At 45.5% G+C, this 115,343-nt stretch carries 90 protein-coding genes and 1 other RNA gene (2 of these 91 running past the window's edge); 44 read left to right on the forward strand and 47 right to left on the reverse strand.

Translation table 11 applies throughout. From position 1 onward, the window contains the following. Positions 1 to 282 carry the 3' end of an SRPBCC family protein gene (locus P2W76_RS04380; RefSeq protein ID WP_276346307.1) on the forward strand. Its footprint begins 492 nt before the window's first position, so only the last 282 of its 774 coding nucleotides appear in the window; its start codon lies beyond the left edge, outside the window; the stop codon is at positions 280 to 282. A gap of 24 nt (positions 283 to 306) precedes the next feature. Here the strand turns inward: P2W76_RS04380 and P2W76_RS04385 are convergent, their stop codons facing one another. Beyond that, a complete protein-coding gene (locus tag P2W76_RS04385; protein ID WP_276346308.1) occupies positions 307 to 1,008 on the reverse strand; it encodes a lysoplasmalogenase in 702 nt (233 codons plus the stop codon). A gap of 176 nt (positions 1,009 to 1,184) precedes the next feature. Here P2W76_RS04385 and P2W76_RS04390 point away from each other — a divergent pair, with 176 nt between their 5' ends. Then, complete coding sequence (locus P2W76_RS04390; RefSeq protein ID WP_276346309.1) at positions 1,185 to 1,934, forward strand: FKBP-type peptidyl-prolyl cis-trans isomerase; 750 nt, start codon at positions 1,185 to 1,187, stop codon at positions 1,932 to 1,934. 23 nt (positions 1,935 to 1,957) lie between these two features. On the opposite strand, the gene P2W76_RS04395 is transcribed toward P2W76_RS04390, so the two are convergent. Together P2W76_RS04395 and P2W76_RS04400 are read right to left on the reverse strand one after the other, a co-directional pair. Beyond that, positions 1,958 to 3,082, reverse strand: coding sequence for an alpha/beta hydrolase family protein (locus P2W76_RS04395; protein ID WP_276346310.1), 1,125 nt, complete (start codon positions 3,080 to 3,082; stop codon positions 1,958 to 1,960). 670 nt (positions 3,083 to 3,752) lie between these two features. After that, positions 3,753 to 4,520: a queuosine precursor transporter gene (locus P2W76_RS04400; RefSeq protein ID WP_276346311.1), complete on the reverse strand. Its 768-nt coding sequence runs from the start codon at positions 4,518 to 4,520 to the stop codon at positions 3,753 to 3,755. A gap of 151 nt (positions 4,521 to 4,671) precedes the next feature. Here P2W76_RS04400 and P2W76_RS04405 point away from each other — a divergent pair, with 151 nt between their 5' ends. Next, positions 4,672 to 5,817 carry a methionine aminotransferase gene (locus P2W76_RS04405; RefSeq protein WP_276346559.1) on the forward strand — a complete coding sequence of 382 codons (1,146 nt, stop codon included), beginning with the start codon at positions 4,672 to 4,674 and terminating at the stop codon, positions 5,815 to 5,817. A gap of 39 nt (positions 5,818 to 5,856) precedes the next feature. Continuing rightward, positions 5,857 to 6,639 (forward strand): amidohydrolase, encoded by a 783-nt coding sequence (locus P2W76_RS04410; RefSeq protein WP_276346312.1) that lies wholly within the window; start codon positions 5,857 to 5,859, stop codon positions 6,637 to 6,639. A gap of 28 nt (positions 6,640 to 6,667) precedes the next feature. On the opposite strand, the gene P2W76_RS04415 is transcribed toward P2W76_RS04410, so the two are convergent. Continuing rightward, entirely contained in the window at positions 6,668 to 7,549 is an 882-nt protein-coding gene (locus P2W76_RS04415; protein WP_276346313.1) for a polyphosphate kinase 2 family protein, read from the reverse strand. Positions 7,550 to 7,671: 122 nt separating this feature from the next. Between P2W76_RS04415 and P2W76_RS04420 the strand changes: the two genes are divergently transcribed. The 3 genes from P2W76_RS04420 (at position 7,672) to msrB (ending at position 14,646) form a co-directional block, all read left to right on the forward strand. Next, on the forward strand, positions 7,672 to 10,137 hold the full coding sequence (locus tag P2W76_RS04420) for a transglycosylase domain-containing protein (RefSeq protein ID WP_276346314.1): 2,466 nt from the start codon (positions 7,672 to 7,674) through the stop codon (positions 10,135 to 10,137). 92 nt (positions 10,138 to 10,229) lie between these two features. Beyond that, positions 10,230 to 13,364, forward strand: coding sequence for a basic secretory protein-like protein (locus P2W76_RS04425; protein ID WP_276346315.1), 3,135 nt, complete (start codon positions 10,230 to 10,232; stop codon positions 13,362 to 13,364). A gap of 787 nt (positions 13,365 to 14,151) precedes the next feature. Next, positions 14,152 to 14,646 (forward strand): peptide-methionine (R)-S-oxide reductase MsrB, encoded by a 495-nt coding sequence (msrB, locus tag P2W76_RS04430; protein ID WP_276346316.1) that lies wholly within the window; start codon positions 14,152 to 14,154, stop codon positions 14,644 to 14,646. Here msrB and P2W76_RS04435 read toward each other — a convergent pair whose 3' ends face one another. Then, positions 14,647 to 15,021 carry a GIY-YIG nuclease family protein gene (locus P2W76_RS04435; RefSeq protein ID WP_276346317.1) on the reverse strand — a complete coding sequence of 125 codons (375 nt, stop codon included), beginning with the start codon at positions 15,019 to 15,021 and terminating at the stop codon, positions 14,647 to 14,649. It abuts the gene before it with no gap. A gap of 95 nt (positions 15,022 to 15,116) precedes the next feature. Here P2W76_RS04435 and P2W76_RS04440 point away from each other — a divergent pair, with 95 nt between their 5' ends. From P2W76_RS04440 to bioD, 4 genes are all read left to right on the forward strand, one after another. Next, the gene (locus tag P2W76_RS04440) at positions 15,117 to 15,893 is read left to right on the forward strand and encodes a helix-turn-helix domain-containing protein (protein ID WP_276346318.1); all 777 of its coding nucleotides are present in this window, start codon (positions 15,117 to 15,119) and stop codon (positions 15,891 to 15,893) included. Positions 15,894 to 15,965: 72 nt separating this feature from the next. Then, positions 15,966 to 16,436: a hypothetical protein gene (locus P2W76_RS04445; protein ID WP_276346319.1), complete on the forward strand. Its 471-nt coding sequence runs from the start codon at positions 15,966 to 15,968 to the stop codon at positions 16,434 to 16,436. Between the two features lie 65 nt (positions 16,437 to 16,501). Then, positions 16,502 to 17,623 carry an 8-amino-7-oxononanoate synthase gene (locus P2W76_RS04450; RefSeq protein ID WP_276346320.1) on the forward strand — a complete coding sequence of 374 codons (1,122 nt, stop codon included), beginning with the start codon at positions 16,502 to 16,504 and terminating at the stop codon, positions 17,621 to 17,623. Then, complete coding sequence (gene bioD, locus P2W76_RS04455) at positions 17,620 to 18,231, forward strand: dethiobiotin synthase (RefSeq protein ID WP_276346321.1); 612 nt, start codon at positions 17,620 to 17,622, stop codon at positions 18,229 to 18,231. The genes P2W76_RS04450 and bioD overlap by 4 nt, the downstream gene beginning before the upstream one ends. A 65-nt stretch (positions 18,232 to 18,296) precedes the next feature. Here bioD and P2W76_RS04460 read toward each other — a convergent pair whose 3' ends face one another. Together P2W76_RS04460 and P2W76_RS04465 are read right to left on the reverse strand one after the other, a co-directional pair. Next, positions 18,297 to 19,688 carry a RagB/SusD family nutrient uptake outer membrane protein gene (locus tag P2W76_RS04460; RefSeq protein WP_276346322.1) on the reverse strand — a complete coding sequence of 464 codons (1,392 nt, stop codon included), beginning with the start codon at positions 19,686 to 19,688 and terminating at the stop codon, positions 18,297 to 18,299. Positions 19,689 to 19,699: 11 nt separating this feature from the next. Continuing rightward, positions 19,700 to 22,687: a TonB-dependent receptor gene (locus P2W76_RS04465; protein ID WP_276346323.1), complete on the reverse strand. Its 2,988-nt coding sequence runs from the start codon at positions 22,685 to 22,687 to the stop codon at positions 19,700 to 19,702. Between the two features lie 407 nt (positions 22,688 to 23,094). On the opposite strand from P2W76_RS04465, the gene P2W76_RS04470 reads away from it, so the two are divergent. Next, positions 23,095 to 23,985 carry a 3-hydroxybutyryl-CoA dehydrogenase gene (locus P2W76_RS04470; protein WP_276346324.1) on the forward strand — a complete coding sequence of 297 codons (891 nt, stop codon included), beginning with the start codon at positions 23,095 to 23,097 and terminating at the stop codon, positions 23,983 to 23,985. A gap of 151 nt (positions 23,986 to 24,136) precedes the next feature. Here P2W76_RS04470 and argS read toward each other — a convergent pair whose 3' ends face one another. Next, on the reverse strand, positions 24,137 to 25,915 hold the full coding sequence (argS, locus tag P2W76_RS04475) for an arginine--tRNA ligase (RefSeq protein ID WP_276346325.1): 1,779 nt from the start codon (positions 25,913 to 25,915) through the stop codon (positions 24,137 to 24,139). A 28-nt stretch (positions 25,916 to 25,943) separates the two neighbouring features. Then, complete coding sequence (rocF, locus tag P2W76_RS04480) at positions 25,944 to 26,891, reverse strand: arginase (protein WP_276346326.1); 948 nt, start codon at positions 26,889 to 26,891, stop codon at positions 25,944 to 25,946. Between the two features lie 104 nt (positions 26,892 to 26,995). Between rocF and P2W76_RS04485 the strand changes: the two genes are divergently transcribed. Then, positions 26,996 to 28,378 carry an arginine decarboxylase gene (locus P2W76_RS04485; protein ID WP_276346327.1) on the forward strand — a complete coding sequence of 461 codons (1,383 nt, stop codon included), beginning with the start codon at positions 26,996 to 26,998 and terminating at the stop codon, positions 28,376 to 28,378. Positions 28,379 to 28,565: 187 nt separating this feature from the next. Then, a complete protein-coding gene (locus tag P2W76_RS04490) occupies positions 28,566 to 29,099 on the forward strand; it encodes a DUF695 domain-containing protein (protein ID WP_276346328.1) in 534 nt (177 codons plus the stop codon). Here P2W76_RS04490 and P2W76_RS04495 read toward each other — a convergent pair. The 5 genes from P2W76_RS04495 to alaS form a co-directional block, all read right to left on the reverse strand. Continuing rightward, on the reverse strand, positions 29,096 to 29,815 hold the full coding sequence (locus tag P2W76_RS04495) for an RluA family pseudouridine synthase (protein WP_276346329.1): 720 nt from the start codon (positions 29,813 to 29,815) through the stop codon (positions 29,096 to 29,098). The genes P2W76_RS04490 and P2W76_RS04495 overlap by 4 nt on opposite strands. 40 nt (positions 29,816 to 29,855) lie before the next feature. Continuing rightward, entirely contained in the window at positions 29,856 to 30,545 is a 690-nt protein-coding gene (locus tag P2W76_RS04500) for a response regulator transcription factor (RefSeq protein WP_276346330.1), read from the reverse strand. A gap of 102 nt (positions 30,546 to 30,647) precedes the next feature. Further along, positions 30,648 to 31,745: a TlpA disulfide reductase family protein gene (locus P2W76_RS04505; RefSeq protein WP_276346331.1), complete on the reverse strand. Its 1,098-nt coding sequence runs from the start codon at positions 31,743 to 31,745 to the stop codon at positions 30,648 to 30,650. Further along, a complete protein-coding gene (gatB, locus tag P2W76_RS04510; protein ID WP_276346333.1) occupies positions 31,742 to 33,211 on the reverse strand; it encodes an Asp-tRNA(Asn)/Glu-tRNA(Gln) amidotransferase subunit GatB in 1,470 nt (489 codons plus the stop codon). Before gatB ends, P2W76_RS04505 begins: the two co-directional genes overlap by 4 nt. A gap of 133 nt (positions 33,212 to 33,344) precedes the next feature. Then, positions 33,345 to 35,960 carry an alanine--tRNA ligase gene (gene alaS, locus P2W76_RS04515; protein WP_276346334.1) on the reverse strand — a complete coding sequence of 872 codons (2,616 nt, stop codon included), beginning with the start codon at positions 35,958 to 35,960 and terminating at the stop codon, positions 33,345 to 33,347. A 142-nt stretch (positions 35,961 to 36,102) separates the two neighbouring features. Between alaS and P2W76_RS04520 the strand changes: the two genes are divergently transcribed. Together P2W76_RS04520 and P2W76_RS04525 are read left to right on the forward strand one after the other, a co-directional pair. Beyond that, complete coding sequence (locus tag P2W76_RS04520) at positions 36,103 to 36,438, forward strand: MerR family transcriptional regulator (RefSeq protein WP_276346335.1); 336 nt, start codon at positions 36,103 to 36,105, stop codon at positions 36,436 to 36,438. 3 nt (positions 36,439 to 36,441) lie between these two features. Then, a complete protein-coding gene (locus P2W76_RS04525) occupies positions 36,442 to 37,347 on the forward strand; it encodes a diacylglycerol kinase family protein (RefSeq protein WP_276346336.1) in 906 nt (301 codons plus the stop codon). Here the strand turns inward: P2W76_RS04525 and P2W76_RS04530 are convergent. The 5 genes from P2W76_RS04530 to P2W76_RS04550 form a co-directional block, all read right to left on the reverse strand. Further along, positions 37,344 to 38,399: a metallophosphoesterase gene (locus tag P2W76_RS04530; RefSeq protein WP_276346337.1), complete on the reverse strand. Its 1,056-nt coding sequence runs from the start codon at positions 38,397 to 38,399 to the stop codon at positions 37,344 to 37,346. The genes P2W76_RS04525 and P2W76_RS04530 overlap by 4 nt on opposite strands. A gap of 47 nt (positions 38,400 to 38,446) precedes the next feature. After that, a complete protein-coding gene (locus P2W76_RS04535; protein WP_276346338.1) occupies positions 38,447 to 39,223 on the reverse strand; it encodes an enoyl-CoA hydratase-related protein in 777 nt (258 codons plus the stop codon). 95 nt (positions 39,224 to 39,318) lie between these two features. Continuing rightward, positions 39,319 to 41,415 (reverse strand): ComEC/Rec2 family competence protein, encoded by a 2,097-nt coding sequence (locus P2W76_RS04540; RefSeq protein WP_276346339.1) that lies wholly within the window; start codon positions 41,413 to 41,415, stop codon positions 39,319 to 39,321. Position 41,416: 1 nt separating this feature from the next. After that, positions 41,417 to 43,441 carry a helix-hairpin-helix domain-containing protein gene (locus tag P2W76_RS04545; protein ID WP_276346340.1) on the reverse strand — a complete coding sequence of 675 codons (2,025 nt, stop codon included), beginning with the start codon at positions 43,439 to 43,441 and terminating at the stop codon, positions 41,417 to 41,419. Between the two features lies 1 nt (position 43,442). Beyond that, the gene (locus tag P2W76_RS04550; RefSeq protein ID WP_276346341.1) at positions 43,443 to 44,222 is read right to left on the reverse strand and encodes a hypothetical protein; all 780 of its coding nucleotides are present in this window, start codon (positions 44,220 to 44,222) and stop codon (positions 43,443 to 43,445) included. Between the two features lie 90 nt (positions 44,223 to 44,312). Here P2W76_RS04550 and P2W76_RS04555 point away from each other — a divergent pair, with 90 nt between their 5' ends. Beyond that, a complete protein-coding gene (locus P2W76_RS04555; RefSeq protein WP_276346342.1) occupies positions 44,313 to 46,175 on the forward strand; it encodes an LTA synthase family protein in 1,863 nt (620 codons plus the stop codon). Between the two features lie 1,891 nt (positions 46,176 to 48,066). Here P2W76_RS04555 and P2W76_RS04560 read toward each other — a convergent pair. From P2W76_RS04560 to P2W76_RS04575, 4 genes are read right to left on the reverse strand one after another with little or no spacing between them, the layout of a single operon-like run. After that, positions 48,067 to 48,675, reverse strand: coding sequence for a hypothetical protein (locus P2W76_RS04560; protein WP_276346343.1), 609 nt, complete (start codon positions 48,673 to 48,675; stop codon positions 48,067 to 48,069). 1 nt (position 48,676) lies between these two features. Further along, a complete protein-coding gene (bioA, locus tag P2W76_RS04565; RefSeq protein ID WP_276346344.1) occupies positions 48,677 to 49,951 on the reverse strand; it encodes an adenosylmethionine--8-amino-7-oxononanoate transaminase in 1,275 nt (424 codons plus the stop codon). Continuing rightward, positions 49,933 to 50,385 (reverse strand): NUDIX domain-containing protein, encoded by a 453-nt coding sequence (locus tag P2W76_RS04570; protein ID WP_276346345.1) that lies wholly within the window; start codon positions 50,383 to 50,385, stop codon positions 49,933 to 49,935. Before P2W76_RS04570 ends, bioA begins: the two co-directional genes overlap by 19 nt. Further along, positions 50,378 to 51,361 (reverse strand): cation diffusion facilitator family transporter, encoded by a 984-nt coding sequence (locus tag P2W76_RS04575; RefSeq protein ID WP_276346346.1) that lies wholly within the window; start codon positions 51,359 to 51,361, stop codon positions 50,378 to 50,380. Before P2W76_RS04575 ends, P2W76_RS04570 begins: the two co-directional genes overlap by 8 nt. 126 nt (positions 51,362 to 51,487) lie before the next feature. Here P2W76_RS04575 and P2W76_RS04580 point away from each other — a divergent pair, with 126 nt between their 5' ends. The 5 genes from P2W76_RS04580 to P2W76_RS04600 all read left to right on the forward strand — a co-directional run bounded on the left by P2W76_RS04580 (position 51,488) and on the right by P2W76_RS04600 (position 57,606). Then, on the forward strand, positions 51,488 to 52,684 hold the full coding sequence (locus tag P2W76_RS04580) for a pyridoxal phosphate-dependent aminotransferase (protein ID WP_276346347.1): 1,197 nt from the start codon (positions 51,488 to 51,490) through the stop codon (positions 52,682 to 52,684). Between the two features lie 46 nt (positions 52,685 to 52,730). Then, entirely contained in the window at positions 52,731 to 53,705 is a 975-nt protein-coding gene (locus tag P2W76_RS04585) for a bifunctional ADP-heptose synthase (RefSeq protein ID WP_276346348.1), read from the forward strand. Positions 53,706 to 53,772: 67 nt separating this feature from the next. After that, entirely contained in the window at positions 53,773 to 55,128 is a 1,356-nt protein-coding gene (locus P2W76_RS04590; RefSeq protein WP_276346349.1) for a M14 family zinc carboxypeptidase, read from the forward strand. Between the two features lie 189 nt (positions 55,129 to 55,317). After that, positions 55,318 to 56,559: a spore maturation protein gene (locus P2W76_RS04595; protein ID WP_276346350.1), complete on the forward strand. Its 1,242-nt coding sequence runs from the start codon at positions 55,318 to 55,320 to the stop codon at positions 56,557 to 56,559. Between the two features lie 504 nt (positions 56,560 to 57,063). After that, the gene (locus P2W76_RS04600) at positions 57,064 to 57,606 is read left to right on the forward strand and encodes a DinB family protein (RefSeq protein ID WP_276346351.1); all 543 of its coding nucleotides are present in this window, start codon (positions 57,064 to 57,066) and stop codon (positions 57,604 to 57,606) included. Positions 57,607 to 57,706: 100 nt separating this feature from the next. Here P2W76_RS04600 and soxC read toward each other — a convergent pair whose 3' ends face one another. From soxC to P2W76_RS04665, 13 genes are all read right to left on the reverse strand, one after another. After that, the gene (gene soxC, locus P2W76_RS04605) at positions 57,707 to 59,260 is read right to left on the reverse strand and encodes a sulfite dehydrogenase (protein ID WP_276346352.1); all 1,554 of its coding nucleotides are present in this window, start codon (positions 59,258 to 59,260) and stop codon (positions 57,707 to 57,709) included. 18 nt (positions 59,261 to 59,278) lie between these two features. Further along, positions 59,279 to 59,923 (reverse strand): cytochrome c, encoded by a 645-nt coding sequence (locus P2W76_RS04610; RefSeq protein ID WP_276346353.1) that lies wholly within the window; start codon positions 59,921 to 59,923, stop codon positions 59,279 to 59,281. A gap of 5 nt (positions 59,924 to 59,928) precedes the next feature. Beyond that, positions 59,929 to 61,185 (reverse strand): putative sulfate exporter family transporter, encoded by a 1,257-nt coding sequence (locus tag P2W76_RS04615; protein WP_276346354.1) that lies wholly within the window; start codon positions 61,183 to 61,185, stop codon positions 59,929 to 59,931. A 2-nt stretch (positions 61,186 to 61,187) separates the two neighbouring features. Then, complete coding sequence (locus P2W76_RS04620; RefSeq protein ID WP_276346355.1) at positions 61,188 to 62,624, reverse strand: NAD(P)/FAD-dependent oxidoreductase; 1,437 nt, start codon at positions 62,622 to 62,624, stop codon at positions 61,188 to 61,190. 60 nt (positions 62,625 to 62,684) lie between these two features. Further along, positions 62,685 to 64,607, reverse strand: a complete 1,923-nt coding sequence (locus P2W76_RS04625; protein ID WP_276346356.1) for a hypothetical protein — start codon at positions 64,605 to 64,607, stop codon at positions 62,685 to 62,687. Between the two features lie 26 nt (positions 64,608 to 64,633). Further along, positions 64,634 to 65,968 carry a DoxX family protein gene (locus P2W76_RS04630; RefSeq protein WP_276346357.1) on the reverse strand — a complete coding sequence of 445 codons (1,335 nt, stop codon included), beginning with the start codon at positions 65,966 to 65,968 and terminating at the stop codon, positions 64,634 to 64,636. Between the two features lie 51 nt (positions 65,969 to 66,019). Continuing rightward, a complete protein-coding gene (locus P2W76_RS04635; protein WP_276346358.1) occupies positions 66,020 to 67,363 on the reverse strand; it encodes a RagB/SusD family nutrient uptake outer membrane protein in 1,344 nt (447 codons plus the stop codon). Between the two features lie 26 nt (positions 67,364 to 67,389). After that, on the reverse strand, positions 67,390 to 70,458 hold the full coding sequence (locus P2W76_RS04640) for a TonB-dependent receptor (RefSeq protein WP_276346359.1): 3,069 nt from the start codon (positions 70,456 to 70,458) through the stop codon (positions 67,390 to 67,392). Positions 70,459 to 70,937: 479 nt separating this feature from the next. Continuing rightward, positions 70,938 to 71,366 (reverse strand): hypothetical protein, encoded by a 429-nt coding sequence (locus P2W76_RS04645; RefSeq protein WP_276346360.1) that lies wholly within the window; start codon positions 71,364 to 71,366, stop codon positions 70,938 to 70,940. A 2-nt stretch (positions 71,367 to 71,368) separates the two neighbouring features. After that, positions 71,369 to 72,382, reverse strand: coding sequence for a transporter (locus tag P2W76_RS04650; RefSeq protein ID WP_276346361.1), 1,014 nt, complete (start codon positions 72,380 to 72,382; stop codon positions 71,369 to 71,371). Next, complete coding sequence (locus P2W76_RS04655; protein WP_276346362.1) at positions 72,345 to 73,385, reverse strand: cytochrome c peroxidase; 1,041 nt, start codon at positions 73,383 to 73,385, stop codon at positions 72,345 to 72,347. The genes P2W76_RS04650 and P2W76_RS04655 overlap by 38 nt, the downstream gene beginning before the upstream one ends. A 1-nt stretch (position 73,386) precedes the next feature. Continuing rightward, a complete protein-coding gene (locus P2W76_RS04660; RefSeq protein WP_276346363.1) occupies positions 73,387 to 74,154 on the reverse strand; it encodes an MbnP family protein in 768 nt (255 codons plus the stop codon). A gap of 94 nt (positions 74,155 to 74,248) precedes the next feature. Continuing rightward, positions 74,249 to 74,617 carry a hypothetical protein gene (locus tag P2W76_RS04665; RefSeq protein ID WP_276346365.1) on the reverse strand — a complete coding sequence of 123 codons (369 nt, stop codon included), beginning with the start codon at positions 74,615 to 74,617 and terminating at the stop codon, positions 74,249 to 74,251. A gap of 236 nt (positions 74,618 to 74,853) precedes the next feature. On the opposite strand from P2W76_RS04665, the gene P2W76_RS04670 reads away from it, so the two are divergent. Together P2W76_RS04670 and P2W76_RS04675 are read left to right on the forward strand one after the other, a co-directional pair. After that, positions 74,854 to 77,346 (forward strand): family 10 glycosylhydrolase, encoded by a 2,493-nt coding sequence (locus P2W76_RS04670; protein WP_276346367.1) that lies wholly within the window; start codon positions 74,854 to 74,856, stop codon positions 77,344 to 77,346. A 354-nt stretch (positions 77,347 to 77,700) separates the two neighbouring features. Then, positions 77,701 to 78,171 carry a DinB family protein gene (locus P2W76_RS04675; RefSeq protein ID WP_276346369.1) on the forward strand — a complete coding sequence of 157 codons (471 nt, stop codon included), beginning with the start codon at positions 77,701 to 77,703 and terminating at the stop codon, positions 78,169 to 78,171. Between the two features lie 151 nt (positions 78,172 to 78,322). On the opposite strand, the gene P2W76_RS04680 is transcribed toward P2W76_RS04675, so the two are convergent. Both P2W76_RS04680 and P2W76_RS04685 read right to left on the reverse strand, forming a co-directional pair. Then, positions 78,323 to 79,549 carry a cation:proton antiporter gene (locus tag P2W76_RS04680; RefSeq protein WP_276346371.1) on the reverse strand — a complete coding sequence of 409 codons (1,227 nt, stop codon included), beginning with the start codon at positions 79,547 to 79,549 and terminating at the stop codon, positions 78,323 to 78,325. 69 nt (positions 79,550 to 79,618) lie between these two features. Continuing rightward, on the reverse strand, positions 79,619 to 80,488 hold the full coding sequence (locus tag P2W76_RS04685; protein WP_276346372.1) for a metallophosphoesterase: 870 nt from the start codon (positions 80,486 to 80,488) through the stop codon (positions 79,619 to 79,621). Between the two features lie 95 nt (positions 80,489 to 80,583). On the opposite strand from P2W76_RS04685, the gene P2W76_RS04690 reads away from it, so the two are divergent. From P2W76_RS04690 to P2W76_RS04700, 3 genes are all read left to right on the forward strand, one after another. Continuing rightward, complete coding sequence (locus tag P2W76_RS04690) at positions 80,584 to 81,591, forward strand: metallophosphoesterase (protein WP_276346374.1); 1,008 nt, start codon at positions 80,584 to 80,586, stop codon at positions 81,589 to 81,591. A 257-nt stretch (positions 81,592 to 81,848) separates the two neighbouring features. Continuing rightward, positions 81,849 to 83,030: an acetyl-CoA C-acyltransferase gene (locus tag P2W76_RS04695; RefSeq protein ID WP_276346375.1), complete on the forward strand. Its 1,182-nt coding sequence runs from the start codon at positions 81,849 to 81,851 to the stop codon at positions 83,028 to 83,030. Next, positions 83,031 to 83,930 (forward strand): hypothetical protein, encoded by a 900-nt coding sequence (locus P2W76_RS04700; RefSeq protein ID WP_276346376.1) that lies wholly within the window; start codon positions 83,031 to 83,033, stop codon positions 83,928 to 83,930. On the opposite strand, the gene P2W76_RS04705 is transcribed toward P2W76_RS04700, so the two are convergent. Then, complete coding sequence (locus P2W76_RS04705) at positions 83,927 to 85,177, reverse strand: DUF819 family protein (protein WP_276346377.1); 1,251 nt, start codon at positions 85,175 to 85,177, stop codon at positions 83,927 to 83,929. The two genes, P2W76_RS04700 and P2W76_RS04705, sit on opposite strands and share 4 nt — an antisense overlap. A 144-nt stretch (positions 85,178 to 85,321) precedes the next feature. Between P2W76_RS04705 and P2W76_RS04710 the strand changes: the two genes are divergently transcribed. From P2W76_RS04710 to ruvB, 3 genes are all read left to right on the forward strand, one after another. Further along, positions 85,322 to 86,683 carry a peptide MFS transporter gene (locus tag P2W76_RS04710; RefSeq protein ID WP_276346379.1) on the forward strand — a complete coding sequence of 454 codons (1,362 nt, stop codon included), beginning with the start codon at positions 85,322 to 85,324 and terminating at the stop codon, positions 86,681 to 86,683. Positions 86,684 to 86,864: 181 nt separating this feature from the next. Further along, on the forward strand, positions 86,865 to 87,605 hold the full coding sequence (locus P2W76_RS04715; RefSeq protein WP_276346381.1) for a polyprenol monophosphomannose synthase: 741 nt from the start codon (positions 86,865 to 86,867) through the stop codon (positions 87,603 to 87,605). A gap of 70 nt (positions 87,606 to 87,675) precedes the next feature. Next, the gene (ruvB, locus tag P2W76_RS04720; protein WP_276346382.1) at positions 87,676 to 88,698 is read left to right on the forward strand and encodes a Holliday junction branch migration DNA helicase RuvB; all 1,023 of its coding nucleotides are present in this window, start codon (positions 87,676 to 87,678) and stop codon (positions 88,696 to 88,698) included. A 129-nt stretch (positions 88,699 to 88,827) separates the two neighbouring features. Here the strand turns inward: ruvB and P2W76_RS04725 are convergent, their stop codons facing one another. Next, on the reverse strand, positions 88,828 to 90,180 hold the full coding sequence (locus tag P2W76_RS04725) for an OmpA family protein (RefSeq protein WP_276346384.1): 1,353 nt from the start codon (positions 90,178 to 90,180) through the stop codon (positions 88,828 to 88,830). Positions 90,181 to 90,327: 147 nt separating this feature from the next. Here P2W76_RS04725 and queG point away from each other — a divergent pair, with 147 nt between their 5' ends. The 5 genes from queG to P2W76_RS04750 all read left to right on the forward strand — a co-directional run bounded on the left by queG (position 90,328) and on the right by P2W76_RS04750 (position 97,234). Continuing rightward, entirely contained in the window at positions 90,328 to 91,260 is a 933-nt protein-coding gene (gene queG, locus P2W76_RS04730) for a tRNA epoxyqueuosine(34) reductase QueG (protein ID WP_276346385.1), read from the forward strand. Positions 91,261 to 91,525: 265 nt separating this feature from the next. Next, a complete protein-coding gene (locus P2W76_RS04735; protein WP_276346386.1) occupies positions 91,526 to 93,955 on the forward strand; it encodes a DUF2012 domain-containing protein in 2,430 nt (809 codons plus the stop codon). Positions 93,956 to 94,074: 119 nt separating this feature from the next. Next, positions 94,075 to 95,607: a histidine kinase gene (locus P2W76_RS04740; protein WP_276346387.1), complete on the forward strand. Its 1,533-nt coding sequence runs from the start codon at positions 94,075 to 94,077 to the stop codon at positions 95,605 to 95,607. A gap of 104 nt (positions 95,608 to 95,711) precedes the next feature. Next, positions 95,712 to 96,392, forward strand: coding sequence for a LytTR family DNA-binding domain-containing protein (locus P2W76_RS04745; protein WP_276346388.1), 681 nt, complete (start codon positions 95,712 to 95,714; stop codon positions 96,390 to 96,392). A gap of 5 nt (positions 96,393 to 96,397) precedes the next feature. After that, entirely contained in the window at positions 96,398 to 97,234 is an 837-nt protein-coding gene (locus P2W76_RS04750) for a hypothetical protein (RefSeq protein ID WP_276346390.1), read from the forward strand. A gap of 61 nt (positions 97,235 to 97,295) precedes the next feature. Here P2W76_RS04750 and P2W76_RS04755 read toward each other — a convergent pair whose 3' ends face one another. The 3 genes from P2W76_RS04755 to P2W76_RS04765 form a co-directional block, all read right to left on the reverse strand. After that, positions 97,296 to 98,237, reverse strand: a complete 942-nt coding sequence (locus tag P2W76_RS04755) for a 3'-5' exonuclease (protein WP_276346391.1) — start codon at positions 98,235 to 98,237, stop codon at positions 97,296 to 97,298. 78 nt (positions 98,238 to 98,315) lie between these two features. Continuing rightward, complete coding sequence (locus tag P2W76_RS04760; RefSeq protein ID WP_276346392.1) at positions 98,316 to 98,438, reverse strand: hypothetical protein; 123 nt, start codon at positions 98,436 to 98,438, stop codon at positions 98,316 to 98,318. Positions 98,439 to 98,490: 52 nt separating this feature from the next. Continuing rightward, positions 98,491 to 99,033 (reverse strand): NlpC/P60 family protein, encoded by a 543-nt coding sequence (locus P2W76_RS04765; RefSeq protein ID WP_276346393.1) that lies wholly within the window; start codon positions 99,031 to 99,033, stop codon positions 98,491 to 98,493. Between the two features lie 269 nt (positions 99,034 to 99,302). Between P2W76_RS04765 and P2W76_RS04770 the strand changes: the two genes are divergently transcribed. Then, on the forward strand, positions 99,303 to 99,773 hold the full coding sequence (locus P2W76_RS04770; protein ID WP_276346394.1) for a YMGG-like glycine zipper-containing protein: 471 nt from the start codon (positions 99,303 to 99,305) through the stop codon (positions 99,771 to 99,773). A gap of 178 nt (positions 99,774 to 99,951) precedes the next feature. Here P2W76_RS04770 and mutS read toward each other — a convergent pair whose 3' ends face one another. After that, positions 99,952 to 102,528: a DNA mismatch repair protein MutS gene (gene mutS, locus P2W76_RS04775; RefSeq protein ID WP_276346560.1), complete on the reverse strand. Its 2,577-nt coding sequence runs from the start codon at positions 102,526 to 102,528 to the stop codon at positions 99,952 to 99,954. Positions 102,529 to 102,734: 206 nt separating this feature from the next. Here mutS and P2W76_RS04780 point away from each other — a divergent pair, with 206 nt between their 5' ends. The 4 genes from P2W76_RS04780 to P2W76_RS04795 are packed head-to-tail and all read left to right on the forward strand — an operon-like array spanning position 102,735 to position 105,992. Further along, the gene (locus P2W76_RS04780) at positions 102,735 to 103,985 is read left to right on the forward strand and encodes an MFS transporter (RefSeq protein WP_276346396.1); all 1,251 of its coding nucleotides are present in this window, start codon (positions 102,735 to 102,737) and stop codon (positions 103,983 to 103,985) included. A 2-nt stretch (positions 103,986 to 103,987) separates the two neighbouring features. Next, on the forward strand, positions 103,988 to 104,530 hold the full coding sequence (locus tag P2W76_RS04785) for an RNA methyltransferase (protein WP_276346398.1): 543 nt from the start codon (positions 103,988 to 103,990) through the stop codon (positions 104,528 to 104,530). After that, entirely contained in the window at positions 104,530 to 105,189 is a 660-nt protein-coding gene (locus P2W76_RS04790) for a YdeI/OmpD-associated family protein (protein WP_276346399.1), read from the forward strand. Before P2W76_RS04785 ends, P2W76_RS04790 begins: the two co-directional genes overlap by 1 nt. A 2-nt stretch (positions 105,190 to 105,191) precedes the next feature. Then, complete coding sequence (locus P2W76_RS04795) at positions 105,192 to 105,992, forward strand: GNAT family N-acetyltransferase (protein WP_276346400.1); 801 nt, start codon at positions 105,192 to 105,194, stop codon at positions 105,990 to 105,992. 85 nt (positions 105,993 to 106,077) lie between these two features. Here the strand turns inward: P2W76_RS04795 and P2W76_RS04800 are convergent, their stop codons facing one another. Both P2W76_RS04800 and gltB read right to left on the reverse strand, forming a co-directional pair. Then, a complete protein-coding gene (locus P2W76_RS04800; protein ID WP_276346401.1) occupies positions 106,078 to 107,553 on the reverse strand; it encodes a glutamate synthase subunit beta in 1,476 nt (491 codons plus the stop codon). After that, the gene (gltB, locus tag P2W76_RS04805; protein ID WP_276346402.1) at positions 107,553 to 112,079 is read right to left on the reverse strand and encodes a glutamate synthase large subunit; all 4,527 of its coding nucleotides are present in this window, start codon (positions 112,077 to 112,079) and stop codon (positions 107,553 to 107,555) included. Before gltB ends, P2W76_RS04800 begins: the two co-directional genes overlap by 1 nt. A 217-nt stretch (positions 112,080 to 112,296) precedes the next feature. On the opposite strand from gltB, the gene ffs reads away from it, so the two are divergent. From ffs to P2W76_RS04820, 3 genes are all read left to right on the forward strand, one after another. Then, positions 112,297 to 112,396: signal recognition particle sRNA small type (ffs, locus tag P2W76_RS04810), an RNA gene on the forward strand. Between the two features lie 91 nt (positions 112,397 to 112,487). After that, positions 112,488 to 113,147, forward strand: coding sequence for a fructose-6-phosphate aldolase (gene fsa / locus P2W76_RS04815; RefSeq protein ID WP_276346404.1), 660 nt, complete (start codon positions 112,488 to 112,490; stop codon positions 113,145 to 113,147). 180 nt (positions 113,148 to 113,327) lie between these two features. Beyond that, on the forward strand, positions 113,328 to 114,320 hold the full coding sequence (locus P2W76_RS04820; protein ID WP_276346406.1) for a YpdA family putative bacillithiol disulfide reductase: 993 nt from the start codon (positions 113,328 to 113,330) through the stop codon (positions 114,318 to 114,320). A gap of 134 nt (positions 114,321 to 114,454) precedes the next feature. Here P2W76_RS04820 and P2W76_RS04825 read toward each other — a convergent pair whose 3' ends face one another. Next, complete coding sequence (locus P2W76_RS04825) at positions 114,455 to 114,940, reverse strand: HAD family hydrolase (RefSeq protein WP_276346407.1); 486 nt, start codon at positions 114,938 to 114,940, stop codon at positions 114,455 to 114,457. A 169-nt stretch (positions 114,941 to 115,109) separates the two neighbouring features. On the opposite strand from P2W76_RS04825, the gene P2W76_RS04830 reads away from it, so the two are divergent. Next, positions 115,110 to 115,343: the 5' end (the start) of an OPT/YSL family transporter gene (locus P2W76_RS04830; RefSeq protein ID WP_276346408.1), read on the forward strand. Its footprint extends 1,812 nt past the window's final position; the window shows 234 of its 2,046 coding nt (coding positions 1–234); the start codon lies at positions 115,110 to 115,112; the stop codon falls past the right edge of the window.

The raw sequence follows: 115,343 nt of genomic DNA on the forward strand, positions 1-115,343 counted from the left end.
CAATCTGTTGAAGGATCGATGGTAGAGAACGCCGGGAAAGTCACGTTCCATGATGCGCTTAATGGCTCAGGTACGGAACTAACTGTAGACATCAGCTATTTCCCCCCTGCAGGGAGCCTGGGTCAGGGCATTGCCCGCCTGTTAAACGGATTATTCGAGAAAATGGTGCGCAGCGATGTGACCAATTTCAAACATTACATCGAAGGCGAAGAGTACAAAACCTACGATCACAAGCCGGGTATACTCGAAAAGGTTGAAGATGTAGTGAATACGTTTAAATAGACCAGCTAACCTTAGATTCCAGCCTCATTTCGCGTTTTGCCGGGGTGTAACCACAACCCGCTCCGCAACCCCCATGATGATCAGGTACTGTGCCAGCATATAGGTGCCCACAACCGCTACTCCGGACAGGGGAAATGGTTCGACAAACTTGTTATAAGCCAGCAATGAATCTGATGCTATAAAAAATATCGCCCCCAAAAAGATCAGCCTGAAGCTTAGCAGGTTTACGCGCCTGTACCTGTAGCCCGCAAGGATTGCCATGATGGAAATGACAAACATATACGCCATCACGGGGATCCGCAGCTCGTTGAGATAATCACGAATCCAGGAATAATAACTCATTGAAAATACACCCATCAGGAATAGCATAAGGTGGCCGTAAGTTTTGGGTGCCTCCGGGTTATTCTTAAAATCGCGGACAAAAGCAAGCGAGTACAGTATGTGAGCGGTTAAAAATGAGAGCAGGCCTATAATAAAGAAATGGCTGGCTTTACCGGCAAAAAGCAGGAAACAATCTCCAAGAAAACAGAAAACCAAGGCAGCAAACACCAGGCGGTTGAAACCCGCATTCATGTTCGCTTTCATTACCAGGTAAGTGGCCAGGGATATACAGATCAGCGGTTTTGCGAACAGCTTCAAGCCGGGTACAAAATCGAACTCCGCAAAAATATTGGCACTGGCAATGATCAGGAAGATGAGCGTAAAGGCAAGGTGGCGTTTTAGCATAGGTTTAATTTCTGCATGCGGTAGAACCGGTGAGTGAGATCAGTACCGGAACCGGGAGGCTATATAGTTATCTTCCATATTCCAAATTAAGGTTTATTCGCGAAACAAAAAACAGCCTGCCGTAGTTCTTATTTAATTTAGCTTTCTATATTAGCGCCCTCATTAAATATAGAGCTATGAAAAGGATCCTGATAATGCTTGCCCTGACTGCAAGTTATACCTATGCAAACGCGCAGACCAAGCCCGCAACTGCGGTTAAGAAGCCCGCGAGCACGCAAGCTAAACCAGCCGCTGCTGCACATCCGAAGCCTGTTACCGCACCTTCGATGAAAACGCAGGTAGATTCGGCCAGCTACGCATTCGGCTTAAGCATCGCGGGCGACATCAAGTCACGGGGTGTTACCGCCTTGAACTACTCGCTGTTAGCTAAGGCGATGAGCGATACCTTCGAGGGAAAAGCCACTATGATAAGCCCTGAGAAATCACAGGAACTCATTATGGCTTTCCTGGGATCTATAGAAAAAAAGAAATATGAAGGAACTATCAGCGATGGAGCTAAGTTCTTGAGCGACAATTCTAAGAAGCCGGGGATAGTTACCCTTGCCAGCGGCCTGCAATATGAGGTCTTGACCGCTGGCACTGGCGAAAAGCCAAAGGCTACAGACGAGGTAACGGTGAATTACAAAGGCACCCTGCTGAACGGCAAACAGTTCGACAGCTCTTACGACCGTGGCGAGCCTGCCACCTTTGTACTGAATCAGGTTATTCCCGGCTGGACGGAAGGTTTACAGCAGATGCCTGTCGGCTCAAAGTACCGCTTCTTTATACCCTACGCCCTGGCTTACGGGGACAGAGCTGCCGGCCCTGATATCACGCCTTACAGTACATTGATATTTGAAGTCGAGCTGATCAAGATCGGGAAGTAATCTGTTCCCGCCGGATCCGGTAATTACAGGTACTTCCCGAACCATTCTACCATTTCGATCTTCATATCATCGGTATACACGTGGCCGGTGTTGGGATAAATAATACTCCGGAATTTATCCTGCTCCTTGTAAAGCGAATAAACCTGGCCCAGCTTTTTCTCCAGGGTCCTCATCCCGCTAAGGGGTGAGCCTGCATCACTGTCGCCGGTAAGGGCCAGAAAGGGCCGCGGTGCCAGAAGTCCCATTACGGCTTCAGTATCGAAATGCTTAAGCATGCCCGGCACAAAATAATAGATCCCATGGGCCTTTAATTCGCGCTGGGCTATGAGCTCTTCGTACCGCGTAAAACAGGCCACCCCTACAACGGCCTTAACGCGTTTATCGATTGCCGCCAGCCACCATGCACGGGTACTTCCCATACTCATACCTTGCGCTCCTATCCGTTCAGAGTCGATCTCCTGGCGCGTATTCAGGTAATCCAGGGCGATCTGCTCGTCCCGAAGCTGCATGCCCCATAAAGAACGCCCAAACCAAAGATTCATCTTGAAAAGAGAGTTCTCCTGGTCTGCTCCCCGGGCCTGGGTCTCGCGCTCACCCGCCGGACCTGTACCGCGTCGTTCGCCATTAAAATAGCTGTCAATAGCCATAACTGCATATCCCTTGGAAATGAGCAGCGCAAGCACATCCTGAGCAGTGGTTGAACTGGAACCGAAAATATTGTCTTTGCTGCTGCCATGCCCATGCATACTCAGGATGACCGGTACTTTCCCCCTGACATTCGTAGGTATGGCCAGGTAAGCGGGTATCCGGCTGTCGACACCATTATCGATGAGTAATTTTTCGATCGTGTAACCGTTCATCTGCTTTTTAAAGACCGTTTCTACTTTCAGGTTCCGCGGCCGTGCCGGAATATCGCCCAGCAACTTCACCAGGGTGCTTTCAACGTTCTTGCGCTCGCTGGTCCAGGCCGCTAAGCTGGATGGAAAGTTAAAATCAGGGAATTTCCATTTCTGATAGGGTTCGGGAACCCCCTCCCAGGGAGTTTGTTCTTTCCACAGCGTTTCCTGTGCGGATGATGGTTCAGAATAAAAACAAGAGCCGCTTATTAAAAGGGTTGCGGTTAGGGCTGCAAGATAATTGCGCTTCATGGATCGTGATTTAAATTAATAGGGTTTTTATGTTCGCCCGGGATGCCATTAAGTTAAGGATTTTCTATGTCCTTCTGCTTGTTGAATGCAACATCTTAAGACAAAATTCGCCGACTCCGAAGGAGTCGCATGTGTATAGATGAATTTCGTGCGTTTGTCCGACCCCGAAGGCGGTCGCATGTTTATAGAAATTATTCAACGCGTTTCCCGACCCCGAAGGAGGTCGCATGTTTATAGGTGGATGTCATGATCTTGTTTCGACCCCGAAGGTGCCCGCCCGGATGAACACCGCTCGGACGGGGTCGCATGTTTATAGAAATTATTCCATGCGTTCCCGACTCCGAAGGAGTCGCATGTGTATAGATAAATTCAGCGCGTTTGTCCGACCCCGAAGGCGGTCGCATGTTTATAGGTGGATGTCATGATCTTGTTTCGACCCCGAAGGTGCCCGCCCGGATGAACACCGCTCGGACGGGGTCGCATGTTTATAGAAATTATTCCATGCGTTCCCGACTCCGAAGGAGTCGCATGTGTATAGATAAATTCAGCGCGTTTGTCCGACCCCGAAGGCGCCCGCCCGGATGAACACCGTTCGGACGGGGTCGCATGTTTATAGAAAATTATTCAACCTACGTCAACCAGAAATTCCCTAACAAATTGACAGTGGACCTTACCTGCCCGCTTCAGCAACGAGCTTTGCCGACAAGCCCTTACCCAGGTAGCCGTCTATAATTTTATGAACTCCATATAATAAGGGAGTCATCACAATGGCAACAACAAACTTATAAGTATAGTTGACCAGGCCAATTGCTGCCACCATCTGCCAGCTCCAATTATACTGGGGATTAATGTAAAACGCGATAAAGATGACTACAAAGCTGTCAATAAACTGTGACACCAGGGTGGAACCTGTAGCGCGCAGCCATAACAGACGCTCGCCTGTGCTTTTTTTGATCCGGTGAAAGATGATCACATCGGCCATTTGACCGATCAGAAATGCCACGATGGAACCAGCAATGATCCACATGCCCTGGCCAAAAATGCCGTTAAAGGCTGCGTTCATATTTAGCGACTGTCCATCCACGGTTTGGGTGATCCAGAAATCGGACGGTACCAGCCCCATAGCGAAGCCAACCACTAAAAAGGCATAGGAAATTAATATCGCCGCCAGTATAGAAAGGAAACGAACCTGCTTTATACCGAAATATTCGTTAATGATATCGGTCATAATGAAGATAATAGGCCAGGTTACCACGCCGGCCGACATATTGAATGAGAGGTCCCTTACACCAAACATATTGATGTCAAATTTGGGGATCCCCAGCGAGCCTTCTACCGTAAAGATCTTAACACCAATAAATTCAGCCAAAATAGCATTTGCTACAAAAAAAGATCCCAGGACTAGCAGTAAGCGGCTTTCTTTGGTTTTGAAGGTCATTTCGTTGGCTTAGAGAGGATGAAATTAGCAAATAAAATGAATCCTGCAACCGGGTCATCCCTGCTAATCCTTTGCTTTATTCCCTTATACTGACAGCGCGCCTTCACTGTCATTGTGAGTGAAACGACGCAAAAATACCTATTTTAGTGGCATTATGTTGTTAAAATCAAAGTTACCCAAGGTTGGGACAACCATTTTCACCGTCATGTCCCAACTGGCAGTTCAATATAGCGCTATAAATCTCTCGCAAGGTTTTCCTGACTACGATTCCCCGCCCGAGCTAATCGGCCTGGTGGATAAGTATATGAAGGAAGGATATAATCAATATGCCCCAATGGCCGGGTTAATGAAGCTTCGAGAGCGGATTGCAGAAAAGCAGCTGCTGCTGCACCAGTCAGACTATAACCCCGATACCGAGATCACTATTACAGCCGGGGGCACCCAGGCGATCTTTACAGCCCTGGCCTGTGTGATCAGGCCCGGTGATGAAGTGATCATTTTCGAGCCTGCCTATGATTCATACGCTCCCACTGTTACACTTCTTGGCGGAGTTGTTAAGCCGGTCGAACTAAGTCCGCCGCATTACGCAATAAACTGGAATGAAGTAAAGGATCTTCTGAGCCCCAGGACCAGGATGATCATGATCAATTCGCCTAACAACCCTACGGGGATCACACTGAGCGACGAAGATATGCAGGAGCTGCTCTCTCTTATAAAGAATACTGAGATCCTGATCCTCAGCGATGAGGTTTACGAGCATCTCATATACGACGGAAAGCAGCATTTAAGCGTTTCCCGCTATCCCGGGTTAAAAGAAAGGAGTTTTATTACGGTATCTTTTGGCAAACTGTTCCATACAACCGGCTGGAAGGTGGGATACTGCCTGGCTCCTGAATGGCTTATGACCGAATTCCGTAAGGTGCACCAGTTCCTGGTTTTCAGCGTTAATACCCCCGTCCAATATGCAATTGCAGATTTCCTGGGAAATGCAGAAAACTATTCCGGGTTGAATAATTTCTTTCAGGTTAAGAAAGATTTTTTCTCTAACTTGCTGAAAGATACCAGATTTGACCTTCTGCCCTGCTTTGGCTCATACTTTCAATCGGTTCAGTACACCCGCATCAGCGACGAGAAGGACACAGATCTGGCTAAACGGCTTATAACAGAATTCGGCGTTGCCAGTATACCTGTATCGGCATTTTACGGCAATGGCACCGATCACCGTGTTCTGAGGTTTTGTTTTGCGAAAAAGCAAGAAACCCTCGAAAAAGCCGTTGATAGATTATCCGGGGTATAATAGAAACCTTTGCCTTATTTAACCGTATGAGTATCAAAAATGAATACACTTAAAGTAACTACCTTCCAGGCCTACCTGTTCTGGGAGAATATTGAGAAGAACCTTCAAAACCTGGGATTGCGGCTATCGTCGATACGTGAAAAGACGGACCTTATCGTTTTGCCTGAAATGTTCAACACAGGATTTTCTATGAACCCGGAAAAACTTGCAGAAGATATGGGCGGCAGGTCTATGAAATGGATGCTGGAACAGGCCAAAAAATTCAACAGCGTAGTTACCGGCAGCCTCATCATTAAAGAAGATGGTAAATATTATAACCGGCTTATATGGATGCGTCCTGACGGCTCTCATGAATGGTATGATAAGCGGCATTTATTTGGTCTGGGCGATGAAGACCAGCATTATACAGGCGGGAATAAAAAGCTTTTCGTTGAGCTGAATGGATGGAAGATCTGTCCGGTAATCTGCTACGATCTTCGTTTCCCCGTTTGGCTGAGAAATAAAAACGAAGAATATGATATCCTTCTGGTGGTGGCCAACTGGCCGGAGAAGCGTTCCTTACACTGGCGCACCCTGATCCCCGCGAGGGCTGTCGAAAATCAGGCTTTTGTCATTGCAGTTAACCGCGTTGGCCATGATGGTAATGAAGTTTACCATTCGGGGGATTCGATGTGCATAGATCCTAACGGGAAAGTGGTGTATTATAAACCAAACGACGAGGATTTATATACGTTCAGTATTAATAAAGAAGAGGTGGAGAATGCCCGCACTCATCATCCTTTCCTTAAAGATGCAGATGGCTTTAAGATCTGCAGCGAATAAATACTATCTGCGGGTTCGGTTTGTATTTCTATTTCTCGTTCATCAACTCCGTCCTGCATTTGTCCAGCATTCCTTTTTCCTCATCAGATAGTTCCGGAACTGAGAGCTTTAATTCCTTGAGGGTGTTGATAATAACTTTTGAGACCGCTATCCGGGTAAACCACTTTTTATCAGCCGGGATGACGTACCAGGGCGCCTGTTCAACGGAAGTTTCCTTTATTGCCTGCTCGTATACATCCATATAGTCGTTCCACTTTTTTCGCTCCTCGATATCTCCTGATGAAAATTTCCAATACTTAGCGCTATCATCGATGCGCTCAAGAAAGCGTTCCTTCTGCTCTTCCTTTGACACATTCAGGAAGAACTTTATGATCACCGTTCCATTGTCATGGATGTGCTTCTCGAAGCTTCGTATGCTTTCATACCGCGCATCCCAGAATTTACTATCGATGTTTTCTACCGAATCAACCGAAGCGATATTCTCATTCAGGATATATTCCGGGTGCACTTTGCAGACAATAACATTCTCGTAATGCGACCGATTATGAATACCTATCCTGCCCCTCTCTGGTAAGGCTTTGGCATGTCTCCATAAAAAATCATGATCGAGTTCTTCGGCGCTGGGCTGCTTAAAGCTGAACACCTGGCAGCCCTGTGGGTTCAGACCGCTCATAGTATGTTTGATCGCGCTGTCCTTGCCCGCAGCATCCATGGCCTGAAAAATGATAAGCACTGAATATTTGTTGGCGGCATACAGTTTTTCCTGCAGCTCGCTCATCTCCCCCCTGAGCTCATTCAGAATAGCCTCTGCATCGTCCTTCTTGTACTTTCCGGTAAACCCGGGATCGAAATCTGCTATCCTGAACTCTTTCGGATTAACAACTTTAAATAGTTCTATCTCGTCTTTCATAATGAAAACATTAGAGTGAAAGGCAATTTAAAAATTTTTCAGGCGGGATTACGTTAAATCCATGAAATTCTAAAAATCCATAATTTTGCAGATATTACTTACGTTTTCCTCATCTTTACCGCATGTTCAGAAGAATAAAAAATAAGCCGCTTCGCTACTCTGTCATAACTTTATACTTCATTATCTTATTTTTTTGTGCGCTTGAATTAAACTTCCTCTGGCTCTTTGGCTACTCGCCGACTGTTAAGGACATCAGGACACCAAGTATGAACATTGTGTCTGAACTATACACTTCAGACGGTAAATTGATTGGAAAATATTTTACAGAAAACCGTACGCCCGTAGAATATGACCGTATCTCACCGGCAGTGATCGATGCACTTATAGCAACCGAGGACATTCGCTTTTACCAGCATGGCGGAGTGGATTTCAGATCGTTCATTTCAAGCATGATCTCTACCGCGACGGGTGATAGACGCGGGGCCAGTACGATTACCCAACAGTTAGCTAAAAATCTTTACAGTACCCGGAACAAGAAATCCCAGGGAGCGGTAAAATACATACCTCTCGTCAGGACGCTGGTCTATAAGTTGAAAGAGTGGATGACGGCTTATAAACTTGAAAGCCATTATACGAAAAATGAGATCCTGACTCTTTACCTGAATACGGTTCCCTTCAGCAGCAATACTTTCGGCATAAAGACTGCCGCGAAGACCTATTTTGATAAAGATGCGAATAACCTGAATGTGGAAGAAGCGGCTTTGCTTGTGGGGATGCTCAAAGCAACAACCACTTACAATCCTTTCAGGAATCCCGAAAAATCAGTCGAAAGGCGAAACACAGTGCTTTCCCAGATGGAAAAGTATGAATACCTGACTCCGGCAGAGTTTAAGAAGTACAGCCAGAGGCCGCTCAAGTTAAAAGAGGGAAAATTTGACAAAGGAAGTGACGGCGGTTCGTACCTGCGCTCTGCCGTATCCCGCTATCTCGAGAAATGGTGTGAGGAAAACGATTACGACCTGTATACCGACGGTCTTAAGATCTATACAACCATAGATTCAAGGATGCAACAGTATGCGGAAGAAGCCGTTAACAGCCAGATGAAGATCCTGCAAAAGAGGCTTGAAAATGCCTGGGGAAATGAGAATCCATGGCGAACATCGGATGGGAAGGAGATACTTGATTTTCCGCAGAAAGCTGCCCAGAGACTTCCCTACTACCAGGCTTTAAAGAAAAAATATCCGGCAAACCAGGATTCGATTGACTTCTACCTGAATAAGCCTAAAAAAATGACTGTCTTTAACTGGGGCGGCGAGAAAGATGTCGAATTTTCTACGATAGATTCTATAAAATACTATGCTAAGATCCTGAATACGGGGATGATGACCCTTGACCCCTTTAATGGCCACATCAAGGTCTGGATTGGCGGGATCGATCATAATTACTTCAATTACGACCATGTAAATCAGGCGAAAAGACAGGCTGGTTCAACATTTAAGCCTTTCGCCTACCTGGCAGCCCTGGAGTCTGGAATGACTCCATGTGATAAATTTGTGGATAAAGCCGTAAGTATTCCGTATGGGAATAAGGGAAAAACCGAATACTGGGAGCCAAAGAATGCTGACTGGAATTTCTCAGGCAGGGAAATGTCATTGCGATGGGCGATGGGTAAATCGGTGAATTCGATTACAGCTCAGATCACCGAAAAAGTGGGTGCAGAAAACGTAGTAAAATACGCGCACCTGAGCGGTATTGAGAGCGACCTCAAAGCGGTGCCATCGGTCAGTCTGGGGCCAAATGATGTCAGTGTATTTGAGATGGTGAGGGCCTATGGCACCTTTTTAAACAAAGGGGTCCGCTCAGACCCTATTTTGGTTGAGAAGATCACCGACCAGGATGGACGGCTGATCGAAGAATTTAGCGCGAAGCAGGAAAGAACTCTTAGCGAGGAAATAGCCTGGCTGATGCTCTACATGTTACGCGGAGGAATGGAAGAGCCAGGCGGAACATCCCAGGCATTATGGGAATGGGATCTTTGGAAGAAAAACAATCAGATCGGTGGCAAAACCGGTACTTCATCCGATTATGTGGACGGCTGGTATATGGGTGTGACCAAAGACCTTGTAACCGGTGTCTGGGTTGGCTGTGACGAAAGAAGCGTACACTTTAAAACCTCGGAAACCGGCGAAGGTTCGCGGACAGCGCTGCCGATCTTCGCTAAATTTATGGAGAAGGTATACCGCGATCCCTCCCTGGGCATCACACTGGGGCCCTTCCCGAAATCGACAGTAAAAATATCAAGGGAATATCAGTGCCCGACGCCACGGTATCAGGCAGATACTTTATCGGTCGACAGTATGTTCCTTGATTCTCTGAGTGTTCCTGATTTAAATACTGACAGCGCCGTATTACCCCTGCCGGAACCAATTAATATCAATACCCCAAAAGACCAGGAAAACAAGGCGAATCAACAACCTGCCAACCGTCCGCCGGCTCCGGTAAAAACCGAACCAGTCATCGAAGAAAAGAAGACCAGGAAACAATTACGCGAGGAAAGAAGAGAAAATAAAGCCAAACAAAACAATTGATCTCATTATTAACTTATAGTAGAAAAAACATTTGTGGTGAAAACTGAAATCATAAATTTTACGTAGTTTAGTTAATACATTCCGCACTTATAATGAGAGAAAATACTAACGTCCCGAAGAAACCATTATTCTGGCTTGTTTCGTCTTTGTTTTTGGTTATTTTTTTCAGCCTGGCAAGCGATGCCCAGGCACAATACTTTGGACAAAATAAAGTAAGATACAAGAACCTTAAGTTCAAGGTTTATGAAACACCTCACTTCGAGCTTTACTATTATCTGAAAAACGATAGCCTGGTAAAGAGGTTTGCGAAGGAAGCCGAGGTTTGGTATGACCTGCATCAGCAGGTTTTCCGGGATACATTCTCTAAAAAGAATCCATTTATTCTTTATTCCAATCATCCCGACTTTCAGCAAACGACTGCGCTCGATGGCGAGATAGGTGTGGGAACAGGAGGGGTTACTGAGGGGATGAAAAACCGGGTTATTATGCCAATCTCTCAGCTGAATCATCAAACAAGGCATGTCTTAGGGCACGAGTTGGTGCACGCTTTTCAATACCATTCCCTGATAGAAGGAGATTCAACCAATCTTGAAAATATTGGCAACCTCCCCTTGTGGATGGTTGAAGGTATGGCCGAATATCTTTCTGTCGGCAAACAGGATGCCTATACAGCCATGTGGATGCGTGATGCCTTTTTGAACAACGACATTCCATCATTGAAAGACCTTACAGAGTCTAACAAATATTTCCCGTACCGCTACGGACAGGCTTTCTGGTCTTATATAGGTTCAACTTACGGTGATACGGTAATCGTACCCTTCTTCAAAGAAACCGCAAAGTATGGTTATGAAATGGCGATCAGACGTACTTTCGGTTATGATGAAAGAACATTGTCCAGCCTTTGGAAAACGAGTATTGAAAATTCCTACAAACCATATTTGAAAGATACTTCACAGGTTCCTGTGGGAAAACTTATCATTAATGAAAAGAATGGTGGTGAAAGCTATAACGTTGCCCCCGCCATTTCTCCGGATGGAAATTACGTAGCCTTCCTTTCCGAAAAAGATCTCCTGAGCATCGACCTGTTCCTTGCTGATGCGCGAACGGGAAAGATCGTACGTAAGCTTACAAGCAAAGCTAAAAACTCTCATATTGATGAGTTTAATTTTATTGAATCCGCTGGCGCCTGGTCGCCCGACAGCAGGAAATTTGCCTTTAGCGCATTCAGTGCCGGAGTAACCAAGCTGATCATTGTAGATACCTCCACGGGCAGAACACTATCGACCGAGAGTATGGGTGCCGTCGAGGAATTCAGTAATATTACCTGGTCGCCGAATGGCACTGATGTAGCCTTCACAGGACTAAAGGAGGGTCAGAGCGATCTTTATCAATATAACCTTAGCTCGAAGATCCTTACTCAGCTTACTAATGATAAATACTCTGAGTATCAGCCAAGTTATTCAAAAGATGGCAAATCAATAGTTTTCAGCAGCGACCGCAGTACGCTCGACAGGTCATCGGTTAATGTAGACATCACCATGAACCTGGCTGTTATCGACATAGCCAGCAAAAAAGTAACCGATCTCCCGGTTTTTGACGGGGCTAATAATTTAAACCCGCAATATTCATCTGATAATAAAAGCATCTATTTCCTTTCAAACAGGGACGGATTCAGAAATATGTATCGCTATTCCCTTGCCGGCGGCGATATCCAGCAGCTAACCAACTATTTCACAGGTATAAGCGGTATAACCGAGTACTCTCCTGCTTTAAGTTTGTCAAATAATGATGACGTTGTTTATTCTTATTACAGGGCTCAGAAATATACCATCTATAACGCTAAGGCTTCACAGTTTACCCCGGTAAACGTAGATGCCACCGCATTGAATTTTGATGCTGCTTTATTACCTCCGGCGAAGTCGGTAGGTGTCAATATTATTAATGCAAACCTGAATAACTTTGAGCGCTTTGAGAGAATACCAAACGACTCCATCAGAACAATAGGCTATAAACCTAAATTTAAACTTGACTACCTTTCAAGCAACGGCGTGGGTGCATCTGTAGGTCGCTTTGGAACCGGTTTGTCCAGCGGTATCCAGGGTGTATTCAGCGATATTCTCGGCAGGAACCAGATCTATGCAACGGCTGCAGTTAACGGCGAGATCTATGATTTTGGAGGGCAGGTAGCCTATGTTAATCAGGAGAGCAGGATCAATTGGGGTGTCGTGGCTTCGCATATCCCTTATGTATCCGGACAGGTTTCTGCAGGACTGGAAACCCTTCCGGGTTACGGTACGGCTTATAATGAACGCTACGATATCATACGGACTTTTGAAGACCAGTTTTCGGTTTTCGGCTCCTATCCTTTTTCCCGGAATCACCGTTTTGAAGCGGGAAGCGGCATCTCCAGATATAGCTATCGCATAGATCGCTACAGCAATTATTACGATTACAACAATGGCTTTATAGGTTATGCGATCGGGTCTGATAAAGAAAAATTATCTAAGCAAGAAGCCGAACAGACTTACGGGGTTCCTTTTGATCCCTTTACCACTGTCACCCTTAATGCGGCCTTCGTGGGAGACAATTCATTTTCGGGAGTAACCTCGCCCCTGGATGGTTTCCGCTACCGCCTCGGGATTGAGAACTATATGGGCGATTACAAACTAGGCGCCCTGACAGCCGATGGCAGAAAATACGTACGTCTCAAGCCCATTACTTTAGCAGCACGTCTGTATAGTTATTCCAGATTTGGCCGTGACGAGAACCGTCTTTACCAGATGTACGCCGGATATGGCTACCTGATCAGAGGCTATGAAGCCAATTCATTCTATAAAAACGGGTCAACGTCGACCAACGGCTTTGATATAAACCAGTTAGTCGGCTCGCGCATAGCCGTAGCAAATTTCGAGGTCCGTCTTCCATTTACTGGTCCGGCGAAACTTGCACAGATCGAATCTAAATTCTTATTCTCCGATCTTAACCTGTTCTTTGACATGGGCCTTGCCTACGACAGCGATTCAAAAATCGCCTTTCGTAAAGAACCAAATATGATCGGCACAGGTGCGGGGGCCTATCCTGAGCGTGTTCCGGCAATGAGCGCCGGTGTATCACTTCGGGTAAACGTTTTCGGATACTTCGTACTTGAACCATACTACGCTATACCATTCCAGAGAAGCGACGTTAATACAGGCGTATTCGGGCTGGTATTTGCACCGGGTTGGTAATCGAAAAGAACTTAACAGAAAAGCGGCCCCGGGGGTCGCTTTTTTTTATGCAACCGAATCAATAAAATACACTAAGGCCTTCTGTTTACCTGTTCAAAAAAGATTAGACATGAACAGGATCACGGGCTTGTTTTAGTATCGGAAACACTTAAATGCTTCTCGCTTTCGAAAATCAACGGAATTACCAGTTAAAAGAATGCCCCTATTAGACGATTTATAACAAGACATGCAACAGATCCCCGACCGGTCCAAACTCGTCTTAGAGAGCCGGATTTTAACTCCTATGAACCAAATGCTTCCCGCATAGTCCACCGAATTTCACATTTAATACGTTTTTAGCTAAACTGCAAAGCTCCGAAAACACCTCCAAACCCCTTTCTAGTGTTCTCCTTCGTATTTTCTTTGTCTATTACTGCCCTGGCATTAGCAAAAAAGGGGTTCGAGACGAAGAAAAGGCAAAGAAGTCACAAACAAAACCTATTTTTTGCACTGTTTTTCATTTTAGTATAAAAACCCGATTTATATAGATAAAAGACAATTCGGCTTTTTTAACCAAATGCTATTTCTGCGGCGCAGAATTTAGTTAAAACTCAAAATCAGAAGAACAGTAAAACAGCTCTATAAAGCAAACGAAAAAACACTAAGCGCTTCGCCTGCAACACGTCCCGACAACTGAATGGAGTGCATATCCAAATCCGAAACTTTCTGCTCCGGCTGTCTGCACCTGCATCGCATAAAACCGGTTAGCTGTATATTTCGTAAATTCAATGAAGAAGGGTCAAAAATCATGAAGACTATCGCAACAATATTTACGGCAGCATTACTCTTAACCATGTCCATATATGCGCAAACCGGTAAGAAAATCCCAAACCCGAAAACAGGAAAGGTATATCCTGTTCAAAAATCAGAAGCCGAATGGAAGAAAATACTAAGTCCCCTAGCCTTTGAAGTCATGGTCAATAGAGGTACAGAGCACGCATTCAGGAATGCATATCATAACAACCATGAAAAGGGCATTTATGTCAGCGCTGCTACAGGGGAACCACTATTCCGCTCAGAAGATAAGTTCGATTCAGGTACAGGCTGGCCAAGTTTCTCGAGGCCGATCAACGCCCGGGTTGTTGCGATCATAACTGATAAGTCTCATGGCATGGTCCGGGATGAAGTTATTGAAGCAAAGACCGGGCTTCATCTGGGCCATGTTTTCAATGACGGTCCCAGGGATAAAGGCGGAAAGAGATATTGTATGAACTCTGCCGCATTAAAGTTTATCCGAAAGTGATCAGGAAAAATTCCGCATTAAAGGCTTCACGGGCTGGATACCCGATATAAGTATCTGCTCAAAATCAAGCCCTACAGTCAGATCGATCCAATCGGGGTTTACAGATCTGATCATCCTATCCTTTTGGACACGGGTAAATTTGCTGATCAGGTTAAATCGCTGTACAGCGGTATTCTCTGAAGATAACTCCTCGAAATAAACCAGGCGGGTTAGTTGCTGCCCGGCATCAAAAAATAAATTCGGCATCTGGCGATAGAATGCCATAGTCTTCATAAGATCTGTACTCATTCCCACATGCAGACAGCTGCGATTGCGGTCGGTTACTAAATAAACGTATTTCTTTGCTTTTGCTAATGGTTTTGTCAGGATCGGCATATATTTAAAATTAAATTGTGTGTTTTGAAATTAATTGCTAATTTTATGAGCATAAATTTACTAACAATATTAGTAATTCCAAATTTATTTTCGAAATGGCAAATATTTCTTCCAACCTCAAGTACTTAAGAAAGAAAAAGGGGCTCACACAGCAGCAATTCGCAGATACCCTTGAAATCAAGCGTTCCCTTGTGGGAGCATACGAAGAAGACCGGGCGGAGCCTAAATACGAATTGCTAAAAAAATTCGCTGAATTTTATGAACTTTCCATGGATGAACTGATCAATGACAGGATCGACGATAAGTGGAAACCGAAACCTAAGGGTGATCCTGCAAACATCCGGGTTCTGAGCATCTCTGTCGACAGCCAGGACAGGGAAAACATTGAACTTGTTCCGGTAAAGGCCAGTGCGGGTTACCTCAACGGTTATGGCGATCCCGAATATATCAGCGAACTTCCCAAGTTCCACCTGCCAATGTTCCGCCAGGGCACATACCGGGCTTTTGAAATAAAAGGTGACTCTATGCTTCCCCTTCAGTCAGGCACAGTTGTAGTCGGCGAGTATTTAAACAATTGGAATGACCTCAAGCCCGGTGATACCTATATAGTTATAAGTAAAGACGATGGAATTGTTTATAAGCGCGTAGGCAATAAGTTTAAGGAGAATAAAGCTCTTAAGCTTATTTCAGATAACCCCGTTTACGAGCCTTATTCAATACCGGGAGAAGATGTTCTCGAGATCTGGAAGGCCAAAGCATTTATAAGCACGCATTTCCCTGAGCCTGCCCCCGAACCCACCCTTGAAACATTAACTAGTATGGTTTCGCAGATGCAGAAATCAATCTCTAAGCTTGACAGGGACAACAATTAACATATTTTAACATATTGCTATTAAACTTCCTGACGGAAATCTTATCTATCCATATAAATAACCAATATAGATATGAAAAGATTAATGGTAACAGCGGCTTTAGTAGCCAGTTTGATCACAGTAGGATATTCGCAGGATAAGCCTGAAAGAACGCGTACAGAAGGACAACGACCGGAAAGGCCGCATGTAGATGGACAAAGGCCGGAACGCACCAGGCTTGAGCGTCAGGAAAGAACCCCTGAGCAGCGTGCACAGATGGCGACAGATGCTTTAGAAAAGAAATTAAGCTTAACAGCAGATCAGAAAGCTAAAGTTTACGCTTTAAATCTGGAACGTGCTGAAAAGATGGAAAAGGCGATGAAGTCTGAGCGTGAATTCCGTAAAGCTCAAATGGAGAAACAACGGTCACTAATGGCTGAAAGCGATAAGAAGTTAGCTAAGATCCTGACTGAGGAACAGCAAAAGTCTTATGATGAGATGAAAAAACAATCACGTGAAAGAATGAAATCCCGCCATAGCGGTCCTCGAAGCAGGGTAAAATAATTTCCACCGAACTATTGATTAAAGCGGCCTCATTCAGGCCGCTTTTCTTATTTTTAGCAAAAAATATGAGGGTGGTTCATGATTTTATTGCAGAAAGTCTGAAGCGGCGTGAAATTGACAACTCCTTACGTTCATTGAGAACCGAAAGCGGGTTGATAGATTTCTGCTCAAACGACTACCTGGGCTTTGCGAGATCGGCAGAGCTAAAAGAACTCTTTAAACACGAATTAGAAAAATACCCCGGGTACCAGCTCGGTGCTTCAGGATCACGGCTTATCACCGGTAATAGCCAGTTTTCCGAAAGCCTCGAAGCCCGCATATCCCAATACCACCACGCAGAAGCTTCCCTCCTTTTCAACTCTGGTTACGACGCCAATGTGGGATTTTTTTCCTGTATCCCTCAACGGGGTGACACCATCATTTGCGATGAATATATTCACGCCTCTATCATTGACGGTGTCCGTCTGAGCCACGCCACACGCTTTGTCTTCCGGCACAATGACCTTACCAGTCTTGAAGAAAAATTAAGGGCATCCAGGGGCAGAATCTTTATCGCGGTTGAAAGCGTTTATTCGATGGATGGCGATGAGGCGCCCCTGAAGGGGATCTGTGACCTCGCTGAAAAATTTGGTGCTGCGGTTATTGTGGATGAAGCCCACGCAGTGGGAATGTTTGGAGACCGCGGACGGGGAATTACCGATCAACTCGGGTTAAATGACCGCGTGTTTGCAAGGGTGGTCACATTTGGAAAAGCCCTGGGCGTCCATGGCGCTGCCGTCCTGGGCAGCGCAGAACTCCGGACCTATCTAATTAATTTTTCACGCTCCTTTATTTATACCACAGCGGCGCCATTCTTAAACCATTTAGGGGTAAAGGTCGCTTATGATTTCCTTAATGCACATGACCACCAGTCGGAACTTTATAAACGGATAGATCTTTTCCATTCGCACATCAGAAAAGATCTCGGGCTTATACCCAGCAGGTCTGGTATACAAGCATTGCTGGTGCCTGGTAATTCACGGGTTAAGGATATGGCCCTACTGATACAAACTAGCGGCTTCGACGTACGGCCTATATTGACTCCTACTGTACCGGCCGGCTCGGAGCGCTTACGTATCTGCCTGCACAATCATAACGCTATGGCTGAAATCGCAAGCCTTTGTGAGATTATTAATAGCAACCTATGAAGCACAAACCAATCTTCGTCAGTGGAATCGGAACTGGTATAGGAAAAACGGTAACTTCTGCCGTGTTAGTGGAAAGCTTACAGGCAGACTACTGGAAACCGGTGCAGTCCGGAGATCTCGACTTGACAGATACTGATCGGGTAAGGGCACTTGTTTCCAACGGCAAGTCGTTATTTCACGCGGAGGCATATCGCTTAACACAACCCTTTTCCCCTCATAAATCAGCTGCCTTAGATAATATTTCAATCAGCATGGATGCGATAGTGTTGCCTCAAACCGACAACCGGCTTATTATTGAAGGTGCCGGGGGATTAATGGTTCCGCTAAATGAAACGGATTTGATGGTAGACCTGATTCAGAAACTGGATGCAGAGGTTGTGCTGGTATCGCAAAATTATTTGGGCAGCATCAATCACACCCTTTTGTCGTTGGAGCTATTAAAATCGAGAAATATCTCATTAAGAGCTTTAGTGATCTGCGGTGAAGAGAATAAAGACTCGGAGAATATTATCAGGATAAAATCCGGCATAGAAATACTGCATATCCCTTTCTTTGAACCGCTGAATAAACAAGTAATTAGCAGTTTCTCAAAAGAATTTGTTTTGTAGAAAAATTAAGGCAATAAAAAAGTCCCGCAAATTGCGGGACTTTTTTTATCAGTAGCATATCCGGATTAAAATCCAGGATTAGGAACTAGATTTTTATTATTATCAGCCTCACGCTGTGGAATTGGAAGAATAGTCTTCTGACCACCAAAAGCCGCTAATGGATTTCCTGCTCTAAGGTTTTGCTTATAACGAAGCATATCCATTCTTCTGAAGCCTTCGAATGCCAGTTCTTTTCTTCTTTCAAGAAGAACCGCATCGATAGTTGCTTGTTTAGTTAACGGAGCAACAGGAAGCAGGCCAGCTCGGTTTCTAAAGTAATTTACTATCCCAATTGCTTCTGCATTAGGCAACGCACTTGTTTGTGCCAGAGCCTCAGCCAGGATCAGATAAACCTCTGTAATTCTGATCGTAGGAGAATTATCAGAATTGGTAACCGCATCAGGGAATTTGTTTGTGAAAACACGTGATAAACCATCTGCCGCAGTACCTGTTCTCTTAAGAGCAAAACGCTTGTCAGCTGGCTCAGCGTTGTAGGCTGCAGTCAAACTTGCAGAGAAAGGCGCATCGCCACGGCCGCTAACGTTAGTCGGGCTAAAGTATGAAGCCCAGCCGCCTGAACCTGTACGTCCATTGTCTACAGCAGAGTTTTGGATAGCTAATACATCTTCGCTGGTATTCTTATCGTAGAATGTATAGTCTGTTGCACGTGCATAAGGACCGGCTATTGCAGCACGCGCCGCCGTGATAGCATCTGCCCATTCTTCACGGTACAATGCGATTCTTGCTAACAAAGCGTTTGCTGCACCTTTAGTAGCGCGACCAACACCATCAGGATGAGTTGGAGGCAATGCTGCCGCTGCTTCTGTCAGGTCTTTCTTGATCTGAGCATGTACCTCATTAACAGTAGCTCTTGAAGGATATGTAATCTCTCCCGTGAAATCTTCCAGAACTAACGGAACACCTAAATTGGTTCCGCCGCTGACCTGGAATGGTTGAGCAAAGAGATTAGTTAATTGCAAATAAGCCAGGGCGCGCATAAACTTAGCTTCTCCCACGTACTGGTCTTTTTCAGCCTGAGTCAATCCCGGAACTGCTCCAATCTTTGCAATAATCTTATTTGAACGAGTAACAACACGGTAATGAACTAACCAAAGGTCGCGGATGCTGGAATTGGTAGAAACCGTAGTAAAATCCCTTAACTCCTGAAGAGTCGGGAATGATCCCACAAATTCAACGTTGTCTCCCATGTACTCCTCGATAAGTTGAGGCATAGAGCCTTGAAATTCAAGAGTCTGAGCGGTGCTATACAGTCCTAAGACCGCACTTTTCGCTGTGGAAGCATTGTTAAAAATTACCTCCTCCGTCAAATCCTGTTCGGGAGTTAGCGCTAACTCATCTTCACATGAACTTAGTGAAAATGCGAACGCTGTAATTGCTATAATATATTTTAGTTTCATTATTTCTTTATTTAAAACCCTAAGTTAATACCAAACGTCCAAGACTTAGCTTGAGGAAGTGCAAAGAAGCTTTCGCCCATTACAAGGTTATTTGCACCATTTGCTGATACCTCAGGATCTGGTCCGCGGAAATCTTTGTTTTGGATAGTTAATAGATTTTGTCCCAGTGCATAGATTCTGGCAGAACGGATCACTTTTGACTTAGCCAATACAGACTCAGGAAGGTTGTAACCTAAAGTGACAGTCTTAAGTCTCGCATATGAACCATCCTGTACCTGATTGCTTGATAATTGGTGATAGGTTAAACGTGTTGGGCTGTTCAGGCGTGGTGCAAACGCATTGTCGCCAGCTGCTTTCCAGTAATTTAACAGATCAGTGCTTTTGTTATACGATCCTGTTCCAAAGTTTTCTGTAAAACGAAGTCCGTCAATAAGAACTTTATTTCCATAAGCGAAGTTAAAAAACGCGCTAAGGTCGAATGACTTATAACGGAAGGTATTTGTAAAACCACCGGTGAAATCAGGATCAGCCTTACCAACGATCACACGGTCGGCCTGAACCGGAGTTGTAGTTACACTTCCGTCCTTTTTAAACCATTCAGCATCTCCGGTTGCAGGGTTGATACCTTTGTATTTAATTACATAGAAAGTATTTCTTGACTCACCTACAATAGCTCTTTGAGCGGTTGAACCTATTTGAAGGAAGTTTCTGCCGTTTTCATCCTTGTTCTCAGGCAATGATAATACAGTGTTCTTGTTAAACCCAATATTGAAACTTGTGTTCCAGCTAAAGTTTGTGGTTTTAAAATTCTGGCTGCCAATTGTGAATTCCCAGCCCCTGTTCCTCATCTCACCTACGTTCTGGGTTGCAGAAGCAAAACCAGTAGTGTAAGGGTAAGGAACACTAGCCAATAGACCTGAGGTTTCTTTGTTATAGAAATTAACCTGAAGATCTACAGCATTGAATAGTCTTGTTGTTAAACCGATGTCAAACTGTGCAGTTTCTTCCCAGCTTAAGTTAGGGTTAGCAACACGGCTAGGGATAGACGCAGAAGCATCATTATAAGCCTCGCCGGCAGCAAATGTACCCAGGTAATCGTAGTAACCGATCTGATCATTTCCTGAAGTACCATAACTTGCTGTTAACTTAAGGAATTGAGCAAATTTGCTATCCTTGTTAAAGAAGCTCTCGTTTGACAAAATCCAGCCTCCTGATAAAGCGTAGAATGTACCGTACTTGTTATTCTGTCCGAAACGTGAAGATCCATCTCTTCTTACCGTTCCTTCGAAAAGGTACTTGTCATCATAAGTATATCCTAAACGTGCGAACTGAGATTCAAGAGCCCATTCCTGAGCAGTCTCTGATGCGGTCAGCGGAGTCGAAGCAGAACCAATATTTGGAAGATCATCACTGGCAAAACCTTGTCCTTCAAATAAGCCGCTTGTATATCTGGCTTTTTCAAAAGAATAACCTAACAATCCGCTGAATGAATGTTTTTGTCCGAAGATCTTATTGTAGCTCAGGGTATTCTGAGTTAACCATTTATTATCACCTCTTCTTGAGATATAACCATAACCACCCGGTGTGAACACATCAACCTCACGGTATTTTTCATCGAACAGAACGTTATCAATACCCCAGTCAGTTTTGAATGTTAAGCCGCTTGTAATATCAAATTCACCGTAGGCATTACCTGTATTACGAACAGAGTTAAGTTTATTAAAACCAGTTTCTTCAAGACCAATTACGTTTTGTACGAAACCTGTGTTTACAAAATTACCAGCAGCATCGTAGGGAACAACGTACGGTAATTGAAGATAAGCAGCAGTCAATGGTGCATAAGTACTGTTCTCAGCACCTATACGGTCAGAATTAACACGCGCAAGATTGTAGTTAACGCCAAATCTTAATTTATCGCTGATATTGTGGTTAAAGTTGAAACGTCCTGACAAACGCTCAAGGTCGTTACCCAGGGTATAGCCTGATTCATCAGAGAAAGTACCACCAACAAAGTATCTTGTTTTCTCATCACCACCTGAAGCGTTAGCGTTGAAATTATTAACAATACCAGTTCTAATAACTGCGTCAGCCCAGTCAAAACTTGTTGTAGGGTAAGCAGGGACAGCCGTTCCGTTGGCTGTAAGGTATTCCCTGCGGAAGTTACGCCACTGATCTGCAGTCATGTACTTTAAGATATCTGTTGGCTTAGAAGTACCAGTGTAATAATCGACGTTGATCTTCGTAGCAGAGTTATTTGCTCCCGATTTAGTTTTGATCAATACTACACCATTTGACCCCCTTGAGCCATAGATAGATACAGCCGCTGCATCTTTAAGAACAGTCATACTCTCAATGTCATTCGCATTGATATTCAATAATGGGTTAAGACCGGCACCGGTTGGAGCTCCCTGCTCTTGAGTATAGTTACCTGTGTTCAATGGCACACCGTCGATAACGTATAAAGGCTGTCCACCTGCACTTAATGACGAACCTCCACGAATAGTAATAAATGAAGACGCACCAAGGATACCTGATGAATTTACCATGTTAACACCGGCAGCCTGTCCCTGAAGAACTTGCTGAGGACTTACTACTACCTGGTTCTTAAAGGATTCAGAGTTTACCGTAGAAACAGATTGCGTACTTAAAGCCCGGCTCTGAGCACCGTAACCAACTACAACAACCTCTGAAAGCTGCTTAGCATCAGTTACCAGGCGAACATCTACCCTGTTGTTAGCCCCGATAGTTACTTCCTGAGCTACGAAACCTATATAGGTAAACGATAACACTGAAGCATTCCCAGGAGCATTGAGCGAGAAATTCCCGTCTGCCCCCGTGGTAGTGCCGGCAGTTCCGCCCTTAACGCGCACGGACACACCGGGTAGAGGCAAACCGTCATCAGCTCCTACTACTCTACCAGTGATAGTCTTATTCTGAGCCATTGCACTTGTAATTGCGAATAGCCCTAGCAATAAGAAAGCTAGTAATTTTCTTTTCATTTGAATATGTTTTAATTAATTAATTGGTTATCTACCCGCATAGGCTGGGGTATTAATGCGCAAGATTACCTGTTTTTGCCCGAAATGCATGTATTTGATATGTAACAATAATGTAACAAAAGTGTTGCAAATGCGATTGTATTCAAATAATATACAACTTGTTTGTATCTTTTTTGATTTTTCAAACTAGTGAACTTTAACTAGTTAGGAATACCCTAAAAAAATCCTTTGCCTTTTAATTAATTTGCGAAACAAGTTTGTTGCAGAGGTGTTTTTACTTCACAAGAGCTTCTGCTTGAAAAACCAGCAATGCAAAGAGTTCCTGAGAAAGAGGATGTTTTTTTACCGTTGCCGCGCAGTAACAAACTAAATTCTGCCGATATTGTCCGCTCACTTATAATATCATTATGAATCTTATTTCGGTTATCGGGTCTGGTACGATGGGGAATGGAATAGCTCACACCTTCGCTTTGGCTGGTTTGCGGGTGAACTTAATTGATATTTCCCAGGAGAAACTCGAACAGGCGTTAGATACCATAACGCTTAATCTCGGGCGACAGGTTAGCAAGGGGGCAATCAGCGAAGCCGAAAAAAACACCAGCCTGGGTAACATCGAGGTTTTTACAGAGATGGAAAAGGGGGTGGCAGATGCGGACCTGGTAATTGAGGCGGCTACGGAAAATTTGTCGGTAAAACTGAATATTTTTAAAGAACTTGACAGACTCTGTAAGCCCGAAGCAATTTTGGCGTCAAACACATCCTCTATTTCTATCACAAGGATCGCAGCAGAAACAAATCGTGCTGACAAAGTGATTGGTATGCATTTCATGAACCCGGTACCTGTTATGAAACTGGTTGAGGTGATCCGGGGATTTAAGAGTTCTGATGATACCACGAAAGCCATTATGGATATGGCAATCAGGATAGGCAAAATACCTGTCGAAGCACATGACTATCCCGGATTTGTAGCTAACCGCATCCTGATGCCAATGATCAATGAAGCCATATTTACGCTTCACGAAGGTGTTGCAGGTGTTACAGAAATTGACACCGTAATGAAGCTCGGGATGGCTCATCCCATGGGACCGCTGCAACTTGCTGATTTTATTGGTCTCGATGTATGCCTGGCTATTATGAATGTATTGCAGGAAGGTTTTGGAAACCCCAAATACGCCGCGTGCCCTCTTCTTGTAAACATGGTTACTTCGGGGCAGCTAGGAGTTAAGTCAGGGTCGGGGTTCTATGACTATAGTGGAGAGAATAACGAGCTGGTTGTTTCAAAGAGATGGACGACGTGATCAGCGGTCAGTGACCAGTGACCAGTATTCGGTAACACCTTATCGACATAGGTACGCTTGCAACTGATTACTGATTACTGATTACTGATTACTGATTACTGATTACTGATTACTGATTACTGATTACTGATTACTGATTACTGATCCCCCCTCACATCCTGTCCGGAACCAAAATCCCAAGCAATCCCATACTCTTACTAATGACCGAGGCCGTTGCTGATGCCAGGTCCAGCCTGAAATTCCTGACCGCAGCATCATCTGCCTTCAGAATGCTTTCTTCGTGATAGAATTTGTTAAACAGCTTAGCTAACTCGAATACATAGTTCGCAATTTGCGCCGGACTGTATTCCTTTGCTGCCGCAGCTATTACCTCAGGGTATTTTGCAAGATCAACGATCAGTTCCTTCTCCAGAGCCGTAAGCTTTTGAGGATAGTCTTGCGTAAGCCTGCCCTGGTACAAGGCTTTTGAAAGTACCGACCGGATTCTAGCGTGGGTATATTGAATAAATGGCCCGGTATGCCCCTGGAAGTCTATAGATTCATTCGGATCAAACAGCAAACGTTTTTTCGGCTCAACTTTAAGCAGGAAGAACTTAAGCGCTCCCAGTCCGATCATCTCGTAAAGCCTGGCTTTTTCTTCTTCAGTAAAACCCTCTACCTTCCCTAACTCCTCAGTCCGGTCTTTCGCAGTCTGGATCATCTCATCCATCAGATCGTCAGCATCGACAACTGTACCTTCCCTCGACTTCATCTTTCCCGAGGGCAGATCAACCATTCCATAAGAAAGATGGAACAGCCCCTTCGCCCACGACTTACCTAGTTTATCAAGGATCAGGAAAAGCACTTTAAAGTGATAGTCCTGCTCATTCCCCACCACGTAAATAGACTCATCCATTTTAAAGTCGTCATATTTAAGCTGTGCGGTCCCAAGGTCCTGGGTTATGTACACCGAAGTACCGTCGGCACGAAGAACCAGTTTCTGATCCAGTCCGTCGGCGGTAAGGTCTATCCACACCGAACCATCCTCCTTCCGGAAGAAGACACCGCTTGCAAGGCCTTCGTCAATTATGTCTTTACCGAGAAGGTAAGTATCAGATTCATAATAATATTTCTTAAAGTCAACACCCAATCTTTTATATGTTTCTCCGAAACCTTCGTATACCCAGCCGTTCATCCTGGCCCAAAGCTCTTTTACTTCCGGGTCATTTGCCTCCCATTTCAAAAGCATTTCCTGCGCCTGCTTAATGACCGGGGCATTCTTTTTTGCCTCTTCCTCGGTCGCTCCGGATGCAAGGAGTTCCGCTATCTGCTTCTTATACTCCCTATCGAAAACCACATAATACTTTCCAACCAGGTGGTCGCCCTTTAGCCCGCTTGTCTCTGGCGTTTCCTTATTTCCGAACTGCTGCCACGCAAGCATCGACTTGCAGATGTGAATACCACGGTCGTTCACGAGGTTAGCTTTGATAACCTCGTAGCCATTGGCCGACAATATTTGGGCTACTGAATATCCAAGCAGGTTATTCCTGACATGGCCCAGGTGGAGCGGCTTATTAGTATTAGGTGAGGAATACTCGACCATTATCCTTTTTCCGCTGGGCTCAGATTGGCCGTAGTTGCTGTTAATAATGGTGTTTAACAAGCGGTCAGTCCAGTATGCGTCGGCAATGGAGAAATTCAGAAAACCTTTAATTACGTTAAAATCAGTTACTTCATCGATATGGTCCTTGACGTATTCACCGATCTCAGCACCTGTTTGCTCCGGGGTTTTCCGGGAAAATTTTGTAAATGGAAACGTTACAGCCGTTATTTGCCCTTCGAATTCTCTCCTGGTTTCCTGTATAACGATCTTATCGGCTTCAATTTTCGTACTGTAAAGTGAGCCTACCGCGTCTATAATATTACTGATTATCTTCTGTTCTATGGCCATATCATCCGGGCGCCTGCCCTATCGTATTCTAAGCATTAACTATAGCATCGCTTGCGCGCTGCAGAATTTCGAAAGCATTTTCAGACATCAGGTTATCTTTATCCAGCGTGGGGTTCACTTCCGAGATCTCGAAACAACAAACTTTTTTATTAGTCACCAGCCTGCTCACCAAATCACCAGCCTCTCTGATCGTCATGCCGCCGGGAACAGGGGTACCTGTCCCTTTTAAATGGGACGGATCGAGGGAGTCTACATCAAAAGAAATATAAATAAGGTCGCAATGAGAGAGATATTTCAATGCGTCATCCGCAATCTTGCCTGCACCCTCCTCCCGGATATCTGCAACCCGGAATATCATAACCTTATTCTTTTCCAGGAGGTATTTTTCCTCCTTTTCATAATCACGCAGGGCGATATAAACGAGGTCCGCATAACCGATCTTAGGCGCAATATTTCCGATATTCTTTAACTGGTACCAGTAATTCAGCGTTTCCTGATCAGGCTTATTAACACGGCAATCCAGGTTATCTTCATCCAGCAATACCGCAATTGGCATCCCATGCATATTACCCGATGGAGTGGTGTATGGTGAATGGATATCGGAATGAGCATCTACCCAAATTACCCCGACCTTCAATTTAGGAAAGGCCTTCCGGATACCTGATACGGTGCCTGCCGAACAGCTGTGATCTCCGGAAAGAAGAACGGGGAACTCTTTATTCTGAAGTGTCCTGCAAACCTCGTCTGCGATACGCTCCGTCATTGTAAGCACACCCGAAATCCGCTTTGCATGGGCGCTTCCGGACGACTCCAGGAGCAGGTGGTTTTCATTCGGAACCTCGGTGATCTTGTGCTGCTTAAAATACCTGCTGCCGACATCCAGCGCAGCGATCTTAATTGCATCACTGCCCAAACTGGATCCCCTCGTTCCTGCCCCTAATTCAGATTTAACCTCTAAAATTCTTATTTCACGCATGATCCTGCCTTGCCCAAGCTTTGCACGGGCAGGCGTAAAATTTTACGCCACCCTATGTGTTCTATGCTATATGCTTTTTATATCTTTGCCAAAATTATAAAAAAATGCAGAGTTACGCGGAGTTTCTTGATTTAAGCGTTGGTTTCCCTCAGGATGGTTTTGATATCATCGATGACGAACTATATTTCCACGATCTTAACCTCATGGAAATGATAGAAACCTATGGTTCGCCCCTTAGGTTTACCTACCTTCCCATCATAAGCAAGAAAATACAACAGGCTAAGCTTCTGTTTCAGACTGCTATTGTAAAAAACAATTACCGCGGAAGTTATAAGTATTGCTACTGTACAAAAAGCTCGCATTTCAGACATATTGTAGAGGAAGCACTGAAGAACGACATTCACCTCGAAACGTCCTCCGCCTTCGATATGCCCATGATCGATGCGCTTGAGAAAAAGGGAGTACTGAACAAGGATATCACAGTTATCTGTAACGGATTCAAAACCTTTCAATACAAACAATACATCATTGACATGCTTCATGATGGATTTAAGAATATCGTTCCCGTACTGGATAATAAAGAAGAGTTCAATATATATGATGACGAGCTGGACATTCCCTGCAATCTTGGGATGCGTATCGCTGCTGAAGAGCAGCCGGATTCACAGTTCTATACATCCAGACTTGGCATCAGGCTTGAGGATATAATCGATTTCTACAATCATAAAATAGCCCAGAACCCTAACTTCAAAGTTAAGCTTCTGCACTTCTTTATTAATTCTGGAATTTCAGATACTCCCTACTACTGGAATGAGCTCGAGAAGTATGTGACCCTTTACTGCAAGTTTAAAAAAATAAATCCTGACCTGGATACGCTTGATATCGGGGGCGGGATGCCGTTTAAGGATTCGCTGGTTTTCGACTTCGATTATGAGTACATGGTAAATGAGATCGTGAAGCGTATTAAAGAGATCTGCGCAGAGCATGATGTTATTGAGCCGGATATTATCACTGAGTTCGGGAAATATACTGTTGCTGAGGCTTCGGGAATATTATATAAAGTACTGGGCCGTAAACAACAGAACGACCGGGAAAAATGGCTGATGCTTGACGGTTCTTTTATTACAAACCTGCCTGATGTCTGGGCATTGAACCAGAAATACATCCTTGCCCCGGTTAATAACTGGGATTCTGAATACGAACGCGTTAACCTGGGCGGCATTACCTGCGATGGTCAGGATTATTACAGCCAGGAGGCCCATATGAACAACGTTTTCATGCCAAAGACACGGAAAGTCCAATATCTGGGATTTTTCCATACCGGGGCTTACCAGGAAGTACTTAGTGGTTATGGTGGGATACATCATTGCTTGCTGCCTTCACCTAAACATGTGATCATTCGCCGCAACCGCGATGAGACTTTTAACTTTGAAGTATTTGGTGAGGAGCAGAATAGTAAGCAGGTGTTGAAGATATTGGGATACTAACCGGTTGTAGAATTTTTAACGCCCGCCCGGATGAATACCGTTCGGACGGGCAGAGGGCGCAAAGGTTTTCGCAAAGGTCGTAGAGTACCAGCTTGACCCTTATAAGGCGTTATAAAAACTTTGCACTCTTTGCGTGTACTCTGCGTCCTCTGCGTTTAAATAAACGCGTAGTATAATCTTATCATTCATGAAAAATATTTGTCTTTTAATGTTATGCGCCTTACCATTCACATCCTGCTCGCAAAGCAATCAAAAAGAAACGGTTAGTCCGCCAATAACCCAGACAAGCCTTCCTGACACTTTCACTACGCTCAAATTTGAGTTAGACGGCAAACCCTGCATGGCGGTGATCAACAACAAGTTCAAAGATTTCAAAGGAAAAGCAGAATATTCGCTTTCGCTGTTCTTAACGGTAAAAACCATTGAGAAAGATGCTAACGGACATCCCACTGAAAAGGAATCCGTGTTATTCCATGAACTTCAGGCCAGGATTATGAAGGACCTGGGCCTGATATTACCCTATTGCCATACAGGAACTACAACCATGAATGGCTACAGAGACATCCTGTTATACATCAGTCCGTCAGACCAGGACAAAGCAATAGCTGTCCTAAACAAGATAAAGCAGGAAAATCCGCGATTCGAATCGTACACTTTCGAACCGGATCCGGAGTGGGAAGCAGTCGCTTCCTTCTATGAAGCAATTCCGGCGAAGAATTAGGAATCAAACTTATCAAGCAATTTGACAAGTGTCGCAAAATCTTTGGGGTACGGCGCCTCGAAGGTCATTTCTGTGTTCTCGTCAATTTTGAAGCTCACCTGCCTGGCATGTAAAGCAAAACGTTTCATAACCGGCAGTTCCTCCTGATCTTTCCCGATCCGGTAGCTGCGCTTTATCTGCGACAATAGAACAGGCTGCCCGCCATACATCTCGTCTCCCGCGATATTAGCTCTTTGCGAGGCCAGGTGGATCCTGATCTGGTGCATACGCCCGGTTATGGGCCTGCACTCTACAAGTGTATAATGTTTATAGTATTTGAGCGTGTTGAAGATCGTCACCGCCGGCTTTCCTTCCTGCCGGCTTATAGCCACATTTTTTCCGCCAAGATTTAAGATCGGCAGGTCAACATGAAGGTCTTCGAAAACGTGGGTGCCGTTAATAATCGCATGATAAACCTTATTTACCTTTCGATGCTCAAACTGCATTGACACCAGACGATAGGTCTCAGGATTCTTGGCGATTATCAGAGCTCCCGAGGTTTCCCTGTCCAGACGGTGGCATATCTGTGCATCAGCAGAATATTGCTTCGCTAAACGCAGCAAATTTATCTCCCCGCCTTCCCGGTCATCGAGCGAGCTTAAAAAGGCAGGCTTATTGACAACGATCAGATTGTCATTCTCAAAAATAATCAGGTCTTCGAACTTTGGAAACTTCACGGGAACGGGTTTTGCCGTAAAGGTAGGAAATTGCAGTGAGCTACTTCGCCTCAAACTTATACCCAACCCCTTTAACAGTGGTCACATACGTATCTCCAAGCTTCTCCCTGAGTTTCCGTATATGTACGTCGATTGTACGGTTGGTTACAACCACAGATTCTTCCCAAATATTCTTCAGGATCACATCACGGGTATAAACTTTTCCCGGCTTAGACGCCAGAAGGTATAATAATTCAAATTCCTTTTTTGCCAGCGTGATCCGTTCTCCTTTACGGAAGACAAGAAACGCCTCGCGGTCAATGATGAGGTCAGCTATCTCCAACTTATTATCTTCCTCAGCTTCCGTCTGAACGTTCCGTCTCAATATTGCATTAACGCGGCTGGTCAATGCTCTTGGCTTAATCGGCTTGGCTATGTAATCGTCGGCTCCTACGTTAAAACCGGCTATTTCGGAGTATTCTTCACTTCTGGCTGTCAGGAATACCATAAATGTGTTCTTGAATTCATTCATGGTTCTCAGTATGCGGCAGGCTTCGATACCATCCATTTTAGGCATCATGATGTCGAGTATTATAAGATCCGGAAGTATGCGTTTTGCTTCCGTAACCGCCTCCTGGCCATTAGTAGCTGTATAAACCTGGTACCCTTCTTTCTTGAGATTATACTCTATAAGCTCCCGGATATCCGGTTCATCATCAACAATCAGAATCTTATGCTTAGCTGTACTCATACATGAAATATTTTTACAATAGTACGCGGTTAATGGCACTAAATGGTTAACCCAGCATTAAGAAATTGTAAACAAGGCTGATAGCTTAACAATTTATTAAGTTTATTTCAATGTTTCAGACAGGAATTTTTCAAGATCGGCGCCTCTCAAATTTTTAGCTACGATCTTACCCTCACGGTCTATCATAAACGATGCAGGTATGGCGTCAACCTTATACAGGGCAGCAACTTTACTATCCCATCTTTTCAGGTCAGAAACATGGTTCCATCTCAGGTTGTCGGAATTAATTGCCCTTACCCAATCGCCCTTATCATCATCCAGTGACACACCGAACACATCAAATCCTTTGGCAGCAAAAGCTTTATGCTGTTTCACAATATTAGGATTTTCCTCGCGGCAAGGCGCACACCAGGATGCCCAAAAATCAAGCAGCACGTACTTCCCTTTATATTCTGACAACTTCACGGGAACACCATCAGGATTGTTTAATACAAAATCCGGTGCCGGCTGCCCAACTGATACCAGCTTGAGTCCTGCCATTTTCTCCACGAACGTCTGTACAGCCTTATTGTTAGGGAACTTTGATCTTATTTCTTCAGCGTATTTGATCAGCTCCAACTCGTATTTATTCTGATCTATTGTGCCCGCAGCATAAAAGGCCGCCAGGTTGTCCTTATTTTCCTGGACAAACTTAAACACTGTTTCCGAATACTTATCCAGGTTAGCTTGGAACTCTGGCATAATAGCATTGAATATAGAGTCCTTTTTTGCAGGATCTGCGTCTACCTTTTCAGCATATTCTGATTGAAGCCGCTGATAGATTTTTCCGAAATCAGTTTGAATATTGTTTATATCCTGAACTTTCTTCGACTCTTCCGATCCCGAAATAGTATAGGCATTTGTGGTATCTGCGTAATTGGTATTAAGCTCTATCTCCTCCCCGTTCTTTCCTATTACTAAAAAGTTCTTCTCACCTACAACCAGCGTGTAGAAATTAGATTCAGGCGCAACCCGTCTGAATTTAAATTTACTATCCTCGTTCAGGAAAGCCGAATCTACAAGCGAGTCTGCCTCATAAAGAAGGATCTTTTTTAGTTCGCCGGGGTTATCTACTTTCCCGGAAATGCTAAGCTCATTATTATTCTTGCAGGAAGCCGCAAATAATATAGCCATAAAGGCTGCTACAACTAGTTTCTTCATTTACTTTCTAATTTTTTAACTACTAATTTACTCGCGGTCTGTGGGTTGATCTTTCCTTTAGACCGTTTCATTATATCGCCCATGAACAAGCCCAAAACACCTTTTTTACCATTGCGATATTCTTTTACCTTGTCCGGATAGTTTCCAAGCACCTCATCAATGATCAGGCCTAACTCATCATCGGCAGTGTCGATCAGAACCTCCAAAGCTGTTGCAACATCCTCTGCCGATAAATCCGGCTTCCGGATCATTTCCGGAAATACCTTCTGAGCAGCTACGGAATAGTTTAATTTCTCCGAATCCACCAGGTTTAACAGTCCTGCCAGTTTTACTGGGCTCAGGCTGAATTCAGAAATAGATTTACCCTGATCGTTCAAATACGACCTTACAGGTCCGATCAGCCAGTTAGCTGCCGCCTTATAATTACTGGCATGGGATATCAATTCTTCGAAAAATAAAGCCGTTTCCTTTTCGGACGACAGTAAGTGAGCATCATAATCTGATAAGCCCAGCTCAGCGGTATAGCGTTCTATCTTTTCTGCCGGAAGTTCGGGAATACTTGCTGCTATCTTCTGAATGTATTCTTCTTTCAAAATCAGGGGCGGCAGATCAGGTTCAGGAAAGTAGCGATAATCATTAGCCATTTCCTTACTCCTCAAAGGACTGGTGCTTCCCGATTCGGCATCAAAATTCAGGGTGTTCTGGTCAATGTAGCCACCATCCTCGAGAATACCAACCTGGCGTATAAATTCATGCTCGATAGCACGCTGCAAATTACGGATCGAGTTGAGATTCTTCACTTCACACCTGTTGCCGTATCCTTGTGAATCCTTCAGACGAACGGAGATATTCGCGTCACACCGGATGCTTCCTTCTTCCATATTAGCATCGCTGATATCGAGGTATTTAACCAGCTTCCTGATCTCATTTAAATAGGCCGCAGCCTCCGCTGCAGACCGGATATCGGGTTCCGAAACGATTTCTATAAGCGGTACGCCAGCCCGGTTAAGGTCAATTAAAGAATCAGCTGGGTCCTGGTCGTGCATGCTTTTACCGGCATCATCTTCCATATGTATCCGGTGTATCCTGATCCTCCTTTTGGACTGGTCAGCAGATTCTACATCGATATAGCCCGATGTGCATATCGGCTCGCTATCCTGGGTAGTCTGGAAACCTTTGGGCAGATCCGCATAGAAATAATTCTTTCGATCGAAGTGTGTATAGGTATTTATATTGCAGTGAGTTGCCAGTCCCATTTTGATGGCATATTCGACAACCTTTCCATTCAGCTTCGGAAGGGTCCCGGGCAGACCAAGGCTGACGGGGCTGATATGCTCGTTCGGGCCTGCACCAAAACCTGCAGAATCAGTCGAAAATATCTTGCTTTCGGTCGACAGCTGCACATGCACCTCAAGCCCGACAACTAACTCGTATTTATCTTTAACGCTCTCTGGAATAACCTTCATTAAAATTAAAATCTATGCAAAGATAGTATAAGTTGAGAGTTGAAAGGTGAAAACTGAAAGCTGAAAGTGGAAGATTGGCTATTACCGTGCTCATTCGGTCGTTACAGCTGCTTCAGTTTTCCCTTTTCAGTTTTCAGTTTATAAAAGCCCTCGCCTTAATTAAAGCCCTGTCTATCCCCGAAGCATCCTTCCCTCCCGCCGTAGCAAAGAAAGGTTGTCCGCCGCCGCCGCCTTGAATCTCTTTAGCCAGTTCGCGTACAATAACTCCCGCATTAAGGCCCTTTTCTTTTACCAGGTTTTCTGAGATCATCACCGTGAGACTTGGTTTGCCTTCAATGTCTGATGCAAGTACCAGGAAAAGATTATCTAATATATCTTTCAGGGAATAAGCCAGGTTTTTGATGGCATCGGCATTGGGCAGATCTACCTTCTGAGCCAGGAAGTTTATACCGTTTATATTCTCAGCCAGCTTAGCAAGCTCATGCTTCATACCGGCAGATCTCTCCAGGATATTTTTATCAATTTCCTTTTTTAGACGGACATTTTCCTCCATCAATGCTTCAACAGCCTTATGCAGGTCTTTCGGGCTTTTAAGAAGATCCTTAAGCGCAGCGACCTGGCCGATCTGATCGTTTAGATACTGTTCAGATCTTTCGCCGCTAATTGCTTCGATCCGTCGTACCCCCGCAGCAACAGCACTCTCTGAAATTATCTTAAAGAATCCTATCTGGCCGGTTGCTTTCACATGGGTCCCGCCGCAAAGCTCTTTTGAAAATTGATCGTCGAAGGTTATTACCCTCACATAATCACCATACTTTTCACCAAAAAGCGCAGTTACACCTGATTTGATAGCTTCCTGGTAAGGTACTGAACGCTCCTCTTTCAGGGATATGTTCTCGCGGATCCTGGCGTTCACTATCTGCTCTATTTTTGTGATCTCTTCCGCTGTTACTTTAGAAAAATGTGAAAAATCAAACCTTAAATAGTCTGCGTTCACTAAAGAGCCCTTCTGGTTTACGTGATCTCCCAGCACCTGCTTTAAGGCCGCATGCAGCAAGTGCGTGGCGGAGTGGTTATTCTCTGTTGGTATGCGCTTCGAGGGGTCGACCATGGCCCAGAAAGGACCCGAAAGCTCATCAGGCAATGTATCCACATAATGGATGATAAGCCCGTTTTCTTTTTTTGTATCCGTTACCGGATATTCAAACAAACGCGAAGCATCCTCCAGCTTACCTGTATCTCCCGCCTGTCCGCCGCTTTCCGCATAGAACGGCGTACGGCTCAGCACAAGCTGGAACTGGTCCTTGCCTTTCGCGGTGACCTTGCGGTACTTAAGTATCTTGCATTCTGATTCCAGCTCATCGTAACCTACAAATTCAACATCGTCGCCCTCATTTACAATCACCCAGTCGCTGGTGTCAATAGCTGTAGCTGCGCGGGAACGGTTCTTTTGCTGCTGGAGCTCTGTCTCAAAACCAGTCATATCCACTGTCCAGCCCTTTTCGCGTGCCATAAGCTCTGTGAGATCTATGGGAAATCCGAAAGTATCGTACAGTTCGAAAGCAAAGTCACCTTTGATGCGCTTATCATTTGTTTCAAAACGCTCGAAGCGCTGAATTCCGGTAGCCAAAGTTCTCAGGAAAGAGTTCTCTTCTTCCAGCACCACCTTCTGCACAAAATCCTGCTGTTTCTTCAATTCAGGAAAAACGCCGTCAAATTGCTCCGCGAGAATTGGCACAAGCTGGTTCAAGAATGGCTCTTTAAAATCCAGGAATGTATATGAATACCTCACCGCCCGGCGCAATATCCTGCGAATTACGTATCCTGCCTTATTATTGGCCGGCAATGTTCCATCAGCGATACAAAAACAGATCGCCCGGATATGATCGGCCATCACACGCATAGCAATATCCGTCTTCTCGTCTTTACCATATATAATCCCGGAACGGCCGGCAATAAACTGGATCAAAGGCTGGAAAACATCCGTATCATAATTAGATTCTTTCTTCTGGATCACCCGCACAAGGCGTTCAAGTCCCATTCCGGTATCAACGTGCTGGTTCGGTAACTTCTCCAGTGCCCCGTTTTTCAGGCGGTTAAACTGCATAAACACATTGTTCCAGATTTCGATCACCTGGGGATCATCCTGGTTTACCAGCGTCTTACCATTAACCTTTAAACGTTCGGCTTCAGGTCTCATATCCACGTGGATCTCCGAGCAGGGGCCGCAGGGGCCGGTCTCGCCCATCTCCCAGAAATTATCCTTCTTATTTCCTAAGATGATCCGGTCTTCGGCGATGTATTGTTTCCAGATATCGAATGCTTCCTGATCCATGGGAAGCCCTTCCTTTTCGTCACCCTCGAAGACAGAAACATATAACTGGTCTTTAGGAATTTTATAAACTTCGGTGAGCAGTTCCCAACTCCAGGCAATAGCCTCCCTTTTGAAATAATCTCCAAAGCTCCAGTTGCCCAGCATCTCGAACATCGTATGGTGATAAGTATCAATTCCCACCTCTTCGAGGTCGTTATGTTTGCCCGAAACACGAAGGCAACGCTGTGTGTCGGCCACCCTTGGATATTTAACAGGCGCTTCTCCTAAAAACAGGTCTTTAAATTGGTTCATCCCCGCATTCGTAAACATCAGTGTCGGATCGTTCTTAACAACTATCGGCGCTGATGGCACGATCTGGTGCCCTTTACTCTTGAAAAAGTCTAAAAATCCCTGTCGTATCTCTTTGGTAGTCATGCTTTATATGAAAGGTGCAAATATAAGGAGATGGAGCGAGAAACGAGTTATGAGAAGCGAGAAACGAGGAACGCCAATGAATTTAAACTCATGCTTTCGATTCTCAAATTTATCTTACTTTTATACCATCAATTTCCCTGGCATGCCTTACAAAGAACGCGACATAAACAAACTCTACTACACCATGGGTGAAGTAACCGATATGTTTGACGTAAACGCTTCCCAGATCCGCTTCTATGAGCGTGAATTTGAGATCCTGCAGCCCAAGAAAAACAAAAAAGGCAACAGGCTCTTCACCCCTGATGACGTGGAAAACCTGAAGATCATCTTTAACCTGGTCAAAGAAAGAGGATATACATTACAAGGCGCCAAAGATTATCTAAGGAATAATAAAAGTGAGGTAAAGGAAAACCAAAAAGTCATTGATTCGTTAGAGCGTTTAAAGCAGTTTCTTCTTGAAGTTAAAGAACAGCTTTAATGTATGACGCAAGCTCAAAAACCTCCCGGGAAGCCAGTTAAGATCTTATTCGTTATAAACCATAAATCCGGCAGGGGAAATGATGATTCGCTTAAAGACTTGATAGCCGAACAAGCGAAATCACAGGATTTTGACCCGCAGATCTATAGCATGAGCGGTAATGATGAAGCACGCATCCGTGCCGAGATCAAACGTTTTTCACCGGCTATCGTAGCTGCTGCGGGCGGCGATGGCACGATAAAAATGATGGCCGAAATTCTGGCAGGCACTAAGACTGTGTTAGCAATAATTCCCTACGGATCTGCCAATGGCATGGCCAAAGAACTTGCGATCAATGATATAAATATTGCTCTTCAACTACTGTCAAAGGGTGAGAAGAAAGCTATCGACCTGATAAATATCAATAACGAGGTCTGTATCCATCTCGCTGATGTGGGATTAAATGCCCGCGTTGTCAAGCGCTTCGAAAAAGACCCAAGGCGCGGGAAGCTAACCTATGCCAAGCATCTCTTTGGAGAGATGTTCTTCCTGAAGAACTATCGCTTTCAGATTGCTTATGACGATAAGGAGATACGGCGGAAAGGCGTGTCCATTACCTTCGCCAATGCATCTAAATATGGTACAGGCGCTGTCATAAATCCTAAGGGAGTTATAGATGATGGCAGGTTTGAACTGGTCATCGTTAAACCATTCCCGCGGGTACAATTACTTAGCATAGCCTGGAAAATGTTCCGGGGGCAGCTCCACACTTCTGACTACGTGGAGATCATTCCCTGTACAAACGCAAGTGTTGTCAGCAACAGGAAGACCACCCTTCAGATCGATGGTGAAGTGATCGGCAAGGTTAAAGAAATAAACCTTTTTGTTATGCCCAAAGCCTTAACGGTACTGGTTCCACCTACTCCTTAAGAAAGTTTATTCTCATAAACCATTACTCCATTTTGTGATACAGGGTCAACAACCCAGGCAGAAAGAACGGGAGGCATGCTATCCTCAAACCTGATCTTAAAAAAACCTTTAGCTTTCATTCCAAACCGGAGATTTTTACCTTCCTGTAATACATACTTAAGCTTTGACCCGGCGCCGCTAACAACATAATGATTGTTGTCTTTGATAATATGCTGCAGGTTATGTTCATGACCGGCGACATAGATAAGACCTTTATGGGCTTTAAATATTTCGATCAGCCGCTTGCGCAGATAGCGGTACCTGGGATGAGCGATATCTTCCCTGGCACCGAAATATTTACGATACATAGGCAATAGTGAACCCAGGAATGGCAAAGGGACATAGGCCTTCTTATGATAGATAGTGAAGGGAAAAAGGTGATGACGGAGCTTGTATCTTCCCCCGTGGATGGCATAGCTGTAAACAGGCGCATGACCAGCAATAATTACCTGCTTTCCCTTATTGCTATCAAGTATTTTTTCCAGGTGCTCAAAAAATTCCTTTTCTGATCCGACCCTGCAACCGCATGCCTGTCCGATCGGCCGGAAACCGGGCTGCAGCCACCACTGGGTATTGATCAGTACCAGCGTGAGTGCAGAATTTATGTTAATTTCCGTGGGTCCGGGACAACCCTGTGAGGGAAACATTACCGGCTGATCAAACAATTTTTCGAGGTATTTCTCCTGCCTGAGAATATATTCATAGCCGTCTTTGCGGCCCTTGTTCCAGTCGTGATTCCCGGAGATAAACAGCACCTTGCCATGGTAATCTTTCATGGCTTCGTGATGCGCTTTTAGCGCATCCTCAGCGTCCTTATAGAGAATATTGGTTTTGGGAGGCAAACCCCGGGGATAAATGTTATCGCCGAGAAACATCACGGCCGAGTGCTGGTCCTTATCGAAATGGCATTTAAGAGTTTCGAGGACCGGGTCGGGCTTATGGCGGTTGACATTTCCTGTATCTCCTATCAGGAATACTTCATAAGGCTTATTTTCAATATTCCTGGCTTGCATCTGCTAAGTATACTATTACAAACCGGATAAGAGTGATCCTGTTTTAGCTACCATTCCATTTTTTCCTTATTCAGGAAAGCGGCGATGCCCTTTTTACAATCGGCCGATGATCGTGTGCGGACGTTTAATTTGATGGCTTCCTCCAGACTATCTTCAAGCGGAAGGTTATGCGCGGTGTTAAGAAGTTGCTTGGTCAGGGAAACTGATTGTCCGGAAACATTTACGGATAGTCTCTCGGCATACTCTGTGACAGCAACGGCGATCCCGTCTTTACTTACTACAAAATTGATAAGCCCATAATCAGATGCCGTAGCCGCATCAACAAGGTCGCCTGTCAGCAACATTTCCTTGGCACGCCCTTCGCCAAGCTTCCTTACCAGGAAGCAGGTAACAAGTGCAGGAACAAATCCAATTTTTACTTCTGTATAACCGAATTTGGCTTCCGGAACGGCGAAAACAATATCACATACAGCAGCGAGTCCGCAGCCCCCTGCTATTGCGTGGCCCTCAACCTGAGCTATAACAAGCTTGGGGAGCGTATAAATACTGTACAAAAGTTCTTTTATTGCGATCGTATCTTCGAGATCGTCCTGCGAAGAATTATTTTGAAGCGCCTGAAGATATTCGAGGTCGGCGCCCGCACTGAAAACCTCGCCCCTGGCTTTAAGCACAATAATTTTCACGTTCTCATCATGTCCGGCCCGAAGTAAAAGGTCGGTCAAAGCCTCTACCAGCTCCGGGTTTAGGGCATTTCTTTTCTCAGGCCGGTTGAGAGTAATGTAGGCAACGCGGTTTTGGGTCTTATAGTCTGCTAGCTCGTTCAAGGCTCATCGTTTTGGTACCTAACCAAAAATAGCTCAAATTCTAAAACTTGTCTGTTTTTTGTTTTTGGATTAAGCATTTTTTTCCACGCCATGTCTTAAAGATCAATAACGAGTGCCCCCGTTCGTTTTAACACATCGCAGCGAAGGTTTAGCAGCTTAGCTTCCGAAACCCATTTCTTAACTTTATAATCCGGATTGTTTGCTTCTATAATAAGCCTGTTAAATCTGAGGCTAGCTCTGATGTTCCCCACCGTTGTGTTTGGACTGCCGCTGATTAGGACTGCATCAATTTTCAGGATAGTTGAGAAGCGCAGTTTATCAAGGTCTTTGTTCCATCTCAGGATCCTATAGTCAGCGAACTGGTAAAAGTTGGGGGCAATGGCGTAGGAATCGTCCTCGAAAGTATCTCCTGAGTGGTGAAATCTTTCGTATTCTGACCCTCTGCTTTTCACTGCCGGCATAACAGAAAAACCCATCGCCTTGTCAGATTTATCCAGGTCGCTTATTATAACGCTTCTATGATCAGAAATATAAGCTATTGCGGTATTCTTCCTGAGGACATAAATTATAATCTGATTCAGTTTAGAATTCGCAAGCCAGCGTACATTAAAACTTATACAAAGAATGATGATTAAGAATATTGCGGGAAATATGAGCTTGCCGTACTTCTTTGAGATTAGCAAGCTTATGAAAATCAAAGTCAACCCTATCAATATGCACTCAAGCGCACTGATCCAAATCCCATCCCAGCTTGACAAAGGTAAGTTCTCGATGTAGTAAAGGATGCTATTTGTAAAGTTGATCAGCCAGGACAGGGCTGTACCCAGGTAAAATAACAACATCGATCCCGGAAGAAACATAAATATGATGCCCGCATACATGATCACAGCAACAGGCACTACAATAAACAGGTTACTTAAAAGAAAATACAGGGGGAATTGATGAAAATAATAGATACTGACCGGGAATGTAGCAAGCTGAGCGGCGACAGAAAGTGCATTGTAGCTCCAGATATGATCAAGCAGCCGGTTTCTGACATAAAGGGCCCGATAGATCCTTGGATGAAAGTACACGAGGCCGGTTACCGCAAGATAGGATAACTGGAAGCCCGCGTCTACCAGGTAAAAAGGATTGTACAGCAACAGGAAAAATGCAGATATTGCTATTAAATTATACGTATTCTGATGCCTGTTTAACGCTTTGCCCAATACGATGAAACTGAGCATCACCGCTGCGCGTGACGCTGGTGCCGAGAAACCGCTTATCATGGCATAAAACCATATGGCTAAGATGATAAGTATTGCCCGGATCAGCCTTGTGCGGCTGGTCCTGTCCATAAATTTCAGCAGCGCTGAAAGAACCATGAACACAATTCCGACATGCATTCCCGAAACCGACAGCACGTGCATCGTTCCGGTCTTAGAATATGCTTCGACAAGCTCCCGGCTTAGCTCTGCACGATAACCCAGGATCAGAGTTGACGCAAATGCTGCTGCGTCCTTATCGCGCAGATATTCAGTGAATTTGTTCACTAGCTGCTTCCGAAGACATAATGCAAATGAAATCAGTTTGTTTCCTTCGTTGCGTTCTACAATAAATACCTGGTTCTGCTTTAAAAATGCCTGATAATAAATTTGCCGCTTAGCAAGATAGGAGCGGTAATCAAACTCTCGGGGGTTATAGGGAGGCTCAACCGGGTTATATGAAGCCGGCATAAGGATAACATCACCATAACGGAGATCAAAATTCCCGGTGCTGTCTGCCTGAACAGAAATCATGATCTTTCCCGTTGCGGAACTTTTTTTGCCCAGGTCATAACTCCCCCTTACTTCAGATTCAAACCTTAAAATATGCCGGGAGGATCTGGGTTCACTTTTAACTGCCACAAGCAGTGCCTCTGCTTTCTGGCGACTGTAATGTGTATCATCAAACTTCTCCGAAAAACTAACAGTAAGCCAGTAACCTCCCAGAAAAATAAAAACATGCAGCAAAGAGCCCACCAGCCACCTGCATCGATAAAGGGAAAGCCGTTTATAGCTAACTATGAGAAACGAAAACGCCAGCAAACTCACTAGAGCAAGGACAAAAGCTGCATCACAGGCTGCATCCTGCATGAAGATATATCCCAGGAAGATCCCGGTAATTAACGGAATTACCAGTCTTACAAATGGTATTTCACCCTGATAAAACATTTCAGATCTGAAGGCGAACCTGCAGCTTGACATCAGATCTTCGATTGCCGTTGATCATATCGTAGCCGGAACCTACTGTCTCCTGCCCGCTAAAGCTTTGTACTGCATATCGTAACCAGACATCTATTCCTTTCCCCATCTTATAACGGCCATTTATGTAACATCGCAAACCTCTCCCCTGATAAGCAGGAACCGAGTACCCATAGAGCACGTCATTTTCGTACGCATAGATCCGGGAATTAAAGCCGGAGGTATCGAATATCGCAAAGCGTATATTACCGGAGAACCTCGAATTTAACGGATTATAAATTACATCCTGGTAGCTTACAAAACCATATTCATTGGCTAACCAGCCTTTTTTATATATTGATACCTCTGCCCTGTTCCTTAGTGAAAAGGAACTGTTTAGTTTGTAATTTAGTTCTAAACGATAAGTCTGCTTATCGACATGGTCAAGCCCGCCGGCAGGACTCTCCACGTCTGAATTCTCTTCCCTGATCTGTTTCCTGAACCTTGCGGAAATCCTGAAGCGTTTATCGAAATTATAAGCCAACTGGGCGTACAGCTCGTATCCGCGTGAAGGCGCGTCGACCCTGAACTTAAGCCAGGGGAAGCTGAAATAGTCAAAGTAGCCTGCCAGTTCGAGTTTATTGCTGAACTTTATCGTGAGCCCCGAGTAAAGGCCTTTCTCATTAGCTGCAATAGTTGACTCGGAAAGTGCCTGATTAAAGAAAGAGTGGTAATCCCTTGCATAATTGCGATATAGAACGGCTATGGAAACCTGGTCGGAAATACTAGAAAGCAGGCCATTTAAAAAAGCGGATCCCGATAAAATACTGTGGGCAGCTTCTCCAAAGAAATAAGTATTTCTAAATGTGTAACTATAATGCAGACCAATATTCGTCAGAGATGTTCCTTCAAAGTTATACTTTTCATAAAGTGAACTTCCTTCAGCATGCGGCCTGTTCATCTTCGTTCTGTAGGCAGTAAATCCCAGGCTTAACCCCGAGCTCGAATACTTTGAATTCATGCCATACACCAGCTGGGAAACGTTGTTCTTATTTTCCATTTCCGTATCCGACCTGTGAAGGCCGCTTACTATTAAAGAGTTAATCTCCTGCCGGTCATCACTTAAGGACGCGTCCATCCTTTTATAAGAGATGAATGGGCTAACCGAAAACTTCTTATACCCTATTGTAGCTGCGATTCCTCTTAATAGGGACGACTCATTGACGGAGCTATACGGTCGTAAGCCCATATCCTGCTTCGCAACCGAGGTTAAAGCCGCGCCCTTTCCAAAACCGAGTCCCGACCACATCGTCAGACCCTGGCCAAACTGCAGGGAATAGTCACCAGCGACAAACTTTCTTATTAACCTCCCGCCCTTTATAAAAACACTGGCAGAATAAAAGTCAAATCCCTTTCCAGACTTGGCCAGAAATGACTCACCCGCGTCCTTTTCCATATTCAGGGACAGCAAGAGCTTATCAGCGTAATTATACCGGTATCTTGTAAAAACCCGAACGGCCGATCCCGAATAAACCGGGTCTTCAGCCCCTGATGTGCGGAAGCCTTCCTGTCTTTCCAGGACGCGCCCCAACCTGATGATCAGATCATGTTCGCTTTTACGCAGCAGACCATTGAAGGAAATGCCCCTTAATAGCTCTGGCGGATCGATCACTACAAAATTGCTTAGCCAGCGCACTGTTTCCTCATCAAACGCATCAATACCCTGCAGCTCCAATACATGTTGAAACAAACCACTTTCCGCCCGGTGGGCGATCAGGTTATCAACCTGAACAGGTGAAAGAAAGAAAAGACCCTGAAGCTCCTCTTTATCTGCCTTATTGATATTGATGGGATGTGCTTTGTAAAAATTTAGTCGCTCGGTAATTTCCGAATAGTCCGTATCCTCCGCAGCATTTTCAGCGATGTATTCCAGAATACGAGCCATAAGTGTTTCTGTATCAAACTGCCCCAGGCAGACAGAAGGCACCAGCAACAGCACCACTACGAGTTTCTTCATTTTAAAACTCATAACCCAGCGAAATTTGCGGAGTGTATCCCAGCGTGATGTGAGATGACACAGCGCCCTCAATAGAAACCTTCCTGTACTCCAACCCAAAACCGGCATATTGTTTAAAAGGATTCGCAGAAACTCCGCCACGGAGCGAAAACCAGTCAACAATCTTATATTCAAGCCCCGTCATTACATCCAGGGCGTAATCGAACGATTTTCTCACATCGGTGATCATCACCAGCCTGTCGGTAAAAGTATATAAGACACCAAATGACAATCGCACCGGCGTACCTGCACCGCTGCGCATACCACCGGGATTTGCCAGGTGGCTGGCTACTGTGAACTTTTCAGTTATCCGGAACTGAAAGCCGGCCTCCACATCAAACGAATTAGATGACCCATATTGAACAATGCTTAGCTGACTGTATCTGACGCCAATGGCAAGCCTTAATGAATGGCCAAATCCCATAGCATAGCTGATCCCTGCTTGCTGCTCTTTATAGGCATCAAACCCATATCTTTCCAGGCTGAGGCCAAATGCAGATCGCCTGTGCGGGATTACGAACACAGCCGATTGGGTACTAAGGTCGGGATCCAGCAAATGTCGCTGAAAAGCCAGGGCAAGAACGGGCCTCTTCATACCAGTAATACCAGCCGGATTCTGCTGCACTGCCCATACATCCTGCATCGCAATTCCCCCGGAGCCCATCGATACAAACCTGGGGCCAGGGTTCTTTTGACCGTAAATCTTAAAACTCAGGATAAAAAGAATAAGAAAGTACTTCATACCTGAATGTATAAAGGAGCAGCACGAGGTAGAAATGAAATTATTCAACGGTAGGTAACAGGTATTGGACGGTTTTCATAACTTGCGCTGATGTTAAAAAGCTTTGTCGTTTTTTTTCGGTTCTACGTGTTTTGGATCCTTTTCTTCGCCATTGAAAGATTAGTTTTCCTGCTATACTTTTCAGATAAATTGAAAGCGGTCAGTTTTGGCGAAAAGGCTGCCTCCTTCTGGTATGCCCTGCGACTCGATTCATCAATGGTTGCCTATATCTCGGCGCTGCCGCTAATCATTTACATCCTTTTCCTGTTTTTAAAACGCAGCTACCTCTCACGATCAGTACCCCGGGTCTTTGTTATAGTTCTTATTTGCGCGTTTTCAATTATCACCGCCTTTAATTTCAACCTGTACCGGGAATGGGGATCAAAGATCAACTACCGTGCTCTTGATATGGCATTTAACTCAACCAATGAAGCAATTGCGTCGGGCTCCTCATCTCCAATTCTTTTATCGGCACTGATACTTTTAGGACTAATTGCTGTTGGAATATTTTTATCGGAGAAATTAATTGACTACCGGCTGCAGGATACCGGGGCTTCCTTATTAAAAAAGATCTCGGGAAGCTTTCTCGTAGTCGCCATTTGTGCGCTGGTTATCCGGGGCGGATGGCAGCTTTCGCCGATAAACCAGAGTATGGCCTATTTCTCGAGCGAAACGATCTTGAACCACGCCGCTGTAAATACAGAATGGAACCTTTTGCAGGATGTGTTGAGTAATAAATACGGAAACGATAACCCTTATAAATACTATAGTCCCGGGGAAGCCAAAAAGATCGTTGACAGCTTATTCGAAAAACCGACCGACGAGAGCACAAACATCCTTACCACCACTAAGCCCAATGTCGTCCTGATTGTTATTGAAAGCTTTACAGCCGAACTGATCGAGAGCCTTGGCGGTGAGAAAGGAGTCGCTCCTAATATGACACAATTAAGCCGCGATGGACTGCTTTTTACTGATATCTATGCTGCAGCGGGCCGTACAGATAAGGGTATGATTGCGACCCTCAGTGCGTTCCCCGGTCAGGCTATCCGGAGTATCATGAAACAGAACGACAAACAGGAAAAGCTGCCGGGGATTGCCCGGGATTTCAAGTCCATCGGGTATAACACCTCGTTCTATTACGGCGGTGAGAGTGAGTTCTTTAACATGAAGTCGTATATATTAGGTCACGGTTATGATAAGCTCATAGACCAGCATTCTTTCGAGAAGAAAGATATGAACTCGAAGTGGGGAACTTATGACCATATGGTTTTCAGAAAAAATCTTAACGACCTCGGAAAAGAAGGACAGCCTTTCTTTTCTACCATTTTAACCCTAACGAACCACGAGCCCTTCGAACTGCCGGGAAAACCACATTTTCCGGGAGAAAACGTTGAAAATAAATTCAGGAGCACGTTCTTTTATACCGATTCATGCCTTGGTGCCTACATCCGGGAGGCCAGAAAAACCCACTGGTATAAAAATACATTATTTGTTATCCTTGCAGATCACAGTCACAGGCTGCCGGGCAATCTTGCCGAATATGATCCCAAACGCTACCGCATCCCGCTCTTATTCTATGGAGATGTAGTCAAACCTGAATTCCGTGGGCAAACGGTCAACAAGACCGGAAATCAAACTGATCTGGCTGCCACTCTGCTTACCCAGCTAAGCATCGACCCCTCGCGATACCAATGGAGCAGGGACTTACTCAACCCCGGCAACAAAGGCTTTGCTTTTTTTAATTGGGATAATGGTTTTGCTTTTGGGACGGAAGAGCAGATAGTGTCGTTTGACAATGTTGGGAAGAACATTATCTTACGAAAGAAGCCTGCTGATGCCCGGACTGACAAGGAGTTAACCTATTATGGGAAAGCCTATATGCAGAGGGTGTTTCAGGAGTATCTTGAGTATTAATGGTATCAGGAATCAGTAGTGTCCAGTTAAAATTAAACTACTACTCAAATGCGCTAACTATAACTTTAAAACAGGGGCTTTTATTAATGTTTTTAAAGCAAGCCCCCTATTATCAAAATTATAGGATAAGCACAATGAGGTTCCAGCTTTCCCCGGATGCTACTGAATCAAGATTCGGGGGTAGGTGGTATTGAGAAATGACTTATTTCGGAAGTTAAAAAACGAATTAAACCCGCAAGAAAACCGCAAGATCTCATCGGCTTTTCATGGTACATGCTAAGCACTGCTTAAGTACTGTCTAAGTACTGAGATAACACTAAGATAACACTGGGATAAAGCCCGCGTCTTTGTGCAGGTTTGAAAGCTTGGATTGGGGGTGTTTGCAGGAATATGCTTTCTGTTGAGAAGGTCGGATGAAACCTGAAACCAGAGTCGGAAGCCGGAGGTCTGAATTGGCAGGCCAAATGTCGAAGGCTGCGCTTGGACTAGCGGTTTAGACGCTGCAATTGGAGTGTGTCGTCTAAAGTCAGAAGCTGAATTATGATATCCGCAAATTATTTCGGTTAAAACTGAATATCACGCAGAATTTCTCCTTATTTATCTAAAATATTCATAATTAAGAGAATTCTTCATTACGAATTTCACAATTCGTTATTCACCGTCGTTGCGAATTTCATAATTGCGAGTTAACCGGCATTGCGAAATACGTAATTACGGGTTAACCGGCATTGAAAATATGGTAAAAGTGCATTTTCATTGGAAATGAGGGCTTTTTTGAGTATATTATAATAGGAAATAAAGCACAAAATTGAAACTGAAAACTGAAGAATCATGGTGATCAAGGACCAGATTACTGAGATAGGATACGAGAGTATTTCTGGGAGTGAATGGAGAGTGAATGGAGAGTGAATAGATAGTGAATGAAATAGATTCGTCTCGAATGGGCGTTTTGAACGGTTTAGGTATAGGGCTTATATGCAGCCAGGCTCTGCTAAACCACGCCGGGGAGTATACATTCGATTTAGGCTGCCGTGATTTATTAAGGCCGTACTGGCGTATGGGTGTATTTTTTAACCATTAAAATTTAAGTATAGAGAAAGGAAAGAATAATGAGAGATGAGCAGGAATTAGATTTCGGGCTCGTTTGGATGAAGGAGTAACCAGGCAAAGAAAGACCTGCCACATGGTCAATAGCTTACTGTTGCTTTAAACACAAATACTGGTGCATTACAGTTATTGGGTTCGATTCCCCAATGGTGCCGTTAGTATGGTGAGTCCGCCCGGGCGGAAGTACACCGAACGCGAAACAGGCGGTAAGTATGAAGACTCTGCTAAAAGTTTTTTTAAGAGCTAAATATCAGGAACCACTGTTGTCCGGTTAAATTGGAATCTCTATAAAATATGTTTTTACGCCTTGCATCAGATGTTTTTTGCCGATTTTTAAAAGCAAGCCCCTCTATAAATACAAGTAGGCTTGACCCCGAAGGCGCCCGCCCGGATGAACACCGTTCGGACGGGGTCACATGTTTAATAGAAGAAATCATTCTAGCCCTTTCCGACCCCGGAGGTGGTCGTATGTGTTTGAAACTTCACATGCGACCACCTTCGGGGTCGATTTGTCGGAAATATCGATTACTATAAACATCCGACCGCCTTCGGGGGTCGAAAAGTAAAAATCTTTTAACCGGACACTAGTGTATCAAGAACCAAGAATCAAGACTTGAGGGTTGATGGCATTGATGATTGTCTTAAATATTCCGGCTGAGTCATTTGGAAGGGGCACCAGCAAGGATTAGTATAACGCCAGGACCGCTCGGTGGAAGATAATACCCGGTTTTACCCGCGTATCTTAATACCTGATACCTGATACCTGATACCTGACCCCTGATACTTATACGACTTCCTTCTCCAAACCTACTAACCATTTCCTGAACAAGTCCGCCTCAAACTGGACTGCTCTCTCAGCATGTCTTTCCCACTCCGGCGAAAAGTTTTTGAGCTGGACCAGCATTTCCTCCAGATGTCCCTCTTCTTCCAGAATAATCGATTTTACATTGACCTTGCTGCCGGTTGAATCAAGAACATCCTGGTAAACCGGGTAAAGTTCGTCGGCGCGGACCTCGATGGCGTAAGTCACTAAGAGGTATGCCGCGAACTTCAGCTCGTTACCGCTTAAGCTGAGTTCTGATTTAAGATATTTGCAGACCTGAACATCCAGCATATTCAGGTAGTACCGGCTATCGTGTGTTGCCAGCAGGTATTCGTCCCTGTAATCAGCGCATAGGCCTGCACCTAATTTCGATATCTGCTTTTTTAAGTAAAAGGCGTGCCGGTGTTCTTCGGCTGCATGCTTAAGTATGATCAGCGTTACGTCTGTTTTGTGTTCGCTGGCTGATATCTTACGCGCACCTGTATTCTCCATTAAGGATAACGTATTAAGCCATTTTGCGTGCTTGCTTGTATCGGCTACGATCGCCGTAAGTATTTGCTTGAAATCCATCTTAAAATTGCTCCAGGGCTTTTTCTATTTTTTGGTAAATATAATCCAGTTGCTCATTACTGATGCAATATGGAGGCATTATATAAATGATGTTACCCAGAGGACGTAAAATGACACCTTCCTGTAAAAAGAAATTATACAGGGTATCGCGCAGGCTGTTAAAATACGACGTACTATTCCCGGTTTCCCACTCAAGCGCCAGAACGGTCCCGGTCTGACGTACCGTTTTAAGCTTTGGGTTACCTTTGATTCTTGCTGCAAACGATTTGTGCCGGTGGACGATCCGGTTAATATCATCCCAGGTTTCATCCTTTAAGAGTATATCCAGACTTGCCAGCGCGGCAGAACATGCAACGGGGTTTGCCGTGAAGGAGTGCCCGTGAAATAAGGTTTTAAGCTTGTCCTCCGAAAGAAATGCATCATAGATCTTCTGGCTGGATGTAGTTAACCCGAGCGCCATTGTCCCACCCGTTATCCCTTTCGAAAAGCACATGATATCGGGCTGTGAACTTAACCAGGCAGAAGCAAACAATTTACCGGTTCGGCCAAACCCCGTCATCACTTCATCGGCTATGGTTAATATTCCCAGTTCCCCGCAATGAGCCATTAATTCGTCCAGGTAAAGCGCCTCGTACATGTTCATCCCGCCGGCACCCTGAATCAGGGGCTCGAAGATGAAAGCTGAAAGCTGAGAGCTGAGAGCTGAAAGCTGCGCTTTAAGGCGGTCAATGTTCTCTGCGCAGGGGAGGTCTATAAATTCTACGTCAAACAGCAATTGCTCAAATGGCCTGGTGAATGCGCTTCGTGAACTTACCGACATCGCGCCAAACGTATCCCCATGATAGGAATCTCTGAAGGCAAGCACTTTCGTTCTGGCCTGACCGGTATTGGCCCAGTACTGAAAACACATCTTAAGTGCCACTTCCACGGCCGTAGATCCATTATCTGAATAGAAGGCCTTTTTCTGATTATCGGGCAGGATAGCAAGCAGCCTTTCGGCAAGGTCTACTGCCGCAGGATGGGTAAAGCCCGCGAAAATCACGTGCTCAAGTGTCAGGAGTTGTTCGGCAACCCTTGCGGCTATATAGGGGTGCGCGTGGCCATGAATATTCACCCACCATGATGAAACTGCATCAATATACTTCTTGCCATCTTCTGCGATCAGATACACACCCTCTCCCTTCACTATCGGAACGGGTAGTGCAGCATTCTGCATTTGGGTGTACGGGTGCCATATTACTGCCTGATCGCGTTCTGCTAAAGATCTTTCTGCCATTTCTCTTTCAATAACTCTATAACCCGCTGATCGGTGGGAAAGGTAACATCCTCAACAGTCAGGTCCTCTATATTCTTCCATCTGAAAGCCTGCAGAAGGTTCCCTTCCGTATCGAAATCAAAGGCCTTATCCTTGAAATTCAATACAAGTTCTTTCTGTGGCTTAACTAAATAATAAACACTTATGATCTGGCTGTCGTTAAACACTGATTTAATATAGAAATCGGTTGTATAGAAGTGCTCGACAACCTCCACTTCGGCATCACACTCCTCAATGAATTCTCTTTTTAGTGCATCGATCAGCCCCTCGCCATACTCCAGTCCGCCGCCGGGGAATTTGCTGAAGCGGAAACCGTACTCCTCCTCATCACTCAGCAATATCTCGCCCAGGGGATTGATCAGCAAACCGTAAACACGTACATTGAATTTATACATCAGAAGAAAAGTGCTTTTTATTGCGGGTTACGTTTTCAATAGTCCAAACGATATCTGCCGTTCTTGGCTCTGACCTCACCGGGCAGGCTTGCATCCTGCAATAGTGACAACATTCGGGAATACACGGATCGGCATGAATAAAAAACTCGACAGATGAGTTAGCTTTGCTATTCATCATAGCATCTACTTCTGAAACCTCCTCGTGAACCTTGTTAAGATCAAAATAATAAGGTAGTGTCAGGTGACAATCGATATGAATATCAGGCCCATAGCGTTGAGTTCTAAGATTATGCATATCGATCCAGCTATCTTTCCGGTATGAGTTCAAAATCGAGATGACTTCATCGGCTGTTTCCAGATCCGATTCATCCATCAGGCCTGAAACCGACCTTCTCACCAGTTTATAACCACTGAAAATAATAAAGAAGCCGATGGCTATGGAAAAAACACTGTCCAGATAGTTCAGTCCGGTCAGATAGATCAGTATTAAGCCGGCTACGAGTCCGGCACTTGTATATGCATCGGCTTGAAGATGTTTCCCATCCGCAAACAAGGTCAGGGAATTCAGTTTTTTACTCTGACTAACCAGGTAGTAGCCCAGTACAAAATTGACAAACCCTGTTGCAGCTATGATTATCGTACCGTCTATCAGGTCATTGATTTCATGAGGGTAAACCAGGTTATAGGCTGACTTAAAGATAATGAGGATGCCGGCGATCACGATCAGGCTGCCTTCAATGAAAACCGAGAAGAACTCCACCTTACCATGCCCATAAGGATGGTTGTTATCCCGGGGTTGCGCGGCCACGTAAATGCTGTAAAAAGCGAACGCACTTGCCAGTACATTAACTATGCTCTCTGCCGCATCGGTGAGGATAGAATTAGACGAAGTGATAAAGTAGGCCGTAAACTTTGCCAGCATCAGCAGGATACCGATACCAAGCGAAATAAGAATTACTTTTTTTTGACTTTGCAAATCAGAAGCTTAGTTCAAACAAATTTAGACAATACATTAAAGCAATTTTTAAAATATTCGAAATTCCAGGGTCTTTTCTCTATAATTTTTGCATTCGCTAAGCAGGTTCCTATATTTGCCTTAATTATGAGCACATTATCAAACAGAATAAACTATTTATCCGAATCTGCCACGATAAAGATGGCAAAAATGGGCAGAGAACTGGCCGCTAAAGGCATAGACGTTATCAGTCTTAGTTTGGGAGAAACAGACTTTTACACTCCTGATTTCGTCAAGGCGGCGGCGAAAGACGCAATTGACAAGAATTTCTCCTACTATACACCGGTTCCCGGGTACCCTGAACTGCGAAAGGCTATAGCCGCCAAATTAAAGCGTGAAAATAATCTGGATTACGATTTCGATCAGATCGTTGTATCAACCGGGGCTAAACAATCGCTTGCTAATGCAATTCTTTGTGTAGTAAATCCTGGCGACGAGGTGATCATCCCTACTCCATACTGGGTATCCTATTCTGAACTGGTCAAGCTGGCCGAGGGTGAATCTGTTTTTATCAATACCACACTTGAAAGTGATTTCAAGATCACTCCTGAGGAGCTTGAGGCTGCGATAACCCCTAAAACTAAGCTTTTCATGTTCTCATCTCCAAACAATCCTACGGGAAGCGTTTATACCAAAGAGGAGCTTGCAGGTTTGGCGAAGGTATTTGAGAAATATCCTGAGATCTATATCATCTCTGATGAGATCTACGAACATATCAATTTTCTGAACGATCATGAGTCGATCGCACAGTTTGACAGCATCAAAGACCGCGTGATCATTATCAATGGCCTTTCTAAAGCCTATGCTATGACTGGCTGGAGAATTGGTTATTCAGCAACTAACAAAGCTCTCGCTGCTGCCTGCGATAAACTTCAAAGCCAGATCACCTCCGGTACCTGCTCCATCACTCAGAAAGCGGGTATTGCCGCGTACGAAGGCGGACTGGATACTATCCGGGAGATGAAAGCGGTATTTAAGGAACGCCGCGACCTTGTATATGGTTTATTGAAAGATATTCCCGGGTTGAAAGTCAATTTACCAGGCGGAGCGTTTTACTTCTTTCCGGATGTGAGTTCCTTTTTTGGTAAAACCACTCCTGATGGCTCAACTATAAAAAATGCAGAAGACGTTTCATTATATCTGCTTAATACCGGCCACGTAGCTACTGTAAGCGGGGATTCATTCGGCGATCCGAATTCTATCCGTCTTTCCTACGCTGCGGCAAATGAGAAACTGGTAGAAGCTATGAAACGTATCAAAGAAGCATTAGGCGCCTTGAAATAAAAACATTCTTACTGGTTTCGTATCACAGAACCTATAAAATCATCACATGACTGGTATCTTCAATAAATTCAACTCATTGAATATCCTGATTATCGGTGATGTGATGATTGATAGCTATGTATGGGGGAAAATAGATAGAGTGTCGCCGGAAGCACCAGTACCCGTTGTACAGGTCACAAAAAAAGAGAACCGGCTGGGTGGTGCTGCTAATGTTGCCCTGAATGTCCAGTCACTGGGCGCGAATCCTATTATCTGTGCCATTATCGGAAACGATGCTGAAGGCGGAGATCTTTTGTCCCTTCTGGAACGTGCGCAGCTAAGCAGTGAAGGTATTATATCGACTGAGGGTCGCCTCACCACGGTTAAAACCCGTATAATAGCCCACAATCATCATGTTGTCCGGGTCGATGCTGAAACAGACACGAATATTTCTGAAGACCTGAGCCGCCTGGTTCAGGCTAAGATTGCCGGGATCATTACCGAAAAAAACATTGACGCAATCATTTTTGAGGATTATGACAAGGGCTTGATCTCTGAGGAACTGATAACGTTTACCGTCACCCTTGCCAATCAAAAAGGCATCGTTACAGCCGTAGATCCTAAAAAGAGAAATTTCCATTTTTACAAAGACGTCAGCCTTTTCAAGCCAAATCTCAAGGAACTGAAGGAAGGCCTGAAAACAAACATTGACCCGGTTAGCATGACCCAAATTGAAGCAGCGGTTGACGAGATCAAGGCAAAGTTAAATGCTAAAAACGTCATGCTTACCCTCTCAGAACATGGTGTATTCATTAGTACGGGAAAAGGTCAAAAACTAATACCAGCGCATGTGAGGAGTATTGCTGATGTCTCAGGTGCCGGTGATACCGTCATTGCAACAGCTGCCTTATGTCTTGCATCCGGCCTCGACGAATTCCGAACTGCTGCCGTTGCAAACCTTGCCGGCGGGCTGGTTTGCGAACATGTGGGGGTAGTTCCAATAGATAAAGAGCAATTACTGAAAGAGACTGCGTTGCTTTGACGCATCATACGGGACTTCGCCGAAGTTGCGTTTGTAGCTGAGCACCTGAAATCCTACATTAACCCTTATGTCGCAGATCATACCTCTTCTCCACTCCTATCACACCTTCCATCAGGAGGCAATCAAAAACCGTTTCTTTAAACATTCTGATCTGCTTGCAGTACTGGATAATATGCGGGGCAACGCGAAATTCGAGATCCGCGAGGTCGGAAAGTCATTTCAGGGCCGTTCACTTAACCTGGTTAAATGTGGCAGTGGCCCGGTTAAGGTATTCTTATGGAGCCAGATGCACGGCAATGAGGCTACGGCTACTATGGCCCTAGTAGACCTGTTCAATTTCCTGGGAGATGATTATGATGATGAGGTGAAAGACATCATCCTGAAGAATTGTACGCTTTACATCCTGCCCATTGTGAACCCTGACGGAGCCGAGGTATTTAACCGGCGTAATGCACAGGAAATTGACATCAACCGTGATTTTCATGCGCAGCAGACGCCTGAGGGACGAGTCTTACGACAGTTAAGAGACGAAATCAATCCCCAGTTCGGCTTTAACCTGCACGATCAAACCACCATGTGGTCGGCCGGCGACACCGGCAACCCGGCTACCATTTCATTACTGGCACCTGCTTATGACGCAGGCTTGAGTGTGAATACCGTTCGTGAAATGGCTATGCTTGTTATTGCGGAGATGAACAGCACATTACAGGAAGTTATTCCTGGTCATGTAGGCCGCTTCGATGATGAATATGAGCCCCGCGCATTTGGCGACAATTTTCAGGCAGCCGGGACAAGCACAATACTTATTGAAGCCGGCGGCTATGCCGATGATCCTGAAAAGCAGCACATCCGGAAGCTTGTGTTTATCTCAATGATATCGGGGCTGATGTCTATTTCAGAGCGCTCCTTTCTCATGAGGAAAACAGTGGATTATTTTGATATTCCTGAAAATAAGCTTCACCATTTTCAGATACTGCTGAGGAACTGCGCTATTGAAGTTGAAAGTGGAGAGTGGAAAGTTGATAGCTATCGGGTGGAGAGTGGAAACCCGATAGCTATCGGGTTGGAAGTGGAGAGTGGAGAGTGGAAAGCTGAAAGCGGAAAACTGAAAACTGGAAGCGACTCGTCCGAAACTCGTTTATCGTCTCTAGCTTCCCGAAACCTCTATAAAGTAGATATAGGCCTGATCGCCAAGGAAATTGTAAATGATGATCTCCGTTCGATGCGCTATGAGTATACCGTGGGAGATATCGGGGACTTGTCGAACCGGCATGGCTATAAAGAATTAGATTGCGCCGGGTTTAGTCTCATTCAGACGCAGAAACTGCAGGTTGAAGAATTAGCAGACATTGTGCTGCTGGATGGCTTGGAGGTACTGCTGGCGATTGAAAAGGGAGTGGTGACGAATTTGAGTTTTACGTGACACATTGTGCGTCAAAGACGGTGTGATTACTCGCTGCTCGTAATAGGGGATTTTACTTTTACCTTTACTCCCAGCTTTATCATAATTATTCTAAATTTAGAATTGGAAATTAACAGGCAAGCCTGAAGCGGCTTAGTTAAACGGATTTCCCTAACTTATAACGTACAACGTATAACTTACAACTCCCCTATGGCTCTAAACTACGTCTGGATCGCATTCTTCGTCATAGCTTTTATTGTTGCGCTGGTGAAGCTTGTCGTGCTTGGTGATACCGCGGTTTTCAATAACGTAGTGAACGGAATGTTTGACGGCGCGAAGACAGGTGCAGAAATTTCGCTGGGCCTGATCGGGGTGATGACCTTCTGGCTCGGGATCATGAAGATCGGCGAGCGCGCGGGAATGATCTCCCTTTTTGCCAGGGGCGTAAGCCCATTCTTTAGCCGTTTATTTCCTGAGGTGCCGAAAAGCCATCCGGCAAACGGCTCTATTATTATGAATTTCTCTGCGAATGCACTGGGGCTCGATAACGCGGCAACACCCGTCGGCTTGAAAGCCATGCAAGAGCTTCAGGAGCTGAATACTCAGAAAGACACAGCCAGCAATGCCATGATCATGTTCCTGGTGCTTAACACCGCAGGGATCACCCTGATCCCGACATCCGTGATAGCTATGCGGATGGCAAGCGGGGCAGCAAACCCGGCTGACATATTTATTCCCTGCCTGATCGGTACGTTTATCTCCTTTCTTTCCGGCATGATCTCAGTTGCTGTCTACCAAAAGATCAATCTCTTTCAGGGACCGATACTGGCCTTTTTCGGCGGCTTTATTGCTTTGATGGCCGGACTATATTTCTGGCTCGGCAGCCTCCCGCCCGACAAGATCCAACTGTATGCCAGCCTGCTGGGCGGCGTGATCATTTTCGCAGTGATCGTATTATTTATCGTCTACGGCGCAGCACGGAAGATTAATGTTTATGAAGCCTTTATAGATGGAGCCAAAGAGGGTTTTACCACTGCTGTGATGATCATACCGTTCCTAATTGCCATTTTGGTTGCCATTGCTGCGTTTCGCGTGACAGGCTGCATGGATTATGTAGTGAATGGTATCGGGTCGTTTGTTGCGATGTTTGGAGCCGACACCTCCTTCGTTCCCGCCCTGCCGGTCGGATTAATGAAAACCCTGAGTGGCGGCGGGGCCCGCGGCTTGATGGTTGACGTAATGAACACCTATGGCGCGGATTCTTTCGAAGGCAGGCTGGCCTGCATCATGCAGGGCTCTACAGAAACTACCTTTTATATCCTGGCAGTGTATTTTGGATCCGTGGGGATTAAGAAATCCAAGTACGCACTGGTATGTGGATTGATCGCTGATTTTGTGGGAGTTGTAGCTGCAATATTGCTTGCGTATTGGTTTTTCGGATCAACGATTTAGGGGAGTTGTAAGTTTTACGTGATACGTTTTACGTGCTGGGCTGGGTAGTTTGACATTTCGCGGTTTAATGGAGGTTGCTTCTTCCCTGCGGTAGGCAGGATCGCGTAATGACGCGCGGCCGCCGCAAGTGTCAGCCTGGACATTCAGCAGTGCAAATTAAATCCAGCTGCGTTCGAGGTTTAAAATCCACTACATTCAAATGCGTTGCAAGGCATATGCTTCGCATGCTGATGAGGGGACCCCTGATCGAGTCAGGGGGAGGATCCAACTACGTCCCCGACTTGATCCCGGATCTAAGTCCCGGGACGGATCAAATGCTTTATCCGACCAACACATACTATGTAAACGTACATCATAAAACTGGTTTCCTTTTCCGAAATAATATAAACCATTACTCTCACAAAATTCCTTAAACAACTTTTTTGTCAAAAAGCATTGTTTACTTCCCGGTCTTTCAAACAAGTGCGTACTTCCTGTCGTTAATAGGAGACTAAAGTTAAAACGATGGAAATCCACGCTGAAACCTTGAACCGCTTTTGCAATCAGTATAAGATTATTAAGCATTATATAGAAGACCTGCCGTCACAGGCAATTCATACGCGCTTTGTACCAGACAAATGGTCTATTCACGAAACCATAGCGTATCTCTGCAGGTACCAGTATGTATTTATGGAACGGTTAAAATGCATCAGCAATGAAGTAAACCCGTTTTTCATGGCCTACAAACCGGAAAATGACCCTGAATATCAGTTTACCGCTGCACGGACGACGGGAGCGTTGCTTCATGAGATCTACCGGCTGCGGGACGATATGAAATATATGCTTGCTAACTTAAGCGCTGCCGAGTGCTCCAGGGTGGGCACGCATTCTGTGCTCGGGCGAATGAATATATGCCAATGGCTGGAGTTTTTCCTCCTTCATGAGTCCAACCAGTTCTATAAGATCTTCAAGCTTGCAGGTAACTTCTGGAGCAATAACAGCCTGCATCATGGCAACGTGATCAGTATGCCGATGCAAAATGTCAAGGTTGATGAGATGGTGGGGTAACGTCCCGTGGCACAGTTCTTGCCACATACCTGTACCGAACCCTACTCACCTACCTATAAACAAGAAGGCCTTTTGATTCAAGCTCAAAAGGCCTTTTTTATTAGGCGCGATCTGGATTGAGCAGAACCTGCCCATCGCGTTTGACGATCCAGGCGGTGATCGGGTTGTAATGATAGCCCCCTCCGGCGCCCCTGGCTTGCTGCAATTGCTTATAGGTCGGCTGAGTATAGCCTGTTTCGTCAATAGCACGGCTCACGATCAGGGTCTCCTCGCCATTCCATTGCCATAAGTAACGGAAACCGGTATGCGCCTTGTCGAGCACCGGTCCGCTGATATCGGCAAGCTTCCAGCTTTTGCCGGCGTCGGTACTGACCTCTACCGCCCTTATCTTGCCGCGCCCGCTCCAGGCAATTCCCCGGATCTCGATCCAGCCCTTTTCTACTTTAGCGGGATATGCCGGGAAGGTTATGATCGAACGGGCGTCCATCGTAAAACTGAACTGGCGGTATTTGCCGTTAACAGGTTCGGTATACTTGGAGGTTTCCTCCCTGGTCATAAATGGCTGATCGCTGAGCTCTATCCTCCTTATCCATTTTACGGAGGTGTTCCCCTCCCATCCCGGGAGCAGCAGCCTCGCCGGATATCCTTGTTCCGGCCGTACTGCTTCACCATTCTGGGCATACACGATCATGGCATCGTCAAGGCCCTTGCTTAAAGGGATGCTCCGGGTCATTACTGCTGCGTCTGAACCTTCGGCAAGAAACCAGCTTGCTTTTTCTTTTACGCCCACCTCCCGGAGCAGCGTGGATAGCATGACCCCTGTCCATTCCGTCTGGCTGGTCAGACCGCAGATCTCCTGCGGACTAAGAGTCTCCCGTCCTGTCCTGAAATTTCCTGAGCACTCCAGGAAACAGATCCGCGTTACTGAAGGAAAACGCTTGAGGTCGGCGAGCTTAAATATCATCGGCTTTTCCACCATCCCATGGATCAGCAGCTCATACTTATCCGGATCGATAGCAGGCACACCGGCGTGGTTACGCTCAAAGTGAAGGTCTGAAGGGGTGATGGTACCGTAAAGATCTTGCAGCGGAGTTCGCGAAGATGTGCCAGACGGCAGCTTAAATAACTTTTCGTGCGGTGAGCGGGTTCCCAACTTACCGGGCGGCGGGCCAAGCTTCTTAGTCGGGTCGTCGTATAACTCGCGTTCGGGCACAGCTGCCTGGAAGGCTTTTCCGGCAGATGTTTGTACAAGGACGACCACTGCTGTCGCCATACCGGCGAGAAGGGTTCTGCGTGATATTTTAGAGCCATTGGGTGCGGGAAGCGAGATACCCGATTCCTGCGGGGTATCAAATTCAAACAGCGGGATCTGAGTTTTCTTTAGTCGGGTTCCACTTTTTTGCTGTGATGTTGCAGCTATTTCCCCGCCTGCACCTTTTTGCTGCAATGTTGTAACTATTTGCTGCACGCTTGCATCTTTTTGCTGCAACGTTGTAGCTATTTGCTCCGCACTTGCATCTTTTTGCTGCAACGTTGTAACTATTTGCTCCGCTTTTGCATCTTTCTGCTGCAACGTTGTAGTTATTTGCTCCGCGCTTGCACCTTTTTGCTGCAACGCTCTGGCCTTTTGCTTCTCCTCGCTTTTAAATTTCATGATACTACAGCTTAATATTTACCGGATAACTGCTCCGCCAGTCCGGTCATCAGGTACAAACATTTTCTCTGCCGGCATCTTCACCCTGGGCAGTGTTTTGGCGTTCATTACCGCATCGGCGGGAATGATCTTATTCGCATATAAAAGATAAGCTGTGAGACTGTAGACTTCGTCGGGGCTTAATGATCCGGGCGCATTGTAAGGCATCGCACGGTTAATATAATCGTACACAGTTGATGCATAAGGCCAGTAATTGCCTATTGTTTTTACCCGGGCACCGGAAAGCGAATCGGTAATAAGTGCCGGCCCCGGGCTCTCAGCAGCGGAGGCCCGCCCGCGGGACGACTTCCCGGTATGGCATACCAGGCATTTAGCAAGATAGATCGCCTGCCCCTGCTTTACTGTTCCGGCTCCGGGGGGTAAACCCTGGCCATCCGGACGCACATCAATATCGAGGCTGTCGATATATTTCTGGCCGGCACTGCGGCCCAGGCCGAAGCTGCCGGGCCAGCGGACCTTCTTTTTAATGGTATCCTGTGGGCTTAAACTATTAAATATATTCCTGGAAAACTGCTGGTCTTTCCCTGAAAACCCCTGCAAAATGAACACAGCGGTGATAATAGCCGGGAATATCCCGTACTTCAATCTGGATCTGTATGACATATGAGCTAGTTAAATAATAAAAGTGCAACTATCAGGGTAACTACCACGTTAAAGCCTTGCGCGACAAGAAAAGCATAAAAAGGCTTTTTGCTCTGCTTATTAAAGAGGTCGGCAAAATTGGTTTCCAGACCGATGCTCGTAAAAGCCAGTGCGAACCATAGTCCCTGCAGATTCTTCAGACTACCCTTAACTGCACCAGTAGTCTCAGAATCCAAGACAAAGGAAAACAGCAGCGACGCTCCAACGAAACCGAGAACGAATTTTGGGAACCTGTCCCATATTACACCGAGCGTAGGCTTGGTGTCCGGGTCTTTGGCATTATCATGTTTGGTATAGGTCCAGAACACTGAGATCGCGAAAGCTGCAAGTCCCAGAAGCACGTTCTGCGAGAATTTAACGATCGTACTGATCTTAAGAGCCTCCTCCCCAACCAGAGAACCGGAAGCTACGACCGCACCGGTAGTGTCAATACTTCCCCCAAGCCAGGCGCCGGTCACTTCCTGCGACAGCCCGAGGGCATTGGCGATCATCGGCATGAAGACCATCATCGGGATCGCCGTGATCAGCACCATAGATATCACATAAGAGAGCTTTTTTGAATCGCCTTTTATTGCACCGGAAGTGGCTATCGCCGCCGAAACGCCGCAAATGGAAACGGCACTGGAGATCATCATCGTCAGCTCATCGTCGATCTTTAGCTTTTTACACAGCCAGTAGGCAAAATACCAGACGGAAACTACTACAACAAGTGCCTGGATAAGACCCAGGGAGCCAGCTTTCAGAATATCCGTGAATATCACGCCGGTACCCAGGAGCACCAGCCCGATCTTCACAAAGAGTTCCGTTGAAAGAGACGATTTCAGCCATTCAGGCAGCTTAAAGAAATTACTGATGATCAGTCCGAGACCGAGACTGAAAATTACCGCTTCAAGGTTTATAGCCTTTACCTGGTCATTACCGGCCAATACCAGGGCAAACATTGTAATGATGTAAACAATGGGAAATCCAAGCAGGTAATTCTTAAGCGGCTTGCCGGTGAGCAGCGCGCCAATCAACGCGATCACCAGGACAAAGAGGAACTGCGTCGCGATAATGCCCAGGTTCGCGGGTTCCAAAACTGTCTGGCTAAGTTCGGAAGCGTTGCTCCAACTGAACGCCGGCACCGGTAGTATTAGTCCGCCGATAGAGACCGCAATGATCAGGGCTCCGAGAATGACGACCACCCAATCTTCGTGGAGGGCAAATTTGTTATTTTCTGACATAGTTATAGGGAAATATTAATATTAAAAACGTCTTTAAGTGTTTGTCTGGCTGCGTAGTATCCGCACATGCCATGCACGCCCCCACCCGGCGGGGTCGATGCCGAGCAGATGTAAATGCCTTTTGCAGAAGTACGGTAAGGTGAGCTTCTTAACACCGGCCGTGTAAATAGCTGGCCGATGTCAATGATGCCTCCATTAATATCCCCGCCGATATAGTTGGGGTTATAAGCCTGGACCTCCCGGGTGTTCATGGTATGCTTTGCCAGGATAAGATCTTTGAAGCCCGGCGCGAAACGCTCTACCTGCGACTCTATCGCTGCGGTCATATCCGTTTCCGAGCCGTTCGGCACATGGCAGTAAGCCCAAGCCGTTTGTTTTCCTTCGGGTACACGGCTGCTGTCAAACAGGCTTTGCTGTGCGAGGAGTACGAACGGCCTTCCCGGATGCCCGCCGCCCGCAGCGAGCTTTTCGCCGGCGGCAATCTCTTCGAAGGTATTGCCCAGATGTATCGTCCCGGCTTTCCGCGCTTCTGCGGAGGTGAACGGAATCGGACCGGATAAGGCCCAGTCGATCTTGAATACGCCCATGCCATAACGGTAACGGCTGAGCTGCCATTTATAAACCGGTGAAAAATGGTCGCCTGCTATCTCCAGGATCTGTTTCGGACTAAGATCGAAGAGAACTGCTTTCGCGGATGGGATATCTCTCATCACGCGGATATGAACGCCGGTTTGGATCTTCCCGCCAAGGCTGAGGAAATATGAAGCAAGGGCATTGGCGATCTCCTTGGAGCCGCCCCTTGGCAAGGGCCAGCCGTGAAGGTGGCCCGCAGCCATTAACACGAGACCGATAGCCGAGGTAGCGAGGTTCGTAAGCGGCTGAATCGAATGCGCTGTCATACCCGCCCACAGCCCCCGGGCTTCCCTGGTAGCGAACTTACCGGCCAGCGACGACGCCGGCCTTAAAGCATTGAGGCCGAAAGCAGCCAGGTCCAGTGGGTGCTTCGGGTAATGCAGCGGACCGAGTACATCTGCCGCCAACCCGGGCCAGCTCTTCACCAGCGGCGCCAGAAGGTCTTTATAAGCTCTGGCGTCTGCACCCAGGCCTTCTGCTGTTTCGTCGAGCGACTTCCTGAGCACCGCGGCAGATCCATCGTCGAAAGGGTGAGCAGCCAGTACTTCCGGGTAAATATATTCCAGTCCGTGCTGGGCGAGAGGCAGGGTGTTGAAGAAAGGAGATCCTGCGGCCAGGGGATGAATAGCGGAGCATACATCATGAATATAACCCGGCAGAGTAAGTTCGGCCGAACGCAAACCGCCCCCAATAGTATCTTTAGCTTCGATAAGCAGGACCGACAAGCCGGCCTGCCGCAAAGCAATTGCCGCCGACAAGCCGTTGGGGCCGGCCCCTATTACTACCGCATCACATTCTGTATTCACGTGGTTCTCCTTTAAGCTTGAATATCATAAAATCTATTTAATTAAACATAAATATTCTGGTTAATTATACTTACCGGCGCTCAATGTACTCTCCGACAGGTTGTATCTCTTGTTGATCCTGTCCAATACTACATAGATGGAATCGCGGTTCTCGTCGAGCCCCTTCAGTATCACTCTTGAGCCGTCTTTAGTACTGTAGTTCAATATCATCTTGCTTCGTCCTATATCCCGTGCAGGCCTTGCGAATTCACGGTCGCGGCGGGTGGAATACGCCCGCGGGTCGATCATCCGGTTCTCGTCACCGATGTTCTTCCAGGCTGCAGGACTTATCCAGCTTTCCGGATATCTGCGGGGGTCGCTTTTCGCTGTTGCCGCACCGGCCGTTTCCCGGCCGCGGCCTCTTCTCATAGCCGCTACAGCATTCTTATCCTGCAGGTAAAGCACGTTTTCAATCGTATCCGCGTAGTAATGAAAAGCCCGTTGTCCGCCGGCAGTACCCGCTATTTCGAAGGTCCGCTGAATATCGCGCATTGGGCTGCCTCCCCCGTTTGAAGGGTCTATCGTTACCGGCTTGTTGACCTTAAAGGTCAGGGTGGTCCAGTTTTCGAAGGTAGCCTGCTGCCAGCGGATGCTGTCGACGGGAGAGTAAGGAATGATCGAGTCGTTAAGCCTGAACTCCGTGACTGCATAGTTGCCGCGCAATTGCTTTACACCGGCGGTAGACGGCTGCTTATATGGATCGTATTTAAAATTGATCACTTCGGTATAGGTGAGTATCCCAAAGAAAATGATGAATACGAGCAATTTAAGCCCGATGCGCGTGTATCCCAGCCAATTGCGGGTAAAATAAGGGTAGTAGCTATTGGGTACCGTATATTGCTGCCGGATAAGGAGATTGTAAAGTCTTGGTACATCATCTACGAGCAGGAATGCTCCTAACAGAACGAAATAGAAGGCATAGACATGTACCCCGCCGTCATAGGCATAATTTACGAAAGTAATGTCTCCCAAAGCTCCGATCAGCAGGATCGCCCCGTAAGTAGTCGTTTTACGGAACAGCAGCAAGCCTCCTGCGAGAAGCTCAACCACTCCGCCGAAGACCTGGTACCAGGGAACAATACCTACGGACAGCCAGTAGATCTTCTGAGCGGTGAAGTCGCCAAAGTCTGTGTTCAGCAGGCCCAATGAGGGGTATGGCATCTGAGTTGGGAATAGCTTGGTGTATCCAAAACCGATTATTCCTATTGCCGCGCGGTATCGCACGATAACTTTAAGCCAGTAATACAGCACGTTATACTCTTGTCTCTTCCGGTCAAAGGCTGTCCATATCAGGCCGGCGATTGTTGCTATGAGGAGAGCAAGGCCCCAATCGGCATAATCGGCGAGGAAGCTCCTTTTTGGAGGGGTTTGAACTGCGGGCTGCGAGTTCCGGTTTTTTTGCACCGGCTCAGAAGAACTGGCAGGATTGAGTCGCGATGCAGAAACCTGTTGAGTTTCGTTACCAGAATGGTCTCTTGCGGAAACCACTCCGTCTTCCGGTGAGGATAACTTGGTTCTATGCCCCCTGCCGCTGTCGGGCAAATTACTTTCGTTTTTCAACTGCGCTCCGTCAACTTTCTTTCTCCTTTCGCTTGCGTCTTTAACTCCTTCGCCCCTCACAGGTGTTCTTTCTCCCCGTGCACCCTCCGGTGCAATTCCTTCATCACCTCCTCCGCCTCTCGACAAGCCCATGAAACTCCTCACACTCGGGCTGAACCGCGCGATGTCGTAGATATCCCTGTAATGTGGATTGAGCCAGTCTATGCTGGCCAGATTTCGGTACCATCCGCCGCTGAGCGGGATCGACATAAGTATAAAGAATCCAAATGCTATGCGGAAAAGAACCTTTTGATAGCCCTTCCAGGATGCAGGCGGTACGACCCTTTTCTTATCAGCGATACTAAGCGTATGCCCGGGAGCTGATGTATGTTTTTTATCTGACATGATATTAGATTTGGTTTCCTTATGATCTAGAGTTTCAAGCTGCCGAGCCGGCCCAGCTTGACGGGATATTTCTTATGGATCTTATTGAGCACAGCGTATACGGAGTCTTTATTCTCATTAAGTCCGCGGAGAATAATAGTAGAGCTGTCAGGCTTGGTATATTGCAGGGTCAAAGTTTCATCCGGGTAGTTCTTGTTTTTATTTTCAAGTCGCAGGACATTACCCGGGGTGTCTGCCTTATACGAGTAATAATGCCTGCCGCCCGAACCGGCAAGCTCGTAGTTGCGGTCCTTATCGTTCCGGGAGATCTTTTCTGCATTAGTCGAATCGAGTATTACGAGACGGTTGGACCGGATGCTGATGGTCGCCCATTTCTCAAAAACCACATCCTTCCACCGGGTAGGATCTGTGAGAGAATAAGGGATAACCTTATTATTGATCCTGAACTCGGAAACATTATAGATGCCGCTGGCTCCGGGTATTCCTTTGCTTACGGGAAACTGGTAGGGATCGGTTTTATAATCTGAATAGGTCGCATATCCGTATAGGAAAACAAAGAAGAAAATGACAAAGCCCTTAAGAGCCAGGCGGACGTTCTTCAGTTTACCGGGAAATTCCGGTTTGAACGTATCGGGAGATGTAGGGCGTTCGAGAGAGACGAGGTTATAGATCCGCTGAGCATCATGGGCCAGTACAAATAAAGCGAGTACGATGAGGTAAAAACTGTAAACATACTCACCGCCTTCATAGGCCAGGTTCGACATGAACACATTCCCGGTGAATACAAGGATGAGCAATGCTCCCACGCTGGCTGTCTTCCTGAAGAATAATAGCAGCCCGGCGAGGATTTCCACTCCTCCAAGGAAGGACTCATACCCAGGGACGATCCCCAGGCTAAGTGAGAATATTTTCCATGCGTGGAAGTCGCCGTAGTTTGTGTTCAGGTTACTGATCGAAGGGAATGGCGCTTGTGCCGGGAAGAATTTGATCATCCCGTAGCCTATGATCCCGATAGCGAGCCGGTAACGCACGATCACGCGCAGCCAGTAATATAAGGTATTGTAGTCTGTGTTTTGAGGATCTCTTTTTGTCCATACAAACGCCCCGACGGCGGCAATAATGACGAGCAGGAACCAGTCAGCAAAGGTTTCTGCGCCGGAGAAGAATCGCGGGAAATAGCGGCTAATAGTGAAAATATCTCCGTAATAGAGATCTGCCCAATTTATAGAGAACAGATCGCGATAGAATTTCCAGTCGAGCGGAACAGCCTGCAGCACCAGGTAAATAAAGATGAACCTGAAGAAAGCCTTCTGTGTGTCTGTCCATGGACCAGGGTTCGGATTAGTAAAAGTCGTAGCCATAACGATAGGTTTTTAACAGGGCCGGCTTATACCGGCCCTGGTGTAAATAGATTAGTATCCGGGATTTTGAACCAAAGCTTTATCCGCCTGGATCTGATCGATCGGGATTGGCATCAGCAGGCGGTTGGGATCAGTTACATTTAATACTGCTGCCGCCCTTCCTGTGCGCACCAGGTCGAACCAGCGGTGGGCCTCAAATGCAAACTCAAACCGGCGCTCATTCTCAATGGCCAGCAGGATATCTGCTTGCGTAAGTGCTGGTGTGGCCTCCAATGCGGAGCGGTTCCTTACGGCATCAAGGTCTGCCCGCGCAGCTGCAAGCTTAGCTCCGCCCTGCTGTGCCCGTGCTTCTGCCCTGATGAGATATAGCTCGGCGATGCGGATTACGTAGGTGGGATCGGTTGCCGGGCTTCTGTAGTAAAGGTTACCGAACCAGCGATTCTGGTTGTCTTTTGCTACGAGGGCGCTGCGTGTTCCGCCAATTGCCGGGTTGTTAACAAGGGCAACGAAGGCATCATTTGGAGCCCATTGCCGGGTGCCGCCGTTAGACTGGGGCTGCCACTGCCCGCGGTGCCCGTTCGTTTCATTGCTGCTGTAGTAGAATTCGAAAACGGATTCTTTTGTTCCTCTTTTACTTTCAGGGAAGAAAAAGGAGTTGTAAGGCGCAAGCAACTCGTAGTTGGCAACATCCGCGATCACCTTGTCGGCGAACTCCTCAGCTTTCGCCCAATCTTTCTGGTACAGGTAGAACCTTGATTTTAAAGCCCAAACGGTTTTCCGCGTTGCGCGATATCTGTCCGTGCTAAGCGGAAGTAAGGGCTCAGCCAGGTCAAGATCGGCCAAAGCTTGAGCATATACCTGTGCCTGGGTACTTTTAGCAACACCCCGGTTATCTGTTGCGGCAAGCGTGGGTTTAGTGATTATCGGTGCGCCGCCCCAGGTCCTGGCGAGGTCGAAATAGGCAAGGGCCCGGATAAAATAGGCTTCCCCGGTGATCTGGTTCTTCAGGGCCCCTGTAAGAAGGGGATCTGTAAGGGCCGGAACTTTGGCTATTATGTGGTTTGCACGGTTTACAGCACTGTATATCCCATTCCACACCCCGCCAATGGTAGAGTTCTCCGGGTTTACCTTGTGGTTTATAAATTCCTGAACCTGCGATTGAGAGCCTGTCCATTGCACGTTGTCGCCCGAAAGGTAGGCGATCGACTGGAAGCTTGTTCCGTAATAGCCACGTGAGGCTTCGTATACCGCCCTGATTGCAGTTTCGGCAGAGCCCTTGTCTACAATGGTCTGCTGGTCTGAGATCGATGATCGCGGCTCTACCTCTAATATCCCTTCGCAGGAAGCAAACACGACGAGGATCAGGAATGCGCTTATATATTTTAATGTCTTCATGTCTTTATTTTTTTTATTGCCGTATATCAGAGAACTACATTTACCCCGAACTGTATGCCCCGAGGCTGCGGAGGCGTACCCAAGTCAATTCCCTGCTCATTCTGCGAGCTGCTGGCTGCAGATTCGGGATCCAGGCCGGTGTAATTGGTAATAGTGAACAGGTTGGTCCCCACCACGAACAGGCGGACATTTTCGATCCTTACCTTATGGGTCAACGACTTCGGCAGCGTATAGCCAATGTTGAGCGATCTCAATTTCAGGAAGGACCCATCCTCCAGCCAGCGGCTTCCTCCATCCCGGTAGTTATTGATATTGATCCCGTCAGGTTTCGGTATATTGGTGATGTCGCCTGGCTTTTGCCACCTGGCGTTGTTGCTCGCAAAGATTATGCGCGCCGCATCACGGGCTCCCCCGCCCTCACCAAAAAAGCGATTGTGATTATATATTTTATTGCCCGACTGGAACGCCAGGAAGACCGATACATCGAAGCCCTTGTAGGTAAGATTATTGGTTAAGCCCCCGAAGAATTTAGGCCATATACTCCCATTGATCCGCCTGTCGTCCACAGTGATCCTCCCGTCATTATTATAGTCCTGGTATACAGAATTCCCGGTCTGCGGATCGACATACAGTTCATTATATACCCAAAATGAATAAAGCGGACTACCCTGCTGCTGCAGGATCAGGTCGCGGCTGCCATATTTTAGTGGCGTTTCGAGCTTGTCTATATTGTTTACGTTCCTCGAAATGTTCAGGCTTGTGCTCCATGTAAAGTGGCTCTTCCTGATGTTGACGGAGTTGATATTGAACTCAAAGCCTTTGTTGCTGATCTCAGCAGCGTTGCTCATATAACTCGCAAAGCCCGTGGTTGCCGGTAAGGTTAAGCGCAGCAATCCGTTCACGGTCTGCTTGTGATAAGCGTTAAATTCAAGGTTGAGGCGCTCGTTGAAGAGGGAAATATCGACCCCGGCATTATACTGGTTGGTCCGCTCCCATTTCAGGTCGGGATTTGCCAGCTGCTGCGGAGCGATTCCGGGACTGTCCTGGTAAGAACTGCCGCCGCTCCATAGGCCCAATGAAGCGAAGCTGCCGATACCATTCTGGTTACCGGTAACTCCATAGCTTCCTTTAAGCTTCAGATCGCTGATAAAAGCCACGTCCTTTAGGAAGTTCTCACCCTTTATCCTCCAGGCCCCGCCGACAGACGGGAAATATCCCCAGCGGTTATTTGATCCGAAGCGCGAGGATGCATCCGCTCTCAGGCTAGCCTCCAGCAGGTATTTGCCGGAAAAGTTATAATCGATCCTGGAAAAGAAGGATACTAAGGTAGCTTTGTTCCAGCTTTGTGACCCCGTTGTAACGGCTGCTGAGGAGATCTGCTTAAATGAGTTATTGGCAAAACCACGGCCTGTGCTCGAGGTACCTTCTGAGATATCGGCCTGGAGTGTGTTCCCCACCAGCACACCGAAACCATGGCGGCCCAGAGTTTTGCGGTAGTTAAGAGTCTGCTCATTCAGCAAAGAGGTAGATTGGCCCACGGAGGACGTTGCGAGGCCATTAGGGCTTCCGGAGATGAGAAAGGTATTCCAGTACTCTGATTCGTCGTAATTATTGTAGTCGACGCCCACTGTACTTCGGAAAACCAGGTTCGGCAGCAGGTTGGCCTGTGCGTATAGACTCCCTATATAGCGCAGGCTTGTTGAATGCACATCATAGTATTTCAAAAGCAGGTCAACATTGTCGAATCCGGCGCGGCCAACAGGTATACCCAGTTCATTGACCGGCGACAAATAGGTCGGCGTATGCAACGCAGCCTGAAGCAGTCCCCCTGCAGGCCCATCACCCGCCCGGGCTTGGTTGCGGCCTGTCCGGGCAAAAGTATTGCTTACGCCGACCTGGATCTTTTCATTGATCTTTTGATCCAGATTTACTTTAAAGCTCCCGCGGTTAAATGTAATCGGCTTTAGGATGGATTCCTGATCGTTATAACCGGCAGCGATGTAGTACTTGGTCGTTGCCGTACCGCCGCTTAAGGACAGATCGTAATTCTGCATACCTGCAGTCTGGAATACCTGACCCAGGCGGTCGTACGTCTGCTGCTCGGAAGGGCGGCCGCGGCCGCCGGCAGAAACCGGACGAAATGGGACTGTCGATGCAGGGTTCCCCGTATTCACCCACCATTCGTTTACCAATGTTGCGTGCTCCGGACCTGTAGTTAATTCCCATAGCTTTTCAGCTTTAGACCATCCCTGGGACGCGTTGAAGCTTATCTTGGATTTCTGGTTGTAATTTCCCCGCTTGGTAGTGATCAGGATCACGCCATTCGCACCGCGCGATCCGTAAAGGGCGGTTGCATTTGCGTCTTTAAGCACTTCAACGCTTTCTATATCCGCAGGATTGATATCTGCTATCGGGGAAGATGCCTTACCTCCTGTGCTGATAGTTTGAAGGCTGTTGGTATTTATAAAAACACCATCTACAACATACAGGGGATCGTTATCTGCGTTGATGGACGTCGCTCCCCTAACGCGGATGTTCACAGTTTCGCCCGGCACACCCGTATTAGATGATATCTGTACTCCCGGAACCTTACCCTGCAGCTGTGAATCGAAACTACCTGTCGGGATATCTTTGGTTTCTGCCGGGTTTACTTTAGTGATTGATCCTACCAGGTTTTTACGTTCCTGGGTACCATAGCCCACCACGATGATCTCGCCCAGCTGGTTGATAGATTCCTCTAGTGAAACTTCTACCGGGCTTCCGTCGACAACCACTTCCTTTGTCTTATAGCCGATATAGCTAACTATGATGGTATACGGGAACTTCTGCCCCGTAACGAAATTGAATTCTCCTTCACTGTCGGTGAACGCCTTATGGGTAGTGCCCTGCAGTTGGACGATAGCTCCCGGAAGTGTGGTTTTGGTCCTGCCGTCTATGACCGTGCCACGGAGAGTGGAATTGATCAAAGGTACTGTTGGTGTCTGCGCAGAAACAAATGAAGGAATAAATAATATTAATAGCCCCAGACCTAATGGAATCAGGTATCCGGAGAAAACCAGGTTGTGTAAAGACCTGATCTTTGCATTTTTTTGCATACTTTTACTATAAGGTTTATGATAGATCGAAGCAGGTGGCAAGTCGCATTGAGGCCTGTTTCTTTTGATTTAAATCCCGGGGAAATGCTCTTAGCATTTCCCTTTTTTATTTAGTGCTGGCGTAGAATTATCTTTGATCCCCCTCCTTTCGAATAATATATGCTTATTAATGGTTTGTCTTTCGCCCAGGGCTTACTTCCTGCGCAACTGCAGAATGCTGCAATGAATAGTTAACAGCAATACATGCAACAATAGCTGGTAAAGTTTTTTACCGTTCTGGTTTGGATAAACGTACTTGCGTTCTTTTGTAAAGCCATTGTTTTAAACAGGTAACCTTAACGATTACGACACAAATATAGAAGGAAGATTTAATAATACAAATAAAGTCTATAGATTTAGTAGTCTTTTAGTCAAATTAGATTCATCCGGTAAACTGACATGAGTAAAAAATGCGATAAGAGGCTTTCGACGGTATCTCGTCAGTACTTCTTTAAATACTCTTCCGATTCGCCCAACGCATCTTTTATAAGACTATCTAATTGCTTCAACTTCAGTTTTTCATTTTTAAAGTATGCTACAGCCTCGTCGTTAGATTTCTTACCCAGCTCAGCATCAAATTCTTTCATCCAGGTTTCCATCTGCTGATCCGCCTCATCAAGCTTTGCAACGAGCTTGCTTATTTCTACTTTTTCTTTGAGCGTATCGACCACTGGGTGAGCGCTTTTCAGGCTGTCCATATTCAGCAGCAAATTTTCAAGACGCGTTCTGTCCTCAATTGCCCGCTCGCTGTCGATCATTACTTTATCATGCTCTTCTACTATTTCCTTACGGATTATTTTATAATCCTCTGCTGGCTGGCAGGCCAGCAGGGATGCAATACAAATTATTAAGACAATCTGTGCTTTCATTATTAATTCAAAAGATAATAGAGCTGGTTAAAATTATAGGTTACACCCAGAACAACTCTGCCTGCTGGCATCGGATGGTCATCTTTAACTGTCCATGCTTTGCTTTGTAAAGCCATGTTTAAGGTGATATTATTAATGAACAGGTCAGCGCCTATACCCGTCATTAAATTATTCATTCTGTGCTCCCCTGTCTTTACCCCATTGTACTTTTCGCCTGCCGAATATTCGTAGGCAATTTGAACAGAAGGAACCAGCTGCAGCTTTTTGCTTAAAGTTACGTTATGGAAGAAATTTAAGAATGTAGTATTGCTATTGGCAATACTTTCTTTTTCAGCGTTTTCACCATTCATTTTATAGGTGCTGCTCAAACTGGCTCCTGACCTCTTGTACCCTACCAGGTAATTAAAGTAAATAAACCCGTCGGTACTGCCCGTACCTGTTTGAGAAAGGGTACTCAGCCGCAAGCCCTGAAAATTTGTAGCATCGTTACTTCCGGTAGGCAGTTTAAAGCCCGCTCCTACTATAAGACGTTGATTTACCTTCTTCTGGTCTAATTTTCGCAGGAGGTGATACCCCGAGTATATATTGACATCCCCGATACCCGCTACGGTATTGAGGTTGCCATTATATCTTTCTGAATTTGAGTTATAGGGTACGATCGCATTCAGCTCTATCCGCTTACTAAGAAAGTACCTGGCTCTTACTTCCAGGGCGCGGTAAACTTCCAGGTCGGATGGGTCGCCATTATGATTGGTGAGGGGTGCATCCAGCTTATTTCCCGCAGGCAGGAAATTCGCGCCGGAAGGAAATAAAGACTGGTTCTGCCCATGGTATCCGTTAAAGGACCGGTACCGGTATAATAAGGAAATACTGCTTTGATTATCGTAGGGAGTAATTCCCATAAAACAGCCACATATGTCGCAAGCTGAAGCAGAGGTAAATGCAGCCAGCAATATCAGGAACGAGATTCCAAACTTCTTAAAGCTCGGCAAACCTCTTATCACGAATAAATTCATTATCGGTTAAAGTTTTTAAAAATGAAATAATTTGTTGCTGCTCGGTTTTTGAGAGCGCAATGCCTCGTACCGGGTCCTTTTTTAGCTCAGGATCCAGGTTTATATGATCCATGACTCCTGAATTATAATGCTCAAGCACATCCTCAAGCGAGAAAAAGCGACCATCATGCATATATGGCCGGGTCAGCTCTACGTTCCGTAATGAAGGAACTTTAAACTTACCCTGGTCGGAGGCCTGGCGACTTATTTTTTCCCGGCCATTTTCCTTTGGATCCTGGTCTAAACCGTTGGAGCGGTAGGACAGATCGGTAAAAAGCGGCTCCGAATGGCATTTTGAACACTTATCCCTGAAGAGTATATATCCCGCCTGCTCGGCTGCTGTGAACTCGCCACCCACTTCCTTTCGAATATGCTTATCATATTTGCTGGTAGCAGAGACCATCATGGCAGTGAACTGGGTCAGCGCCCTGAAGATCCGTTGTGAATTGATCTCCGGAGTACCGAAGGCCTTCTTAAACAGATCTGGATAGGGCTGCTTCTTACTAAGCGTAGAGGTGATATTGTCTAGGCTGTTAGCCATTTCACAGGGATCAACCAACGCATTCAGGCCTGAGACTTCTATATGATTTACCCCGCCATCCCACATGAACTCCTTTTGCCAGGCAAGATTAAACAAGGGTGGGGCATTCCGGGTACCGAAACAATCATTTACGCCATGACTTACAGAATGGTCCAGGTTGGCAAACGCAGCAAACTGCTGATGACAGGTACCGCAATTCACGCTATTATCAATTGAGAGAGCATCCTCAAAAAACAAATGGCGGCCCAGTTCGAAACCTGCCTGACCTACTGTATTATTTTCAAATTTATAGACCGCTTCAGGAAAATTAGAGGGTACCACAAACCGGAGTTCGGTTTGTGGTTCGCTGTCATTCTTTTTGCAGCCAATAGCCAGGGTAAGCCAGCAAGCCAGCAATGAGAATAAAACAAATAAACGTTTCATACTAATTGTGGATGTGATCTACCTTAAACAGCCCGTTTACATAGTTATCGGCAACCAGGATACCGTTAGCCCCACCGTGGAAGCCGCTGATGCTGGCAAAGCTGATATTGGTTTTCCCTTTAAACAGCGCTGCGATATCTACGATAAAATGCATATCGGGCTCTGTGTCAGTCCTTACACGGAGGGCAACAGGCAGGGCGAGGCTGACAGACCTCACAGCATTCGCTGGTTCTTTAGCCCCTCCTACATGGAAGAAAAGCTGATTTGAGGGCTGCGTTGATTTTGACGATGTGCCTTCAAATTTGAGGAATATATAACCAGTGTTCCAGGTCCAGAACATGCCTTTGGAAGGATCCAGGGCACCTGTCTGAGCTCCGGCGAAGTTTCTGGGCTCATCCACGCCGATAACAAATTCGACGCTGGTGTAATCTCCGGCAGGGATCTTCTCAAGCTTCTGCAACCGGGAAGCAGCATCAGCAGCATCAATAAGCAGGTAGCTTTCAGGTATTTTAGTCTTCGAGCCGTCAGTCTTTACAAGCGTGACATTACTCACATAGTATTTAAATCCGGTAACCTTGAAATCGTCACCATTAGCATTGGTATAGGTTTGGGTATTCATTTGCAGAGCCTGGGTTCCTACCCGGTGCTCAAATTCGAAATTTACATTACCTGTACCGCTCGTTTGCGGATCAGCATCCTTTTTACAGGATATTGCAGCAAGGCACAGCAGGGCAAGACCAGCCGACCTCATCATAGAAGTTAAACTCATGATATTTTTTTTACGCCCTCATAAAAGAGCATACGTAGACAAACGCGCCATCGTTGTTTTAACGAGGTGCAATACATTAATAATTAAGAAGATATCAGACGGTTTGCGGGGGATGAAAGATACTGCCAGACCTTTGAGGAAGGGCGAACGGCAGGTCATAAGATATTAACTGAATGTGAATGGGCGGATAATCAATGGTTACTTCCTGCACAGCCATGGCATCCTGGAAATGGCTTTTGCGCAATTGCTTTTCGCGGCTTTCTTCCTTTTCTTCGGCTTCTTTGATCTTTTTAGCGAGATAACACTTGCCCTTGCAATTAAGCATCGGCTTATCAATATTCTCGCAAAGAGCGGCAGCTATATATTTATCATTGAGTTCGAATCCCGCATAAATGAAATACCTGCTATAATTTGCACCAAGCAAGGCGACAATTAAAACCAGGGATATCAGGCTTCGTACCATTCTGAGGGTAAAGATAAATTTAAAAGTGCGAACAGCAAACGGGTTTAACCTAACATTTGCAGCAACCTAATTTAGCTTCCACCGTATGAATCCATGAACAGACGGCCCATAACGTAAAACTTAAACTTTTATTGCATAATACTTGCAGATATCTGCGGGTTTTCATTAAATTTAATTATAATAACGCAAACCTTAACCGCTCTCGCTATGTAAACTAAACCCTAAAAACCTACCCTATGAAAAAACTTCTACCCCTGCTATGCGTGTTTCTATGTGTGCTGAATGCTTTCGCTCAAAGTCCGCCGAAGCGTGAGCTTCGGGGAGTGTGGATCAGCACCCACATCAGTCTCGACTGGCCTAACCGAACGCATACACCTGCACAACAGCAAACCGCCCTCAAGGGTATTCTCGATCACAATAAGGCAACAGGCATGAACGCTGCCTATTTCCAGGTCAGAAGCCAGTCGGACGCCATGTACCCGAGCGCACTGGAGCCCTGGTCTTATTACCTCACCAACAATCAGGGCACCGCACCTTCGCCTTTGTGGGATCCTCTTCAATTTGCCATTGAAGAAACGCGTAAACGGGGAATGGAATTCCATGCATGGATAAATCCCTATCGCGCAGTAGCCACTCTTGCAAACGCTAACAATCCCGCGCAGTATGCTCCTACCCATGTATCTAAAACTCATCCTGAATGGATGCTGACTGTAGGAAATGTTCAGATCTTAAACCCCGGCCTGCCGGAGGTAAGAGACCATGTTACGAACGTTATTGTTGATATTGTAAAACGGTATGATGTGGATGGGATACACTTCGATGATTATTTCTATCCTAACGGTACAAGCGGCGATGATGCTGCGTACAATGCTGATCCAAGGGGATTTCCTGCTACTGTCGCCGGCCGTGCCGACTGGCGGCGGGATAATGTCAATCTGCTGATCAAACGGGTATCAGACAGTATTAATGTTTTAAAACCCTGGGTCAAGTTCGGTGTGTCGCCTTCCGGCATCTACCGCAGCAGTACTGATCCCAATATAGGCTCACCTACATCGGCCGGTGCGCTACAGCACTATAGCAGCTTATTTGCTGACACTAAGAAATGGATCCAGTCGGGGTGGGTTGATTACCTGACGCCACAGGTCTATTGGTATATCGGACAGGCTGGCTCCGATTATAAGCTCCTGGTGCCCTGGTGGAATAATAACTCCTTTGGCCGTCACATTTATATAGGCATGGCCGATTATAAGGTAAACACCGCCGGATGGCTTAGCCGTTCGGAAATACCTAACCAGGTAAGATTGAACCGGGCCAACCCAAATGTCTTTGGTCAGACGCATTTCAGGCATGCATTTCTCGTGGGAAATCTCCTGAACTACCGTGATTCCCTTAAAAACCACTTCTACAATAAACCCGCCCTGCTGCCGGCCATGACCTGGAAAGACAGCGTGCCCCCCTTGGCACCATCGGCTCTGGCGCTCAACCGCACTTCAGGCTCTGTTACACTTTCATGGACCAGACCTCCGGTTAGCGGCAGTGAGTTCGACAAAGTGCGACGATTCGCTGTGTACCGCTCATCCAGCTCCAGCATTGACCTGGAAAACTCCGCTAATTTGATCGGTTTAACTGATACCGATCAGGAAACTTATACCGACAGTACAATTGCAGCAGACAGCACTTATTATTACACAGTTACTTCACTTGACCGGCTGCACAATGAAAGCAGCCCGGCCAACACAGTTAGCAACGATACGATCAAGCCTGTCGTTGTTGCACAGGATATTACCCGCACACTTATAAACGGCGCGGTAACAATAACTGCAGCAGATATCAATAACGGGTCATCTGATAATTGGGGAATCGATACCATAACCCTCAGTAAAAGCTCGTTTGATTGCAGCTATATCGGCCAGAATACTGTAAGCCTCATCGTTACAGACAAGGCGGGAAATATCGACTCCGCTACTGCTATCGTAACCATTATAGGAAGGATACCTAAACCTGCTATAAGCCTGTCTAAAACAAATAACACATTCACAGGCCTGTCAGATAACACGCTGGCTCTCGGCTACGGTGCGCAAAGTATCAATCTTACAGCGTCAGACAGTACTTCCACCTCGGGCACAGCATACACCTGGACACCGTCTGCCGGACTAAGCAGCACAGGCACTGCTGTAACTACTTTCACACCAACTGCGGCAGGAACTTACGTCTTCACAGCCGAAGCGAAAAGCGAATCCGGATGTATTAAAACAGTTTCTGTTACCATCCATGTGATTGACGTACGCTGTGGCAGTAAAGTGCTTGTCTATAAGAATACCGGCAGTAATAATTTTCCATGCGTGCAGCTATGTATCTCTTCGAACGCTGTACCGGCCCTGCTGTCCGCAGGTGCGAGCCTTGGCGAATGTGCCGATGGAACAAGCGTAACAGATATAATTGAAGATCATATCGCGGAAAATAATAACGATTCAGTCATAAAGGCCTATCCTAATCCTTTTATTTCAGGGCTAACAGTAACATTTACCCTGGAGAAGAAACAGAACAACATAACCCTCGATATCTATGATCTTGCAGGTAACAAGTTGAAGCGTCTGTACGCAGGCCAGGCGAGTGCAAATGAGACCTATTCATTCGCAGTGGATGCCAGTAACTTCCAGGGAAAATTTTTCAACGCCCGGCTAACTACACCAGAGAAGGTCTATAACTTCAGACTGGTTAAAGATTGAGTGATTGATTGAAAATTTTGTCGATTAAAGCCTCCATATTTTGGGGGCTTTTTTATTGGCATACGTCTGCCGCTTACCTTATTTTCAAACTACCGTGCACCCACATCGTGTATGGTAGCAATTTGGCTTTAATCATTCATCGATTGTTCAACCCCTCCGGGGTTGAGATTAACCGGCTTAATAACCACAGGCTTCGCCTGTGGTTATTAATATTCAAGCCCTTCAGGCTTGATACACCAAGTCTCATATCATTCGATAATTAAGCCAGCAGTCGCCAGCCCCACTTAAAACTTGAGATGCAAGCTGATCACTTTCTTTAAAAAATCCTATTTTCACCATCATATTACAACTCACATGATCAAACAACTCGACATAATCCGAAAAACCAGAACAGCGATCCTCAATCTAATTAGTGACATGACCATCGAGGAACTAAACAAAATTCCGGCGGGCTTTAACAATAATATTATCTGGAACGTCGCGCACCTTGTCGCCGCCCAGGACAACATCTTCTATGTTAAAGCCGGGCTTCCCTTGAAGAACATCAGTCAGCAATACTTTGATTCGTACAAACCAGGCTCTAAGCCTGAAAGAGCATTATCAGGCAAGGAGTTTGAAGAGATCAAAAGTTTGCTTTTTTCAAGCGTAGATAAGTTGGAAGAGGATATTGAGCTGAAGATATTCGGCGATTATACTCCATGGAAAACCCGGTATGGTTTCGACATGGAGAGCATTAATGACGGCCTGACCTTGCTGCCGTTTCACGACGGGCTGCATTTCGGGTATGTAATGGCATTGAAGAGGGTATTGAGATCGGAAGCCTGAGGTCTGAGGGTTAGGGTCTGAGGGCGGAAATGTAGGAGCGGCTCTTCCCCGACTTGATCGGGGATCTCCGGTAGTGCTCAATTAACTGTGTCGGATCTCCTCGCTTATTAGCGCATGCGTAGCGCCATCCTCAGACATCAGACCTCCGTCATCAGACCTCCGTCATCAGCTTCTGATCCACCTTCCTGTTCGAAAATAACAGTCCAAGCATCATGATCAATCCGGACACAATTATTACAAAGGATAATACTCCCTCATTAAACTTATCACTGACCAGGTGCGTTGGTATGCTATAGAACAGAAGTATTGTAATCAGTCCGCGAGGTGCAATAAAAAGTTCAGGAAAAATATTTGTTTGGGATATATACCTCAGGAACACATACCTGATCACTAAAATAACTAGCATAATCGCTGAGCCGGTAAGAAGTACAGTGCCTGAAAGCACCAGGGTAACATCAAGACTATAACCAAAAAGCAAAAAGAAGAAGGTCCGGATCAGAAACGCCAGTTCCGCAGTCATACTCTTCAATTCAGTATTCACACTGATCAGCTTTTCGGGATGAAGGAACTTTTTGAGCTTACCCTTAAGAAACGGCTCGGAATTATTCAAAACCAAACCGAACACCAGGATAAAGAATAAGGAAGGAAGATGCATTTGCTTCGAGACCGAATACACCAATACAACTATCGAGAGGATAAGAAATACCTTTATATGTCCTTTCAGGTATCTAAAAAGCAGCATTAACAGAATAGTGCTTAGTATTGAGATTACTGTGATCAGGACAAGGTTCCAGACAAACAGTCCGGCTGTGGCCAGCGATAACAGCTTATCGGAGATCACATAGTTGAACAACAGAATTCCCAGGATGTCTGAGAACGTAGATTCGTAAATTATAAACTCCTTTTTACCACCGTCCAGGTTATGAACGCTTGGAATAGCAATGGCGCTGCTGATCACTCCCATGGCAACCGCATAGGGCAAAGCTTTAAAAAAGTCTATATCCAGGGCCAGGTGAAGTATGTCAGCGATAGCTATTGCGGTTATCAAAAGCACGGATAACGCGGCAAGGAAGGACTGGGTGATCAGTTTCCTTTTGGATTTGGTAATTTTCAGATCCAGGGCGCCTTCCAGGACGATCATTATCAAGCCAACTACGCCGAGTATTTCCAGGATCTTGCGGGGAATATACACGGTCATGCCGTAGTACCCGGTTACAACCTGGGTCAGGATTCCGCACCCGATCAGGAGTATAGCCGAGGGTACTCTCAGTTTCTCGGAAATGATATTGAACAGATAAGAAATTATCGTTACAATACTTAAAACAATCAGAATATGATAGGTGTCCAGGATCATAAGATAATAAAGTTGAAGGTTCAAAATAAATAAAATTATCCGATCCTATCGTATTCCAGGTATAGATATTACACTACTACCGGGGAAACTTTATTATTTCTGCCGGCCGAAGCTTAGCTTTTGCGGTAAGGAATCCAGTGGAAAATATTTATGACTTATCGATCTTCCCTCGACATCTACTATCCTGAATCCGGAGCTGTCTGACCCAAGCGGCCTGCCTACAGGCCCGGTGGTTACCATCTCAATATTACCCGACCTGCCACCGGCGTTGCGGTGATAATGGCCTGCAAATATCTTCGTTACACCATATTTCTCAAATAAGGCCAGGTACATTTTCCTTCGCTCAATGTCTATATTGAAATACTCATTGGGTTCGTCGGCACTGTTAAGGAAGAAAGGGTGATGCATAAATATAATAATATGGCGGCTGCCGGAGCTCTTCCCTTCTTCCAATGCTGTTTTAACCCAGGTTTCCTGGGCTGCAGCCTCATCCGGCGCCTTTGAGGGATCCTTGATGAGCGATGAGTTTAACACTATTCCAAATACGTTTCCCGAACGGAAAGTGTACCTGTCCGGTCCGAAGTGCTCCCTGTACAATTTTATCGCCGCCAGCGTGGGCACATTCTCAACATCATGGTTACCCGATACATTATAGATCTTTATAGCAGGGTCAAGCGTTCGCGCAATCCTGTTATATTCATTTATCTGCGCCATATCACCCGGCTTGTTCACAAGGTCGCCGCACACGATCACAAAAGCAGGCTTCAGGCGGTTGGCCTCAGCGACGGCTTTCTCAAAATTCACGGTCTCCCGGCTAAATTCTTTATTCTCGTTAAAGAACCCGAACTGCGTATCCGCCATCTGGAAAAATGAGAAGTTTTCGGTATATCTTAGGGACGCGCAGCCTGTTAAAAATGAAAAAGCCGCTACAACCAGGAGCAAATAGTATCGTGTTCTGATCATTATTTTATCATAAGGTGTCTGCGAATTTAAAGAAATAATTACGCGGAATAATTTCTGCTAAACAGATTTAAATTAGTTTTGAACAAAAAAATCCAATGCGCTTAAGACTTAAAGTTCTTTTTCTGCTCCCCTTTTCAGTATCTGTCGCCTGCGGCACAAACAACAGACTCAGTAATAAAGTAGAGCCCGCAGGCATAAAGGTTGAAACTCAAAACCGACCCTTAAAGATCTGCGTAATAAGCGATCTTAATGCCAGTTACGGTTCAACCAGTTATCCGGCGGAGGTTAGTTCTGTTCTCGGTCAGATGCCAGGTATTAAACCCGATATCATTTTGTGCTCAGGCGATATGGTAGCTGGACAAAAAGCATCACTCACTGATCAGAATATCCGGGATATGTGGGATGCCTTTAAAATAACCGTACTGGCCCCGGTCAGTGCCTTGCAGATCCCTTTTGGCTTTACGGTGGGCAATCACGATGCATCACCCTCGTACGTGAAGGACCGCGCTATTTCGGAAGCCTTCTGGAAAGAAAATGTTGCTGCAACGAATCTCACATTTGTAGATTCCACTCATTACCCCTTCTACTACAGCTACGTAAAAAACAATGTATTTATGATGAGCTGGGATGCTGCTGGTGCGGAAATAAGACCTGAAGTTTATAGCTGGATGAAAGAACAAATGGAAGGAAAGATCGCCAGGAAAGCAAGGCTGCGAATCCTGATAGGGCATCTGCCTTTATATGCCATCGTTGACAGCAAAAACAAGCCTGGCGAAGTGAACTCCGACCCGGCGGCTGCCCTGAACTTTTTTAAGACCTATGGCCTGGATCTGTATATCAGCGGCCATCAGCACGCTTATTACCCGGCAGAAAAAAACGGCGTACGCTTCCTGAATATGGGCGCTATCGGCGACGGGCCCCGAAAGCTGATGGGTTATCCCGCCGAAGCAAGGAAATCATATACGATCATTAATATCCCTGTCAATGGCGCGAAGAATTTTTCCTATAAGACCTATACACCCGGAAATGAAGAAATACGCCTGTCGAGTCTGCCTGATTCCGTAATCGGATTTAATGGGATTTCAAGAAAGGATCACCGGTAAAGGTGCTGTTTTGTCCGCTCAGCCTCGGCTTGAATACTTGTTTGGGAATGATTTAGGAATGGTTTAGAACCGGCTCACTACCGCTTGCGCATGCCAGCGTGTGTCCCCCGAGGCAGGTTATGGTACTGTTATTTAAACCCTTTATATCAGCATCGAGGCAGGTATTCGCCGGAACTTAATGCCTGTAACAAAAGGGGCTTCAGTTCGTTAATATGCAAAGACAGATCACTAAATTTGCCTAAGAACAAACCAATTTGATGAACGAAGTTTATATCATATCCGCCGTACGCACTCCCATAGGAAGTTTTGGCGGCGGATTATCAACATTAACTGCCAGCCAGCTGGGTGCGATTGCGATCAAAGCTGCCGTTGAGCGCGCAGAAATTGAACCTGACCAGGTGCAGGAAGTCTTTATGGGAAATGTGATGTCGGCCAATATAGGCCAGGCCCCCGCTACGCAGGCTGCGAAGTTTGCCGGACTCCCTGATATTCCCGCAACGACGATAAATAAAGTTTGCGCTTCAGGCACAAAAGCCCTTATGCTTGCTGCTCAAAGTATTGCATTAGGTCAGAACGACATCGTTATTGCCGGCGGGATGGAAAGCATGAGCAACGTCCCTTACTACCTCGACAAAGCCAGGAACGGTTATCGCCTGGGGGATGGTAAGATCATCGACGGTCTGGTTAAAGACGGCTTGTGGGATGTTTACAATGATTACCACATGGGCTCGGCAGCTGAACTCTGCGCTGCAGACTGCAATATAAGCCGTGAAGATCAGGACGCCTTTGCTATTGAATCTTATAAACGATCGCAGGCAGCGCAGGCGGCAGGAAAATTCAGGGATGAGATTGTCCCTGTAGAGATTACCGACAAAAAAGGTATCGTAACCTCACTAGCCGATGATGAAGAGGTTCAGGCGGTTAAGTTCGAAAAGATCCCGTCGTTAAAGCCGGTATTTAAAAAAGACGGAACGGTTACAGCAGCAAATGCTTCCACTTTAAATGATGGTGCTGCTGCATTGCTGTTAATGAGCCGTTCAAAAGCCGAGGAGCTTGGCATAAAGCCACTTGCACGAATCATATCTTATGCCGACGCCCAGCAGGCGCCGGAATGGTTTACCACATCGCCGTCGAAGGCTATACCACGGGCGCTGGAAAGAGCTGGCATTCAGGCAGGAGAAGTAGATTATTATGAAATTAATGAGGCCTTTTCTGTGGTTTCAATAGCAAATAACCAGATCCTGAAGCTTGATCCGGCGAAAGTGAACGTGAATGGCGGAGCGGTTTCCATGGGGCATCCCCTCGGCGCCTCAGGTGCAAGAATTATAGTAACTCTTGTCCATGTGCTGCAGCAGAGCGGTGGAAAGATCGGCGTTGCCGGAATATGTAATGGCGGCGGCGGAGCAAGTGCAATGGTTATTGAAAATCTTGTTAAATAAATGTTAAGGTCTGTTATAGTTATCTTTCTCTTCGTGTGCCTGAGTATTAATGCACAGGCACAGCACACGTCCAATTCAGCAAGTCAGAAACTGCTGAGCTACCAGGACACCCTGAAGGCGCTTAGTTATAAAATGATAAACGACAGCCTGGAACCGCAGCGCTACAACGCCAGCTACCAGTTTATCAAAACCCTTGTCAGCGCGTTAAAGGTTCCTTATTCTTTTAACTTTCAATTTGATTCGCTCAAGGCCATCTCTATTCAGGCTTCTTCAGACAAGCGGTTCAGGATATTTAGCTGGCACGTAATGAATGCCGACGGCAGCTACAGATACTACGGCACAGTGCAAATGAACAATCCGGATGGCAAACTACAGATGTATCCGCTGGTGGATTATACCAGCTCATTTAAAAACGCATCTGATACGGTTACGACAAACGACAAGTGGTATGGCTCACAGTATTACCGCATCATTCCGGTGATCAACAGCGTTAAAACGCCTTATTACATCCTGCTGGGATGGAAGGGGAACACTGCAAAATCCACAAAAAAGGTAATTGATGTCCTTTACTTTAAGGACAATAAGGCTTATTTTGGGATGCCTGTTTTCGACGGGGATAAAGAGAACCCCACGAAAAAGAGGACCATCTTTGAATATGACCGGAGGGCATCCATGGTTCTTAACTTCGACCCGAAGACCGGCACCATTATATTTGACCACCTGGCGCCCCCGGATGATAAGCTTAAAGGCAGGTTTGAACTCTATGGTCCTGATTTCTCTTACGACGGCTACAAATTAGCCAATGGCCGCTGGCGACTTATAGAGGATATTGAGGTAAAGAACCTTCCTACTGATCAGGATGATAATTTTAATGATCCTGTGAAACTGCGGGCTAATTAAGGCGAAACCGCCTGCATCAGCAATCCGCATACATAGGCACCATACGTTCCGATAACATATCCGAATACCGCCAGCAGCACCCCTATCGGTGCGAGTGATGGATGGAAGGCACTCGCTACAACCGGAGCAGAGGCTGGCCCGCCGATATTTGCCATACTTCCTACAGCCAGGAAGAATAGCGGTGTTTTGGTCAGCTTGGCGAAAATAATAACGACTAATGCGTGGATTGATATCCAGATCAGACCTACGACAAGTATACCGGGATTATTAAAAACCGCCATAATATTCATCTGCATTCCAATGGTAGCTATAAGCACATATAACAGCACGCTGCCTATCCGGGAAGCGCCGGCGCCCTCAAGCCTTCTCAGCCTGGTAAAAGACAGGAACATCCCTACAGTCGTAGCAATGATGATGATCCAAAAAAAACCAGACGTAAGGCTGAATTTACTGAGATAAGGAGCATGAACGGTAATCCATGGCGCTATATTATCGGCACCGAAGTGGGCAAGGCCTGTAACTCCAAAGCCTATTGCCAGGATGACGATAATGTCCTGCATGGTCGGAATCCGCATAATACCAAGCTGGTACTTTTCAATCTTATCTTTGATCTCGGTAACTGACTTCGAATCAGCTTTGAGGAGAGAATCTATTTTCACAGACCTGCTTGCGCCAAAAAGCAAAAGTGCCATCCATATATAGGAAATCACTACATCCAGTGCTACCATGGCGGAAAATAGATCCGCGCTCGGCTTGAACAATTCGAACATCGCAACCTGGTTGGGCCCGCCCCCTATCCAGGTGCCGGCCACCGTTGCCAGGCCCCTCCATACGGCATCCGGCCCGGTGCCGCCTACAATTTCAGGTGCGAAAAGAGATACCAGGAAAACCGCAACCGGCCCGCCCAGCATAATACTGATTGATGATACAATAAACATTGCTCCTGCCTTTTTACGTAATTTCCATATCTCCTTCAGATCGAGGCTTAGTGTAAATAAAACAAGGCTGGCCGGCAACAAATACCTGGATGAAATTGTATATAGTGAAGAGTTTGCCCCCGAAATAAGGCCGATAGAATTTAAAACTCCCGGCAGAAAATAACAAAGCAGTATCGGCGGGAAGATATTATAGAATTTTGTAAAAAATGGGATCTTACTTTCAGACGACCAGAAAACCAGGCCCAGAATACTCATTAATAATCCTAATACAACGGCATCATTGGTAATTAAAGGAACTTGATCTGTCATCTATGAGAATTTAATTATCAGCATTGGAGCACCAATTTTAGCAAAATTTAATTATAATTGAACTTTTTACTCTTTTTAACTTAAGGAAGCGAACCTCACTAACCAGGCAAACAGCTTCTTAACCAATTTTTATTAGATATTAACATGGAAATTCAGCAAAAACAACTTTTTGGGCATCCTCGTGGGCTATACATTCTTTTCCTTACGGAAATGTGGGAACGATTTAGTTTCTATGGCATGAGGGCACTTCTAGTACTTTTTCTCGTTTCATCGGTCAACGGAGAAAATCCCGGATATGGCTGGACCAGCAGTGAAGCACTTCAGTTATATGGTATTTATACCTTTCTTGTGTATCTATCCTCGATTCCAGGAGGAATAATAGCAGATAAGCTCATCGGGCAGAAGAAAGCGGTTATTCTCGGCGGCGCTCTCCTGGTAATAGGCCATAGCATTTTAGCGGTTCAGAACATAACTGCATTTTACATCGGCCTCGGGCTGATCATTGCCGGAGTAGGGTGCCTGAAACCGAATATCTCAACGATGGTCGGCGGGCTCTATCCAAAAGGCGATGACCGCCGCGACAAAGGCTTTACTATTTTTTACATCGGTATAAACGTCGGTGCTTTCTTGGCAGGCATTATAATAGGTTATGTCGGTGAAACAATGGGCTGGCATTATGGGTTCGGTTTAGCCGGAATCGGGATGGCAATCGGGCTGATCATCTTCATCCTCGGACATAAATATCTGAAAGGGGTTGGCGAAGCAACAAAACAACTTTCGAAAGAGGACCAGGCGATAAAGAACAAGCCGCTTACCGCGATCGAGAAGGATCGTGTAAAGGTTATGCTGGTCTCTTTCCTGATGATCATTGTGTTCTGGGGCGCTTTCGAACAGGCGGGTGGATTGATGAATTTATATGCATCAGAAAAGACAAACCGACTGATCGGATTTTTAAACTGGACTGTACCTGCAACCTGGTTTCAGTCTGTTAATTCATTCTTTATTATAACGCTGGGGGTTCCGGTAGCGGCGTTCTGGTTTAACTGGAAGCAAAAAGGTAAAGAAGCCTCGTCGATCTTCAAAATGGCAATTGGACTGATAATTATGGGCTGGGGATTCCTGTTTATGACTGCAGCCTCACTTCAGTACCAGTCTGATGGGTCGTCAGCAATGTACTGGCTGGTCCTGGCCTATCTTTTCCATACAGTTGGGGAGCTTTGTGCATCTCCTGTTGCTCTTTCATTCATCACTAAACTTGCCCCGCTAAAATACGCCTCAATCATGATGGGTCTATTTTTTGCAGCTTCAGGCCTTGGCAACTACGTTGCTTCGTGGGTTGGAGTATGGTCGCAAAGTGCTGGAGAACTGGAAATATTTACCGGTATCGCTATTTTCTGCACGATAATAGGCGGATTAGTAATTGCTATTAAGGAACCATTAAAAAGGCTTACACATGGTGCCGAGGATTTTTCTGAAGAAACTATGCGGAAAACCGCGAATGCCTAGTCTTCGGAGCGACTGGTGATTGTGAGCGGTAATCGGTGATCAGTATTCTGTAATCAGTGGCCTGTAATCTGTAAGGGGCCTGCTAATGGCATACCGATTACTGAATACTTTGTTGCGGATACTAAATACTGATTAAAATATAACCCATAACTCCTATCTTCGCCTCTCAAAACCTTAATTCGTGACGTCAGACAGTATTGTCATCATTCCAACTTACAACGAGAAAGAAAACATCGAAAATATCATTCGGAAGGTTTTTTCTCTCACAGAGGTATTTCACATAGTTATTGTTGATGACGGCTCACCGGACGGGACAGCTGATATCGTGAAGCATTTACAAACTGAATACCAGGGTCTGCTTCATATTTTGGAAAGAAAGGGCAAGCTGGGTCTTGGCACCGCTTATATAGAGGGATTTAAATGGGTTCTGGAACGGGATTATGAGTACATCTTCGAAATGGATGCCGATTTCTCACACAACCCTGAAGATCTCCCGCGGCTGAGGATGGCGTGTGTAAACGGGGCTGACCTCGCGATCGGATCACGTTACATTAAAGGCGTAAATGTAGTAAACTGGCCTATGAGCCGGGTACTCATGTCATATTTCGCCTCCGTTTATGTCCGGATCATAACGGGCATAAATATTCAGGATGCAACAGCGGGCTTTAAATGTTACCGGCGGACAGTCCTCGAGACAATCCCGCTGGACAGGATCAAGTTTATCGGGTATGCCTTCCAGATCGAGATGAAATTTACTGCGATTAAGTATGGCTTTAACGTGGTGGAAGTACCCATAATATTCACTGACAGAACTGAGGGAACATCTAAAATGAGTACCAAGATCTTTAAGGAAGCATTCTGGGGTGTTATCCAGATCAAACTGACGAGCTTATTCAGGGATTATTCAAGGCTTCGCCGCTAGCGCATGCTTTAAAATCCAAGACTGAAACTTTATCTTTACCTACCTTTAGCCAGGCTAAAAAATGCCACCTATGAACGAAAACCTTGATCCTGGAGATGAGAATCTTTCCCCGATAGAAAGGGAGATAGAGAAAGTATTACGCCCGCAGGCTTTCGAGGATTTTACCGGACAGCATAAAATACTTGAGAATCTTAAAATATTTGTTCAGGCTGCAAAACTGAGGGGTGAAGCATTAGACCATGTTCTCCTTCATGGCCCGCCCGGACTAGGGAAAACTACTTTATCCCATATCATTGCTAATGAAATGGGAGTTAACATAAGGATCACCTCCGGCCCTGTACTCGACAAGCCTGGAGATCTCGCCGGCCTGCTGACCAATCTGGAGGAAGGCGATATTCTTTTTATTGATGAGATACACAGGCTGAGCCCCCTCGTCGAGGAATACCTTTACTCTGCAATGGAGGACTTCAAGATCGATATCATGCTTGAAACAGGTCCCAATGCCCGTTCTGTTCAGATATCCTTGAACCCTTTTACACTTGTCGGGGCTACTACACGTTCCGGTTTGCTGACGGCTCCCCTTAGAGCCCGCTTCGGCATAAACAGCCGTTTGCAATATTATGATGCCAAGCTGCTGACTACCATCGTCCTCCGTTCGGCACAGATCCTAAAAACTTCTATCTCTGATGAAGGCGCCTATGAGATTGCAAGACGGAGTCGCGGCACACCGAGAATAGCGAATGCACTGTTGCGAAGAACGAGGGATTTTGCCCAGATAAAAGGAAACGGAAGTATCGATACCGAGATAGCAAAGTATGCCCTCAACGCGTTGAACGTGGATGAGCACGGCCTGGATGAAATGGATAATAAGATCCTTGCCACGATAATTGACAAATTTAAAGGCGGTCCGGTGGGTTTAAAAACGATCGCTACAGCCGTAGGCGAGGAAGAAGGGACTATTGAAGAAGTTTACGAACCTTTTCTAATCCAGGAAGGCTACATCATGCGGACGTCAAGAGGCCGCGAATGTACGGAGATCGCGTATAAGCACCTGGGACGAATGAAGTCCGGAGGAAATCCGTCCTTGTTTTAAATGGCCTGTAAAGAGTAATCGGTAATCAGTAGCCAGTAAACATGTTACTATTGACCGCCGATTACCGATTACCGATTACTGATCACTGATCACTGATCACCGATTACTGATCACCAACCTCTGAGCGGATTAATACAATGTAAACTCAACCCTTCTGTTATTCTGACGTCCCGCAGCAGTTTTATTGCTGGAGATCGGCTGAGACTCACCATATCCGGTTGCTTCTATCCGTGAAGGATTCGCTCCCTGGCTAACCAGGTAGGACTTAACTGATTCAGCCCGGTCTTTAGATAACTTGAGATTAGCAGCATTACTTCCTACATTGTCAGTATGACCGGCTAACTTGAGGCTGAAGTCTTTTGATTTCAAAAGATCCGCAACCCTGTTTAAGCTAGGATAAGAAGAAGGACGAATGGTAGACTTGGCGAAGTCGAACTCGAGGTTCTTAATTGCTTCTGCTACAATTCTTCTATCTTCCTCAGTTACGACAACTTTAACCGGATTAACGGTTGTAACCTTAATCTCGCAACCGGCGCCATCAACTTGTTTTCCAGCTGGGGTATTAGGGCATTTATCAAAATAATCTGACACGCCATCGCCATCGGAATCGGTCTTGAAACGAGCCCAGTCTGTAGTTACCTGTGCTAACTGTTGTGCATTTTTAGCGCGCTCAGCAGCAAGGTCAGACTGCAATGCAGCATTCCGTGCTATATAATCAGCCTCCATGGCTGCCACAGGATTATAGGTTGATAGCTGAGGTTTCGTTTTACCGCCCAGGGCAAATTCAAGCCCGATGTGAGTATACGAGAACTTGTCGTTCTGAGGTCCTGAATGGTAACCGTCAAGGTTATCGCCATCAACAAAATTCATCTGATAACCCAGGTCCAGCATTATGTTGTTAGACAGGCCGAATTTAAGTCCGGCTCCTACCGGGATAAATGATTCGTTGATGGTTTCGGGATTGAAGCGAGTAGTTCCCGCACTGCTTGTCAGGTCGACATCGTATCCCATTAAGCCGTAACCCGCGGTTACGTACGGCTGGATCACATTGGTTCTGTTCATCCAGTAGATGTTTGCCAGGCTCAGATAAGCATTAATACTTCCCGAATATTTCACACTGGTTTCGTGCGAAGAATAAGGGCTGGCCGGGGCTGAACCATTCCCAAGTTCCCTGGAATTGTCTGCTTTTAATTTACCTCCAAGGAAATTAGCCTGGATACCAAAGGCCGGCCATATTTGCTTCTTGATATAAGCACCGTAACCAATATCAGCTTTCCAGCTTGTAAAGTCGTTCTTGCCGTAAATAAGTGTTGGGGCAAGTACTCCCGCGTTCACACCAAATGACCACGTACTGAAAGAGGTTGAGGGTGAAAATACCGGTGGAACCGGTAATGCCGTTGCCACGGAATCCTGAGCGAAGGTTTCTGAAGATACAATCAGCCCCAGAGCTAGTGCTGAAAGTTTTAGAAATTTTGAGTTCATAGTCTTAGTGTTTGTTTGCCCTGTATAACAAAAGCTATACCAGAAGCAAAATTCAGAGGCTTTCTAAAAATAAACTTAACCATACGTTAAGTATTTAACTGTTAATCAGTAGGATGCTCCATCGCATAATTTTATCTTTGTGAAGTCATGATCAGTAAAAAAAACTACACCAATTTTATAAAGGAAGAAGCCCGGAAGCTCGGGTTTCAGTCTATTGGTGTTTCTAAAGCCGGTTTCCTGGAAGAACAGGCACCTTTGCTTGAAAACTGGTTAAAGGCAGGCTCTCATGGCAAGATGGCTTATATGGAAAACCACTTCGATAAGCGGCTTGACCCGACGAAGCTGGTTGAGGGGGCCCGTTCAGTAATTTCCTTGTCCCTGAACTATTATACAGACGAAATTCAATCCGATCCTCAAGCTCCAAAAATAAGCCGTTATGCGTATGGCGAGGACTACCATACCGTTATTAAGGATAAGCTGAGGATGCTTATTGAAAGCATACGGGAAAATATCGGTGAAGTGAACGGCCGGGCCTTCGTTGATTCAGCGCCAGTCCTGGACAAGGCCTGGGCCAAAAAAGCCGGTTTGGGCTGGATCGGTAAAAATGCTAACCTCATAAATAAGAAGGCAGGATCTTTCTTTTTTCTTGCCGAACTTATCACGGATCTTGAACTGGATTATGATGTTGCCCCAACAGAAGACCATTGTGGTACCTGTACACGATGTATCGATGCTTGTCCTACCGAAGCTATCGTTGCGCCATACGTGGTTGATGGCAGCAAATGCATTTCCTATCTTACTATTGAATTAAAGGATGAGCTGCCTTCCCAATTCAAAGGAAAGATGGATAACTGGATGTTCGGCTGTGACGTATGCCAGGACGTGTGTCCCTGGAATAAATTTTCGGTCTTACATCAGGAGCCAGCTTTTAAGCCAGCCCCCGACCTGTTGGGATTCACTTCCTCAGAATGGCAGGAAATCACTCAGGATACCTTCAGCCGCGTATTTAGCAAATCAGCCGTAAAAAGGACGAAGTTTCAGGGCTTGAAGAGAAATATTGAATTCCTTAAAGGACTGTAAGTTGTAAGTTATACGTTGTACGTTATACGTGCTTACGTACCTATCGGCAGTCTACATTAGTCTATGCATTTCACTTTCACCTTTCCCCTGTCAACTCTTTTGTCGCTTACAACGTATCACGTACAACGTATAACGTAACTCCCCTTTCGTCACATTTTTCCCCCCACCCGTCACATTTATTGGCAGCCCGTTAAAAGACAGGGTAATATTGTTCCATAATTCAAACGAAAATATACCGGGGGCTAACTCCCTAATCTAAAGAACAATGAAACAATATTTACTCCTGCTGCTCATCTTCGTAAGTACCAGTGTATTTGCGCAACAAGGCACTGAAACCGTCTACGAAGTAAAAGGCATTGCAGCCGACTCGGCATCTCAGAAAATTCTGGACTACGCTACCATAGGTTTAAAAACTGATAAAAATGCTCCGGTTAAGTCATCCCTGACAAAGGCGGATGGCTCATTCCTTCTGGCCGGCATTAAGCCGGGGAAATACCTGTTGTCGGTTATTTCTGTCGGATATCAGACAAAAACAATCGCCGTAGATCTCACAGACGGTCTAAAATCAAGAGATATGGGAACTATATTTATTTCAGCTAAAACTAACCAGCTTAAAGAGGTAGTGGTAATGGCTGATAAACCCATAATTAAACAGGAAGTCGACAGGATATCATACGACCTCCAGGCTGATCCGGAAAGCAAGACCAATAACGTCCTCGAGATGATGAGAAAAGTGCCTTTGCTATCAGTCGATGCTGAGGATAATATCCTTCTAAAGGGTGATGCAAATTATAAGATACTGATCAACGGCAAACCATCCAGTATGATGGAGCGAAACGCCAAAGACATATTGAAGAGTATGCCCGCATCCAGTATTCAGAATATTGAAGTAATTACTACCCCTCCTTCGAAATATGATGCAGAAGGAATTGCAGGGCTGATTAACATCATCACGAACAAGAAAGTCGATAATGGGTATAATGCGTCTGTAAATGTGAGTCACCGTTTCCCGGCCGGCGGACCGGGTGTTGGGGGCAACTTTACATTAAAACAAGGCAAGTTTGGGATATCTGCATTTGGCGGCGCTAATTCAGCGGAAACGCCTTTAACGCAAAATGGGATAGTTAGAACAACAACCGGTACGAACGCGAGTAACCTTTCTCAGGTTCTGACCCGCGAATCTGAGAACAGAAATGGATATATGGGCACTGAGCTAAGCTATGAAATAGACAGTCTAAACCTGATCTCGGGGCAATTTAATATTAACGGAAACCGTAATGAAAGCCTTAGCAATCAATTTTCGCAGCTGGATAACCCGGCAGAGATCCTTCAGCGATATAATCTTCTGGGCCATAACGAAAACAAAGGCAGCGGCATGGATGCCTCATTTAACTATCAGCTGGGTTTCAGGAAAAACAAGGCCCGGCTGCTAACATTCTCATACCGTTTTTACGATTACACCAATGGGCAAAATAACCTTCTGCGTAGCTCAGACCAGTTTAATTACGATATACCGGATTACAATCAGATCAATGAGGGCAGCTCGGCGGAACAAACGATCCAGGTGGACTATGTTCATCCCGTAAAGAAACTTACCATTGAAGCCGGACTGAAAGGGATCCGCCGTAAAAATGAGAGCGATTTTCAATACATGTCGTTTAATCCCGCTAACGAACAGTTCGAGACCGATCCCGGGCGAAGTAACGTATTCGACAATATTCAGGAAGTGCTTGGTGCCTATAACACATACCAGTTAAATACAAAAAACTGGGGCTTTAAAGGAGGCTTCCGCCTCGAACAGACAATTATTGATGCTGATTTCACATCATCTAACTCACAGGTCAGGCAGGAGTATCTGAACCTGATACCTTCAGTAAGCATCAACAGGAAGTTTAAGAACATGAGCAATATTAACCTGGGCTTTTCACAAAGGATCCAGCGTCCCGGCATTCATCAATTAAACCCTTTTGTCGACAGGTCAAATCCGAATTTTGAGTCGAGCGGAAATCCAAACCTCCATCCCACTGTCGGAAGTAACCTTTCCATCGGCTACAGCAAATCGAAGAAAGGTTCGTTTAACTATGTACTTGGTTATGGGCTGTTTAAAGACCTGATCATGCCGGTTTCAGTATTTGACCCTGTTTCTTACCTTACAAAAAACACCTATGATAACACAGGACGTGCCCGGCTGTTCTCACTTAACGTCAATATTAACTACCCGGTCACTAAAAAGATGAATGTGAGTTTCAATGGTGGCCTGGCGCACGGAAGAGTTCATGCCCTGGTAAACAATATTATTGTAAGAAATCAGGGCTTTATGTATAACTTCTCGTCTTCTGCAAACTATCGTTTTGAAAAAGGATGGCGTGCGAGCACCAACATTTACATGAATGGTCCGAATCTTTCAGTACAGGGGTCATCCAATTCTTACTTTAGCAGTTCATTTAGTATAAATAAAGATATCATAAAAGACAAGCTTTCATTTTCTGTTGCGACCAATAACCCTTTTAGCAAATACCGGACGAACATCAGGGAATCTTTCGGTCCCGACTTTTTTCAAACCAGTAATAACCGCGCATTTTACAGGGGCTTCAATACGAACCTAAGCTACAAGTTTGGTAAATTGAAATCGACCATTAAGAAGAATTCAAGAGGCATCAGGAATGATGATGTTTCGAACAGTGGACAGAATTGAGCTTTGGGCTTGGGCTGTGAGCTATGGGTTATGGGTTATGGATTTCACAAAATCTGACTGCTCATAGCCAAATGCCAAAGCAAAAAACCATAACCACATTATACTTAACATATAAATCAATGAAAAATTTAATCAAGAATCCCTCAGATATAAACCGGATAGAATACTGGGCTGCTACCGCTATGTTCGTGTTTTCGATATTCTTCCTGGTGTCTGGTTCTGTAAATGTTCAGGAATGGCGACTGAGAGACCTCGAGACCAGGTTTAACGACGCACACCAGGAATATTCTTATTTCAACAACTATTTCCTGCCTTCCCTGGTACGGTATATCACCTTTTACGGAAGCTATCTTCTGCTGGCATTTTTCATCGTACCGCCATTAAGCCAAAAGAAGAATATTACCCTGAATATCATCTTTACTGTGGTGATCTTTTATTTGATCAGCGTGGTTCTTGCGGTAACTGATACCTGGCTTCAGGGGCATCTTTTCAGCTCATACACTGAAGCTGAATTATACGCTAAACTCTTCCAGGAGAGCACAGTCTTTTCATTCTGGTTACTTATGATGTTTGCCTTGTATAACATCATAAAATATCTTGCTGTATACCTTCTTGAAAATTCAGAACTCATACAGGCAAAATACCGGGTGATTACAAGAGATGGGATCTACGCTTTCATCATCTGGATGATAGCCCTGTTCCTGATGTTGATCAGCCAGGAAGATTCTGATGTTGTTTTGGCATGCGCTGCTTGTCCGCTGGCCGCGATATTTGTATACTGCTATGCGATGTATGCTATATTACCTAATATAAGGGGCGCAGCAAAACCGTTCAGGGCCTATATGAAAGCATTTTTCTGGATTGCCCTGCTAAGCTCCATCCCCATCCTTGCAATCCTGCTCATTCTTATTTCTGAACCGCACAAAGAGGTCGCTGTTATTACATCACTGTTCAACATCATGTTCCAGCTGTTGTTTACTGCCCCACTGGCCTGGTATGTATATAAACACAGGATCTCTGTCGACTACGAGATAAAAGGGCTTCAAACTGCTTTGGGCAGATCCACCGCAGATCTTAACTTCCTGCGCTCGCAAATTAACCCGCATTTCCTCTTTAATGTCTTAAACACCTTGTATGGTACAGCTCTTCAGGAAAATGCAGAGCGGACTTCAGAAGGCATTCAAAAACTGGGCGACATGATGAGATTTATGCTGCGCGAGAACCTGCAGGAAAAGATCTCACTCACAAGAGAGATTGAATATCTTAATAATTACATCGGCCTGCAATCCCTGCGCACCCAGTCGTCGCCGGATATTCAGATCTATACGGAGATCGAAGATCATACCGGGACACTGCAAATTGCTCCGATGCTATTGATCCCTTTTATCGAAAATGCATTTAAACATGGCATTAGCCTCAAAGAACGTTCACATATCAGAGTAGTTCTGATGACCAAAGACAACACTCTTTATTTCGACATCTCCAATAGCATGCACCCTAAGCCATCCAATGACCCCGAAAAGGATAATAACGGAATAGGTTTATCAAATGTGAGACAAAGACTAAAGCTGATGTATGCAAACCGCCATGAGCTTTCCATTCGCGAGAGCGGAAAAGAATTCTTTGTGCACCTTACTATTCAGCTTGACTAAGATGAAAAAGGTATTACTTGTATTGCTGATCTGCGTTGGAATAAACTTCGGCGAAAGGCTTATAGATGCTGGTAATTCGATCCTGAAAACACTATTTTTATATAATGAATGCGATTGCACTTGATGATGAACCGTTAGCACTTGAAGTGGTACGCAGTCATGCATCCAAAGTTCCATTCCTGAATTTGAAAGCTGACTTCACGGATGCCTTCCAGGCCATGGAATACCTGCAAAAAGAAAACATAGACTTGATATTTCTGGATATTAAGATGCCGGATATCTCTGGAATAGATTTTCTGACAAGTCTGAACAAAAAGCCTATGGTGATTTTCACTACGGCATATACAGAACACGCCGTGACCAGTTTTGAGCTGGACGCAATTGATTATCTATTAAAGCCCTTCTCTCTGAGCCGGTTTATTAAAGGCTGTAACAAAGCTTACGAACTTTACCAGTTAAGGAACAAAAGCGGTAGTGCCGACTATGTTTTTTTAAAAACCGGCTATGAGCAGGAAAAGGTAAACTTTGCAGATATACTGTACCTCGAAGCAGCGGGTAATTACGTGAATTTTGTTTTGAAAGACAGAAGCCTGTTATCGCGAATGACATTTGCCGAACTGGAGGCAATTTTACCGCGAAATAAATTTATCAGGACCCACAGGTCGTATATCGTCGCCATCAGCAACGTAGATAAAATAGAACGGCACCAGGTTCATATTGACGGCAAACCGATTCCGGTAAGTGAGTCTTACATGCAGAACCTCACAGGCCTGGATAAAAGATAAGTTTCATGAAATATCTTATGCTAATTCTGCTGGCGTTCGGCTCCATTTATTCCTCTGGTCAGGAGTTAAAACTAAAGAAACGTGCTCCGGGGGCATTAAGCGGATCGGAATTCTCAAAAAGCCTGCGTGATACAGCTATTACGTTGGAGGATCGTGAAAAGATCATTTTTGAACAGGTGCGATCAGGCAACATTCCCGATTTCTACAGGAAACTCGTTGAAATAAAAGACACGGTAGCATTAGATGGCGCTATACATACCATTCGTTATTATGTCACCCCTGATTTTATCGCAATAGGATCAAATGACGATTATTTCTACTGTCCGATGAAACCTCAGCTGGCTCAGAAAGTGGCCAGCCTCTTAAAATGCAGCCTTCCCACTGGGAAAATATCAGACAAGATCTACCAGAATGCAGTTGTAAAAATGGTCCCCGAACCTATTCCTCCGTCTCCCCAAATGGTCACCATTCCGGTATTTGAAAAACATAATTCACTTGTAAACACCCAGCGGAAATTATCACTTGCACGGCATCCCATGGGAAGCCTTGTTGCCGGAAATAAAAAAGATGTGGTCATCTCAAATAAGATCTATAACGAGAAAGGTGCCCTGAGAGTGGTGATCTACGGCTGGCATAAACCTGATGGAAAAGCCATCCAACCTTTATATAATGGACACAGTACGATCCATGTCGATTACAGCCACGGCATCCGCATGGTGCAGAATAAGGTTTGGGTAGATGGGAAAAAGACTTCACTTCAGAAAGTTCTGGCCTCTGAAACCCTAAGTAGTCTTTTAAGTGATGAAGGAGTGATTAAATTCCCGGTATACCCTACGGAATAAAGCCACCCACAGTGGCGGAAAATCGCACATATATTGCTAACCGGGTATTTTCAACAAAGCGCTATTTCCCAAACTTCATCTTCAACTGCTGCAACATATCAGTATCTATGGGCCTAGCTTCTTCCACGACTTTAGGTTGGACTGGAGCAGCTTGTACTGGGTTTGGTGTATTTTGCTTTTCAGATCTCAGCGCTTCCTTCTTGGCGTTCCATCTTTTCCAGATCTTCTCCAGGCAGCGCTTTGTATAGAGTGGAAAATCTCCGTTCTGCATCCAGTTATAATAGCTCGGTTCGGCCTGAAAAACGTCCTCCACCGACCTTCCCTTGTGCTTGCCAAAATTTATCACCTCTACACCTTCGTCATTGTACACCATCCTCCCGGCGAAATCCACCGGTTTATTCAGGTTTGTGAATTTATGAAGGGCTTCTATGTCATTTTGAACCGGCTTTGAGATAACACCTTTTTTATCTTCCCAGTCCTGATTTTCATATTTACCTATCTGGGCCAGTAGAACTTCATAAGTTGCCTTAATATCTGCTTCCGCTGAATGCGCATTCTCTATTACTTTACCGCAATAAAATTGATAGGCAGCGCGGAGCGTACGTTGCTCCATCTGATGGAAAATATTCTGAACGTCAACAAAATGACGATTGTCTATCTCAAAATCAATCCCGGCACGCAGAAATTCTTCCATCAGTACTGGAATATCAAACTTATTTGAATTGTATCCGGCAAGGTCGCAATCATCCAGAAACCTCGCAAGCTCCTCTCCTGCCTGCCTAAATGTAGGAGCATGGCGAACATCCTCGTCGTATATACCGTGAATTAACGAAGACTCGAGCGGAATCGGAATACCAGGGTTGATCCTCATCGTTTTGATATCCTCAGTCCCGTCGGGCATAGCCTTCAGAATAGATATTTCTACGATCCTGTCGGAGGCAACATTGACTCCTGTAGTCTCAAGATCGAAGAATGCCAGGGGGCGTTTCAGGTTTAGCTTCATAGTATATAGTGAAAAACAAACATCGCAAAATCATTTTTATAATAGAGAGATAATGCGAATATTTATTAGAAAGGTATATTAGCCCCAAATGATGATACCGAGGGTAATACCGACTATCATAATAAGATATAACAGGATCTCGGTCGTTGCGAAGTGCTTGTACCTGGTCCAGAAAGAGTAATCGCCCTTAGGCTGCTCCATAGAAGTAGACAATTAATTTAACAAAAATAAGGATTAAAACAACATAAACCTATTATTTGATAGTTCCCGCCCTTGAAAAGTATTTATAATACCAGGGATCTTTCAGGTCACTAATAATGACACCCTTGGAGGTTGACGCGTGGACAAATTTATTGTTGTGCAGGTAAACGCCCACATGGCTGAACTTCTGCCCGGCAAAATCAAAGAACACCAGGTCGCCCTCTTTCAAATCTTCTTCGTATTTCCTTTTAACAGATTCAGCCATGGACTTCGCGGTTCTGGGAACTGTACGGTCGTAGATCTCCTTTTCCAGTATAGTAGTAAAGCCCGAGCAGTCTACTCCTTTCCTATCCATTCCGCCTGCCCGGTGGGGAACTCCTATCCAACTGTCTATAAAACGATACAGTTTTTCGTTGGTAAGGTCTTTCTCTTTTACGTTTAATAAGGATGCATACCTGTCCTTCAGTGAACCCGATGTCACAGGTTTTGACTTTGATGCATCGGTCAATATTTTTTTGCTCGAACAGGAAGTGTACAATAATGGGGCTATAGCTAACAGAACGCAAAAGATATTATTCTTCAGTTTACAAGTCATGAAGCAAAGTTCAATCTAAACGGACCTGAATAAAACCAAAGATTATGAACATAATGTGAATAAGTAAGCCGGGACGCAGGAAACGAGAGGCGAGAAACGGCTCAAGATGCAATTCAGAAACGGGCATATCCCAGATATTCCAAATCGTTCATGGATGTAGTAAGATGAACGTTTCCATTTGCCAAAAGATATATGGCTAATATTCTTTGGCATCATTTTTCGTTAAGCTATAGTGCAATCGCATATTGTCGCTTGCTTATTAAAAAACTATGAAACGTATTTTATTAGGATTTGCATTTGCTGCAATAGTTGCAGGATGCAACAACAAAGCAGATGAAATAGCCGAAGCTCAGGCAGTTCGTGATTCAATCAGGATCGCTCAGGAGAAAGCAAAGTTAGATAGCTTTGAAAGAGCTGAAGCAGCCGAAAAAGCAGCAGCAGTAGCGGTCGCTAAAGAACGAGCCAGAACATCATCCAGCCGTTCATCCGGTTCATCTAACCGGGCTGCCTACATTTCGGATAATGGCTCGGTAGTTTATACTACTCCGCAGGAAGCACAAAAACGAGGCTGGAGTTCAGCTGCTAAGGGTGCGGTAATTGGCGGTGTTGCCGGTGCGGCAACGGGAATCCTTGTTGACAAGAAAGATGGCCGTGGTGCGGTGATTGGTGGCGTACTTGGCGCAGGTACCGGATACGTTATTGGACGTAGCAAGGACAAAAAGACCGGAAGAGCACAATAATTTTGTGTTTAATTAATAAATAAATATTAGCCTCAGCTTAACGGTTGGGGCTTTTTTGGGGGCTTTTGATTCAGTAACCAAAAATCAAAACCAAATTTTGTCTTAGCCAGGAATTACCTGGTTTAACACGCCCTTGTCCTGATTCTTGATTCCTGATTCTTGTGTTCCCGATTCATTTTCACGCCTTAATAACCCGCTGTATTTCGTCCAGTTTCATCAACGCCTCTACCGGGGTAAGAGTATTAACTTCCAGATTATTCAGCATATCCCGGATCTTCACCAGAACCGGATCGTCTATTGAAAACATCTGCAGTTGATAGGCTTGCTTCTGAACTTTCTTCATGCTTTCCTTAATATCTTCACCGCCGGTTCGCTCCTGTTCCAGGCGTTTCAGGATCTCATGAGCCCTTCCCACCAGCTTAGCAGGCATCCCGGCCATTTTAGCTACGTGTATACCGAAGCTATGTTCGCTGCCGCCGGGTACCAGCTTACGCAGGAAGATCACTTTGTTTCCAACTTCTTTTACAGACACATTAAAATTCTTGATCCGGCTGAAGGAATTCGTTAATTCATTTAGCTCATGGTAATGCGTGGCGAAGAGCGTTTTTGCTTTGGCTGCCGGATGATTATGAAGGTACTCGGCAATGGACCATGCGATGGATATGCCGTCGTAGGTGCTTGTTCCGCGTCCTATTTCATCCATCAGGATCAGGCTGCGCTCAGAAAGATTGTTTAGAATGCTGGCTGTTTCATTCATTTCTACCATGAACGTAGATTCGCCCGAGGTCAGGTTATCCGAGGCGCCCACCCGGGTAAATATTTTATCCACAATACCCACACTTGCTTCCTTGGCAGGAACAAAACAACCCATTTGCGCCATCAGAACGATCAAGCCGGTCTGCCGTAACAAAGCCGATTTACCGGACATATTAGGTCCGGTAATAATGATTATCTGCTGGCTTTCACTATCGAGAAAGACATCATTGGTTATATACTCCTCGCCCACGGGTAAGTTTTTCTCGATCACCGGGTGTCGTCCTCCCTTGATGTCAATCACCTTACTTTCGTTTATCTCCGGCTTTACATAATAATTTTTGATCGCCAGGCATGCGAAATTAAGCAGGACATCGAGCTGGGCTACGAGCTGAGCGTTTAACTGAATAGGCTTAATGTACTCAGACAGGGCGAAGGTTAATTCACCGTATAGTCGCGTTTCCAGTACCTGAATTTTTTCTTCAGCAACCAGGATCTGCTCCTCGTACTCTTTCAGTTCAGGCGTAATATAACGTTCGGCGTTGACAAGAGTCTGTTTTCTGAGCCACTCTGCCGGAACTTTGTCTTTATGAGTATGGGTAACCTCAAGGTAATAGCCGAATACATTGTTAAACGCAACCTTCAATGATGGAATTCCAGTAGTTTCGGCTTCGCGCTTCTGGATTTCCAGGAGGTACCCCTTTCCTCCGAAGGCGATCTTTCTGAGGCGATCGAGCTCCTCGTCCACCCCGTCGGCGATCACACTGCCTTTGGCGAGCATAACCGGCGGGTCCGGATTCAGTTCCTTTTCGATCCTGTCGCGGATAAGAGTGCAATTATCTAACTGCCCTGCGATAGTTTTTAAGGCGTAATTATCGCAGACCTCGCAAAGAGTCTTTAAGTTGGCTATTGCATAAAGCGCACGCTTAAGCTGTAAAACTTCCCTTGGATTGGCTTTCAGAAGGCCTATTTTAGAGATCAGCCTTTCAAGATCTCCTATCTGCTTTAATTCGTGCAGAAGTTTTTCCCTTAAATCTTCGTTGCCGACAAAGTACTCTACCACGTCCAGTCTTTCCTGAACAGGCTTTAATTCCTTTAACGGCATGATGATCCACCGGCGCAGTAATCGGGCACCCATGGGAGAACAGGTTTTATCAAGCACATCTACCAGGCCTACTGCATTCTCATTAGATGAACCGATCAGCTCCAGATTGCGGATCGTAAAACGATCCAGCCACATGTACCGGTCTTCCTCTATCCTCGCCACAGAGGAAATATGCTGCAGATTGCGATGTTCAGTCTCATTCAGATAGTGAAGAGCTACCCCTGCAGCGGTAATTGCCAACGGGAACTTCTCGATACCAAAGCCCTTAAGCGATTTTACGTCGAAATGTTTAAGCAGGAAGTCTGGCGCATAATCACCGCTATAAGCCCAGTCATCCAGGTGGTAAGTGTAAAAACGGTCGCCGAATGTCTCAATAAAATCCCTTTGACGGCTCTTCTGGAAAATCACTTCACTGGGCTTGAAGCTCTGCAACAATTTATCAATATAGGCGGCATTGCCCTGGGCGACAAGAAATTCGCCTGTGGAAATATCAATAAAAGCAATCCCGAACGAATTCTTCTCGAAATATAACGAAGCCAGGTAATTATTGGTGTTCTGCTGGATGATATTATCGCTGTAAGAAACACCGGGCGTGATTAATTCCGTTACGCCACGTTTGACTATCGTCTTGGTTGTTTTAGGATCTTCGAGCTGGTCGCAAATCGCTACCCTTTGCCCCGCCCTTACCAGTTTTGGAAGATAAGTTTCCAGGGAATGATGTGGGAAACCGGCAAGCTCAGTATGAGTACCCGAACCGTTGCCTCGTTTAGTTAATACAATCCCAAGTATTCCGGAGGCTTTGACAGCATCCTGGCCGAATGTCTCATAGAAATCCCCTACACGAAATAACAGTAATGCGCCAGGATATTTAGCCTTGATCGCATTGTACTGAAGCATTAATGGCGTTTCTTTCTGTTCGTTCTTCTTTGACAAGGCTGTTTTCGTAAGGCTATAAAGTTAATGGATTGTTAAGGTTTTATAAGAGATGTTGAAAAAAGGCTTAAAGTTAATTACTAAACAAGATCCAGTTTAAGTTCAATAAATAACCTTTTTCAAGCCGCATAAATATCAAAGTAAATTCATGCAATATTCTATATTTGCTCATGATCACGAACCCTCTAAAGCTGTACAGGAATGCTTATTCTGGCTTAAGCAGGGAGAACTGGTATTTATCACTGGTCATGTTTATAAACCGTAGCGGAACTATGGTTATACCCTTCATGACTATTTACAGTACTCAAAAGTTAAATTTCAGCATTGTTCAGGCGGGGTTTATCATGTCCCTATTCGGATTAGGATCCATTCTGGGAGCATTTGCTGGTGGTAAAATAACCGATAAGCTGGGCTTTCATCATTTACAGCTTGGCGCACTATTCAGTGGTGGCGTATTTTTTATTTTACTGGCCTTTCTGGAGACGTTCATTAGCCTTGCAATCGGCACGTTTCTGTTGAGCCTGTGCAACGAATCCTTCAGACCGGCAAATTCGGCAGCCATTGCACATTATAGTTCCGAAAAGGTCCGTACACGAGCTTACTCGTTAAACCGGCTGGCCATAAACCTGGGCTGGTCATTTGGCGGTGCCCTGGGCGGCTTCATCGCTTCGATCGATTACCACCTGTTGTTTTACGTCGACGGATGCACTAATATTCTGGCTGGATTTCTCCTGTTAAAACTGTTACCGTTTGAAGCGAAAGACAAGACGGTAAAAGACAAACCGGATAAACCTGTGATCCGGTCGGCCTACAGTGATCGCCTATACCTTGCCTTTATTTTCCTGACCATTCCATTCGCCGCATCATTCTTTCAATTATTTATCCTTCAGCCAGTGTTCTACAAATCAGAGTGGCATCTTTCAGAGCAGTTCATCGGAGGCCTCATGGCTCTGAACGGGCTATTGATCGTTAGCTGTGAAATGGTCCTCGTTCATAACCTCGAGGGGCGGCGAACGCCGCTGTATTTCATTACCCTGGGTGTGTTTGTAGCCGCACTTAGTTATGTCGCCCTAAACATACTTCCCCCGGCTGCCTGGGCAGCAGTTATAGCTGTAATTCTGGTCACAGTTGGAGAAATGCTTGCCATGCCATTTATGAACGCATTCTGGATTAGCCGGTCCAATGAAAATAACCGGGGTGAATACTCGGCTTTATATACGATAGCATGGTCGGTAGCCCAGATAATCGGGCCTATATATGGGGGAATTTTAATTGAGCACGGTGGGTATAGCATGTTTTTCTGGTTCCTCGCAGCCAGTTGCGTATGCTCCGCATTAGGTTTTATGGTTATTAATCATGTAGAACCTATAAGAAAGTGGAAGAAGGATACGCTAAGCTATATCAGAACCTCTTATTTTTGAGCATGCGGAAACTGAAAATGGAAGAACTGGCGCGTGTGGATATCGAAGGGTTTAAGAAACAAGACAAGCTGCCTGTAATAGTTATATTGGACAATGTACGCAGTATGCACAATATCGGCTCTATTTTCCGCACTTCTGATGGTTTTGCTGTCGAAAAGGTCTGTCTATGTGGCATTACTGCACAACCGCCACACAGGGAAATTGAGAAAACCGCGCTTGGGGCGACACATTCCATAGAATGGGCGTATTACGAGCATGTGAACGATGCGATCTCAGAACTAAAGAATACCGGTTACACGATCGTAGCAATTGAACAGGCCGAAAATAGTATTATGCTAACTGATCACACGCCTCTTGCAGGCAAGAAGTATGCGCTGATCTTTGGCAACGAGGTTGAAGGTGTAAGCGATGATGCGATGCTGGCGTCTGATGTTTGTATCGAAATCCCACAGTTTGGCACCAAACATTCATTTAACATCGTCGTTTCGGCCGGGATCGTTCTGTGGGATTTCTTCTCCAAGTTGAATCCAATACTTAACAAGTAATGAATAACCTGAACAAAAAACTCCAACTTAAGGCAGGGCAAACGATCATGATCGTCAATGCCCCGGCGTATTACCAGGGTCTTTTGGAACCTTTGCCGGAAAATGTAACTGTTTCCACCGCCGTTCAGAAAGAGTATAACCACGTCCAGCTATTTGTAAAAAACAGCACAGAGCTTGCCGCGGCCCTCGCCGAAATCTCCGCCACACTACAACCAGACACGGTTATATGGGTAATGTATCCTAAGAAATCTTCGGGAATAAAATCAGACCTGGACATGATGAACTCCTGGAAAGAACCTGAAAAATATGGATTGCGCCCTGTTTCTTCGGCTTCAGTAGATGAAACCTGGACGGCATTAAGACTGAAGCCGGCAGATCAGGTAAAAAAATCAGGCCTGGGAAATTCTGAAATTCAGAACAGTGAAATGAGTCAATACCTGGATGTCATAAACAAGGTTGTTACGCTTCCCTCCGACCTTAAAGCTGCATTAAGCGGCCGGCCCGACCTTCTGCTATTTTTCGAATCACTTGCCTGGTCCCATAAAAAGGAGTATGTGGTCTGGATATTGTCGGCTAAACAAGAGAAAACACGGGCGGACAGAGTTCAAAAGACCGTTGAAATGCTCGCGTCAAATAAAAAAAATCCAAACGCAAAGTAATTATGAAAACAGAGCACCTGCAAAGTGCGGATATAGACCGGCTTAAAGAACTTCAGCCCGAAACATGGACAGATATAAGACCGTACTTTTACTTTTACAAAGGTTCAGACTATTGCCAGCCCCTAAAGATCACAGAGGATAAAAAGATCATTGCTGTGGGAACCAGCATCCATCATACGGACTCCGCCTGGCTCGCTCATATCATCGTCCACCCCGACCATCGAAACAAGGGCCTGGGCAGAGAAATTGCTTCCGCATTGGTAAAGGACCTCGATCCCGACAGGTTTAAAACCATTTATCTGGATGCAACCGATATGGGATATCCCGTGTATAAAAAACTGGGGTTCGAAGTCGAAGCCGAATACATTCACCTCAGTGGAAAGCATCAGGATCTTTATCTTTCAGATACGACAACGATTATACCTTATCATTCGAAATACAGGGATGAGCTTCTTGCGATGGATAGATCAATTTCAGCGGAAGACCGGGTAAGGGTACTCGAAAACCACTTGACATCATCCCTCCTATGCCTGCACGAAGGCAAACTGCTTGGCGCTTATTTTCCCCTCCTGCTCGACGGCTTTGTACTGGCCCTGACCGTTGAGGCGGGTACAGAGCTTATGAAGTTAAGAATGAGAACAAAATACAACGCCCGCTTTCCGGCCAATAACACAGCATGCACTAATTTCCTGATCAGCAATGGCTACGAGGTGACCGGTTCATCCAAAAGAATGATACTGGGGCAAAAAAGAAACTGGAATGGGGAAGGGATCTTCCACAGGATAAGCGGGGGACTTGGGTAGTTATACGTTGTACGTTATAAGTTATAAGTTATACGTCTTCTTTCCGAGGACCACTTATAACTTATAACATATTACGTAAAACTTCCTATCCGATCATATATTCCCGAACCCGGTCTTTACTAGGCAAACTTGAGCGGCCCATCAGGAACTCGTCTGCTCTTCTTGCTGCTTCACGACCCTCTGAAATTGCCCAAACAACCAGAGACTGACCGCGGCGCATATCACCTGCAGCAAATACTTTCGGAATATTGGTCATATATTGACCCTCCACGGCATTAACATTTCCTCTTGAATCCAGTTCAAGTCCGGTGTTCTCTACCAGGCCTGAATGCTGAGGATGCAAAAATCCCATGGCAAGTAATGCCAGCTGGCATGGAAGCTCCCTTTCGGAACCTTCAACTTCTGAGAATTTAACTGGCCGGCCATTAGCATCCAGTTCCCACGATACATCAGAAACTAATATCGCGCGAAGCTCACCTTTTTCGTTCCCTAAAAATGCTTTAGTATTTATTCCCCAGAAACGCTCACAGCCTTCTTCGTGCGAGCTGGTAGTTTTCAACACCATAGGGTAGGTTGGCCATGGCATGTGTTCGTTGCGTTCAGCCGGCGGCTGGCTTAACAGTTCAAACTGCTTTACCGTATTCGCATGCTGACGATTTGAAGTTCCGACACAATCAGACCCCGTATCACCACCGCCAATTACTATCACGTCTTTTTCTGTTGCCAGGATCTTCTCATCAGCGAACGAAACATTACTTACCGTTTTATTCTGCTGTTTCAGGAAATCCATCGCAAAATGAATCCCCTTCAATTCGCGGCCCGGAATATTGAGGTTACGCGGAATAGTCGAGCCAGCAGCCATAATAATGGCATCATGCTGATCGATAAACTCCTTCATATTACCGTTTGCACCTACTTCGGTATTGCAGACAAATGTGATCCCCTCTTCCTCCATCACCTGGATACGACGATCAACAACGTTCTTTTCAAGCTTAAAATCAGGAATACCATAACGAAGTAAACCTCCGGGACGATCATCCCTTTCATAAACAGTAACGGTATGTCCGGCTTTATTCATCTGGACAGCAGCAGCCAGGCCTGCAGGCCCGGATCCAACAACAGCTATCTGCTTGCCCGATCTTAAAATCGGCGCATTCGGCTTCACATAGCCTTTGGAATAGGCGATCTCAATAATATGCTTTTCGATCTCCTCGATAGCAACGGGTGGCTTATTTATACCGAGCACACATGCCGCTTCGCATGGCGCAGGGCAAATTCTCCCTGTAAATTCAGGGAAATTATTTGTGGAATTGAGGATCAGATAAGCCTCTTCCCACTTGCCCTGATAAACCGCTTCGTTGAACTCTGGAATAACATTTCCCAGCGGACACCCCGAGTGGCAAAACGGTATCCCGCAATTCATGCACCTGGCAGCCTGTTCGTTTAACTTCTCCGCGGGATATTCATGTACAAATTCATTGTAGTTCTTCACACGCTCCGCAGGGGCTATTTTTGAAGGAAGCTCCCTGCCATACTCCTTAAATCCTGTTGGTTTTCCCATTATCCTGCTGATTGCTGAACTTTTTGAAGGTTCAATACTTTTTTATATTCTTTAGGGAATACTTTTATAAAACATACTGACTGTTGCTCCCAGTCGTCAATAATATACTTTGCTACCTGGCTTTTTGTAAGCTGTACGTGCTTATTAAGCAACGCCAGGATCTCTTCTTCATCCTGCGGTGACAGCGGATCCAGATCAACCATCTCAGAGTTACAATTGGCCACGAAAGAGTTATCCGGGTCATACACCCATGCAATTCCACCGCTCATACCAGCGGCAAAATTCCTTCCGGTTTTCCCCAGGATCAGCGCCCTGCCGCCTGTCATGTATTCACATCCATGATCACCCACGCCCTCAACAACGGCTGTACCGCCTGAGTTACGTACTGCGAACCGTTCACCAGCCTGTCCTCTTACAAAGAGCTCGCCCGATGTAGCTCCATAAAGGGCAACGTTTCCGATGATAATATTCTCCTGAGGAATTGTTGTATTCTTCTCTGATGGATAGATCACCAGCTGCGCTCCGGAAAGGCCTTTACCTACATAATCATTTGCTTCTCCTTCAAGCTCGAATGAAATTCCTTTCGTACAGAAAGCACCAAAACTTTGTCCGGCCGAGCCTGTAAATTTGTAATTGATCGTGTTCTGGGGTAGGCCGGCAGAGAAATATTTCTTAGTGATCTCGTTAGACAATATGGTACCCGCGGTACGGTCAGTGTTTTTGATATTAAACGACGCAAACACCGGAGTTTTCGTTTCAATAGCGTCCTTGGCCTTTTCCAGCAATTCCCAGTCTATTACATTGTCAAGACCGTGATCTTGTTTCTCGCTGTTATGCAGGGTCATTCCGGATGGGTTATCCATGAAATGCAGGATCCCTGAAAGATCAATATTTTTTACTTTCCAGTGATCCACATCATCACGCATCTTAAGGAACTGAACCTTTCCTACCATGTCGTTAACCGTCCTGAAGCCAAGTTCGGCCATGATCTCACGGAGTTCTTCAGCAATAAATCTGAAAAGATTAACAATATGCTCCGGTTTACCGCTGAACAGCTTCCTTAACTCAGGGTCCTGGGTTGCAACACCTACCGGACAAGTATTCAGATGACATTTCCGCATCATGATACATCCGCCTGCAACAAGTGCAGCTGTAGCAACACCCCATTCCTCAGCTCCGAGAAGCGTAGCGATAGCAATGTCCTTTCCGGTTTTTAACTGTCCGTCTGTCTGAAGCACAACCCTGCTCCGGAGTTTATTTTTTACCAAAGTCTGCTGCGCCTCGGCAAGACCCAGTTCCCATGGTAAACCGGCGTGAACAATAGAAGTTAATGGCGATGCGCCTGTACCACCATCATAACCAGACACCAGAATCACGTCTGCATGAGCTTTTGCTACCCCGGCGGCTATCGTCCCAACCCCTGCTTTAGAAACAAGCTTTACACTTATCCTTGCGGCACGGTTGGCATTTTTAAGGTCAAAGATCAATTGCGCAAGATCTTCAATGGAGTAAATATCATGGTGTGGCGGAGGAGATATCAATCCCACTCCCGGTGTAGCGTGACGAACCTTTGCGATCCATTCATCAACTTTGTCGCCCGGCAGCTGCCCCCCTTCGCCGGGTTTAGCACCCTGAGCCATTTTAATTTGCAGCTCATCTGCATTGGCAAGGTAATTTGCAGTTACCCCGAAGCGCGCCGAAGCTATCTGCTTAATGGCAGAGCGCATCGAGCCGCCGTCAGGCATCACCTCGTACCGCAATTCATCTTCGCCGCCTTCACCGGTATTGCTTTTTGCCCCTATACGGTTCATGGCTATAGCAAGCGTGCTGTGAGCTTCGTGCGAGATAGATCCAAAAGACATCGCTCCTGTGGCAAAACGTTTCAGGATAGACTCAATAGGTTCGACCTCGTCCAAGGGAACAGGCTGACGGTGATGAGCGAAATCCAAAAGCCCGCGAATGGTATAAAGACTGTCGGTTTGCTTATTTATATGAGATGCGTATTTTTTATACACATCAAAATTGTTTGTTCTTGTTGAATGTTGAAGCAGGTGAACTGTTTCAGGATTAAACAGGTGGGCTTCGCCGCGCCTTTTCCACTGGTAAACACCCCCCGCCGTAAGGATCCTGGCTTCGATACCAGCCCTTCTGAAGCCTGTGAAGTGCTTGTGCAAGGCCTCCTGAGCGATATCATCCAGGCCGAGCCCACCAATTCTTGAAACTGTTCCTGTGAAATAGTGATCTACAACCTCCTTATTCAAACCAACGATCTCGAATATCTGGGCTCCATGATATGACTGCAAGGTAGAGATCCCCATCTTAGAGAATATCTTAAGCAATCCATCATTAACAGCCTTGGTATAATTCTTATAAAGCGCCTTTAAATCAAGGCTTGTATCCAGCTTCTCGTCTGTTTTAAGCTTGCGTATTGTTGCAAGGGCCAGATATGGATTTACGGCAGTTGCACCAAATGCGATCAGACATGCGAAATGATGAACTTCCCATACATCGCCTGCCTCAAGCATTATTCCAACGGCTCCTCTCAAACCCTTTTTAATAAGGTGGTGATGAACTGCAGAAACCGCTAATAAAGATGGTATAGGAGCATGTTCAGAATCCAGTGCCCTGTCTGATAAAATTAGGACTTCGAAGCCGTCATGAACAGCATCTTCAGCATATCTGCATAAACGGTCTAATCCACGTTGCAGGGATCCCGGCTGCCCGTCGGCTTTAAAATAAGTCTGTAATGTTTTTGCCTGAAAGGAACCTGTATCAATACTTCTGATCTTTTCAAGTTCAGTATTACTCAATACCGGATGAGGCAGAGCCACACAGTGACAATGCATTTTATCCTCATCGAGAATATTTCCATTGTTCCCCATAAACCCGGCCAGGCTCATTACAAGACGCTCGCGGATAGGATCGATCGGAGGATTGGTTACCTGTGCAAAAAGCTGCTTAAAGTAATTCGATAAATGCTGTGGGCGGTCAGAGAATACGGCTAAAGGGGTATCTGTACCCATAGACCCGATCGCCTCCTTACCATGAAGTGCCATCGGCTTAATCAAGGTATCGATATCCTCCCTCGAATAACCAAACACCTGCTGGTATTTAAACGTCGACTCATTCGACATCTGAGTGAAGGCTACTCTTGGTTCAGCAAGGTCTTCAAGCCTGATCTTATAATTTTCAAGCCATTGCGCATAAGGCTGCTGTGTAGTAACCTGCTTTTTGATCTCATCGTCTTCAATGATAGCGCCTTTTATAGTATCTACAACCAGCATCTTGCCTGGCTGCAGGCGGCCCTTTTTAACTACTTTGGATTCATCAACAGGTAGTACACCTGCTTCCGAAGCTACAATGATCTGATCGTCATTGGTAACCACGAAGCGTTGTGGACGAAGACCGTTTCTGTCCAGCGTAGCCCCGATCATGTGCCCGTCGGTGAACGCGATAGCTGCCGGTCCATCCCAGGGTTCTATAAGGGTTGCGTGATATTCGTAAAATGCTTTAGTAACCGGGTCCATCAGCTCATTACCATCCCATGCTTCGGGGATCAGCATCATCATCACATGAGGCAGGGACCTGCCGCAATGGAATAAGAGCTCCACCACATTATCGAGGCAGGCAGAATCCGATTGATTGTTATCAATTACAGGCAATAACATGTCCATCTCGTCTTTGCTGAAGAACGGCGAAGCGAATGAGCGGATGCCAGAGTAGAACCAGTTCAGATTACCCTTTAATGTATTGATCTCGCCGTTGTGCGCTATAAACCTGAATGGCTGCGCAAGCCTCCATGAAGGAAATGTATTGGTAGAGAACCTGGAATGGATCATACCAAAAGCGGATGTTAGTTCCTTATTGTTCAGATCCTGAAAATAAGTTCTTACCTGGCTGCTGGTAAACTCTCCTTTATATATAATGACATTCTGAGAAAGGGAGCAGATATAAAACTGTTGTTCCGCACCTCTAACTGTCTCACGAATAGTTTTCGTAATCAGATTCTTAAGCACGTAAAGCTTTCGTTCAAAATCCTCCGCAGTGTGTAATGAAGCTGGTTTCTCAATAAATACCTGTTCAATATCCGGCTCTGCCGAAAACGAGGCCTCGCCCACTATACCTTTATTAATAGGAACCTGACGATAACCGAGTACCTTCAATCCAAGTTTTTCAGCACTTCTGGCTATTCCCGCGCGGCAGGCTTCCTTGATGGTGGCCTTTTTGGGGAGAAATAGCATTCCTACACCATAACTACCTGGTTTATCCAGGTTGATATTGAGCTTTAAAGCTTCACTTTTAAAAAAATCGTGAGGAATCTGCATTAAGATCCCCGCACCATCACCCGAATCCGGATCACAACCGCAGGCTCCACGGTGTTCCATGTTCTCTAAAATAGTAAGGGCATCACTTACGATCTGATGCGATTTCCGGCCCTTAATATTTGCAATAAAACCAACTCCACAAGCGTCATGCTCGTAATCCGCACTATATAATCCTTGCTGTTGGCTGTCAGTCTTTGTCATCAAAAATCTAGAATTTATAAATCCGCCTAAATTACAGAAAATGGCGCTGATTTACTTTATTGTCAATAAGTTTTGTCATTCAATCAAAAACTAGCATTATTTTCGGCTCGAATTAACAATTTCGCAATTAACTCCCACATTCATTAACAAATTAATATTTCATCTTTCATTTCAAACTGCCGGAGCTAAAATTGCATTTTTTTCCTACTTTTGTCGCGGGCAAGTCTTTTACGACCAGCTCCCTTTGAACTCCCCCAGGGTGGGAACGCAGCAAGGGTAGAAGGTTGTAGCGGTGCGATAAAAGGTGCTTGCCCATTTTTTTCTTCTCTAATAATCTAGTCATATTTGATCCGTTAACCGGATGGTTCACCGAACTCAGGATATCATAAATATTTACAAACCGCTATTATGAAATTTTTCATCGACACAGCAAATCTCGCACAAATAAAAGAAGCGCAGGCTCTTGGAATTCTAGACGGTGTTACCACCAACCCCAGCCTTATGGCGAAAGAAGGTATCACCGGCCATGGCAACGTGATCAACCATTATAAGGCTATCTGCGATCTGGTAGAAGGTGATGTAAGCGCCGAGGTTATTGCTACCGATTTCGAGAATATTGTGAAAGAGGGAGAGATTTTAGCTGCTCTTGATCCGAAGATCGTTGTCAAAGTCCCAATGATCGCTGAAGGAATTAAGGCTATTAAATATTTTACGTCAAAAGGTATCAAAACAAATTGCACCCTGGTATTTTCCTCCGGACAAGCTTTGCTTGCTGCTAAGGTTGGTGCAACCTATGTTTCGCCATTTATAGGTCGTTTGGATGATGTTTCTACTGACGGTTTAACTCTTATCGAGGATATCCGGCTGATTTACGATAACTACGGATTTGATACGGAGATCCTTGCAGCATCTGTTCGTCATCCTATGCATATAATTAATTGCGCTAAAATCGGAGCTGATGTAATTACAGGCCCTTTAGCTGCGATGATTGCCTTAATGAAACACCCCTTAACTGATAGCGGACTGGCTACTTTCCTGGCAGATCACGCAAAGGCAGCGGGCAAGTAATAGTTAAACGTTTTACGTGGTACGTTTTACGTCTGGGCGGAGACGCTTCACGTTTTACGTTGTAAGTTATACGTTATACGTCTGTGCAGATGCTTCACGTTTAAGTTATACGTAGCACAGCGTCTAGTAACTTACAACGTAAAACGTACCACGTACAACTTTTTTTCGTAATTTATCCAAGTGAACCCCCAATTTGATACCTTAATAATCGGCGGAGGGCCTATCGGTATGTCGTGTGCGATAGCGGCGCAAAGGGCTGGTTTGTCTTATGTGATCGTCGAAAAAGGATGCCTCGTTAACTCTCTTTATAATTATCCGGCGAACATGACCTTTTTCTCCACTTCAGAGAAACTGGAAATAGGCGGCGTTCCCTTCGTTTCAAACAATATTAAACCCACACGTTCCGAAGCACTCGAATATTACCGCCGGGTTGCGGCGAAATTTGATCTGAACCTGCGGCTGTTCGAACGTGTAAAAACGATCAGCAAGACGGACGAACGATACACTATTGAAACGGATAAATCGCGCTACTCCGCCCGCTATATCATCGTCTCCACCGGCTTTTATGACATCCCCAATTTAATGGATATACCTGGTGAGGACCTGCCTAAAGTGAAACACTATTACCAGGACCCTCATTTTTATGCGCGACAAAAGGTGATCGTTGTCGGGGCGAACAACTCTTCTGTTGATGCAGCGCTTGAAACCTGCAGAAAGGGCGCCGAAGTGACAATGGTGATCCGGGAGAACCAGATCGGCGAACGGGTAAAGTACTGGGTCAGGCCTGATGTAATTAACCGCATACAGGAAGGCAGTATAAAAGCATATTTTAACTCTAACCTGCTGGCTGTTCGTGAGGCAGAGGCTGATATACAAACTCCTGAGGGCAAGATAAGCGTTCCTAATGATTTCGTTTTAGCAATGACGGGCTACAAGCCTGACTTTGCCTTTCTTAAAAACCTGGGAGTTAATCTTTCAGACGATGAGGTCCGCCTTCCTGAGCATAACCCCGAGACTATGGAAACCAATGTCAAAGGCCTGTATCTGGCCGGTGTGGTCTGCGGTGGAATGAATACCCACAAATGGTTTATCGAAAATTCCCGGGAGCATGGGGACCGGATCATTGGGCATATTGTAAAGAGAGAGGGGGAATCGGTAAATGGTAATGGGTAATCGGTAATGGGGAATCGGTAATCGGTAATCGGTGCGTACGACATCTGATCACTGATTACCAGTCATACTGATTACTGGTCACTGATTACTGATCACCGATTACTGATCACCGAATACTGATCACCGAACACTCATTATGCAATAAGCCCCAAAACCTCCCCAATCGGCTGATCGCTGTCGATTAAAATGCCCCTTACCCCTGCTGCTTCGCCAGCAATAACGTCCCGTTCCCTGTCGCCAATGAAATAAGATTTTGAGGCATCGATTTCAAAACGCGCGATAGCCTTTTCAAGCATCAATGAACCTGGTTTACGGCAAAGACAGTTGCCATTATATTGGGGATGATGATTACAGTAGTAGGCTTCGGTGATCCTTATTCCTTGTTTGGAATAAGTTTCTATTAAATGGTCGTGCATTTGCTTTAGGGTTTCCGGTGTATACCAGCCTTTTGCCAGCCCCCCCTGGTTTGTAATAACTATCAGCAGGTAACCACTGTCCTGCAGTTTTTTTAATGGCTCAAAATTATGTTCCAGCACGCAGAAGTCCTCGAATTTGCAGACATAATCGCCCAACTCCTTATTCAACACCCCATCGCGGTCCAAAAAAACTGCCTTATTCATATATTAAAATTGCTATTTGTGATTGTCTAAAAAGATTATCTTTATTACTTAGCCGTGCCTTCGCCGCAATGACAAAGTTATGATATCATTGCAAGCGAAGCGCAGCAAAATTTAATTAAATCACCTCGCTACTACACCCTGTGTCATTGCGAGCAAAGCGAAGCAAAATATGTCAGAAACTCAAACACAGAAGGAATTTAAACCCTACATTCCTGCTAACAGCAAAGTTGCCGAATTCACGGTTAAATCCGTATTGCTCGGGGCAATATTCGGGGTCATTTTTGGCGCAGCAACGGTTTATCTGGCCCTGAAGGCTGGATTGACGGTTTCTGCATCTATTCCCATAGCTGTATTAGCGATCTCCATAGGCCGCAAATTTTTCAAGACCACGATCCTTGAGAAC

The sequence above is a fragment of the Daejeonella sp. JGW-45 genome (assembly GCF_029360805.1).
GTDB lineage: Bacteria > Bacteroidota > Bacteroidia > Sphingobacteriales > Sphingobacteriaceae > Daejeonella.

What these genes read in the sequence shown, in the direction of transcription:
- P2W76_RS04385 (WP_276346308.1), bottom strand. Translation starts at nt 1,008, where the DNA reads ATGCTAAAACGCCACCTTGCCTTTACGCTCATCTTCCTGATCATTGCC.
- P2W76_RS04390 (WP_276346309.1), top strand. Translation starts at nt 1,185, where the DNA reads ATGAAAAGGATCCTGATAATGCTTGCCCTGACTGCAAGTTATACCTAT.
- P2W76_RS04395 (WP_276346310.1), bottom strand. Translation starts at nt 3,082, where the DNA reads ATGAAGCGCAATTATCTTGCAGCCCTAACCGCAACCCTTTTAATAAGC.
- P2W76_RS04400 (WP_276346311.1), bottom strand. Translation starts at nt 4,520, where the DNA reads ATGACCTTCAAAACCAAAGAAAGCCGCTTACTGCTAGTCCTGGGATCT.
- P2W76_RS04410 (WP_276346312.1), top strand. Translation starts at nt 5,857, where the DNA reads ATGAATACACTTAAAGTAACTACCTTCCAGGCCTACCTGTTCTGGGAG.
- P2W76_RS04415 (WP_276346313.1), bottom strand. Translation starts at nt 7,549, where the DNA reads ATGAAAGACGAGATAGAACTATTTAAAGTTGTTAATCCGAAAGAGTTC.
- P2W76_RS04420 (WP_276346314.1), top strand. Translation starts at nt 7,672, where the DNA reads ATGTTCAGAAGAATAAAAAATAAGCCGCTTCGCTACTCTGTCATAACT.
- P2W76_RS04425 (WP_276346315.1), top strand. Translation starts at nt 10,230, where the DNA reads ATGAGAGAAAATACTAACGTCCCGAAGAAACCATTATTCTGGCTTGTT.
- msrB (WP_276346316.1), top strand. Translation starts at nt 14,152, where the DNA reads ATGAAGACTATCGCAACAATATTTACGGCAGCATTACTCTTAACCATG.
- P2W76_RS04435 (WP_276346317.1), bottom strand. Translation starts at nt 15,021, where the DNA reads ATGCCGATCCTGACAAAACCATTAGCAAAAGCAAAGAAATACGTTTAT.
- P2W76_RS04440 (WP_276346318.1), top strand. Translation starts at nt 15,117, where the DNA reads ATGGCAAATATTTCTTCCAACCTCAAGTACTTAAGAAAGAAAAAGGGG.
- P2W76_RS04445 (WP_276346319.1), top strand. Translation starts at nt 15,966, where the DNA reads ATGAAAAGATTAATGGTAACAGCGGCTTTAGTAGCCAGTTTGATCACA.
- P2W76_RS04450 (WP_276346320.1), top strand. Translation starts at nt 16,502, where the DNA reads ATGAGGGTGGTTCATGATTTTATTGCAGAAAGTCTGAAGCGGCGTGAA.
- bioD (WP_276346321.1), top strand. Translation starts at nt 17,620, where the DNA reads ATGAAGCACAAACCAATCTTCGTCAGTGGAATCGGAACTGGTATAGGA.
- P2W76_RS04460 (WP_276346322.1), bottom strand. Translation starts at nt 19,688, where the DNA reads ATGAAACTAAAATATATTATAGCAATTACAGCGTTCGCATTTTCACTA.
- P2W76_RS04465 (WP_276346323.1), bottom strand. Translation starts at nt 22,687, where the DNA reads ATGAAAAGAAAATTACTAGCTTTCTTATTGCTAGGGCTATTCGCAATT.
- P2W76_RS04470 (WP_276346324.1), top strand. Translation starts at nt 23,095, where the DNA reads ATGAATCTTATTTCGGTTATCGGGTCTGGTACGATGGGGAATGGAATA.
- argS (WP_276346325.1), bottom strand. Translation starts at nt 25,915, where the DNA reads ATGGCCATAGAACAGAAGATAATCAGTAATATTATAGACGCGGTAGGC.
- rocF (WP_276346326.1), bottom strand. Translation starts at nt 26,891, where the DNA reads ATGCGTGAAATAAGAATTTTAGAGGTTAAATCTGAATTAGGGGCAGGA.
- P2W76_RS04485 (WP_276346327.1), top strand. Translation starts at nt 26,996, where the DNA reads ATGCAGAGTTACGCGGAGTTTCTTGATTTAAGCGTTGGTTTCCCTCAG.
- P2W76_RS04490 (WP_276346328.1), top strand. Translation starts at nt 28,566, where the DNA reads ATGAAAAATATTTGTCTTTTAATGTTATGCGCCTTACCATTCACATCC.
- P2W76_RS04500 (WP_276346330.1), bottom strand. Translation starts at nt 30,545, where the DNA reads ATGAGTACAGCTAAGCATAAGATTCTGATTGTTGATGATGAACCGGAT.
- P2W76_RS04505 (WP_276346331.1), bottom strand. Translation starts at nt 31,745, where the DNA reads ATGAAGAAACTAGTTGTAGCAGCCTTTATGGCTATATTATTTGCGGCT.
- gatB (WP_276346333.1), bottom strand. Translation starts at nt 33,211, where the DNA reads ATGAAGGTTATTCCAGAGAGCGTTAAAGATAAATACGAGTTAGTTGTC.
- alaS (WP_276346334.1), bottom strand. Translation starts at nt 35,960, where the DNA reads ATGACTACCAAAGAGATACGACAGGGATTTTTAGACTTTTTCAAGAGT.
- P2W76_RS04520 (WP_276346335.1), top strand. Translation starts at nt 36,103, where the DNA reads ATGCCTTACAAAGAACGCGACATAAACAAACTCTACTACACCATGGGT.
- P2W76_RS04525 (WP_276346336.1), top strand. Translation starts at nt 36,442, where the DNA reads ATGACGCAAGCTCAAAAACCTCCCGGGAAGCCAGTTAAGATCTTATTC.
- P2W76_RS04530 (WP_276346337.1), bottom strand. Translation starts at nt 38,399, where the DNA reads ATGCAAGCCAGGAATATTGAAAATAAGCCTTATGAAGTATTCCTGATA.
- P2W76_RS04540 (WP_276346339.1), bottom strand. Translation starts at nt 41,415, where the DNA reads ATGTTTTATCAGGGTGAAATACCATTTGTAAGACTGGTAATTCCGTTA.
- P2W76_RS04545 (WP_276346340.1), bottom strand. Translation starts at nt 43,441, where the DNA reads ATGAAGAAACTCGTAGTGGTGCTGTTGCTGGTGCCTTCTGTCTGCCTG.
- P2W76_RS04550 (WP_276346341.1), bottom strand. Translation starts at nt 44,222, where the DNA reads ATGAAGTACTTTCTTATTCTTTTTATCCTGAGTTTTAAGATTTACGGT.
- P2W76_RS04555 (WP_276346342.1), top strand. Translation starts at nt 44,313, where the DNA reads ATGTTAAAAAGCTTTGTCGTTTTTTTTCGGTTCTACGTGTTTTGGATC.
- P2W76_RS04560 (WP_276346343.1), bottom strand. Translation starts at nt 48,675, where the DNA reads ATGGATTTCAAGCAAATACTTACGGCGATCGTAGCCGATACAAGCAAG.
- bioA (WP_276346344.1), bottom strand. Translation starts at nt 49,951, where the DNA reads ATGGCAGAAAGATCTTTAGCAGAACGCGATCAGGCAGTAATATGGCAC.
- P2W76_RS04570 (WP_276346345.1), bottom strand. Translation starts at nt 50,385, where the DNA reads ATGTATAAATTCAATGTACGTGTTTACGGTTTGCTGATCAATCCCCTG.
- P2W76_RS04580 (WP_276346347.1), top strand. Translation starts at nt 51,488, where the DNA reads ATGAGCACATTATCAAACAGAATAAACTATTTATCCGAATCTGCCACG.
- P2W76_RS04585 (WP_276346348.1), top strand. Translation starts at nt 52,731, where the DNA reads ATGACTGGTATCTTCAATAAATTCAACTCATTGAATATCCTGATTATC.
- P2W76_RS04590 (WP_276346349.1), top strand. Translation starts at nt 53,773, where the DNA reads ATGTCGCAGATCATACCTCTTCTCCACTCCTATCACACCTTCCATCAG.
- P2W76_RS04595 (WP_276346350.1), top strand. Translation starts at nt 55,318, where the DNA reads ATGGCTCTAAACTACGTCTGGATCGCATTCTTCGTCATAGCTTTTATT.
- P2W76_RS04600 (WP_276346351.1), top strand. Translation starts at nt 57,064, where the DNA reads ATGGAAATCCACGCTGAAACCTTGAACCGCTTTTGCAATCAGTATAAG.
- soxC (WP_276346352.1), bottom strand. Translation starts at nt 59,260, where the DNA reads ATGAAATTTAAAAGCGAGGAGAAGCAAAAGGCCAGAGCGTTGCAGCAA.
- P2W76_RS04610 (WP_276346353.1), bottom strand. Translation starts at nt 59,923, where the DNA reads ATGTCATACAGATCCAGATTGAAGTACGGGATATTCCCGGCTATTATC.
- P2W76_RS04615 (WP_276346354.1), bottom strand. Translation starts at nt 61,185, where the DNA reads ATGTCAGAAAATAACAAATTTGCCCTCCACGAAGATTGGGTGGTCGTC.
- P2W76_RS04625 (WP_276346356.1), bottom strand. Translation starts at nt 64,607, where the DNA reads ATGTCAGATAAAAAACATACATCAGCTCCCGGGCATACGCTTAGTATC.
- P2W76_RS04630 (WP_276346357.1), bottom strand. Translation starts at nt 65,968, where the DNA reads ATGGCTACGACTTTTACTAATCCGAACCCTGGTCCATGGACAGACACA.
- P2W76_RS04635 (WP_276346358.1), bottom strand. Translation starts at nt 67,363, where the DNA reads ATGAAGACATTAAAATATATAAGCGCATTCCTGATCCTCGTCGTGTTT.
- P2W76_RS04640 (WP_276346359.1), bottom strand. Translation starts at nt 70,458, where the DNA reads ATGCAAAAAAATGCAAAGATCAGGTCTTTACACAACCTGGTTTTCTCC.
- P2W76_RS04645 (WP_276346360.1), bottom strand. Translation starts at nt 71,366, where the DNA reads ATGAAAGCACAGATTGTCTTAATAATTTGTATTGCATCCCTGCTGGCC.
- P2W76_RS04650 (WP_276346361.1), bottom strand. Translation starts at nt 72,382, where the DNA reads ATGAATTTATTCGTGATAAGAGGTTTGCCGAGCTTTAAGAAGTTTGGA.
- P2W76_RS04655 (WP_276346362.1), bottom strand. Translation starts at nt 73,385, where the DNA reads ATGAAACGTTTATTTGTTTTATTCTCATTGCTGGCTTGCTGGCTTACC.
- P2W76_RS04660 (WP_276346363.1), bottom strand. Translation starts at nt 74,154, where the DNA reads ATGAGTTTAACTTCTATGATGAGGTCGGCTGGTCTTGCCCTGCTGTGC.
- P2W76_RS04665 (WP_276346365.1), bottom strand. Translation starts at nt 74,617, where the DNA reads ATGGTACGAAGCCTGATATCCCTGGTTTTAATTGTCGCCTTGCTTGGT.
- P2W76_RS04670 (WP_276346367.1), top strand. Translation starts at nt 74,854, where the DNA reads ATGAAAAAACTTCTACCCCTGCTATGCGTGTTTCTATGTGTGCTGAAT.
- P2W76_RS04675 (WP_276346369.1), top strand. Translation starts at nt 77,701, where the DNA reads ATGATCAAACAACTCGACATAATCCGAAAAACCAGAACAGCGATCCTC.
- P2W76_RS04685 (WP_276346372.1), bottom strand. Translation starts at nt 80,488, where the DNA reads ATGATCAGAACACGATACTATTTGCTCCTGGTTGTAGCGGCTTTTTCA.
- P2W76_RS04690 (WP_276346374.1), top strand. Translation starts at nt 80,584, where the DNA reads ATGCGCTTAAGACTTAAAGTTCTTTTTCTGCTCCCCTTTTCAGTATCT.
- P2W76_RS04695 (WP_276346375.1), top strand. Translation starts at nt 81,849, where the DNA reads ATGAACGAAGTTTATATCATATCCGCCGTACGCACTCCCATAGGAAGT.
- P2W76_RS04700 (WP_276346376.1), top strand. Translation starts at nt 83,031, where the DNA reads ATGTTAAGGTCTGTTATAGTTATCTTTCTCTTCGTGTGCCTGAGTATT.
- P2W76_RS04705 (WP_276346377.1), bottom strand. Translation starts at nt 85,177, where the DNA reads ATGACAGATCAAGTTCCTTTAATTACCAATGATGCCGTTGTATTAGGA.
- P2W76_RS04710 (WP_276346379.1), top strand. Translation starts at nt 85,322, where the DNA reads ATGGAAATTCAGCAAAAACAACTTTTTGGGCATCCTCGTGGGCTATAC.
- ruvB (WP_276346382.1), top strand. Translation starts at nt 87,676, where the DNA reads ATGAACGAAAACCTTGATCCTGGAGATGAGAATCTTTCCCCGATAGAA.
- P2W76_RS04725 (WP_276346384.1), bottom strand. Translation starts at nt 90,180, where the DNA reads ATGAACTCAAAATTTCTAAAACTTTCAGCACTAGCTCTGGGGCTGATT.
- queG (WP_276346385.1), top strand. Translation starts at nt 90,328, where the DNA reads ATGATCAGTAAAAAAAACTACACCAATTTTATAAAGGAAGAAGCCCGG.
- P2W76_RS04735 (WP_276346386.1), top strand. Translation starts at nt 91,526, where the DNA reads ATGAAACAATATTTACTCCTGCTGCTCATCTTCGTAAGTACCAGTGTA.
- P2W76_RS04740 (WP_276346387.1), top strand. Translation starts at nt 94,075, where the DNA reads ATGAAAAATTTAATCAAGAATCCCTCAGATATAAACCGGATAGAATAC.
- P2W76_RS04745 (WP_276346388.1), top strand. Translation starts at nt 95,712, where the DNA reads ATGAATGCGATTGCACTTGATGATGAACCGTTAGCACTTGAAGTGGTA.
- P2W76_RS04750 (WP_276346390.1), top strand. Translation starts at nt 96,398, where the DNA reads ATGAAATATCTTATGCTAATTCTGCTGGCGTTCGGCTCCATTTATTCC.
- P2W76_RS04755 (WP_276346391.1), bottom strand. Translation starts at nt 98,237, where the DNA reads ATGAAGCTAAACCTGAAACGCCCCCTGGCATTCTTCGATCTTGAGACT.
- P2W76_RS04760 (WP_276346392.1), bottom strand. Translation starts at nt 98,438, where the DNA reads ATGGAGCAGCCTAAGGGCGATTACTCTTTCTGGACCAGGTACAAGCAC.
- P2W76_RS04765 (WP_276346393.1), bottom strand. Translation starts at nt 99,033, where the DNA reads ATGACTTGTAAACTGAAGAATAATATCTTTTGCGTTCTGTTAGCTATA.
- P2W76_RS04770 (WP_276346394.1), top strand. Translation starts at nt 99,303, where the DNA reads ATGAAACGTATTTTATTAGGATTTGCATTTGCTGCAATAGTTGCAGGA.
- mutS (WP_276346560.1), bottom strand. Translation starts at nt 102,528, where the DNA reads ATGCTTCAGTACAATGCGATCAAGGCTAAATATCCTGGCGCATTACTG.
- P2W76_RS04780 (WP_276346396.1), top strand. Translation starts at nt 102,735, where the DNA reads ATGATCACGAACCCTCTAAAGCTGTACAGGAATGCTTATTCTGGCTTA.
- P2W76_RS04785 (WP_276346398.1), top strand. Translation starts at nt 103,988, where the DNA reads ATGCGGAAACTGAAAATGGAAGAACTGGCGCGTGTGGATATCGAAGGG.
- P2W76_RS04790 (WP_276346399.1), top strand. Translation starts at nt 104,530, where the DNA reads ATGAATAACCTGAACAAAAAACTCCAACTTAAGGCAGGGCAAACGATC.
- P2W76_RS04795 (WP_276346400.1), top strand. Translation starts at nt 105,192, where the DNA reads ATGAAAACAGAGCACCTGCAAAGTGCGGATATAGACCGGCTTAAAGAA.
- P2W76_RS04800 (WP_276346401.1), bottom strand. Translation starts at nt 107,553, where the DNA reads ATGGGAAAACCAACAGGATTTAAGGAGTATGGCAGGGAGCTTCCTTCA.
- gltB (WP_276346402.1), bottom strand. Translation starts at nt 112,079, where the DNA reads ATGACAAAGACTGACAGCCAACAGCAAGGATTATATAGTGCGGATTAC.
- fsa (WP_276346404.1), top strand. Translation starts at nt 112,488, where the DNA reads ATGAAATTTTTCATCGACACAGCAAATCTCGCACAAATAAAAGAAGCG.
- P2W76_RS04825 (WP_276346407.1), bottom strand. Translation starts at nt 114,940, where the DNA reads ATGAATAAGGCAGTTTTTTTGGACCGCGATGGGGTGTTGAATAAGGAG.